This is a genomic window from Streptomyces aurantiogriseus, assembly GCF_014649375.1.
Taxonomy (GTDB): domain Bacteria; phylum Actinomycetota; class Actinomycetes; order Streptomycetales; family Streptomycetaceae; genus Streptomyces; species Streptomyces aurantiogriseus.
On sequence record NZ_BMSX01000020.1, the window covers coordinates 1 to 115,343 of the forward strand.

Consider the following 115,343-nt stretch of genomic DNA (forward strand, 5'->3'; position numbering starts at 1 on the left):
CCCGGCCAGTGGCTCCAGACGGGCTCCGGTACGTGGGTGCAGGTCGACGCGGTCAGCGCGTGGACGCAGCAGGCGGCGGTCTACAACCTCACCGTCGACACGGCGCACACGTACTACGTGGCGGCTGGCACCGCCCCGGTGCTCGTCCACAATGACGACGAGGCATGCCCGACTAACATCACGGTTAGATGGGAGCCGGGAATGCCTAAATCTCAATTCAAGCTCAAGGCGGACGCACTCAAGCAGCTCAGCGATGAAGGGAAGCTCGTCAAGGCCCCCAATCCGCTTCCGCCGCGAGCCGGCATCGAGAAGGGCTACAAGCAGGACTTCTTCAGGAGGGTTTATGCGCAGTTCAACGACAAGAACCCGGAATTCGTTGCTGCGGCCCGTCGGAGAATCTTCGGGGGCATGAACCCGGATCATGTCTGGGAACTTCAGCTGGGCGGTCCCGACATCACCGATAATCTGCATATGCTTGATGCCACTACTAACCAAGCCATAGGCAGGCAGATCAGGCAGCAGATCATGCATCTACCGGACCATTCGCCCATATCTGTCAACATTCAAGGACCCTAGTGATCACAGACGAATTCAGGCAGACCCTTGCAAGGGTTCGTGAAGCCATCGACTCCAGTGAAGAGTGGCGCATCTTTAATTCTGTTCCCGCAGGGGTTTCCCGGCGGCCGGAACTGGATGCCCCGGAGGAATACCTGGACTTCTTGCTGGCTGCCGATGGGGCCATCATGGGATCAGTGGTGATCCTCGACAGGAAGTTCGCCGAGAAGGCCCAGGCGTTGATCTCGCCGGGCATGGTCGAAGTTCCCGAAGATCCAGGTGACTGGTTTGTCGTCGGGAAGGTTAACGAGAATGCTGTGCTGGCCAATCGCCAAGATGGGTCGATCTGGACCTACCCCGACATGCTGACTTCCTGGTGGGAGAGCCGTCGGTTCGAGAGAGTGGCGGGCAGTCTTGCCGAGTTTGTGTCGGAGTACGCACTCGGCCCCGGATACCTGCGCATCACAGGTGCAGCAGAATCTGATCAGTGGTGGCAGCTGTTGTGTCAATTGGGCTATGTATAAAAGGAACGTCTCGCGGCGTCCCCCTTTTGTAGTTGGCTCTCGAGTAGGGGCGCTGCTGCCGTCATCGACCAGCGCTGGCCGTTGGAAATGATGAGGGGCAGAGCGGTTGGCAGCGGACGCCCGGAGCCCCCACCCACGTTTCGCGGTGGGGGCTCCGGGCGTCTCTGCGTGTTGTGGTCGACCACGGGGTCTTACGACAAAACCATTCCGAACTTCTAGGACAGCCATGAGCACGCTCGGTCTCCTGACCCGTCTGTGTCCGCCTCCCTCGACGACACATGTCCGCCCCGGCTCCGCCGCCGGGGCGGAGCCCGCCGAGGGAGGCGTGGTGATTCCTCCCAGTCACGCTGCGATGCTGGAGTTGTACGGGCCCGGTTGCTTCAACGACTTCCTCTGGATCAACGAGGACGGGGGCCCAACAGCATGGCTCGACATCCAGGCGTGCAGCCGGGAGGCGTCCGAGATGCTTTCGCGGAAGAAGATTACTGATATTCGTTCGGTGCTGGCTGGCTTCGGGGCCGTTCCGGCGGACGTGATCCAGTGGGGATCGACCGACAACGCGGACTCGTTGTTCTGGATCCCGGCGGGGGCGCCCGACAAATGGCCCACCCTCATCGTCGAGGCGGGTCAACTGAGGCTGCAGCTGATCGAGAAACCGTCACCGGAGGTGGTATTGGGCCTTCTCGACGGGACATTGCACTGCCCGTTCTTCCCTCCCGAGTTCCGGGAGCCTGTGCCCACGTTCCAGAGGTGGCAGGGGGAGAGGGAAGAGTAGGCAAGCTCGGGAACGTCGCGGACGCCGTCGAGTGCGCCTTGAGGGCGGCGGACATGATTGGCGCGGTGACAGCTTCGTGCCTGGAACCGACGTCGTCATGGCCGACGGCAGCCGCAAACCCATCGAACAGGTCAAGGAAGGCGACGAAGTCCTCGCCACCGACCCGACCACCGCAAAGACCTCCAAACAGAAGGTCACCGACACGATCACCGCGACCACCGGCCACCCCTTCTGGGTCCCCGACCTGAAGAAGTGGCTCCAGGCCGGCGAACTCAAGCCCGGCCAGTGGCTCCAGACCGGCTCCGGCACATGGGTCCAGGTCGACGCCGTCAGCGCCTGGACACAACAGGCCGCCGTCTACAACCTGACGGTCGACACGGCGCACACGTATTACGTTGTCGTCGGCGCCGCGACTGTCCTCGTCCACAACACGTGACCCAATGCGGGAAGTTTCGGGTTCGAGGCTGTCCCGTTCCTCTCGGGCAGGCCCAGCAATTGCTCGATGATGCGGAAGCTCTGCATGACATTGTGAGTGCCAACGTGTCGAAGGAGAGCGGCAGGCGGATCGCGGAGCAGGGCACGACCGTGGGGCGAAAGGTGTATGCCACGGCCAATAACAGGGCCCCGAAGGCATTGAAGGACATGGCGGAGAAAATGGGGTATGAAAGGATCTTCGGCGTCGGGATCCGGGAATTCGTACCGACGCCGAGCGCATACTTTTCAACGCCGTCGATGACGGGACTCTGGCCAACCGCGGCGTGATTGCATCCTCCCGGCCAGCTTGTGGTCCGTCTCGGCCAAATTGTGCGGCCAGAGCAGGGGATATCCTCACATCAGCTTGTGGGAAAGTAAGCGGGTGGCTCCATGGGATAGGAAGTAACCGCTCGTCCGTTCACGTGTGGGATCATGAGTGTGCGGTCGGCCCGTCACTGGGTCGACCGCACATGAATGTGTCAATGACCTGGAGGGCGTGAGGCTTATGGCGCTATGGGATGTCGAGGTCGTCAATCGATACGAAGATCGATTGCTCGACTGCTCAACCGGGGAACTTCGGCTCCTTGGACTGAAGGTGATCGAGCAGACGCTGGCGGTATTCGGGCGGCCGCTCGAAGAATTGTTTGACCCCTCCACCGTTTCGCTGGTCAGCGAGTCCCTGAGGGCATTTCAAGCCCGTCTGGCATTGGGTACGGACTCTCCAGATGTCTGGGGCCGGCTGTTTGCCGAAGGCTATGACTGGCAGGACGGTAAATCTCCTTTCACTGCGGCTTCACTTGTTCAAGGATTTGTTCAGTACGCGGGATTCCTTACGGAGGATGTCAACAAGGGGGAAATTATGGAAGTTCTTTCCTCCTGCTACGAGTCAGTCCTGTCATTCGCGGCGATCGGTCGGACGATCACTGTCGAACAGGAGCGTGAAAACCCCTACGTCAGTGGCGCGGTCGAGCTTCAAGTGACCCTCATTCAAGAAGTGTGCGGCCTTGACTGAGTCTGGATCCACCCTTGACGTCGATCTTGAACCGGTACTTCAACTTGTAGGCGAAGCTGCACGGTTCGAACATCCTTGGGACGCTGAGGAGATCTCGTCCGCGCTGGTGCAGTCGGGCTGGGAGCCCGTCGGTTCAGCGTCCCTTCCGTATCCGAAGCGTTTGGGTCGCGACGGCCTGCCTCTGGGCATTGGATACAGCGGGGATCTGGTAATCGTCGGTGTGATACTGAAGGAGTGGCAGACCGATTGGAATTTGGCCGACTATATCGGGGCCGTAACCAGTGACTATGAGGACATGATTCAGGGTTGTCGGCAGCTGGCCGATCGGCTTGCTTCTCTACTTGGTCAAAGATTCTCGGTCGAGCCGGAGGAGCTGGTGCTCGATGAGGATCAGTTTCCTTTTGTGCACGTGAATTGCTGGAAGGTCGCCGACATTCACGTGATCCTGGGTCTCGAGCATCTTGACCCCAACGACACCCCCATCAGGGTTTCGCTCCACCTGAGCCAGGGTTCAGCGAAGTCGGAGATGGCCTGTTGAAGCTGTTTGAGGAAGGCGATCAGGTTCGTGGGTGCGGGCGGCCCATGCGGACCCCCGATGTGGGTTGTTCCCTGTGGTCAGCCACGGATCTCTGGTACTCAGCCGGGATGCCCGTGACCGTGCGGCCGGGGAGTACTGGATCGTCCCGCGGGCAGGTGGCGGCTATCGGGCCGCCACTTCGGAGCCAGCGGGTTTCGAAGAGGATGTGGAGTCGTTGGAAGGAGCACTGGCAGCCGTACGCGCCTTGCTCCCCAGGCAGGGCACATGAGAGTGGGTCATGGTTCGCCATGCATACCCCAAACCCCTCCCGAATCGTCGACCGAATGCGTGGCGGCGAAGTAGTGGCCCAGGCCACGCCGACTGCCGGCCATCGATCACCGCGAGGGCTTTATACGCCGCGTCACCATCACCACCGCATGCCGGGAGACGCCGTTGCACCGCCGCCAGCGCACCGCGCTCGCCGTCTCCGCCGCGCTCGTCACAGCGGCGCCCCTGCTCGCCGCCTGCGGGAACGAGGCGCATCCAGGCGCTGCGCGCTGTCCCGCAAGAAGTTCATGTGCAGTTGACCCTGCGGTGAATTACGAGGCACCCCGGAGGTGACAAATGGTAATTGATCTTGATCCCCCCCGAGGGACGGGTGACCTGGTGATCGGTATGCCCATCGAAGAGGCGGTGCGAATCCTGCGGGAAATCCCGGGATTCGCGCCGCCGGCCGCAGGGGAGGTTAGGAATAAAGGTTTTGCACATTACGACTCGGAGTTGTCGATCTCTCTCGACTTCGATTCTGGCGGAGTGGTGCGTGCGATCGAGCTGTTCCGACCTGAAGGGGATGTTCGGGTTACTTTTCGAGGCCTGTCCCTGTTCGAAGAGCCTGCCGATGTCGTGATTGCGCGACTCTCTGAAATGTTCCGGCTCGAGATCGAGGACGAGGGGCTAAATGTCACGGCTCCTGATGTCTTCATCGGGCTGTGGAGGAGGGTGACTCCCGAAGATTCCGGCGGCGAAGAGGGTCGTTACTTTGAGTCGGTCCTGATTGCTGCCCCCGGCTACGGGGCATAAAAATATGCGACCCTGACCGGAACCGATCGCGGTCGGTGCGGCCATCGTCACAGCCGACCCCAACCTCCCGGCGCTGGTGGTCGGCCTGGCCGTCCAGGTCGTCGCCGATGTCGCCAAGACCGTGGACGCCATCCGCGACGAGGTCGTCAAGCAGGCCGGCAGCGTCGTGGAGACCGTCTCCGAGGCGGTCGACTGGGGCCAGGTCTGGGAAGGCGTCAAGACGGTCGGCAACGTCGTCGGCGAGGTCACCGGCTTCAACGACATCAAGAACTGCGTCACCAAGGGCGACATGGAGGCCTGCGCCTGGGCCGCGGCCACCGTCGGCGGAGTCCTGCTCGGCGGCGCCGGCGCGACGGCCGTGCGGGCGGCGAAGGCCGGACGGATGGCGGCAAAGGCGGCCAAGTACGCCGACGACATCGCCAAGGCGGCCGAGAAGACCGAGGACACGGTCGACAAGATCGAGACCGCGGTCGAGTGCACGAGCACGGCGATGGACGTGGCCTCGATGGCTTCCGCCAACAGTTTCGTGCCCGGCACCGAAGTCGTCATGGCCGACGGCAGCCGCAAACCCATCGAACAGGTCAAGGAAGGCGACGAGGTCCTCGCCACCGACCCGACCACCGGCAAGACCTCCAAACAGAAGGTCACCGACACCATCGAGGGCAAGGGCGAAAAGAAGCTCGTCAAACTCACGGTCCACACCGACGGCGACCAAGGCCACGCCACCGACACCATCACCGCCACCGCAGGTCACCCCTTCTGGGTCCCCGACCTGAAGAAGTGGCTCAAGGCGGGCGAACTCAAGCCCGGCCAGTGGCTCCAGACCGGCTCCGGCACCTGGGTCCAGATCGACGCCGTCAGCGCATGGACACAACAGGCCGCCGTCTACAACCTCACCGTCGACACGGCGCACACGTACCATGTCGTCGCTGGGGCCGAGGCTGTCCTCGTCCACAACATCGACATCAAGCCTGTTGGTGAAGTGGGCCAGGCTTGTGTGGCTGCAGGGCAGCAGGACATCGAAGGGCCGAGCTATGCAAGGAAGAAGTACAAGAGGCCGACCGCCGGTGTTCGCACGGCTGCGATAAACAAGTCGCCCACGTGTCCGTATTGTGGACAGAATAACTCCACGGACTATGAGCATGTGAGTCCGCAGAAAGAGGACTGGGACAAGGGTGGCTGGCTGAACAGCCGCGACGCCAGGTCCACGCGCGTGAACAGGTCGACGAACACCACAGGTGCCTGTAAATCGTGCAACTCGTCCAAGCAGGACAAGCCGATCGGGACGGGGCCGGGTGAATGGTGGCCTCCGGGCTGGCCGGCGGGAACATATTGGCCTTATGGAGGCAATCCATGATGAACCACTGTTCGAGCCCCGCTGAGCTGTTCATTCAGCGCTGGGGTGAGCCCTTGCGGGAGGCGCTGTTCCGTACCGGGGACGGTTTCGAGATCCGTGTTCTGAAATGGGTCGAGGGGGATGGCGACGACGAGCTGACGTTCTACCGGACCTCGGGCGTGTGCGACATCCCGGTGCCGGGCGCGGACATCTCGCATCGTCAAGAGTTCTTTCTGGGCTGTGACCCGGAGTGCGATGAGATCGCCGAATCGGTTGCCCAGTTGGGTTTGTACTCGGCGAGATCGGGCAAGGCGCTGTCGGCCCAGAACATTTATCGGGCGGACGGCCCGCTGTGGCCCGGGACCGAGTTGTCGGGATTCGTGATCACGCATCCGTTCGACGGTGAGCTGAAGAGTGCGACGCTTGCCGATGGCAGGCATGTCGAATTCCTGATGCTTGTGCCAGCCTTTTCCGCAGAGCTCGACTTCGCATCGCGTCATGGAATCGGTGCGTTGGTCACGGCTCAGGACAATGCGGGGGTGGAGTTCTGGGATCCCTATCGGAAGCCCACCTCGCTGCTGCCCCCTCAATGAGACGTCGCGGGGCCTACACGTGCCCACTGTGCCGCCGAGGTGGTGTATCGACGGCCACTGGGTGATCTCGTTTTGAGGCTATGGGGTGAGTTCGGTGGGCAGGGCGTTCTCGTCGGTTCCTGACTCGATCGGGTGGAGGCGGGGGAAGGGTAAACGTCAGCAGGCCTGCGCTCGCTGCGTCCAGGTGCTCCGCGCTGTCCCGCAAGAAGTTCATGTGCAGTTGACCTTTCGGTGAATTACGAGGCACCCCGGAGGTGACAAATGGTAATTGATCTTGATCCCCCCGAGGGACGGGTGACCTGGTGATCGGTATGCCCATCGAAGAGGCGGAGCGAATCCTGCGGGAAATCCCGGGATTCGCACCGCCGGCCGCAGGGGAGGTTAGGAATAAAGGTTTTGCACATTACGATTCGGAGTTGTCGATCTCTCTCGACTTCGATTCTGGCGGAGTGGTGCGTGCGATCGAGCAACCGATCGCGGTCGGTGCGGCCATCGTCACAGCCGACTCCCAACCTCCCGGCGCTCGTCGTCGGCCTGGCCGTCCAGGTCGTCGCCGATGTCGCCAAGACCGTGGACGCCATCCGCGACGAGGTCGTCAAGCAGGCTGGCAGCGTCGTCGAGACCGTCTCCGAAGCGGTCGACTGGGGCCAGGTCTGGGACGGCGTCAAGACGGTCGGCAACGTCATCGGCGAACTCGCCTGGGCTTTCCGATGGTGCCCGAGACGGGGGTGCGCCGCCCGCAGTGAGTTGGCCGACGACGAGCCGGAGACCGCGAGAGCTGGGCCGCCATCGTCTTCGTGGCTACCTCGGGGTGCACCTGGCGGCAGCTGCCGCCGGTGTTCGGCCCGAAATCGCAGACGGTGTACCGGCGTTTCGCGGTGTCATCTACGAGCCGAAGGACCATGGATGATTGGAAAGTGGTGAGGGCATCGATCCTGGAACTGCGACGCCACGACTGGTCCGCACTGCGCTGCGGCTGCGGGCAGTCGGGTGCGCACCTGACGGAAACGTTCACAAGGCTGCTGAGCGCCCGGAGTGCCCAGGAGATGACCGGGCACACGCTGGAGAACCACCTCGAGGTGCAGAGCATGCTCTTCGAGGTGGCCCCGCACGCCGTGCCGGTGATGCTCACAGCGCTGGGCGAGGACCTGCACGATTCCGTCAGGGGGCACTTCCTGGGGATGCTGGAGTACCTCGTGACGGGGGAGTCGCACCAGAGCGAGACCGATGCCGGTCGCCCCGGTCTGGAGGAGGAGTGCGTCGCCGCAGTGCGTGAGGGCATCTGGGCGCTGTACACCGAGGCCGTATCCGGGGATGCCGAGGCGGCGTTCGACATCTTGGAGTTCGTGGACGGGGACGAGGACCGGCTGGAGTACTACCGACAGGCGCTCTCCCGAAGGGACGGGAAGGCCGGCAAGGGGCAAGGGTGACGGGAACGCGCCCAGACTCAGTTGCTGGCAGGAGCCCGCAACCGGGCTTGTAGTGCATGCGTTTCAGGCGTGTGCGGGCCAGCGCGGCCAGTTCCTGCGCCATCGGGGAGGCGGTCAACGGTCCCGGCGGACACTTCGGCCGGAACCTCAGCGCCTCGGCCGACTGCTTGGGCGGAGACTTCGGAGCTACCGCTCCCTTCACCCTCAACTGGCGGTACTCGTCCCAGTCATGTGAGCGTCTGAAAGGGGACTTCGGGAAGATCATGGACGTTCTGAGCCACTGCGACGTCCGGCTTCTCTAGAGGTTCGGCCGGAAGCTCGGCGACTCGGCCGGCGGCGCCGAAGTTGGCTCGGGTCTCGGAACCGTCTGGGAGATGAGCGTCGTTGGCAAGCCGTGTAGCTGGCAAGCGTGGGCGAGACAGACGGGGCAAGGGACTGGATTGGCAGGAGCTTCGGGGCGCCGCGGGCCAGTTGGGTAATGGCGGACGACGACGTTGAGGTGGGTCGCGAAGATGACACGCAACGAGCGGGCGGATGAAACGCCCGCGGAGACGAGGCCGGACGACCGTCTGTACCCCAATCTTGTCTCCGGGAACGGCCTGGCGGAGCGTATCCGCACCCGCCTAAGGAGTTGGGCACTCCGCTCGAATCCGTGCGCGCTCCTGAAGGCATGCAGCGGCAGATGTACGCCACGATCCCGGCCACCGGGGGAGACCTGCAGATCTCCCTCGGCGGGGCCCGCAGGGTGTTCTTGCTCCGGATCTGGTCGCGCGGCGTGGAGCTCGCCGGAGCCAAGTCGGAGGACCTGGACGAGGTGATCGCCGCGGCCTCGCTCTGGGCTTCCGGCGCGCGGCTGCGGGAATTGGGTGCCAGGTATCCGTTCATGGACATTGGGGAGATCTCCGAGGCATACGAGGAGGGTAGAGAGGTCGAGGCCAAGTGGGCCTTGCTGCTCAGGAGTGATCAAGCCGAGGCCCGGCGCCTCGCCGAGGAGGCCCTTCGTTTCCCGAAGCTTGCCGGACTGTTTCCTTACCTCAGCCATCACGACCTGCTCCTGAGCCGGACCACCGGCTATCCGTTCACAAGGGATGCCCCGTGCATCCGGCCTCTGCTGTCCGGGGGTTACGCGGTGATGTGGCCGGAGACCATGGAGACGATCGCCACGGTGGAATCGCCCCGCCAGGCAGTGGAGATCGTCAACGCGGCGCTCCCTGAGGAGTACGGCCCTGCGGTCCCGGGCACGGCCGACGATCTGGGTGACACCTGATCCTGCTCCCCTTTGGAGCTCCGGCGCGGACCGCAGGCCAGTGGCCCGTCGCGGCACTTCGCCGTCTTCTACGGCCAGGGCGACAACACGTTCCCTCGACTGGGACCAAGCCGTCCCCCACACCGGCGACTTCAACGGTGCCCCGTCCACCAGCTGGCCCTACGAACCGATGAAGATCGTCAAGCCCTACAACTGACAACCCCCACACAGCCCCTGACCAACAAGGCCGGTGCACGCATGACTCCGCGTGCACCGGCCTTACGTCGCAACGCCGCCCATATGTCCGATATCGAAGCCTTCACCTCATCACAGTTTCATCACAGATTCCTCTCAGGCCTCGGCAAATATCACCTGACACACCGTTATGTCCGATCCCCGCTTAATCAACGTTCAGTTGAATTTCTCTTTGCCGCAACGGAGTTACACACATCACACGCGAACTCCACACATCTGAAGATCGATGCCCTGGGGGGGACCTGATTCATGGCAGGAAAGAGGCGCGCAGAGGTAGGCCGCAGGCGGTTCATACGTCTGGCCGGCGGTACCGCCGCCGGCGCCGCCGTCGTGGGGGGCGGCACCTTCACCGCCATGGCGACCGGCGTCTTCGAGTCGCCCACTCCGGACCCGTTCGCGAACATGCCGCGCTCGCTCGCGCTGAGCCTGCCGCAGGGCGCCGCGGAGTCGATACCCGTACCGCCGCTGCCGGACCCGCTGGACGGGGGCACCGTCAGCGCGCCGAGCCCGGGCACGCGCATCCCGTACACCGGTGGCACGCCGGTCGAGACGGACGTACCGACCTCGCTGCCGTTCGAGTTCAACAAGGCCGGCTACAAGATCGTCCCGGATCTGCCGGAAGCCCTGCGGCCTTGGCGCAACCGGCCCACCACCTGGGCGAACGCGAACCTCTCGTCCGGGACGTACCACCTGAACGCCCAAGGTGTGTACATGTACTACGCCGAGGACGGCAAGGTCTACGACCACCCCGTGGGCCAGATCCAGTTCGCGCTCGGCTGCATCACCAGCTACCGCGTCGAGAAGGACGCCACCCGCAAGGCGACGTTCCTGAAGCGGGCCAGGGCCCAGGCGGACCGCCTGATCGCCAAGCGCGTCGAGACGCGTGGCGCCTGGTACTTCCCCTACCCCTTCAACCTCACGCACGCCGAGCACAGCGGCGTCGCCTACAAGGCTCCCTGGTACTCCGGCATGGCCCAGGGCGAGGCCATCAGCCTCTTCGCCCAGCTCGCGGGCCTGCAGGAGGGGCTCACCGAGGACGAGAAGGCCCTGTACAAGACGGCCGCCGACGGCGCCTTCGCCTCACTGCTGCGCGGTGACAACGCCGCCCCGTGGGTGGTGAACAAGGACAAGGCGGGCTACCTGTGGATCCAGGAGTACCCGTTCAAGACGGCCGGTACGGGTGACTACACGTACAACGGCATGATCTTCGCCATGTTCGGTCTCTGGGACTACGTCCAGCTGACCGGCAACGAGCTGGCGGTCCAGCTGTACGACGGTGCCTGCACGACGATGGCCCGGTACTTCTCCCTGCTGCGCAACCCGCGCTGGTACTCGTACTACTGCCAGACCCACCGGATCCCCGCGGTCACCTATCACCACCACCACATCGCCCTGTGGCAGCAGCTGCACTGGCACACCAACAGCGCGGTCTTCGCTCATCAGCTGGACATGCTGATCGAGGACTTCCCGCCGCCCGGTGTGAAGACCGGCTCGGTGATCGCCATCGCCGCCGGCGCCCACACCCTGTACAAGGTGGGCACCAAGGCGGACGGGAACTACGACAAGGCCCAGCAGGACAAGATCCTCGGCTCGAAGAAGGTCACCTTCGCCAAGGCCACCCAGGCGCCCATCGACATCCGGCGACGGATCAAGGGTGCGGGCGTCTGGTACCGGATCGCCGCCGGCGCGTACAAGGGCTACTGGATCGGGGAGGCCTACCCGAAGGTGTTCCTGCGCGGTGAGCACCTGCCCGTCACCTACCAGGTGCCGCGCACGCTGACGATCGCCGCGAACGCCACCGCCAAGGCGATCCAGTTCGGCACCAACGGAACCGCAGGCACGCTCAAGACGCTGAAGTACTCCGAGGCCCACAGCCTGCAGTTCGACCGCCGGTCGATGGTCAACGGCCGGTCGATGCTGCGGATCGTCTCGGAGGAGCTGGCCGGCTACTGGATCCCCGCGAACCAGGTCGTCACCGACGGGCGCTGACCGGCTGAGGCTCGCATTTGTAGGGGGCCGTCCGCGACGCGCGGGCGGTCCCTCGCCGTATGCTCGCCAGGCGAACGCAGACACCGGAAGGCGAAGAAGTGAACTACAGGGTCCAGCCCAGCGCCCAGGTCGACGAGAGCGCCGAGATCGGCGCCGGGAGCAGCGTGTGGGACCTCGCGCAGATTCGCGAGGGTGCCCGGCTCGGTGAGGGCTGCGTGGTCGGCCGTGGCGCCTACGTCGGCTCGGGCGTCCGCATGGGCGACAACTGCAAGCTGCAGAACTACGCGCTCGTCTACGAGCCGGCCGAGCTCGGCGACGGTGTCTTCATCGGCCCGGCCGTGGTCCTCACCAACGACCACAACCCGCGCTCCGTCGACCCCGAGGGCAAGCAGAAGCGTGGCGGCGACTGGGAGGCCGTCGGCGTGAAGATCGCCGACGGGGCGTCGATCGGGGCGCGGTCGGTGTGTGTCGCGCCGATCACCATCGGCCGCTGGGCGATGGTCGCCGCGGGTGCAGTCGTGACCAAGGACGTGCCGGACTTCGCGCTGGTCGTGGGCGTCCCCGCCCGGCAGGTCGGCTGGGTCGGGCGCGCCGGTGTCCGCCTGGTCGAGCGGGAGGGCGAGCCGGGTGTGTGGGAGTGCCCGCAGACCGGTGCCCTGTACGACGAGAAGGACGGTGTGCTGAGCGAGCGCGCGGTCTGAGACCCCCGCACGACGTCCACCGAGGGCCGGCCCGGCATCCGTTCGGGCGGCCCTCACTCATATTCGGCCATAGTTTCGAATTCACCTTGCCTTCGCTGATCTCCCCCCTAAGATCCACAACGTTGTTGATCATCGTTGGGGGGAATCAGCCATGGCTGACATCAGCCGTTCCTCGGTGGACCGCAGAGAGATCGACCGCGGAGAGGTCGCTCGCAGAGAGGTCGACCGCAGAGGGTTCATCCGTCTCACCGGAGGCGCCGCGCTCGGTGCCTCCCTCGTCGGTGTCGGAGGCGAGGCCGTAGCGGCCGCCTCGGGCGTGAAGGTCGCCGGCGATCCGCGTTTCAACGGCATACCCCGGTCCTGGGTGCTGAGCCTGCCGCGCAAGCCCTTCGAGGCCCCGCTGCCGCCGCTGCCCGACCAGCTGGCCGGCGGAGTCGTGTCCCCGCCGAGCCGGCGCCTGCCCCAGCGCCTCGGCGCCCCGGACCTGAAGACGGTCCGGACCAACCCGCCGACCACCCTGCCGTTCGAGTTCAACGTCGGCGGCTACCGGGCCGTCGCCGATCTGCCCGAGGCCATGCGGCCCTGGCGCGACAGGCCCACGACCTGGGCGAACGTGACTCCGGACACGGAGAACACCTACCTCGACAGCGAGGGTGTGATCCTCTTCCGCCCGAGCCGGTCGGAGCCGGGGTACAACCAGCCGGTCACCCAGATCCAGTTCGGCCTCGGCTGCATCACCAGCTACCGCACCGAGACCGACCCCGCCCGCAAGGCCCTGTTCCTCACCCGGGCGAAGGCTCAGGCCAAGCGACTGATCGACACCCGCGTGGAGACCCGCGGCGCCTGGTACTTCCCCTACCCCTTCGACTACACGCACGACGTGCACACCGGCATCTCCTACAAGGCGCCCTGGTTCTCCGGCATGGCGCAGGGCGAGGCGCTCAGCCTCTTCATCCAGCTCTCCCAGCTGGACGGGGTCACCGCGGAGGAGAAGACCCTCTACCGGGCGGCCGCCGACGCCGCCTTCGCCTCGCTGCTGCTCGCCGACGACGCCACCCCCTGGGTGATCAACCGCAACAGCGCCGGCTACCTCTGGATCCAGGAGTACCCGGGCGCCGAGCCCGGCACGGGCGACTACACGTACAACGGCATGATCTTCGCCATGTTCGGCCTCTGGGACTACATCCAGGAGACCGGAAACGAGCTGGCGGTGCAGCTGTACGACGGCGCGTGCACCACGATCGACCGCTACTTCCCGCTGCTGCGCAACCAGCGCTGGGCCTCCTACTACTGCCAGACCCACCGCATCCCGGCGATCACCTACCACCAGCACCACATCAACCTCTTCCGCCAGCTGCACTGGCAGACGGGCAACCCCCGCTTCGCCCACATGACCGACGTGCTGACGGACGACTTCCCCGCCGGAGTCCTGCCCGCAGGCTCAGCCATCGCCTTCGCGGCCGGAACGCACACCCTGTACCAGTTCGGCACCCAGGCAGACGGCGACTACGACAAAAAGCAGGAGGATGTCGAACTCGCCCGCCAGACCGTGACCTTCACCCGGGCCACCCAGGCGCCCGCCAACCGACGCCGCCGGATCCTGGGCCGCGGGATCTACTACCGGATCGACGCGGGGGCGTACGCAGGCTGGTGGGTCGGCGAGTACTACCCGAACGTCTTCCTGCTCGGCGAGTACCTCCCGACCGTCTACCACCCGGACCGCACGCTCACCTTCCCCGCCGGGACCGAGGTCACGTGTTACAAGTTCGGCACAGATGGAGCGGTGGGCAGCACCCGGACCGTGACGTTCGCCAACCCGTCCAACGCCCCGTTCGACCGCCGCTCGGTGGTCAACGGCAGGCCCATGTGCCGGATCGCGGCCGGAGGGCTCGCCGGATACTGGGTTTGGGCAGGTGACGTGCTCACGGACGGTCGCTGAACACAGGGTCATGAAATCGTTATGCGGCCTCTCCGGGGCCGCATAACGGCTTCTGACCACGGCATGGACACGCCCTTCGCTGCGGACGGCATCCGGCCGCGGCCCTGGTCAGTGCGGGCGTTGCCTACCATTGCATCCGGTGTGAGAACGTGACACACCCTGCCATCGCCCGGTATAGGCAGTCCGTCCCGAAGATCGACCCGCCAGCCCGACCGAGAAGAAGAGTGGTCAGTGAAAGTCATCAGCATCGTCGGAGCCCGACCTCAACTGGTGAAGCTCGCCCCCATCGCGGCGGCCTTCGCGGAGACTGAGCACGAGCACGTGATCGTGCACACCGGGCAGCACTACGACGCCGACCTCTCCGACGTCTTCTTCTCCGGCCTCGGTATCCCCGACCCCGACGTCCACCTCGGCGTCGGTTCCGGCAGCCACGGTGTGCAGACCGGGGCCGTGCTCTCCGCGCTGGACCCGGTCCTGGAGCGGGAGCGGCCCGACTGGGTGCTCGTGTACGGCGACACCAACTCCACCATCGCCGGTGCGCTGTCGGCCGTGAAGATGCACCTGCCGGTCGCGCACCTGGAGGCGGGCCTGCGCTCCTTCAACCGGCGGATGCCGGAGGAGCACAACCGCGTCCTCACCGACCACTGCGCCGACCTGCTGCTGGCCCCCACCGAGGAGGCCGTGCGCCACCTCGCGAACGAGGGCCTCGCCGACCGCACCCGCCTGGCCGGCGACGTGATGGTCGACATCTGCCTGCGCATCCGCGACCAGGTGCGGGCCGGCGAGTTCGCCGCACCCGAGCTGCCCGAGGGCATCGACCCGGCGCAGCCCTTCCTGCTGGCGACCCTGCACCGCCCGGACAACACCGACGACCCCGAGCGGCTGGCCGCGATCGTCGACTCGCTCGCCAAGCTGCCGGTGCCGGTGGCGCTGGCCGCGCACCCGCGGCTGGTCGCCCGCGCCAAGGAGCACGGCATCGAGCTGGCCCAGGGCAGCGTGCACGTCGGCCGCCCGCTGCCGTACGCGAGCCTGGTCGCCGCCGTGCTGGCCTCCGTCGGTGTGGTCACCGACTCGGGCGGGCTGCAGAAGGAGGCGTTCCTGCTGGAGCGCATCTGCACCACCATCCGCCCCGAGACGGAGTGGGTGGAAACCGTGAACACGGGTTGGAACGTCCTTGTACCCGACCCGCACACGCTGTCGCCTCAGGAGTGGGCCGAGACGGTGACCCGTCCCGTGCCGACCGCCGACCCCGGCACCCCCTACGGCGACGGCCGTGCCGCGCACAACGTCGTCCGGCTCATGGAGGAGTGGAAGGGGGGCAGCCGGCCCGCCTGACGCGGTCCTGAGGTCGTGGCCGTCCGCCTGGCGGGCGGCCACAAGCGACCCACAGTCCGCGCACGTCAGCGTGCTAGCGTCAACTGCTATGTCATCGTCTCCCCCGTCCGGTCCGCCTGCGGAAGGCAAGCGGCCCCACGTCATCTACCTCGCCATCGGCTTCCCGCCGGCCGCCAAGAGCTCCACGTATCGGATGCGTGAGACCGCCAACCAGTTCGTGAAGGTCGGCTGGGACGTCACGGTCGTCAACATCGCCCGGGAGTCCTGGGAACTCGACTCCGGCATCGACCTCTCCCTGCTGGAGCAGGTGGACCCCCGCGTCGACATCGTCGAACTGCCGCTGACGCGCGAGGACCTGGAGACGGACATCCGCCTCTACAGCGAGGACCGCGCCCTCAACCCCAACGGCTGGGTCGCCAAGCTGCGCCGCCGCCAGACGAAGACCTTCCCCGAGCCGAACTTCGGCGAGTGGCGGTCCGACCTGGAGCAGGCCGTGCTGAAGATCCACCGCGAGAAGCCGGCGGACCTGCTGCTCGCCAGCTGCGTGCCCTACGTCAACCTCGCCGCAGCCTGGAAGCTGTGGGAGGAGGAGCAGGTGCCGTACGCGGTCGACTTCCGTGACGGCTGGTCCATCGACGTCATCGACGGCGTCGAGGCGTTCGCCCGCGACTCCGAAGAGGGTCGCTGGGAGAAGAAGGTCCTCGACCAGGCCGTCTCCCTCTGGGTCGTCAACGACCCGATCGCCGAGCACTACCGGGCCCGCTACCCGGAGTTCGCCGACCGCGTGCACGTCGTACGCAACGGCTACGACGCCGACAGCTCGCCGGGCCGGGTGCACAAGCCGGACCGCGAGTCCGGTCTGGTCTTCGGCTACCTCGGCACGGTCAACTTCTCCATCCCGCACCTGGAGACGGTGCTGAACGCCTGGCGTGCGGCACGTGAGAAGGAGCCGCTGCTGGCGAACGCGCGCTTCGAGTTGCGCGGCCACATCGGCAACGGCGCCCACCGCGGGGCCAACCGGCACGCCGAGGTCCTCAAGGAGGCCGAGGCCGACGGCGTGTTCTTCGGGGGCCCGGCCGCCAAGGCCGAGGTCGCCTCGATCTACGCCAGCTGGGACGCCATGGTGCTGATCCTCATCGGCGGACGGTACGTCACCTCCGGCAAGGTCTACGAGTACATGGCGACCGGCCTGCCGATCGTCTCGGCGCACGCCGTCGAGCACGACGCGTCGAACGTGCTGCGCGGCCACCCGCTGTGGACGGGCGCCGTCGGCATCGACGAGGAGGGGCTGACCGAGTCGTTCATCAAGGCCGCGTACATGGCGGTGGAGACGACCGACGAGGAGCACGCCGAAGCGATGGCCCACGCCGACCAGTTCACTCGTGAGGCGCTGATGTCCGTCGCCGTCAAGAACCTCGTCGAGGAGCTCGCCAAGTGACCGAAGTCCTGCTCGTCGCCTCCACCTGGCCGCAGTTCGGCGTCCTCACCACCTCGGTGCGCAAGTTCAACGAGCTCGGCGCGCGCGTTCGCCTCGCGGGCACCTTCCCCATGGACGCCGAGGGCATCCCCGAGCAGCTCGCCGAGGTCGCGCTGGCCGAGGCAGCCCACCAGCTGCCGCGCAACCTCAAGCACCGCAGCCAGGCGCTGCGCCGCCGGGCCAGCAAGTCGCCGGCCGGTCTGCGCGTGTGGATGCAGTCCCACCGCGACTCCTGGCTGCGCTCGCACGCTCGCAACGCCGACGTGCTCGTCGCGCTCGACCAGGGCGCCGTGTACACGGTGTGGCGGCTCGCGGAGTACAACCGCGCCGCCGCCGCCCAGTTCGGGCTCGCCCCCGCGCTGCGGGCCGTCGAGGCGCTGAAGGAACAGGGCGGCTCCACGGGCGGGCGCGGCTCGGTCCTGCCGCCTCTGCACGCCGTGACCCGCGATGTGAAGCGCAGCGTGGACAACCTGCCCGCGCAGATCATCCGCGCCGCGACCCCGCGCCCGGTGATGCGCTCCGGCGTCGGCGCCAAGCTGTGGCGTACCGCCCTCGCCGCGCCCGGCGTCCCGATAAGGGTGCGCGCCGCGACCTCGCGCTACGTCGCCGAGGGCATGCGGTGGGCCGGCCGCTCCAGCGGTGCCGCCCTCGCCCTCACCGACGCCGCCGCGAAGATCCCCGACCCCAAGCTCAAGGCCGACCTGTACGACGAGGCCATGATGCAGGAGGTCGGCAAGGGCATCAGCCCGCGCAACATGGCCAAGGCGGTGGCGGCCCGGCTCGCACACGCCGACGCCGAGTTCGCCAAGGGCCGTACGAAGGAAGCCGCCGAGGCACTCAACCGGGCGCTGTTCCTGGACTTCCACCGGGTGCTGCACATCGACCAGCTGTCCTCGCCGCTGGCGAAGGACGCGGAGGGCTTCGTCGCCCCGCTGCACCGCTCGAAGGCGTTCCAGGCGCTCAGCCGGCCGCGTGGCCGCAAGGTCCCGGCGGCGCCCGCGCCCACCGACCGCCCGCTGCGGCTGCTGATCACCACCAGCGCCAACGACAACTTCCTGCACCTCGTCAAGGAGCACTTCGGCGACCACCCGGGCGTCGAGCTGCGCTATCTGGACCTGGCCGCCAACAAGCACCTCAAGCGCATCTCGTGGGCCGCCCCGCGGATGCTGCAGGACCGCCTGGCGGACGGGCAGAGCGACTACCAGGAAGAGGTTGAGCGCCTGATGCGCCCGCACCTCGACTGGGCCGACACGGTCTTCCTGGAGTGGGCGGCCGGCCCGGCCTCCATGCTCACCACGATCGACCCGGGCGACACCCGGATCGTCGTCCGTCTGCACAGCTATGAGGCGTTCACGCGCTGGCCGCACATGACGGACTTCTCGCGCGTCGACGACCTGGTCTTCATCGCCCCGCACGTGCGCGACCTGACCACCTCGCTGGTGCCGATGCTGCGCGGCGAGCAGGCCCCGCGCATGCCCGTCATCGACAACGCCATGGACCTGTCGGGCTTCGACCGCCCGAAGCTGGCCGAGGCCCGCTACAACCTGGGTCTGATCGGCATCAGCCAGGTCGCCAAGGACCCCAAGTGGGCTCTGGACGTCCTGGAGCGGGTGCGCAAGCACGACGACCGCTACCGGCTGATCCTGGTCGGCGACGACATGAACCCGAAGACCAGCAGGGCCACCAGGGAGTACCTCGCCGAGTTCGAGGAACTGCTGGCACCGCTGGAGGAGTCGGGTGCGGTGGTCCGCCTCGGCCCGACGGACGACGTCCCGTCCAAGCTCGTCGAGATCGGTACGATCCTCAGCTCCTCGGTCCGCGAGGGCTGCCACGTCGGTGTCATGGAGGGCGCGGCCAGCGGTGCCGTCCCGGTCGTGCGCGACTGGCCGTTCTACGCCGGCAAGCCCAACAGCGCCCGCACCCTCTATCCCGAGGGCTGGGTCGTGGGTTCCCCGCAGGAGGCGGCCGAGCGGATCCTGAAGGTGACGGCCACGGAGGAGTCCTGGCGCGCCGCGGGCGACCTTGCGAAGGAGCACGCGCTGACGGTGTGGGACTGGCCCGTGGTGCAGAAGCACTTCGAGAAGCTGTTCCTCCAGAACGGCTGACACCGGCATGAGAGAAGGGCCCCCGGAATGCTCCGGGGGCCCTTCTCTCATGCGCTTCAGGCCCTTACGGCTTCAGGCGCTCACGGCGCTCAGGGCGCTCAGGGGTGCCGCAGCCGCCACCCCGCCCACGCCGACTCCACCATCTCCCGCACACCCCGCTGCGCGCTCCAGCCGAGCTCCTCGCGGATCAGGTCGGCGGAGGCCACCACGCGAGCCGGGTCGCCCGGGCGGCGCTCACGCACGCGCGGCTCGACGTCGGTGCGGCCGGTGACGTCCTGGATGATGCCGACCATCTCGGCGACCGAGACGCCTTCGCCGCGGCCGATGTTGAGGACCAGCCGGGCCTCCGGGTCGGCGGCGAGCCGACGGGCGGCCGCGACATGCGCGGCGGCGATGTCCTCGACGTGGATGTAGTCGCGGATGCAGGTGCCGTCCGGGGTCGGGTAGTCGTCGCCGAAGATCCACGGCGACTCGCCGGCGTCGAGGCGCTCGAAGACCATCGGGACGAGGTTGAAGACGCCGTCGTCACCCAGCTCGGGCGTGGCCGCGCCCGCCACGTTGAAGTAGCGCAGCGAGGCGGTCGCCATCCGGTGCCGGGCACCGACGGCCGCCACCAGCCACTCGCCGGCCAGCTTGGTCTCGCCGTACGGGTTGATCGGCGCGCACGGCGTCTTCTCGGTGACGAGGTCGACGTCGGGCATGCCGTACACGGCGGCGGACGAGGAGAACAGGAACCGGCCGACGCCCGCGGCGGCGGCCGCGTCGAGCAGGACGCGCAGGCCCTCGACGTTCTCGTGGTAGTAGTACAGCGGCCGGGCGACGGACTCGGCCACCTGCTTCTTGCCGGCGATGTGCACGATGCCGGTGACGGCGTGCTCGCGCAGCACCCGGTCGACGGTCTCGCGGTCGAGGACCGTGCCGGTCTCCAGCACGACACCGTCCGGGAGCCGCTCGGCGCGGCCCGTGCTCAGGTCGTCGAGGACGACGACGGACTCACCGGCGTCGGTCATCGCCTTCACCACATGCGAGCCGATGAAGCCGGCCCCGCCCGTGATCAGCCAGGTCATGAGAAACCCTTCCTGCACCAGGGCCCCGCCCCGGGACACGGGGCGGGGCCACCAGGTTGTTCGCGTACGAGCGTCCAGCCGTCCTCAGCCGCCGATGACGACCCGGCGGACGCCCTTCCAGGCCTCCGGGTCGGTCGTACGACGACCGTCGACCAGGACGGTGACGTCCGGCAGGTCGGCCGGGGTCAGGGTGCGGTACTCGGCGTGGTCGGCCTGGAGGATCGCGGCGGTGACCTTCTCACCGTTGTGCGGGGTCAGGCCGTGCGCCGTCAGCTCGTCGGCGGTGTACATCGGGTCCGAGACGAACGGGACCGCGCCGCGCGCCTTGAGCGCCTCGACGGTCGGGAAGACACCGGAGAACGCGGTCTCCTTGACGCCACCGCGGTAGGCGGCGCCCAGCACGAGCACGTTCACGCCGGTCAGATCGCCGTAGGCGGCGGCCAGCAGGTCCACGGCGTACTCGGGCATCGCGGCGTTCGCCTCACGGGCGGAGCGCACGACGGTCGCGGCCGGGTCGTTCCACAGGTACATCCGCGGGTAGATCGGGATGCAGTGGCCGCCGACGGCGATGCCCGGCTGGTGGATGTGGCTGTAGGGCTGCGAGTTGCAGGCCTCGATGACCTTCTTGACGTCGATGCCGTTGCTGTCGGCGAAGCGCGCGAACTGGTTCGCCAGACCGATGTTGACGTCCCGGTAGGTGGTCTCGGCGAGCTTGGCCAGCTCGGAGGCCTCCGCGGTGCCCAGGTCCCACACGCCGTTCGGCTGCGGCAGGTCGGTGCGCTCGTCGAAGTCGAGGACCTGCTCGTAGAACTCCACACCGCGCTCGGTCGACGCCTCGTCGATACCGCCGACCAGCTTCGGGTAGCGGCGCAGGTCGGCGAAGACCCGGCCGGTGAGGACGCGCTCCGGGGAGAACACCAGGTGGAAGTCCTCGCCGGCGGTCAGGCCCGAGCCCTCGGCCAGCATCGGCGCCCAGCGGGTGCGGGTGGTGCCGACGGGGAGGGTCGTCTCGTACGAGACGAGGGTGCCCGGCTTGAGGCCCTTGGCGATGGCCTTCGTGGCCGCGTCCATCCAGCCGAAGTCCGGCACGCCCTCGGCGTCGACGAACAGCGGGACGACCACGACGACGGCCTCGGACTCGGCGACGGCGGCCGCGGTGTCCGTCGTCGCGCTCAGCAGCCCGGCGTCGACGGCCTGCTTGAGCTTGACGTCGAGGTCGTGCTCACCGGGGAACGGCTCGACACCGGCGTTGACCAGCTCGACGACCTTCTCGTTGACGTCCGCGCCGATGACCCGGTGGCCCTTGGAGGCGAACTGCACGGCCAGCGGGAGCCCGATCTTGCCGAGCGCTACTACACAGATGTTCATGGAGGGTCGCTACTTCCTTTTGGAACCGGTCGGCTTCTTGGCACCGTTCGGCTTGAACTTCTTGGCGACCGCCCGCAGCACGCGGACGGCACCGGTCTTCGGTTTCTGGAACAGGCGCCCGAGCGCCCGCCACACCAGTGTCCTCTTCGGGGGATACAGCTGGGCCGTGTCGATCACCACACGGCCCTTGTCGTTCACCAGGGCCGACGCACGGTACGGATCCCCGTCCGGCCCCCACAGGCGGGCCAGCGGCATGGGCAGTCCCTCGCCGCGCACGGGGATCTCGTACGTCCGGCCGACGAGGTCCAGGTAGACCCGGACGCCTCGCTTGGCGGTGACGTGGTCCAGCGGCACACGCGCGTGCAGCACACTGGCGGCACCGTCCTGCGCGGGCTCCACCCGCATCTCGCCGACGACCGGCGGCAGGACGTGCCCGGTCTTCAGCCGGCGCGCGCCCGGCTTGTCGGCCGACTTGGGCATGGCGCCCTTGGCGAGCCGCAGCGCGATCCGGGCCGCGTCGGTGTCACCCACGACCGGCACCCGTACGGACGCCGTGTAGGTGAGCCCGTCGCCCTGCTGCTCCCAGCCGGAGGCGAGCAGTTCGGTGCCCTCGGCGAGATGGCCGGGGACGGACTCCTCGAGCAGCTGGTAGACGCGGTCGGACAGGCCGATGCGCGGGTCACGGAAGCCCGGGTAGCGGGCGTGGGCGCGCTCGCCCTCGACGACGAACGGCGTGGCCCCGTGCTCCTTCTCGGAGGTGATCGCCTCGCACAGCTCGTCGATCGCCCCCGCGTGCGCCAGCGCGATGCGCACCCGGCGCTTGACGTCCATGGCGTCACGGATGCCGTCGGTGAAGTAGGCGTCGGCGAGCCGCGCGATGCCCGCGCAGATCTGCCGCTGCAGCTCGCGGTCCAGGCCGGGGAAGTCGTCCTGGATGAGCTTGGCCAGCTCCCAGGTGAAGTGCCGGCGCAGCACGGCGTCGCGCTCCGGGCCCGCCTCGATGAGGCCGGCCGTGAAGTCCATGATCTCCGCCGCGCACCGCAGCCGCGCCAGGTGGTCGGCGCGGTAGGTGATGTTGCTGGCGTCGCCGCGCTTGACCGCGAAGTAGCAGATGTAGTCGGCCACCACCGAGATCTTCCGGGCGCGCACGCACGCCTCGATGGTGAACGGCTGGTCGCTGCCCACGGGCATGTGCTCGGGGAAGCGCAGCTTGTACTTCTCGACCAGCTCACGCCGGAACAGCTTGGTGTTGGCCAGGGTGAACGGCAGCGCGGAGTCGTACAGGCTGACGTCCGCGGCGTTCTCCTTGTAGAGCGCCTGGTGGACGTACCGGCCGTTCGTGCCGACCATCTTGCCGACGACGACGTCCGAGTCGTTCTTGTCGGCGCACTTCACCATGCGCTCCAGGGCTTCCTCGCCGAGGTAGTCGTCGGAGCCGATGAAGTACACGTAGCGGCCCGTGGCCACCTCCAGCGCCCGGTTGCTGGGCGCGGCGGGGCCGCCGGAGTTGGGCTGGTGGATCACCTTGACGGTGTCCGGGTGCAGCGCCGCGAACCGGTCGAGTTCGCGGCCGCTGTCGTCGGTGGAGCCGTCGTCGACGGCGACGATCTCCAGCCGATCCCGGCCGATGCTCTGCCCGAGGAGGGAGTTCAGGCACTCCGTCAGGTAGGGCATCGTGTTGTAGACGGCGACGATGACGCTGACGTCAGGCGCAGCACTCATTCTCCGGCTCCTGGTCTCCGACAGCCGATGGCCGGCTGGGTCCTGCGGGGAAGGTCTCACAGAACATAGGAGTCCCACCGAGCACGCACCGTTCCCCCGATGGGTGACGCTCAGCTGCCATGGGCGGCCAGATCCTCCGGCTGAAGGGACACGCTGCGGTTGTCCGTCGCCGACTGCAGCACCGCGGCCGCGACCTCGACGGTCCGCATGCCCTGGCGCAGGGTACAGATGTCGGCGGCCTTGCCGAGCACGGCGTCCCGGAACAGCTCGTGCTCGACCAGGAGCGGTTCGCGCTTCGGGATGGCGTAGCGGATCATGTCGCCCTCGGAGACACCGCGGAAGGCCTGCAGGGCCTCCCACTCGGTGGTCACCGCCGCGTTGGAATGGAACGTCAGGTCCGCGGTGAGGGTGTCGGCGATGAAGCAGCCGCGCTCACCGGTGACCGACGTGAACCGCTCCTTGAGCGGGCTCAGCCAGTTGACCAGGTGGTTGACCATGGTGCCGTCGTCCAGGCGGCCGACCGCGGAGACCATGTCCTCGTGCTGACGACCGCTCTTGGAGACGGTGTGCGCGGCGATGGACACGTACTGGCGGCCCGTCACCCAGCCGGTGAGGTCGATGTCGTGCGTGGCGAGGTCCTTGACCACACCGACGTCCGCGATGCGGTGCGGGAACGGCCCCTGACGACGCGTGACGACCTGGTAGACGTCACCCAGTTCGCCGGACTCCAGGCGGGCGCGCAGCGAGCGCAGCGCCGGGTTGCACCGCTCGATGTGGCCGACGCCGGCCACCAGACCGCGCGACTCGAACGCCTCGACGAGACGGCGGGCGCCCTCGACGGTGTCGGCGACCGGCTTCTCGATCAGCGCGCAGACGCCGGCCTCGGCGAGCGCCAGACCGACCTCCTCGTGCAGATGGGTCGGGCACGCCACGACGGTGTAGTCGACGCCGAGGGCGATGAGCTCCTCGACGGTGTTCAGGATCGGCGCGCCCTGGGCGGCACCGAACTTGTCCCCCATCGGGTCGACGACGCCGACCAGGTCGACGCCCTCCAGACCGGCCAGGACGCGGGCGTGGTGACGCCCCATCGAACCGAGGCCGACGAGTCCGGCCCGCAGCGGCTTGCTCACAGCTGCTCTCCCAGCGCGTTCACGGCGGTGACGATACGGTCCAGGTCCCGCTGGGTCAGCGCGGGGTGGACCGGCAGGGACACGACCTCGGCGGCGGCACGCTCCGTCTCGGGCAGGTCCCAGATGCGGCCGGCCTTCTGGTCCGGCTCCCAGTACGGCTTCAGGCGGTGGATCGGGGTCGGGTAGTACACGGCGTTGCCGACGCCGGCCTCGGTGAGGCGGGCCATGGCGGCCTCCCGGTCACCCTGGATACGCACGGTGTACTGGTGGTAGATGTGCCGCGCGCCCTCGGCGACCTTCGGCGTGACCACGTTCGCCGCGGTGATGTGCTCGGTGAGGTACGCGGCGTTGGCGATGCGCTGCTCGGTCCAGCCGGCGAGCTTGCCCCGCTGGACGCGGCCGATCGCGGCGGAGACGTCCGTCATACGGACGTTGGCGCCGACGATCTCGTTGGCGTAGCGCTGCTCCATGCCCTGGTTGCGCAGCAGGCGCAGGGTCCGGGCGACCTCCGCGTCGGCCGTGCTGATCATGCCGCCCTCGAGGCTGTGCATGTTCTTCGTCGGGTAGAAGCTGAACGTGCCCGCGGAACCGAAGGCACCGACCGGCGTGCCGTTCAGGGCGGCCGCGTGGGCCTGGCAGGCGTCCTCGACGACGGCGAGCCCGCGCTGGGCGGCGATCGCCATGATCCGGTCCATCGCGGCCGGGTGGCCGTACAGGTGAACCGGCATGATCGCCGCGGTGCGCGAGGTGACGGCCGCCTCGACGGCCGCCGGGTCCAGACAGAAGGTGTCCGCCTCGATGTCCACGAAGACCACGTCGGCGCCGACCAGCCGGACCGCGTTGGCGGAGGCCGCGAAGGAGAACGACGGCACGATGACCTCGTCGCCCGGACCGATACCGAGCGCCATCAGGGCCAGGTGCAGCGCGGAGGTACCGGAGTTGACCGCGACGCAGTGGCGCCCGTCGACCAGCTCGGAGAACTCCTCCTCGAAGGCTGCCACCTCGGGACCCTGAACGACCCGGCCGCTGCGCAGCACGCGCACTGCGGCCTCGATCTCCTCCTCGTCGATCACAGGTCTGGCGGCCGGTATGAACTCATGGGCGTCGGTCATCGACATCCCCTCCTCTACGGCGACCTCGAAGGCGCGTCGTGCTCGGTCGGGAAGGGGCCGCGTCGAACCCGGCACGGCCGCATCCCAGAGTGTTCACCGCTGCCTTTAGGCGGGCGAACGGCTTGTACACAGGACCCCGCCCCCGAGGGTTCCTTGCGGGAAGACAGCCGTATCCGGGCTGGAGGACCGGACGTGCAGTTCGGCTGCGGTCACGGTGCGCATGGCTGTGGCCACCGAGACCACAGTTCACGTTACCAGCAAGGGATTGGCGATTTTCCCCAGGGTTACCACACAGAAACCCTCTCGGCGGGTGCGCTCCATCACAAGCGAAAGACAGCGAAACAAAGGGTAACCCGCGGGATAGCGCACGGCGATGCGAGCGGCGGCGCGGGGCACCCGATGGGAACCGGGTGCCCCGCGCCGCCGATGTCGCACTCACCCGCGGGGGTGACGGAACCGGTCAGTCCTCCGTTGTCGCCGTGACGGACGGGGCGCTCTGCTGCGCCGCCGCCGTCTTCTTCGACGTCGTCTTCGCCGCCTTCTTGGCCGTCGTCTTCTTGGCCGCCGTCTTCTTCGCGGCCGTCTTCTTGGCCGTGGTCTTCTTGGTGGCGGCCTTCTTCGCCGTGGCCTTCTTGGCGGTCTTGCGGGCAGCCGCCTTCTTGGCCGGAGCGGCCTCCGCCGACTCCTCGCCGGCCTCGTCGCTCACGGTCGCTTCAGCCTCCGCCTCCGCCTCGGCGGGGGCCTGAGCCTCTGCCGGGACCTCCGCGAGGTCCTCCGCGGGGGCCTCCGTCGCAGCCGACGGGACGACCACGACGGCCGTCTCCTCGGCCGCGGTGGGCGCGGTGGCCTTGCGCACGGCCCGGCGCCGCGGACGGGCCGGAGCCGCGCTCTCGACGACCGGCTCGGCCTGGGCCTCGGGCTCGGCGGGCTGCTCCACCGGAGCCTCCACCGGCGCGGACTCGGCGACCGTCACCACGGCGGCCTCCGCCCCCGTGGGCGAACCGGCCGGCGCGGACACCTTCCGGGTGACCCGACGGCGCGCACGGCCCTTGGGCGCGGCCTCCTCGGCGGCCGGAGCCTCGACGACCGGGTCCTCGACAGCGACCGGCTCGGCGTGCGCCGCGACGGCCTCGGCCGGCTGCACCGGACGCTCGGCCTCCTCCTCGGCGGTCACTTCCTGGGCGGTGGGAGCCTCGGAGACGGCCTCCGTCTGCCTGGCACCGCCCCTCGGCGCGCCCGCCGGAGCCGACGCCCGACGGCTCGCCCGGCGACGGCCACGCCCACGCGTGGCAGCGGCCTCCGCCTCGGCGACGCTGCTGTACAGCTCCTCGTCCGGCGCGAAGTCAGGAGCCTCCAGCGCGACCGGCTCGGCCACCTCGGCGACGACCTCGGCCTCGCTCTCGGCCTCCTCCTCGACGCTCAGCACCGTCTCGGCGGCCTCGTGCTCGTGGACCTGCCCGTCCCCGGCGCGGGCGCGCTTCTTGCGCTTGCCACCACCGGTGAACGACGGCTGGTCCAGATGGACGATGACACCGCGGCCGTTGCAGTGCACACAGGTCTCGGAGAACGACTCCAGCAGCCCCTGCCCGACCCGCTTACGGGTCATCTGCACGAGCCCCAGCGAGGTCACCTCGGCGACCTGGTGCTTCGTACGGTCCCGGCCCAGGCACTCGAGGAGGCGCCGCAGCACCAGATCCCGGTTGGACTCCAGCACCATGTCGATGAAGTCGATCACGATGATGCCGCCGAGGTCACGCAGCCGCAGCTGCCGCACGATCTCCTCGGCCGCCTCCAGGTTGTTCCTGGTGACCGTCTCCTCGAGGTTGCCGCCCTGACCGGTGAACTTGCCGGTGTTGACGTCGATGACGACCATCGCCTCGGTCCGGTCGATCACCAGCGAACCACCGCTGGGCAGCCAGACCTTGCGGTCCAGCGCCTTGGCGAGCTGCTCGTCGATCCGGTACGTGGCGAACACGTCGACCTCGGAGGTCCACCGGGACAGCCGCTCGGCCAGGTCCGGCGCGACGTGCGACACGTAGCCGTGGATGGTCGACCAGGCGTCGTCGCCGCTGACGACGACCTTGGAGAAGTCCTCGTTGAAGATGTCGCGCACGACCCGGACGGTCATGTCCGGCTCGCCGTACAGCAGCGTCGGAGCGTTGCCGCTCTTGGCCTTCTTCTGGATGTCCTCCCACTGCGCCTGGAGCCGTTCGACGTCGCGGCGCAGCTCGTCCTCGCTCGCGCCCTCGGCGGCGGTGCGCACGATGACGCCCGCGTCCTCGGGGACGATCTTCTTGAGGATGGTCTTCAGCCGGGCCCGCTCGGTGTCGGGCAGCTTGCGGCTGATGCCGGTCATCGAACCCTCGGGCACGTACACGAGGTAGCGGCCCGGGAGGGAGACCTGGCTGGTCAGACGGGCGCCCTTGTGCCCGATCGGGTCCTTGGTGACCTGCACGAGGACCGACTGGCCCGACTTCAGGGCGGACTCGATACGGCGCGGCCCGTTGGCCATGCCCAGCGCCTCGAAGTTCACCTCACCGGCGTACAGGACGGCGTTGCGCCCCTTGCCGATGTCGATGAACGCGGCCTCCATCGACGGCAGCACGTTCTGCACCTTGCCCAGGTACACGTTGCCGACGTACGAGGTCGACTGCTCCTTGTTGACGTAGTGCTCGACGAGCACGCCGTCCTCGAGAACGCCGATCTGCGTACGGTCGCCGTACTGCCGGACGACCATCACGCGCTCGACGGCCTCACGGCGGGCCAGGAACTCGGCCTCGGTGATGATCGGGACACGTCGACGGCCCTGCTCACGGCCCTCCCGGCGGCGCTGCTTCTTCGCCTCCAGACGGGTCGAGCCCTTGATGGACTGCACCTCGTCGGACGGCTCGCTCGCCTTGCGCGGCTCGCGGACCTTGACGACCGTGCGCTCCGGGTCGCCCTCGCCCGGCTCGGCGTCGGCGGAGGTGTCCCCGGCGCGACGGCGACGGCGGCGACGGCGGCGGCTGCCGACGGTGGAAGCGCCGGTCTCGTCGGCGTGCGCCTCCTCGACGTCCTCTTCCTCCTGTTCGGCGGTGTCCTCGGCGTCCTGCGCGGCCTGCTCGGCGGCGAGCTCCTCGGACTCGACGTCCCCGGACTCGCCGTCGGCGGCCTCACCACGACGGCGACGACGGCCACCCCGGCGGCGACGGCGGCGCGAACCGCTCTCCTCGGCCTCGGCCTCGTCCTCACTGTCGAGGACGTCCTCGGCGGCCTCCTCGGCCTCCTCCGGCTCCGCGTCCTCCTCGGCGGCGGGCACGGCGCTCTGCACGGCCTCGGCGCTCTCCTCGCCCTGGTCGGCGCCCCGGCGCCGGCGACGGCGCCGCGACCCGGTCGGCTCCTCGCGGAGCTCCTCCACGGGCTCGACCACCTCGACGACCTCGTCGGTCTCGTCGGCCTCGTCGGCCTCCGCCTCGGCGGCGGCCGCCTCGGCAGCCGCGCGCTGCGGCGTCTGGAACCGCGGCTCGGTGAACACGGGCGCCTGGAACACGGCGACCGCGGGACGGGCCGGACGCTGCGGCGCCTCGGCCTCCTCACCGGCCGGCCGCGCGGGCTCGGAGAACCCGACGGCGGCCTTACGGACGACACGCCGACGCCCACGACGAGGAGCGGCCTCCTCGTCGGCCTGGGCGGCGGGAGCCTCGGGTGCCACCGGGGCCTTGGGAGCCTGCACCTCGTCAGCGGCGGCGGACACCGCGGGCGCCTCGGCCTCGACGGTCCCACTCGCCGCCTCGGCGGGCGCGGACACGCGCCGCGTGGCCCGACGACGCGTACGACGCGGGGCGGCCTCCTCGGCGGACTCGGCAACCTCGGTGGTCACGGGCGCCTCAGCGGGCTCGGCCACCTCGGCTGCTTCGGCAGCCTTGCTGTCCTCAATGGCCTCGGTGATCACGGCGGACTCGCCGGTCACCGCCGCCTCGGCGGCTTCGGCAGTCTCGGCGGCCTTCGGCGCACTGGCGGGCGCGGAGACCCGACGGGTGGCGCGACGGCGGGTGCGTGGAGCCGGCGCGGCCTCGGCGACGGGCTCCTCGGCCGGCGCCTCGGCAGCCTCGGCGACCGCCTTCTCCTCGGCCACGGCGGGCACCACGATCTCCTCGGCCTCGGCCTCGGCCTCGGCGGACGCGGGCGTCCCGGTCGGCGCAGACACGCGACGCGTGGCGCGACGACGCGTACGACGCGGAGCGGCGTCCTCGGTGACGCTCTCCTCGGCGGAGGCGCGATCCTCGGTGGCGGCGGCCTCCGCGACCGGCTCCGGCGCCTCGGCGGCCACGGGCACGACGGTCTCGGCGACCTCGGGCGAGGCAGCCCCGGCGGGCGCGGAGGCCCGGCGGGTGGCACGCCGACGCGGACGCGCGGGCGCCGCCTCGACGGTCTCCTCGGCCGCCACAGCAGGAGCCTCGGCGGTCTCGACGGCCACGACCGTCTCGTCCGTCTTCTCCTCGTCACTGGCGTCCACCGCCAGTTCGGCGACGGACTCGGCGGCCGGCAGGGCCGGCGCGACGGTCTCGGCCGGGGTGTCGGTCGCGGCGGCCGGCGGACCGGCCGGGCGGGAAGCGGCACGGCGCCGACGACGCGGCGGCAGGGTGTCGCTGGGGGTGTTCGATTCGGAGTCCTTCACGGACTCGGTGGGTTCAGTCGGCTCGAGCATCCGGGTGTATCTCCCGTCAGGCTCCCGGGCGCCGCACCTGGTCCGGCATCGACCTCGTCGATCACCGTTGACGTCCGCGGCTCGCGCTGTGCGCGGTGCCGCCGTCCGGGGCGCGGCCGCCGCACGGGAGCTCTCTGTGTCCTGTCTCGCCGGTTCCGTACGCCATGTTGCGTACGGCCTGGCGAAAGTCTTCTGGTCGGTGCGCTGCCCGACCCAGGTGGCTCCCGAGTACGAGGGCGGCGCTACGACGTCCGTCCCTGTGCGGAACCTTCCTTACGCCGGCGCCTTCGCGGCGGCAGTCGGATCGGCCGTTGACTGGGCCTCGGCTGCCTCGCGGTCGGGCGCGAGCGGGTCGGTCACCGCGCCGGTCTCTTCATCGAGCAGCCCCTGCGCCAGCCTGGTCACCGCTGCGGGGACCGGCGGCGCCAGGTCGGCCACGGCGCGGAGACCGGACAGGACGTCGTCGGGTCGTACGGCAGGCGTCACGTGCCGAACAACCAGGCGCAGTATCGCACAGGGCTGGTCCGTAGGCCCACCAAGCTGCCCGGCGCCGGTCGCTCCGGTGGAGCCGACGCCTGCGGCGGGCTGTGGCGAGCACGTTTCCAGCCTTACTACGGCGGAGCGGGCGTCGAAGGTGCGGACGCCGTTCTTCATCAGGCGCTGCACCTCGACGGTGTCGGCCGCGTTGAAGGCGGCCACCGCGCGGTCGGCGTCCGCGGGGTCCACGCCGTCCAGGCGCAGTTCCCACACGGAGGCCGTGAGCCGGTCGGCGAGTCCCGAGGTGCGGGCCTCGACCGCCTCGATCACGTCGAGCCCGGCGGGCAACGACTCGTCGAGGAGCTCACACAGCTTCTGCGGATCCCGCGCCTCGGTGAGCGCGATCTCCAGGTACTCCGCCTCGCTGCCCGTGCCGGTGGGTGCGGCATTGGCGTACGACACCTTCGGGTGCGGCGTGAACCCCGCCGAGTACGCCATCGGTACCTCGGCACGGCGCAACGCACGCTCGAAGGCGCGCTGGAAGTCACGGTGGCTGGTGAACCGGAGGCGGCCGCGCTTGGTGTAGCGCAGTCGGATGCGCTGCACCGCGGGTGCGGGCGGCGGGCCTTCGGGCTGTCGCTTGCCCAGTGTCGTTCAGTCCTTCGTGAGAGCGGTCGTACTGCTACCAAGAGTACGTGTCTCCCGGCCCGAAGGTTCCCGCCGGGCGACGGCCTCCCGCTCCCTCGGCTCCCCGAAGAGCATCCACCGGAAGTCGGCCCGGGCCTGCCGTACGGACTCGCGGGCGGCGGTCAGGGCCTGCCGGGTGGCGCGGCCCACGGCGCGGGCGGCCTCGGCGGCGGGGCGCAGGACGACGTCGCGGACGACGTGACCGACCGGGGTCAGCACGGTGCGGTACACCCACCGCACCGGCTCCACGAAGATCCACCGGAAGAGGGCCCCGAGGAACCGTCCGACGGCGAGCGAGATGCGCCCTGCGATCCGCCAGGCGTGCCCGAGGGCGTCCCACACCTCGCGTCCGACGACGGCGAGGACCCGGCCGACGGGCACCAGGATCCAGCGCCACAGCGCGAGCGCGGGCAGGACGATCAGGATCCGGGTGGTCCAGTACAGAACCCAGCCGATCCCCGCGACGAGCAGGGCGAGGAGCTGCCCCACACCCCGCGCGCACCAGGCGATCGCCCGTCCGACGGGCGCGAGGATCCACTCGAAGAACGAGCGGGCGGGTACGGCGATCAGATACCGCGCCAGCCAGGCGGCAGCCGTGCGGATACCGATGCCCACGGGAGTCAGCACGCGCGCGTACAGCCAGACCAGGACGGCACCGGTCCCGCGGGCCAGCCAGGCGAAGGCATGGCCGACGGGGGTGAGGACCTGGCGGTAGCACCAGGTCAGAGGGACGACGACCAGCATGTTCCCGAGCCAGACGAGCGCCCTGCCGACGGGGACGACGACGTAGCGCCACAGGGTGGTGAGCGGCCAGACCACGAGAACCCTGCCCAGCCACAGCAGGGCCCGGCCGAACGGCCGCAGCACCGTGTCCTTCAGGAAGCGACCGGCGACGACCAGCGCGTCCCACGCCATCCGCACGGGCACGACCAGCACCAGTACCACGATCCGCACGGGCAGTCGGATCGCGACGACGAGACACCCCTCGGGCGTCTGCTGGTCGGGCTGCCGGGCGGGTGGCTTGTCGAGGTCCATGTCGGGAAGGACGCCACAGCCGCCCGTTCGGATCCCGTTGACCGGCGCAATCGCCGCGCGGACAGCACGGAGCCCCCTTCCGCTCGGGAAGGGGGCTCGGTGCTCGGCTCAGTGCGTGTGTCCGGTGCCCGCCGGCTGCTTCACGGACAGCGGCAGCAGCTTCTTGCCGGTCGGACCGATCTGGATGTGCGTGTCCATGGCGGGGCACACCCCGCAGTCGAAGCACGGAGTCCAGCGGCAGTCCTCGACCTCCGTCTCGTCGAGGGCGTCCTGCCAGTCCTCCCAGAGCCAGTCCTTGTCGAGGCCGGAGTCGAGGTGGTCCCAGGGCAGGACCTCCTCGTAGCCGCGCTCACGGGTGGTGTACCAGTCGACGTCCACACCGAACGGGGCCAGCGCCTTGTCGGCGCAACTCATCCAGCGGTCGTACGAGAAGTGCTCGCGCCAGCCGTCGAAGCGGCCGCCGTCCTCGTAGACGGCCCGGATGACCGCGCCGATGCGGCGGTCGCCGCGGGAGAGCAGGCCCTCGACGATGCCGGGCTTGCCGTCGTGGTAGCGGAAGCCGATCGAGCGGCCGTACTTCTTGTCGCCGCGGATCTTGTCGCGGAGCTTCTCCAGGCGGGCGTCCGTCTCCTCGGCGCTCAGCTGGGGCGCCCACTGGAACGGGGTGTGGGGCTTGGGGACGAAGCCGCCGATGGACACCGTGCAGCGGATGTCGTTGGAGCCGGAGACCTCGCGGCCCTTCTGGATCACCCGGGTCGCCATGTCGGCGATCTGCAGGACGTCCTCGTCGGTCTCCGTCGGCAGGCCGCACATGAAGTACAGCTTCACCTGGCGCCAGCCGTTGCCGTAGGCGGTGGAGACCGTGCGGATCAGGTCCTCCTCGGAGACCATCTTGTTGATGACCTTGCGGATGCGCTCCGAGCCGCCCTCGGGCGCGAACGTCAGGCCCGACCTGCGGCCGTTGCGCGTCAGCTCGTTGGCCAGGTCGATGTTGAAGGCGTCCACGCGGGTGGAGGGCAGGGAGAGGCCGATCTTGTCGTCCTCGTAGCGGTCCGCGAGGCCCTTGGCGACCTCGCCGATCTCGCTGTGGTCGGCGGAGGACAGGGACAGCAGGCCGACCTCCTCGAAGCCCGTCGCCTTCAGGCCCTTCTCGACCATCTCGCCGATGCCCGTGATCGAGCGCTCGCGCACCGGGCGGGTGATCATGCCGGCCTGGCAGAAACGGCAGCCGCGGGTGCAGCCCCGGAAGATCTCCACCGACATGCGCTCGTGGACCGTCTCGGCGAGCGGGACCAGCGGCTGCTTCGGGTACGGCCACTCGTCCAGGTCCATCACCGTGTGCTTGGACACGCGCCACGGGACACCCGACTTGTTCGGTACGACACGGGCGATCCGGCCGTCCGGCAGGTACTCGACGTCGTAGAAGCCCGGGATGTACACCCCGCCCGTCTTCGCCAGGCGGAAGAGGACCTCCTCGCGGCCGCCCGGCCGGCCCTCGGCCTTCCACTCGCGGATGATCTTCGTCATGTCGAGCACGGCCTGCTCGCCGTCGCCGATGACCGCCGCGTCGATGAAGTCGGCGATCGGCTCGGGGTTGAAGGCCGCGTGGCCGCCCGCGAGGACGATCGGGTCGTCGATCGTGCGGTCCTTGGACTCCAGCGGGATGCCCGCCAGGTCCAGCGCGGTCAGCATGTTCGTGTAGCCCAGCTCCGTGGAGAAGGACAGGCCGAACACGTCGAAGGCCTTCACCGGGCGGTGGCTGTCCACGGTGAACTGCGGGACCCCGTGCTCACGCATCAGGGCCTCCAGGTCCGGCCACACGCTGTAGGTGCGCTCGGCGAGGACGCCCTCCTGCTCGTTCAGGACCTCGTAGAGGATCATGACGCCCTGGTTGGGCAGACCGACCTCGTACGCGTCCGGGTACATCAGCGCCCAGCGGACGTCACAGTCGTCCCAGGGCTTGACGGTGGAGTTCAGCTCGCCGCCCACGTACTGGATCGGCTTCTGCACATGCGGGAGCAGGGCTTCGAGCTGCGGGAACACCGACTCGACAGACATCGGGGGAACTTTCGTGAGCTGACAGGGGTGACCATCTAGCCTAACCCGCTCGTGGAGCGTCCCCGTACGCCGGAGAAGCCGGGCCTCAGACCGCCGTCCTCAGACCTCCATGGCGGCGCTGATCGTCTCCCACGCCTCGGGCAGTGCCGCCTCCGCCAGCTCCGCCCGTCGCTCCTCCCGGCCGTACAGCAGCCCGTAGGTGAACGCGCTCTCCCCCGCCGCGTGCGCCTGGGCGGCGAGGTCGCGCAGGGCCTCACGGGTCATCACGCTGTCCTGGTGGTCGCCGAGCAGGCTCTGGAGGGACTTCATCAGCCGGACGAGGTCGACGGCCGGGGCGCCGAGTGCCGGTGAGGCCGCCTCCGCCGAGTAGCGCGTCCGCTTGGCCTTCTTGCGGGCGTCGTGCAGCGCCAGGTCGCGCTCGGGCCCGGGCGGTTGCCCGAGGGCCTCCTCCACCAGCGCGGCCACCTGCCCGAAGTCCTTGCGCACGGCCTTGGCGATCGCCTTCCCCGGCGGGCCCGCGGCCGCTTCGAGCAGGGGCGGGTCCTCCACGAGCCGGTCCAGCGCGTCGAGCAGCGACAGGTACCGCTTGCCGTCCAGTACGGCGATCAGACGTCGGCGCGAGCCGCTGCTGCGCGCCCGTGACCAGGTGCGCAGCCGGTTGCGGACAGGGCCGGTGACCAGCGGGCGCGGCAGTTCGTCGAGGGCGGCCGTCAGCCGTTCCGTGAGGACCTCCTGGTCCCGGTCCACGCCCAGCTCCCCGGCGAGCCACTTCAGCTCCTCGCCGATCGGGTCGGTGACCTCGCGGTCCAGGACCTTGGCGAAGGAGCGGAAGGCGCTGCGCGTCCGGCGGGTGGCGACGCGCATACGGTGCACGGAGTCGGGGAGGTCCCGGCGGACGGCCGGATCGAGCTCGACAAGGGCGTCGCGCTGGGCTCGGACGTACGCGAGGACGTGGTCCCCGGCGGTCACCGGCCCCGCGGTCTCCTCCCGCGGCAACTCCCCCTTCGCCCGCTGCCCCTGCCCCTTGTCCTTCCCTTTCCCCTTCTTCTTCCGCTGCGGCCCCGTCTCCGCCAGCGCCCGCGCCAGCTTCGACGCCGACCCCGACGGCCGTACGCCCGCCTTGCGCAGCCGTTTCTCCACCTTGTCGAGGAAGGCCGGGTCGCCGCCGTCGGCGAGCTCCACCTCGATCTCGGTCCACTGGGCGGAGCCGCCCTCTGCGGTCAGCCGGTCCGCCTGGACGGCGTCCACGCTGACCTCGGCGAGCAACCGGCCCTCCCCGTCGACGAGGTCGCGCAGGTCACGGGCCGAACGCAGCCGGACCACCGGCACCAGCTCGGCGTCCCGGACGCGGGAGCGGATCAGCCCGGCGAGTGCGCGCGGGAGAGTCTCGGACAGCGGGACGCGGATCTCGTCGCGGACGCCGGGGGCGACGGGGAATTTCAGGTGCCAGCCCGCGTCGGAGCCGCCGGTGCGGCGGCGCAGGGTGAGGGAGGCGGCGGCGAGCCGTTCGTCGGCGGTGTCGTAGTAGGTGGCGTCGAGTTCGGCGACACCCTTGTCGAGGACGGCCGCGACCCCGGCGACGCCGGTCAGGTCGGGCAGCCCGCTGTCGTCGGATTCGTACTTGCGCTCGATCTCGCGTTTCGTCTCCGCCATGGAGCGAATCTAGTGGCAGTGGCGGCGAGATGGCAGAGGCACCTTCCGTCGAACTGACGGCGAACGCCGGGTGGACGGACGCAGGACGAGGCGGGGGGGCTGGGGGCGGCAGCCCCCAGGCACGGCAGCCCCCAGGCACGGCGGCCCCCAGGGACGGCGGCCCCCAGGCCAAGGGTCCTACTGAACGGCCCAACCGCCGGATGCCTACGCGGACATGGGTCGCTGGACCCTGATCGACTGCAACAGCCCGACCGCCACCCACACCGCGAACATCGACGAGCCGCCGTACGACACGAACGGCAGGGGCAGGCCGGTGACCGGCATGATGCCCAGCGTCATGCCGATGTTCTCGAAGGACTGGAAGGCGAACCAGGCGACGATCCCGGCGGCGACGATCGTGCCGTACAGCTCGGTCGTCTCGCGGGCGATGCGGCAGGCGCGCCACAGGACGATGCCCAGCAGCACGATGATGAGGCCGCCGCCGACGAAGCCGAGTTCCTCGCCCGCCACCGTGAACACGAAGTCCGTCTGCTGTTCGGGCACGAACTGGCCGGTGGTCTGCGAGCCCTGGAACAGCCCGGCCCCGGTCAGCCCGCCCGAACCGATCGCGATCCGGGCCTGGTTGGTGTTGTAGCCGACGCCCGCCGGGTCGAGGCTGGGGTTGGCGAAGGCGGCGAAGCGGGCGATCTGGTAGTCGTCCAGGATGTGCAGCTGCCAGACGGCGATCGCGCCGGCCGCGCCCGCGCCGAGCAGGCCGAAGACCCAGCGGTTCGAGGCGCCGGAGGCCAGCAGTACACCCAGCACGATGATGACCATGACCATGACCGACCCGAGGTCGGGCATCAGCATCACGATCAGCATCGGCACGGTGGCGAGGCCCAGGGCCTGCAGCACCGTGCGATGGTCGGGGTAGGGCTTGTCGCCCGCGTCGACCCGGGCCGCCAGCAGCATCGCCATGCCCAGGATGATCGTGACCTTCACGAACTCCGAGGGCTGGAGCGAGAAGCCGCCGCCGAGCACGATCCAGGAGTGCGCGCCGTTGACGGTGGAGCCGAGCGGGGTGAGCACCAGCAGGATCAGCAGCACCGACAGGCCGTAGAGGACCGGCACCGCGTTGCGCAGGGTGCGGTGGCCGAGCCAGATCGTGCCGATCATCAGGGCGAGCCCGATGCCGGTGTTCATGACGTGCCGGATCAGGAAGTAGTACGGGTCGCCCTGGTTGATCTCGGTGCGGTTGCGGGTCGCCGAGTACACCAGCAGTGAGCCGATCAGCGACAGGGCCGTGGCCGCCAGCAGTATCGGCCAGTCCAGGCGCCGGGCCAGCGAGTCGCGGGCGAAGAGCCGCGTCCAGCCGGCCCGTTCTGGCCCGTACCCGGAGACGGAGAAGCTGTTCGCGCCGGTCATGAGCACATCCTCCGGCTTCCTCGCCCTCGCGCCCCGCGCCGCCGTCGCCGCCGGGTGTCACGGTTCTCCGCCTCGGGCGAGGCCGCGGTCCCCGCGGGCTGCGTCCCGTCGGCGGCCGGCGTGCCCTCCTCGGCGGCCTTCTGGAAGGCCTGCTGCTCCTTGGCCGGGTCCTTGGAGATCTTCGGCGAGGCGATGGTGCCGTCCGTCTTGATCTTCGGCAGGCCCTGCTGCGGGGTGGGCAGCAGCGCGTTCTTCTCGGTGATCGTGCCGTCGTCGGAGACGCCGTAGAGCGCGTCGTAGATGTTGCGCACGGCCGGACCCGAGGCGCCGGAACCCGTACCACCCTGGGAGATCGTCATCACGATCGAGTAGTCCTTGGTGTACGTGGCGAACCAGGACGTCGTCTGCTTGCCGTAGACCTCCGCGGTACCGGTCTTGGCGTGCATCTCGATCTTGTCCTGCGGCCAGCCGCCGAAGCGCCAGGCGGCCGTACCGCGCGTGGCCACGCCGGCGAGGGCGTCGTCCATCTGGGCCAGCGTCTGCTTGCTGACGGGCAGTTTGCCGTGCGCCTGCGGCTGGATCTCCTGGACGGTCTTGCCGTCGGCGCTGACGATGGCCTTGCCGACCGTCGGGTCGTACAGGGTGCCACCGTTGGAGATGGCCGCGTAGATGGTGGCCATCTGGATCGGGGTCACGAGGGTGTCGCCCTGGCCGATGGAGTAGTTGATCTCGTCACCGGCCCGCATCTTGTTGCCCTCGAGGCAGTTCTCGTACGCGATCCTCTCGACGTAACTGCCGCCCTTCTTCCCCGTCTTGCACCAGGCGTCCTTGTTGGCCTTCCAGTACGACTGCTTCCACTCGCGGTCGGGGACGCGGCCGGTGACCTCGTTGGGCAGGTCGATGCCGGTCTCCTTGCCGAGGCCGAACTGGTGGGCCGTCTTGTAGAAGTAGTCGTTGGGCTTCTTCTTCGGGTCGATGCCGCCGTCCTTCTGCCACTCGCGGTGCGCGAGCTGGTAGTAGACGGTGTCGCAGGAGACCTCCAGGGCGCGGCCGAGGCTGATCGGGCCGTGGTTCTGGGACTCGAAGTTCTTGAAGACCTGGCCGCCGACCGAGTACGAGCTGGAGCAGTTGTAGCGGCCGTCGAAGTCGTAGCCGGCCTGGACCGCGGCGGCCGTGGAGACCACCTTGAAGACGGAGCCAGGAGCTGCCTGACCCTGTATGGCCCGGTTGAGCAGCGGGTAGTTGGAGGACTTGCCGGTCAGCCGCTGGTAGTCCTTGGCGGAGATGCCGCCGACCCAGGCGTTCGGGTCGTACGTCGGGTTGGACGCCATGGCGACGATGCGACCGGTCTTGGCCTCCATCACCACGACCGCGCCGGCGTCGGCCTTGTAGTTCTCCCCGGTGTTGCGGTCGAAATTCCTGCGGGCCTCCTTCATCGCCGCGTTCAGCTCGAACTCGGCGACCCGCTGGACTCGGGCGTCGATGCTGGTGACGAGGTTGGAGCCGGGCTCGGCCGGGGTGGCCTCGGCCTGCCCTATGACGCGGCCGAGGTTGTCGACCTCGTAGCGGGTGACGCCGGCCTTGCCGCGCAACTCCTTGTCGTACTCGCGTTCAAGGCCGCTGCGGCCGACCTGGTCGGAGCGGAGGAAGGGCGAGTCGGTGTCCTGGGCCTTGGTGATCTCCTCGTCGGTGACCGGGGAGAGGTAGCCGAGGACCTGGGCGGTGTTGGCCTTGCCGGGGCTCGCGTAGCGGCGGACCGCCTCGGGCTCGGCGGTGATGCCGGGGAAGTCCTCGGCGCGCTCACGGATCTGCAGGGCCTGCTTGGGCGTGGCCTCGTCGGTGATGGGGATGGGCTGGTACGGCGAGCCGTTCCAACAGGGCTGGGGCGTCTTCGCGTCGCACAGCCGGACCTTCTGCATGACCTCGGCGGGGGTCATGCCGAGGACACCCGCGAGCTTGGTCAGGACGGCCTTGCCGTCGTCCTTCTGCTTCAGCAGGTCGGTGCGGGAGGCGGAGACGACGAGCCGTGTCTCGTTGTCGGCGAGCGGCACCCCGCGCGCGTCCAGGATCGAACCGCGCACGGCGGGTTCGACGACCTGCTGGACGTGGTTGCCGGAGGCCTCCTTGGCGTACTCCGCGCCCTCCCGGATCTGGAGGTACCACAGCCGGCCGCCGAGGGTGCCGAGGAGGGAGAGGACGAGGATCTGGATCACGACGAGCCGGATCTGGACCCGTGGGGTCCGCCCGGTCTCGGGAATGTTGGTCACTGCGGCTGCCTCCCCCTCTCAGTGCGCTGAACGTGTGCGCGGAACGTGTGTGCGTCGCCTACGTGTGTGCGTCGCGGACGTGTGCGCACGGATGGGTGTGCGCGGATGGGTGTGCGGTTGTGGGCGCGTACGCATGATGAACGACGGTCCTGTGAGGCTCCGTTCCGCCGGCCCCTCACCCGTTCGGGTACTCCCTCCACTGGCGCGCTCCACGCGCGGGCGCCCGCGCTCACAGCCGCTTGACCCCCTTGATGCGTCCGGCGCGGGCCACCCGCGACCGGGCCGCCTTCAGCTTCAGGCCGCCGCGCTGACCGCCGATCCTGAGGCCGGTGCCGGAGGAGAGCCAACCGGAGGAGATGTCGGCCGTCTTCGCGGAGTTGGTCTCGGCGAGCGGGTCGTTCTCCGCGCGCCGGGCCAGGAACATCACGCCGGGGACGACGAAGGGGGCGAGCAGCAGGTCGTACAGGGCCGCCGAGAAGAGCAGGCCGGTGAGGCCGACGTTGCGGGCGGCGGTGTCGCCGACTAGGGCGCCGACACCCGCGTACAGCAGGGTGGAACCGACGGCGGCGGCGACGACCACGACCATCGGGCCGGTGGCCGACTTGATCTGCCCGGTCTCCGGCTTGACGAGCCCGGCGAGGTAGCCGATCACGCACAGCACGAGGGCGTAGCGGCCGGCGGCGTGGTCGGCAGGCGGCGCGAGGTCGGCGAGCAGGCCGGCGCCGAAGCCGATGAGGGCGCCGCCGACATGGCCGTAGACCATCGCGAGGCCCAGGACGGTGAGGAGGAGCAGGTCGGGGACGGCGCCCGGGAGGTGGAGGCGGGCGAGGACGCTCACCTGGACGACCAGGGCGACGACGACGAGCGGGACGGAGAGCAGGATTCGGTTGACGCGCATGGGTAGTCAGCTCCTACTGCTCTTGCTGCTGGCCGTCGACGGGTTCGTTCGCGTTCGGGGTGACCGTGACGGTCACCGTCGGCGTGGGGACCGGCTTGGGCTTCGCGGGGAGCACGGTGTCGCGCGGGTCCTTCTTCGGGGCCTCGACGACGACACCGACGATGTCGAGCTTGGTGAAGCTGACGTACGGCGTGACGTAGAGGGTGCGGGTCAGGTCGCCCCCGGAGGGGTCGACGCGGGAGACGACGCCGACCGGGACGCCGGGCACGAAGGGCTTGTCGGCCTGGGAGCCGAAGGTGACGAGCCGGTCGCCCGCCTTCACCTCCGCCTTGCCGTTGAGGAGTTCCACGCGCAGCGGGCGGTCGCCCTGCCCGGAGGCGAAGCCGAGTTCGTCGCCGGCCTCCATGCGGGTACCGACGGTGAAGTCGGGGTCGTTGGCGAGGAGGACGGTGGCGGTGTCGGGGCCCACGGTCGTCACGCGCCCGACGAGACCGTCCCCGTTCAGGACGGTCATGTCGCGCTTGATGCCGTCGTTCGCCCCGACGTCGATGGTGACCGTCCAGGAGAAGCCCTGGGCCGCTCCTATCGCGATGACCTCGGCGCCCTTGATGCCGTACTGACCCGCGCCGGCGATCTTCAGCATCTTGTCGAGCTGCGCCAGGCGGCTGCGGTTGCGGTCGTCGCTGCCGAGCTTCGCCTTGAGAGCCGCGTTCTCCTTCTCCAGCTCCGCGAGCCGGTCATGGCGCTCACCGGAGTCGCGGACCGCGGAGACAGCGTCGCCGACCGGGTCGACCGCCGAGGACAGCCCGTCCTCGATCGGGCCGAAGACCGCGGCCGCGGCCTGCCGGGCACCGTCGACCGGGGAGTCCTCTCCGCCGCGGATGTCCACCGTGATCAGCGCGAACGCGACGGCGATCAGCAGCACCAGGAGCAGCCGGCTCTCTCGTGTGTCCCTCACGTGCGGCGGCCGTGCCCTTCCTCATAGGAAATTCGGGTGGCCCCTGGGAAGCCCGAGGGGCGCGGTATGGGGTGCTTCGAGGCTCTTGAGGATCTTATGCCTCTATATCAACGATCCGCCGCACGAGAGCAGATCATCTCGTACGGCGGAATCGAAGCGTTACGTCATCTGCGGGGCGCGGCGTCCAGAACCTGCTGGAGCGCCTCGAACTCCTCGACGCACTTGCCGGATCCCAGCGCCACGCTGTCCAGCGGGTCCTCGGCGATGTGGATGGGCATACCGGTCTCGCGCCGCAGCCGCTCGTCGAGCCCGCGCAGCAGAGCGCCGCCGCCCGTCAGCACGATGCCGCGGTCCATGATGTCGCCGGACAGCTCGGGCGGGCACTTGTCGAGGGTGGTCTTCACGGCGTCGACGATCGCGTTGACGGGCTCCTCGATCGCCTTGCGCACTTCGGCCGCGGAGATGACGACGGTCTTGGGCAGCCCGGAGACGAGGTCCCGGCCCCGGATTTCGGTGTGCTCGTCAGCGTCGAGGTCGTACGCAGAACCGATCGTGATCTTGATCTGCTCGGCCGTCCGCTCACCGAGAAGAAGGCTGTACTCCTTCTTGATGTGCTGGATGATCGCGTTGTCCAGCTCGTCGCCCGCGACACGGATGGACTGGGCGGTCACGATGCCGCCGAGCGAGATGACCGCGACCTCCGTGGTGCCGCCGCCGATGTCCACCACCATGTTGCCCGTGGCCTCGTGGACCGGCAGGCCGGAGCCGATGGCCGCGGCCATGGGCTCCTCGATGATGTGCACCTGCCGGGCACCGGCCTGGGTCGACGCCTCGATGACGGCGCGGCGCTCGACACCGGTGATACCGGAGGGCACACAGACGACAACCCGAGGACGGGCGAGATACCGCCGCTTGTGGATCTTCAGGATGAAGTAGCGGAGCATCCGCTCGGTGATCTCGAAGTCGGCGATGACACCGTCCTTCAGCGGACGTACGGCAACGATGTTGCCAGGGGTCCGCCCGATCATCTTCTTGGCTTCGGCGCCGACCGCGAGGATGCCACCGGTGTTGGTGTTGATCGCGACGACGGACGGCTCGTTGAGTACGATCCCGCGACCCCTGACGTACACCAGCGTGTTGGCGGTCCCGAGGTCGACAGCCATGTCACGGCCGATGAACGACATTGAGTTCCCCATCAGGATTCGGCTGGCCTTCCCATGAGCTTTTTGAGGGCTTTTCAGGTCGGCGAGGTGGGTGCTGTGACGTGAAGGCTTCCATCGTAAACGCGCCTCCCCGAACACTGCGCGAGGGTCTTCGCCATTGTCAGCAGATGCCGCGGCGCCCCGCTTCTGGAGACGGTCCATCGGGGGCACGCGTTCCCCCGATCGCCACGCATATGCCAAGCGATGGCCGAAAAGGTACGGCTTCCCCCTGGTCAGCCGCACAAGCAAGCTGACGTCGAGTCAGAAAAATTTCCGAAACCTTCGCGCGCCACACCGCGCGCGGTTCGACTCCGAGGGGCCACGCGGCGAGCTCATGACTGCGCGTCGGACACAGGGCACGCCGTGGCCGGGCACCCACGACTCCGAGCGACCACTCGGGGAGGCCACGGCTGCACAGCGAGTTCGGGATGCGTCGGGGGTACGAGGCCTCGGGCGGCGGGCCCGAGTGGCGCGGGGTGACGGCTCCGGGTTGGCCCGGGCCGCGCTCCGGAACCCGACGACGGACACGGGAGAGCCCGGGCGGCGCACCGGACGAACGCGGCGAGAGACACGGGAGAGCCCGGGCGGCGCTCCGGACGAACGCGGCAAAGTGACACGGGAGAGCCCGGGCAGCGCTCCGGGCGAAGCTCCAACAGCCATGCCCCTCCGAGAACCCGGCGAGGCCGTGCGCCCCCGCCGCAGGGCGAGGCGGGCAGGGGCGGGAGCCGGTCGGGGGGCGTCGTTCGAGTGTTGCCCCGTGGCGCGGACGAACAGAGGGAGGGTGTGGCGTCAGAATCCGGTCGCCCGTGGGGAGTCGCCGCCCGACTCCCGGAGGGCTACGCCCGGCCGGGGAAGAAGATCTTCACCTCGCGCTCGGCAGACTCCTCGGAGTCGGAGGCGTGGATCAGGTTCTCGCGGACGATGACGCCGTAGTCGCCGCGGATGGAGCCGGGGGCGGCGGCGATGGGGTCGGTCGGGCCGGCCAGTGCGCGGACGCCCTCGATGACCCGCTCGCCCTCGACGATCAGGGCGACCACGGGGCCGGAGGACATGAACTCCACCAGCGGCTCGTAGAAGGGCTTGCCCTTGTGCTCGCCGTAGTGCTGCTCCAGCGTGTCCTGGTCCAGCGTGCGCAGCTCCAGCGCGGTGATCTGCCAGCCGGCCTTCCGCTCGATACGGCTGATGATCTCGCCGGTCAGGCCGCGACGGACGGCGTCGGGCTTGAGGAGGACGAGGGTGCGCTGGCTCACGGGAAGACTCCTTCTACTGCCGATGTGCGGTGGGATGAGGTTACAGGGCGTGTCCGGACGCCTGTCACACAGCGTCAGCAGCGTCCGTGGAGGGCGAGTCGGCCTGCGCCGCGAAACGCGCCTTCGCCTCGTCGATCTTGCGGCCGAAGTGCACGGACGCCCACCACAGGGCGCCGAAGAGCACCCCCAGGACGAACATCATCGGGACGAAGAACCCGGACGCGACGAGGGCGATCTGCAGGGCCCAGCCGAGGGCGACGCCCCCGGGCCTGGTCACCATGCCGCACAGCACCACGCTCAGGAACATCGCGATGCCGCACACCGTCCACACCGTGGACATGGACAGGTCGGGGTCCTTCATGGCGACGAGACCCGCGAAGCCGATGATGAAGAACTCGCCGATCAGGGTCGAGGAGCAGAGCGTACGCATCTTTCAGACCTCAGCCCTTTCCCAGCAGCAGTCGGGCTTCGCCGACCGTGATGACGGAACCGGTGACCAGCACGCCACCGCCCGCGAACTCGCCCTCCTCCTCGGCGAGCGTGATCGCCGCCTCAAGGGCGTCGGGCAGCCGCGGCTCGACCTGGACGCGCTCCTCGCCGAACACCTCGACGGCGATCGCGGCCAGCTCGTCGGCGTCCATCGCGCGGTGGCTGGAGTTCTGGGTGACGACGATCTCCGCGAAGATCGGCTCGAACGCCTCCAGCAGCCCCCGCACGTTCTTGTCCCCGCTGGCGCCGACCACGCCGATCAGCCGGCTGAAGTCGAAGGCCTCCCCGACCGCCTCGGCGGTGGCACGCGCGCCGGCCGGGTTGTGGGCGGCGTCGAGCACGACGGTCGGGGACCGCCGTACGACCTCGAGCCGGCCCGGTGACGACACGGACGCGAAGGCCTTGCGGACGGTGTCGACGTCCAGCGGCTCGGGCCGCTGGGAGCCGACGCCGAAGAACGCCTCGACGGCGGCGAGAGCGACAGCCGCGTTGTGGGCCTGGTAGGCGCCGTGGAGGGGGAGGTACAGCTCGGTGTACTCGCCGCCGAGCCCGCGCAGCGTGAGCAGCTGCCCGCCGACGGCGGCCTGCCGGGCCACGACCCCGAACTCCAGCCCCTCCCGGGCCACGGTCGCATCGACCTCGACGGCCTTCTTCAGCAGGACCTGGGCGGCGTCGACGGGCTGCTGGGCCAGGATGACCGTCGCGTCCTGCTTGACGATGCCGGCCTTCTCGGCGGCGATCGCGGCGGGCGTCTCACCGAGCCGGTCGGTGTGGTCGAGATCGATCGGGGTGACGACGGCGACGTCCCCGTCGATGACGTTCGTCGCGTCCCAGGAGCCGCCCATCCCGACCTCGACGACGGCCACGTCGACGGGGGCGTCGGCGAAGGCGGCGTAGGCCATGCCGGTCAGCACCTCGAAGAAGGACAGCCGGTACTCCTGCTGCGAGTCGATCATCTCGACGTACGGCTTGATGTCGTTGTACGTCTCGACGAACCGCTCGGCGGAGATGGGCGCCCCGTCGAGACTGATCCGCTCGGTGATCGACTGGACGTGGGGGGACGTGTACCGGCCCGTGCGCAGCTCGAAGGCGCCCAGCAGGGCCTCGATCATGCGGGCGGTGGAGGTCTTGCCGTTGGTCCCCGTGATGTGGATCGAGGGGTACGACCGCTGGGGCTCCCCCAGCACGTCCATCAGTGCGGCGATGCGGCTGACGGACGGCTCCAGCTTGGTCTCGCCCCAGCGCGTCGCCAGCTCCGCCTCGACCTCGCGCAGGGCCTTGTCGACCTCGGGGTCCTCGGGGCGCGCGGGCACCTCGGTGCTGGGCGGCCCGCCCTGCGTGCGCAGGGTGCGGCTGCCGGCCTCGATGACCGCGAGATCGGGGTCGCGGTCGGTCTCGGCCGCGATGATCTCCTCGAAGGAGTCGAGGGGGTCGGGCTGGTCGTTGTTGCCGTTCGGGGGGAGCTCGCTCACGGGGTCAGTCTACGGAGCGGAGGTGACAGAGGAGGGCGAAGGCCCCCGGAGCTGTGTGTTCCGGGGGCCTCCAGCATCGCTGGGCAACGCAGAGCTACGCCTCCGGCAGCCGCTCCAGCTGCGCCTGGATGCGGGCGATGTCCTCGTCCGCCTTCGCCAGCCGCGTCCGGATCTTCTCCACCACGTGGTCCGGCGCCTTGGCCAGGAACGCCTCGTTGCCGAGCTTGGCGCCCGCCTGGGCCTTCTCCTTCTCCGCCGCCGCGAGATCCTTCGCCAGGCGCTTGCGCTCCGCCGCCACGTCGATCGTGCCGGACAGGTCCAGCGCCACCGTGGCCCCCGCGACCGGCAGGGTCGCCGTGGCGGAGAAGCCCTCCCCCTCCGGCTGGAGCCGCAGCAGCTGGCGGATGGCCGCCTCGTGCGGGGCGAGCGCGGTGCCGCCCAGCTCCAGGCGGGCCGGAACGCGCTGGCCGGGCTGGAGGCCCTGGTCGGCGCGGAAACGCCGGACCTCGGTGATGACGGACTGAAGGGTCTCGATCTCCCGCTCGGCGTCGGCGTCGCGGAAGCCACGGTCCGTGGGCCACTCGGCGATGACGACGGACTCGCCGCCGGTCAGCGTCGTCCAGAGGGTCTCCGTGACGAACGGGACGACCGGGTGCAGCAGCTTCAGCGTGACGTCGAGGACCTCACCGAGGACCCGCTTGCTGACCTCGGCCGCCTCGCCGCCCGCCTGGAACGTCGTCTTGGACAGCTCGACGTACCAGTCGAAGACCTCGTCCCAGGCGAAGTGGAAGAGGGCGTCGGAGAGCTTCGCGAACTGGAAGTCCTCGTAGTACGCGTCGACTTCGGCGACGACGGAGTTCAGACGGGACAGAATCCAGCGGTCCGTCGCCGACATGGCGGACGCGTCCGGCAGCGGACCCTCCACCGTCGCGCCGTTCATCAGCGCGAAGCGCGTCGCGTTCCAGATCTTGTTGGCGAAGTTGCGGGAGCCCTGGACCCAGTCCTCGCCGATCGGGACGTCGACACCGGGGTTGGCGCCACGGGCAAGGGTGAAGCGCAGCGCGTCGCTGCCGTACTTGTCCATCCAGTCCAGCGGGTTGATCACGTTCCCGAAGGCCTTGGACATCTTCTTGCCGTGCTCGTCGCGGACCATGCCGTGCAGCACGATGGTGTTGAACGGCTCCACACCGTCCATTGCGTACAGGCCCATCATCATCATCCGGGCGACCCAGAAGAAGAGGATGTCGTAGCCGGTGACCAGGACGGAGTTCGGGTAGAACTTCGCGAGCGACTCGGTCTGTTCGGGCCAGCCGAGCGTCGAGAACGGCCACAGGCCGGAGGAGAACCAGGTGTCGAGGACGTCGGTGTCCTGACGCCAGCCCTCGCCGGTCGGCGGCTCCTCGTCGGGGCCGACGCAGACGACCTCGCCGTTCGGCCCGTACCAGACCGGGATCCGGTGGCCCCACCACAACTGCCGCGAGATGCACCAGTCGTGGAGGTTGTCGACCCAGTCGAAGTACCGCTTCTCCATCTCCTGCGGGTGGATCTTGACGCGGCCGTCGCGGACGGCGTCACCGGCCGCCTTGGCCAGCGGGCCGACCTTGACCCACCACTGCATGGACAGGCGCGGCTCGATGGTGGTCTTGCAGCGCGAGCAGTGGCCGACGGAGTGGACGTACGGCCGCTTCTCGGCGACGATCCGGCCCTCGGCGCGCAGCGCGGCGACGATGGCGGAGCGGGCCTCGAGCCGGTCCAGGCCCTGGAAGGGACCGTGGGCGGTGATGACGGCGTGCTCGTCCATGACGGTAAGGGACGGCAGGTCGTGGCGCTGGCCGATCTCGAAGTCGTTCGGGTCGTGGGCCGGGGTGACCTTGACGGCACCCGTGCCGAACTCCGGGTCGACATGCTCGTCGGCGACGACGGGGATACGGCGGCCGGTGAGCGGCAGCTCGATCTCGCGGCCGACGAGGTGGCGGTACCGCTCGTCCTCGGGATGGACGGCGACGGCAGTGTCACCGAGCATCGTCTCGGCGCGAGTCGTCGCCACGACGATGGAGTCGTCGCCGTCGCCGTACCGGATGGAGACGAGCTCGCCGTCGTCGTCCTGGTACTCGACCTCGATGTCCGAGATGGCCGTCAGACACCGGGGGCACCAGTTGATGATGCGCTCGGCGCGGTAGATCAGCTCGTCGTCATAGAGGCGCTTGAAGATGGTCTGGACGGCCTGGGACAGCCCCTCGTCCATGGTGAAGCGCTCGCGCGACCAGGCGACGCCGTCACCCAGCCGCCGCATCTGACCGCTGATCTGCCCACCGGACTCGGCCTTCCACTGCCAGACGCGCTCGACGAAGGCCTCACGGCCGAGGTCGTGCCGGGACTTGCCCTCCTTGCCCAGCTCCCGCTCGACGACGTTCTGCGTGGCGATGCCGGCGTGGTCCATGCCCGGCTGCCACAACGTCTCGTATCCCTGCATGCGCTTGCGGCGCGTGAGAGCGTCGATGAGGGTGTGCTCGAAGGCGTGCCCGAGGTGCAGGCTGCCCGTGACGTTCGGCGGCGGGATGACGATGGTGTACGGAGGCTTGTCGCTCTTCGCGTCGGCCTCGAAGTAACCGCGCTCTACCCAGCGCTCGTACAGCGGCCCCTCTACGTCGGCCGGCGCGTACTGGGTCGGCAGTTCGGTGATGGGCGCTGGTGGCTGCTGCTGAGCGTTCTCGGTCACGGGCTCAGTTTAGAGGTGTCACGGCGCCGTCCCGAAACGCGTTTGTTCTGTAACGGTGGGGACCCCGACGCCATGGGGGGACTGGGGTTGAGCCAGGATGTGAAAATCACATAAGCATCTGGAGGGGAACCCAGAAATGAGCTACAACCAGCCGGGCCCGTACGGCGGGCAGCAGCCTCAGCAGCCCGGCCCGTACGGCCAGCCGGGTCCGTACGGCCAGCAGCCGCAGGCCCCTCAGCCCCAGCCCGGCTACGGCTACCCCCAGCAGCCCCCGCAGGGTGCCCCGCCCCAGACCCCTCCGTACGGCCAACAGCCCGGCCCGTACGGCCAGCAGCCCCCCACCCCTCCCTACGGGCAGCAGCCCCCCTACGGCCAGCAGCCCCCGTACGGCCAGGCCCCCTACGGCGTCCCGCAGCCGCCGGTCCCGGGCGGCGGCAAGAAGAAGACCGGCATCATCATCGGCGCGGTCGCGGTCGTGGCGGCGATCGGCGTGGGCGCGTACTTCGTGATCGGCGGGGGCGGGGGTGCGGGGGGTCTGGAGGACGACGGTCCGCACAAGCTGACCGCGCCGAACTCCCTGTTGTCCGACAAGTACAAGCGGATGGGTGATTCGTCGGAGGAGGAGGCGAGTTCCAGCGACGAGAAGGACCTCGCCAAGGCCGGCGTCAGCGACGCGACGTCGATCGGCGCCATCTACTCGACGATGGACCTGACATCCATCGACACCAGCGACCCAACCGAGCTGGCGAAGACGGAGACCGCCGAGAACGTCACCTTCTTCGGTGTGTACGGCAAGGTAGCGGATCCCGAGAAGGCCCTCGACATCACCTTCACACAGATGAAGACGGAGTCGGACGACGACGTCACGCTGATCGGCGAAGCCGAGAGCGTCGAGCCCGACGGCCTGGACGGCGCCGTGATGAAATGCCAGAAGGCAGAGAGCAAGCACGGCCTGACCGACAAGACCCAGACGACCTACCTGTGCATCTGGGCTGACTACAGCACCATGGGCGTGGTCGAGCCCACCTCGGGCTCCAAGACGTACTCGCTCGATGAGTCAGCCAAGATCGCGGCCGACCTGCGCAAGGAAGTCCGCGTCAAGGCCTGACGACCCGAAAACCCCAGAGGAAGGTCCATCGCACGGTCGGGATCCTCCGCCTGTGTCGGAAGTTCAGTCAGGTTGCACAGAGGGTGACGCACCGCACAGTTTTCGCGGGCTCCCCACACGCCTCGACGAAGTTCCTAACATGATCACGTCAAACAACGCGCGAATGGGGGCACTGTGCGCAATCGCATCTCCTTGCTCATCGCGGCATCCGTGGCGTCACTGGCGATACCCGTAGCGGCTACTCCCGCAGCAGCTGCCAACTACGAGAACTCGTGCTTCAGCGCTGGCGTCGCCGTAGCCGGGGCGAGTGGCGGAGGCAGGTGGAACTACGCGAGCCGGACAAAGCTGGACCCTATGACTTTGTTCGTCACGGACAGGAAGGCGGACGGACACAGCGTGGGGGTAAGGCTCGTCACGCGGAGGAGCAACGGCACCAACGCCTACTGGGCGTGGCACCGTCTTTACGCCGGCGCCGGAAACACCGAAAGCTGGGGAACGAGCCTTACGGACTCGGCGGGTGTTCGGCAAGCCTGGACACAGGTGGCTGTGTTCGAAGGCGACGCCGTTCTCCAGCTTTGCGTGACGCCCACGGGAACCAACCAGCACTGGTAGCGCGCAAAGCAGCCGAGCGAGGGCGTACACCGCAACGTCGCGGCGCGTAGCGTCAAGCTCCGCAGACGTTTTACCGTCTTCTGCCATGCACTCATCTCCCGCGCAGCAGACTCGTTACAACGCAATCAAGAAGAAGGCGCCCGGTCGAGGTTCACCGGGCGCCTTCTTCAATCTCCGCGCTGTCTACGCCGTCTTCTGCTCGCCCGGCCCCCGGCCGCCCCGCGCCTCCCGCGGGATCAGGGTCGGGTTGACGTTGGAGTGGACGACGTCCGCGGTGATGACGACCCGGGCGACGTCCTTGCGGGACGGGACCTCGTACATCACCGACATGAGGACCTCCTCCATGATGGCGCGCAGGCCGCGGGCGCCCGTCTGGCGGAGGATCGCCTGGTCGGCGATGGCTTCGAGGGCCTCGCGCTCGAAGTCCAGTTCCACGCCGTCGAGTTCGAAGAGGCGCTGGTACTGCTTGACCAGTGCGTTGCGCGGCTCGATGAGGATCTGGAGGAGGGCCTCGCGGTCCAGGTTGTGGACCGAGGTGATGACCGGCAGACGGCCGATGAACTCGGGGATCATGCCGAACTTGACCAGGTCCTCGGGCATGACGTCCTCGAACTGGTCCTTTGCCTCCAGCTCCCGCTTGGAGCGGATCGTCGCGCCGAAGCCGATGCCCTTGGCGCCGGCCCGGGTCTCGATGATCTTCTCCAGGCCCGCGAAGGCACCGCCCACGATGAACAGGACGTTCGTCGTGTCGATCTGGATGAACTCCTGGTGCGGGTGCTTGCGGCCGCCCTGCGGCGGGACGGAGGCCGTCGTGCCCTCGAGGATCTTCAGCAGGGCCTGCTGCACGCCCTCGCCGGACACATCACGCGTGATCGAGGGGTTTTCACTCTTCCGCGCGACCTTGTCGATCTCGTCGATGTAGATGATCCCGGTCTCGGCCTTCTTGACGTCGTAGTCGGCCGCCTGGATCAGCTTGAGCAGGATGTTCTCGACGTCCTCGCCCACATACCCGGCCTCGGTCAGCGCCGTGGCGTCGGCGATCGCGAACGGGACGTTCAGCATGCGCGCCAGGGTCTGCGCGAGGAGGGTCTTGCCGGAGCCCGTGGGGCCCAGCAGAAGGATGTTCGACTTCGCCAACTCGATGGCGTCGTCGCGGCCTTGGGCGCCGCCGTTCTCACCGGCCTGGACGCGCTTGTAGTGGTTGTACACCGCGACCGACAGGGCCTTCTTGGCGGCCTCCTGGCCGACCACGTAGCCCTCGAGGAACTCGTAGATCTCGCGCGGCTTCGGGAGTTCCTCCCAGCGGACCTCACTGGTCTCCGCGAGCTCTTCCTCGATGATCTCGTTACAGAGATCGATGCACTCGTCGCAGATGTACACACCGGGCCCTGCGATGAGCTTCTTGACCTGCTTCTGGCTCTTGCCGCAGAACGAGCACTTGAGCAGATCGCCGCCGTCACCGATGCGTGCCACGGTGTGCTTCCCCTTCGCCTGGGAGACGCCTGGACGTCTTTCGAGTCCAGCGGCTCCTGGTGCTGCCTTATGTCGACGGTACCTTGCCGAGCCCCCCGTTCGGGCCCCCCTTGGCACGGTTCACGTCCACTCACTTGCATACGGACGTGTCACACGGTGCCAAGGGGCGGCAGACGATACTCCCCTTCCCGCGCTAGCGCAGGGAGGTGTTGTTCATCTTCCGGGTCGAGATGATCTGGTCGATCAGGCCGTACGACAGAGCGTCCTCGGCCGTGAGGATCTTGTCGCGCTCGATGTCCTCGCGGATCTTCTCGATGGGCGTGGTGGAGTGCTTGGCCAGCATCTCCTCCAGCTGCGAACGCATCCGCAGGATCTCGTTCGCGGCGATCTCCAGGTCGGAGACCTGACCGCGGCCGGTCTCACTGTACGGCTGGTGGATCAGCACGCGCGCGTTCGGCAGCGCCATGCGCTTGCCGGGCGTACCGGCGGCCAGCAGCACGGCCGCGGCGGAGGCCGCCTGGCCCATGCAGACCGTCTGGATGTCCGGCTTCACGAACTGCATCGTGTCGTAGATCGCGGTCAGCGCCGTGAAGGAGCCGCCGGGGCTGTTGATGTAGACCGAGATGTCCCGGTCGGGGTCCATCGACTCCAGGCACAGCAGCTGCGCCATGACGTCGTTGGCCGAGGCGTCGTCGATCTGGACGCCCAGGAAGATCACCCGCTCCTCGAAGAGCTTCGCGTACGGGTCGTACTCGCGGATGCCCTGCGAGGTGCGCTCGACGAAGCGCGGGATGACGTACCGGGACTCGGCGACGGGGCCCGCGTACTCGGCGCGCGTGCGGTCGTACAGGCCGCTGCCGGGGAAGTCGTTCACTGTCTGTCTCCTAGGGGCTGAGGCGGTCGGCTGGGGGCTCTGCTGGGGGCCTCAGGCCCCGGTGCCGCCGCCGCCCGGCATGCCGGCGGCCGTGGCGATCACGTCGTCGATGAGGCCGTAGTGCTTGGCCTCGAAGGCGTCGAACCAGCGGTCGCGGTCCGAGTCACGGGTGATCTGCTCGACCGACTGGCCGGTGTGCTGGGCCGTGAGCTCGGCCATGCGCTTCTTGGTGTGCAGCAGCCGCTCGGCGTGGATCTTGATGTCCGAGGCCGAGCCCGCCAGGCCGGCGGAGGGCTGGTGGATCAGGATCTCGGCGTTCGGCAGGGCGAAACGCTTGCCGGGCGTGCCCGCGCTGAGCAGGAACTGGCCCATCGAGGCCGCGAGGCCCATGGCGATGGTCACCACGTCGTTCTTGATGTACTGCATGGTGTCGTAGATCGCCATGCCGGCCGTGATCGAACCGCCGGGGCTGTTGATGTAGAGGTAGATGTCCTTGTCCGGGTCGGCGGCAAGGAGCAGCAGCTGTGCGGTGATCTTGTTCGCGATGTCGTCGTCGACCGGCTGGCCGAGGAAGATGATCCGCTCGTTGAGCAGCCGGTTGTAGACATGGTCGCCGAGGCCTCCGCCGATGGAAGGCTCGCCGGCGGCGGAGGGCATCAGATTCGTCACGTATCCACCTGCTCGTCTTACGACGGCGCCGGGCCGTCTCACGTGTTCTGCCGGGGCGTGGAGCCGTCCGGCGGTTCGGCGACTCCCCTGCCCTCGTATTCATGGACCCTAACGCGCGGGTCCCTTCGGGGAATCCCGGAGAGGTGAGTGTTCGCCGGGGGCGTAGCGGGTGCCTCCGACGGAGGGGCAGATACGACCCCGTCGGGGCTGCGGGAATCGCTCGGCTGCGGGCCCGTCCGTGGCTGGTCGCTGCCCCACTCTCGGCTTCACCCGAGCGGGAGGGGCGCCCATGAGCGGGAGGGCCCCATGGGCGGGAGGACCCATCACGGCGGAGCCGCATGCCGACACGGTCCCGCGCCCCTGGGTGGGTCTGCCCCGGCCCACGACAGAAGGGCCCCGGAGCGCGACACACGCCCCAGGGCCCTCCTGGTTCACATCAGAGGTGACGCGAGGCCGCTCAGGCCTCGGGCTTCTCCTCGGAGGTCTCCGCCTCGGCGGCGGCCTCCTCGGTCTCCTCGTCCTCGTCGTCGAGGTCGATGATCTCGCCGTTGGTGTCCTTGACCGTGGCGGACTCGACGACCAGGGCCAGGGCCTTGCCCCGGGCGACCTCGCCGACCAGCAGCGGGACCTGACCGCCCTCGACGACCGCCTGGGCGAACTGGTCGGGGGACATGCCGGAGGAGGCGGCGCGGCGCATGAGGTGCTCGGTGAGCTCCTCCTGGTTCACGTTGAGCTTCTCGCGCTTGACCAGCTGGTCGAGGACGAACTGGGTCTTGATGCCCTTGACCGCGGCCTCACGGGTCTCGGTCTCGAACTCCTCGGCGGTCTTGCCCTGGATTTCCAGGTACTTGTCGAGGGTCAGACCCATCTGGCCGAGCTGGTGGTGCTCCAGGTTGTGCTTGCGGGTGTTGATCTCGTCCTCGAGCAGCTTCTCGGGGACGGGCACCTCGACGAGCTCCAGGAGCTTCTCCAGGACGCGCTCCTGGGCCTGCGTGGCCTGGTCGTACTGCTTCATGTTCTCGAGGCGCTTGCGGCTGTCGGCCTTCAGCTCCTCGAGGGTGTCGAACTCGGAGGCGAGCTGCGCGAAGTCGTCGTCCAGCTCGGGCAGTTCGCGGGCGGCGACCTGGCTGACCTTGACGGTGACCTCGGCCTCCTTGCCGGCCGCGGAGCCGCCCTTGAGCTCGGAGGTGAAGGTGGCCTCGCCACCGGCCTCCAGACCCTTCACGGCGTCGTCGATGCCCTCGAGGAGCTCGCCGGAGCCGATGGTGTAGGAGACGCCCTCGGCGACGCCGTCCTCGAGGACCTCGCCGTCGACCTTGGCCTGCAGGTCGACCGTGACGACGTCGCCGTCCTCGGCGGCGCGCTCGACCGGGGAGGTCGAGGCGAAGCGCTCACGCAGCTGCTCGACGGACTTCTCGACGTCCTCGTCGGTCACCTCGACGGCGTCGACCTCGACCTCGATGGAGGAGAACTCCTCGGGGAGCTCCAGGGCGGGGCGGACGTCGACCTCGGCGGTGAAGTTCAGCGTCTCGCCGTCCTTCAGCTCGGTGATGTCGACCTCGGGCTGACCCAGGACGTCGATCTCGGCCTCGTTGACCGCCTCGGTGTAGAACTTCGGCAGCGCGTCGTTGACGGCCTCCTCCAGCACGGCACCACGGCCGAACCGCTGGTCGATGACCCGGGCGGGGATCTTGCCCTTGCGGAAGCCCTTCACCGTGACCTGCTGGTTGATCTTCTTGTACGCCGCGTCGAGGCTGTCCTTGAGCTCCTCGAAGGGCACCTCGACAGTGAGCCGAACCCGAGTCGGGTTCAGGGTCTCCACGGCGCTCTTCACGGTTCGGTCTCCTTGTGGCTGACTTCTTGGTTTTCGCCGGAGCCAGACAGGTCCGGCGATTCGCCGCCCGGAGGAGTTCGTGGGCCTGAGGAGGCCGGGCACGGACACACGGGCGCGCAGCTTGCATAGTAACCGCAGCCACTGAAGGGCCCAAAAGACGATCACCGGCGAGGCGCCGACATGATCGCGCAGGTGGTCGGGGTGGCGGGATTTGAACCCACGGCCTTCCGCTCCCAAAGCGGACGCGCTACCAAGCTGCGCCACACCCCGTCTGGTGCGACACGTAGGGTACATGCCCGCAGGCCGCCTGACCGCCGCATTTGCCGAGCCTCTGGGCGGGCGGCGGCACGCACGGACAACGGGGTGTGCGGGCGAGGGGGCCGACCCGCTACGATGCACTGCAGTGCCGCGGTCATCTGACCTGCGGCACGTCCTGTGCGGGCGTAGCTCAATGGTAGAGCCCCAGTCTTCCAAACTGGCTACGCGGGTTCGATTCCCGTCGCCCGCTCTGTACGGCCCGGGGCCGGGTGGAAGGTCAGCCTTCCGTCCGGCCCCTGGTGTTTTCCGGGACGGTGTTCCCCGGGACCGGACCGCTCCGCCTCAGAAGCTGTCAGAAGCTGTCAGAAGCTGATCGAGTTGATCGTTTCCGCGAGGGAGTTGAGGAAGCGGTTGATCGACGGCGCCATGCCGGTCGAGGCGAGGAAGAAGCCGAAGAGGATCGCGACTATGGCGGGGCCGGCCTTGATCGACCCGCCCCGGATCAGTACGACCAGGACGATCGCCAACAGCAGCACCACTGACAGTGAAATGGCCACAACTGATCACACCCTCGGTCGGTCCACTCTCCCGGCCCGGGGGCGCAACCCCGCGCACCCCCGCCAGAGACCATCGTGCCACCAACCCGGCCTCCCTATGCGGCCGGTGACACATCCTCGACGCCAACTGTCTGTTCCCTGTGACCTCGGAGAGTCCGCGGAACACCGCCGTACGAGAATTCTGGGGCACACTCCGCATACAAATTCACAACTGGCCCGCAGGTAATTCGAATTGTGGGCACAGGGTCTCCGGCAACACCCCAACAACCGGCGTTATGCACCTTTTAGTCGGGATGAATCGTGACATCCAAGGCATCGGAAGGGGTCTCAACTTCGGTATTTGGAGGAATGACATCGCGATGACGAGGAACGTTTTACCAATCGCCACAGACAACGCTAGGGTGCCTCAGATGTTCCACGCCGCTTCGTCTCCCGTGCCCAGTCCGCGCTCATCCGAGAGCGAGAAAGATCAGCACCACCAGTCCCCGGACAGACGGTCCAAGCAGCGTGACGCGTTCTTCGACAACGCCAAGTACATGGCCATCGTGCTGGTGGCCGTCGGACACGCCTGGGAGCCGCTGAAGGGCGACAGCCGGGTGCTCACGGCGGCGTACGTGCTGGTGTACGCGTTCCACATGCCGGCGTTCATCCTCATCTCCGGCTTCTTCTCCCGCAGTTTCGACGGGAGCCCCGGCAAGCTGAAGCGGCTGGTGACGGGCATCGTCGTGCCGTACGTCGTCTTCGAGACCGCGTACCCGCTCCTGAAGACGTACGTCGACGGCGCCCCTCAGGACATCAGCCTGCTCGACCCCTACTACCTGACCTGGTTCCTGTGCGCGCTGTTCATCTGGCGGCTGACCACCCCCTTCTGGAAGCTGGTCCGGTATCCGCTGCCGCTCGCGCTGGGCATCGCCATGGCGGCGTCCGCCACCCCGAACATCGGTGGCGACCTGGACCTCCCGCGCGTCCTTCAGTTCCTGCCGTTCTTCGTGCTGGGCCTGAACCTGAAGCCGGAGCACTTCCGGCTGGTGCGCCGGCGTTCGGTCCGGATCGCGGCCGTGCCGGTGTTCGCCTTCGCGCTGGCCTTCTCCTGGTGGGCGGTGCCGCGGATGAACAGCGGATGGCTCTACCACCGCAACTCCGCGCAGGAGCTGGGCGTCCCGTGGTGGGTCGGCCCCGTCATGCAGCTCGCCCTGTTCGGCTGCTCCCTGCTGCTGACCGCCTGCTTCCTCTCCTGGGTGCCGGGCCGCACGATGTGGTTCACGACCCTCGGCGCGGGCACGCTCTACGGCTACCTGCTGCACGGCTTGGTGCTCAAGACCGCCGACTACCGCGGCTGGTTCGATCACCCCGCGCTGCATCGCCCGCTCGGGGAGATCGCCGTCACCGTCGTCGTGGCCGTCGCCGTCACCCTGATGTGCACCAAGCCCGTGCGGCAGGCCCTCCGGTTCGTGGTGGAGCCAAGGATGGACTGGGCGTTCAAGCGGGACGCCACCGAACTGGCCCGGGAGCGGGAGAAGCAGCGGCCGGCGGAGCGCGAGCGCGAGAAGGTCGGCGCCGGCGCCTAGTCGTCCGTGTCCGTGAGACCGAGGAGTGCGCGCATTCGGGTGTACTTCTCGGTCAGCCGGGTGCGGGTGGGTGCGTCGAGGACGGCCAGGCGGGCCGGGTCGGCGTTGTGCGCCAGGTCCGCCTCCTTCACCAGCAGCGCGCCCGGGGTGGCGAGGACGCGTGCCGCGTACGCCTCCGGAGCCTCCCCCGCCCGCTTGGTGACCGCCAGGACGATGGCCTTCGTACGGTCGCTCAGCGCGGCCTCGCGCAGCCAGGTCTCGGTGAGGGCGTCGTCCTCGACGGCGTCGTGCAGCCAGGCCGCCGCGATCTGGTCGGCGTCACCGCCCCGGGACCGTACGCCCTCCGCGACCGCCCTCAGGTGTTCGGCGTAGGGGCGGCCCGCCTTGTCGGTCTGGTCCGCGTGGGCGGCGCGGGCGAGGGTCTCGACCTCGGTCAGGGTGAGCATGCGGCTGCCTCCGTCGGGCTCAGCGGACCGGCACCGTCTGGGCCGTGGGGCCCTCGCGGCAGATCAGCAGCAGGGCCCGGTCGTCGTTGACGTCCCTGGCGACCGCCTCGATCAGGTGCCAGGCGGCGCCCTGGAAGCCACCGGCGACATAGCGGTCGGCCTCACCGGTGAGTCGGTCGATGCCCTCGACGATGTCGCGGTCGGAGGTCTCCACCAGGCCGTCGGTGAAGAGCATCAGCACGTCGCCGGCGCGCAGGGATCCCTTCACCGGGTCGAACTGCGCGCCCTCGTACACCCCCAGGAGCGGGCCCTCCGCGGCCTTCTCCTCCCAGCGGCCGCTGCCCGCGCTGAGCTGGAGGCCCGGCGGGTGCCCGGCGGAGTACAGCTCGTAGTCGCCGGAGTCCAGGTCGAGGACGAGGTGGATGGAGGTCGCGAAGCCCTCGTCCCAGTCCTGGCGGAGGAGATAGCCGTTGGCGGCGGGCAGGAAGGCGTGCGGAGGGAGGCTGCCGAGCAGGCCGCCGAAGGCGCCCGACAGCAGCAGGGCGCGGGAACCGGCGTCCATGCCCTTGCCGGAGACGTCCGTGAGGACGACCTCCAGGGTGCGGCCGCCGTTCGTACGGGCCGCGACAACGAAGTCACCGGAGAACGACTGGCCCCCCGCGGGCCGTAGCGCCATCTCGCGGTGCCAGCCCTGCGGCAGCTTCGGCAGCTTGCTCTGCACGCGGATGCGTTCGCGCAGGTCGAAGAGCATGGTGCCGCCGCGCCGCCAGGGGACGCCGACCCGGCTGCGGAACTGGGCGATGAGCAGGCCGAAGAAGCCGCAGGCGGCGACCACCAGGACCACGCCCGGGGTGACCCGCGACGGGCCTTCGGTGTACGGGCCCAGTTGCACCGACTCCACGATGAGCGCCGTGGCCGCCGCCGCGTACAGACCGAGCAGGCTCGCCGGGCGCAGCAGCAGGCCGCCGGCGACGATCGGCAGGACCAGGGCGGCCGGTGAGCACCACACCGAGTTGGCGAGGGTGGTGGCCGCGATGAGCGGGACGGTGAGCAGCAGGCCGACCAGCGCGATCCAGTCCGAACCGTCGCCGCGGAAGTAGTCCACGGCGCTTCTGCGCACGCCGGTGCGGACCCGGTGCATCAGATGCTTCAACCGGGCCGTCAACGTCTCGGCTTCCGAGCGCCGCTGTCGTCCTGCTGCCATTAGTTCGGGACCCTATCCATCCAACCCACCGCTTGGCACGGGAGGTCCCACTTGTCCCCCGTCCGAGGCTCAACTTCACAGTGAACGGCACGGAAAGCGCTCGCGCCGCACAGAGGGAGAAATTCCCTGGCTCGTCCCGCATTGGGCTGCTAGGCATGGATCCATGACGACTGAGGCGACAGGCCGCGAGGACTCCCCGGCGGCCGACCTGCGGGTACTGCGGCCGGAGGACTGGGATCAGTGGTACGACACCCTGCTGCGCGCCTTCGGTGGGGCCGGGGAGTCGGAGGAGGAGCGTGCGCTGTGGAGGGGACTCACTCTGTGCGAGCGTTCCCTCGGGGCGTGGGACGGGGGCGAGTTGGTGGGGACGGCCGGGGCGTTCGACTTCCGGCTGACGGTGCCCGGCGGGGCCTCGGTGCCGGCCGCGGGCGTGACGATGGTCGGCGTGGTCGCGACGCATCGGCGACGCGGGGTGCTGACGTCCATGATGCGGCGGCAGTTGGACGACGTACGGGACTGGGGCGAGCCGCTGGCGGTGCTCACCGCCTCCGAGGCCGCGATCTACGGGCGGTTCGGGTACGGCGCGGCGACCTTCGGGCTGACCGCCGAGATCGACACCAGCCGGGTGCGGTTGTCCGTCCCGGCCGGCACGGATGACGTACGGCTGCGGTACGCCTCACCCGTCGATCTCCTCGACCTGTGCGAGGGGTTGTACGCGCGGAAGGTTCCCCTGCGCGCCGGGATGCTGGCGCGGCGGCCCGGATGGGAGCAGCTGGGGGTGCTCGATCCGGAGGGTGAGCGGGGTGGGGCTTCGCCGCTGCAGTGCGTGATCGCCGAGCGCGGCGGGGAAGTTGTCGGGTATGTGCGGTTCCGGGTCCGGCCGGAGTGGACGGACACCGGGCACAACGGGCAGGTGGAGTTGCAGGATCTCGTCGCGGTGGACGCGGTGTCGGAGGCCGCGCTGTGGCGGTTTCTGTTCGGGATCGACCTCACCACCTCGCTGAAGGTGCGGGGGCGGCCGCTCGACGAGGCCTGGCAGTACCTCGTCTCCGACATACGGCGGTGCCTGCTGCGGGTGCGGGACGGGTTGTACGTGCGGCTGGTGGACGTCGGGGCCGCGCTGGAGGCGCGGACCTATCAGGCCCCGGTGGACGTGGTGTTGGAGGTGGAGGACGCCTTCTGTCCGTGGAACTCGGGGCGTTGGCGGTTGACGGGGGATGCCAAGGGGGCGAGTTGTGTGCGTACGGAGGACGCGGCTGATCTTGCCTTGTCCGTACGGGAGTTGGGGGCGGCGTACCTCGGGGGTGTGAGCCTTGCCTCGTTGGCGGCGGCCGGGCGGGTGCGGGAGCTCCGGCAGGGGGCGTTGGGGGAGGCCTCGATGGGGTTCGGGAGCGCGGTGGCTCCCTGGCTGCCGCACGGGTTCTAGGGCCTGTCCGGCCTGCCGGTCCTTGTGGGTCGGCGTCACTTCTGCTGGCAGGTGGGGCACCAGAAGAGGTTGCGGGCGGCGAGGTCGGCGGTGCGGATCTCGTCGCCGCAGAGGTGGCAGGGCTGGTGGGTGCGGCGGTAGACGTAGACCTCGCCGCCGTGGTCGTCGACGCGGGGTGGGCGGCCCATCGCCTCCGGGGTGTGTTCCGGGCGGACGGTGTCGATGCGGTTGGTGCGGACGCCCTCACGCATGAGGGTGACCAGGTCCGACCAGATCTTCTGCCACTCGGCCGGGGTGATGTCCCTGCCCGCGCGGTACGGGTCGATGCCGTGGCGGAAGAGGACCTCCGCGCGGTAGACGTTGCCGACGCCCGCGATGACCTTCTGGTCCATGAGGAGGGCGGCGATCGTCGTACGGCTGCGGGAGACGCGGTGGTAGGCGGTGTCCGGGTCGGCGTCCTCGCGCAGGGGGTCGGGGCCGAGGCGGTTGTGTATCGCCTGCTTCTCGGGGTCCGTGATCAGGGCGCAGGTGGTGGGGCCGCGGAGGTCCACGTAGGCGGTGGGGCCCGCGAGGCGGAGGCGGACGGTGTCGGTGGGCGGGGGTGCGGGGGCGTCGCCGAAGGTGACCTTGCCGAAGAGGCCCAGGTGGATGTGGACCCAGGTGTCGGTGCCGAAGCCGAGGAAGAGGTGTTTGCCGTGGGCCTCGGTGTGGGTGAGGGGGGTGCCGGTCAGGAGGGCCGCGGCGTCGGAGAACTTGCCCTGGGGGCTGGTCACGTGCGTGGCTCGGCCGGTGAAGCGGGCGGCGTAGTCCTGGGCCAGGCGGTGGATGGTGTGACCTTCCGGCACGGTGCCCTTCCTTTCGGTGAACGTCTTCGCCCACCCGCCCGCCCGACTCGCTCGGCCAAGAGGTGAGCCTCCTTGGGGCTCCGCCCCAGACCCCACGACATCCTGCCCACCCACCCGGCTGGGTGAGTGAGAAAGCACCCCCTGGGGCTACGCCCCAGACCCCTGCGGGGGCTCCGCCCCCTGCACCCCCGGTGGTTCCCCTCGGCCCGCGCGAAAGCACGGTGCCCCGGGCTGCTCCGCAGGCCCCCGTGCGGTGCTCCGCCAACCGCTGCAGTCCCGGAGGCACCCGCAAAGGCCGCCCTGGGCGGTGCCCCGGCGGCACCTGCGCACGCCCAGCCACTGCGCCGTGCCGGGCCGCACCCACGCCGGGCCCCCTGCAGCCATGCCCGAGCAGCGCCGACACAGGACCACTCCCGCACGTCCGCGCGCGGCACCGACCACAGGGCACTCCCGCATGCCCGGGCGGCACTCACGCAGGGCCACCCTTCAGCCATGCCGGGCGGCAACCGACCAGACCGCCCCCTCAGCAGCCCCGGGCAGCACCCGCCCACATCGCCTCAGCACCCCCGGCAGCCCTCACCCAGGCGGCCACCCTCAGCAGCGCCCAAGCAGCAGCTCACCGGCACCGCCAAGGGCCCCGGTCGTCCCCGCCTACTGCTGCGGGTGATGCGCCGGGATCGGCGGCAGGTCGCCCGTGGTCTCGTAGGTCGTGAGCATGTCGATGCGGCGGATGTGGCGTTCGTCGCCGGAGAAGGGGGTGTTGAGGAAGGTTTCGATGAACTTCGTCGCCTCCTCCTGGGTGTGCATGCGGGCGCCCACGGCGACGACGTTGGCGTTGTTGTGCTGGCGGCCCAGGGAGGCCGTTTCCTCGCTCCATGCGAGGGCGGCGCGGATGCCCTTGACCTTGTTCGCGGCGATCTGCTCGCCGTTGCCGGAGCCGCCGATCACGATGCCGAGGGAGTCGGGGTCCGCGGCCGTCTTCTCGGCGGCGCGGAGGCAGAAGGGCGGGTAGTCGTCCTGGGCGTCGTAGATGTGGGGGCCGCAGTCGACCGGGTCGTGACCCGCCGCCTTCAGCCATTCGACGAGGTGGTTCTTGAGTTCGAAGCCGGCATGGTCCGAGCCGAGATACACGCGCATGGGATGAGTGTGACACGCGTGTTGCCGGGTAGCAGCGCCGGGTGGTGTGCCCGAAAAGTGTGAGCAACGCTACAGAACCTCAGGAAAACCTCAAGTAACGATCCGGAATCAAAGGTTCCCGAATCTATTCACCTCGGATTCACTGGACCGGCTCGTACACCCCCGGTTGAGCCCGTACACCGCTCGTACGGGAGACACCCCCACGCGGCGCAAAGGAAATTCCGTCCCATGACTTCGCAGCCGACCCTCACGAAGGCCGACAGCGGCCCCGGAGGCCCCGGAGAACCCGGCTCCGGTCTCCAGGCAGGTCTGAAGAACCGACACCTCTCGATGATCGCCATTGGTGGCGTCATCGGGGCCGGACTGTTCGTCGGGTCCAGTTCCGGTATCGCCACCGCAGGCCCCGGCATCCTCCTCTCCTACGCCCTCGTCGGCACGCTCGTGGTGCTGGTGATGCGGATGCTGGGTGAGATGTCCGCGGCCAACCCGGCCTCCGGTTCGTTCTCCGCCCACGCGGACCGCGCGCTCGGGCCCTGGGCCGGGTTCACCATCGGCTGGCTGTACTGGTTCTTCTGGGTCGTCGTCCTGGCCGTCGAGGCGACCGCCGGTGCCGTGATCCTCGAGCAGTGGATACCCGCCGTACCGCAGTGGGGGTGGGCGCTGATCGTGATGGTGGTGCTGACCGCCACCAACCTCGTCTCCGTCGGCTCCTACGGCGAGTTCGAGTTCTGGTTCGCCGGCATCAAGGTCGTCGCCATCAGTGCGTTCATCGTCGTCGGTGGGCTCGCCGTGTTCGGCGTGCTTCCGGGGGTCGACAGCGACAAGGCCGGGTTCGGGAACCTCGTCGATCACGGTGGGTTCCTGCCCCACGGTCCGGGCGCCATCCTCACCGGTGTGCTGCTCGTCGTCTTCTCCTTCATGGGGAGTGAGATCGCGACCCTGGCCGCCGGTGAGTCCGAGGACCCGCAGCGGGCCGTGACCAAGTCGACCAACAGCATCATCTGGCGTATCGCCGTGTTCTACCTGGGGTCGATCTTCGTCGTCGTCGCCCTGCTGCCGTGGAACGACCCCTCCATCAAGGAGAAGGGCTCCTACGTCGCCGCCCTCGACTCCCTCGGCATCGCGCACGCCGGTCAGATCATGAACTTCATCGTGCTGACCTCCGTGCTGTCCTGCCTCAACTCCGGCCTGTACACGGCCTCCCGCATGGCCTTCTCGCTCGGTGAGCGCGGGGACGCGCCGAAGGCCTTCGCCCGGACGACCTCCCGGGGCGTGCCGCTGGCGGCCATCGTCGCCTCCGTGGTGTTCGGGTTCGTCGCGGTCTTCTTCAACTACAAGTTCCCGGACTCCGTCTTCCTCTTCCTGGTCAACTCCAGCGGTGCCGTCGCCCTGTTCGTCTGGCTCGTCATCTGCTTCTCGCAGCTGCGGATGCGGAAGATCATCCAGGCCGAGGCGCCGGAGAAGCTTGTCGTGCGGATGTGGCTGTACCCCTACCTGACCTGGGCGACCGCCGCGCTGATCGTCTTCATCCTCGGCTACATGCTCACCGACACGGAGCACGACGGACGCAAGACCGTGCTGCTGTCGCTCCTCGTCGCCGCCGCCGTCCTCGCCATCGCCTTCGTGAAGGAGAAGGTCAAGGCCAAGGACGAGGAGCCTGCTCTGGAGGACGCCGTCAAGTAGTCGTTCGGTCGTCCTGTCGTCCTTCGGGACGCGTTCGGTGGAGGGGCCTGCTTCTGCGGGCCCCTTTGCCGTGCCTGCGGTGCAGGCGCGCCGTGCCGTGCGTGCGGTTGCTGTCACAGCACCGTGAAGCTCTCTTTCACCTGCTCGTACGTCCGCAGCGCCTTCGTCTCCACCTCCGGCCGGTACCAGGTGTTGATCTGGTACGACTTTCCGCTCTCGTTGAAGCCCAGGAGCCGGGCGTGCCAGGGGGTGCCCTGGAGGGTGAAGGTGTACTCCCAGACGACCGCCGGGTTTCCCCGGAACGTCGTCTCCTCCAGGCGGATCTTGCGGTAGTTCTCGCCCTGGTGGGCGTTCTGTTCGGAGGTCTCCCAGGTGGCCAGCAGGTCGCCTCGGGCCAGGGAGGACTTGGCCACGAGTTCCTGCTTGCCGTCGGGGGACGTGTAGTGCACCTCCGCGCCCGTCTTCACGTCCCGTCGCCAGCCCTTCGGCGTCGCCCACGCGTATCCGCCGGCCTCCGGGCGCGTGCCCGGCGGCAGGCTCGGTGGCCTGAAGGTGCCCTCGACAGTGGGGGTGGGGGTCGGGGTGGAGGTGGAGGACGCGCTGCCCGTGCTCGGGGGCGAGGTGGTGATCGAGGACGGGGTGGGTGAGAGACCCGCCCGGTGTTCGTCGCCGCCGGATCCCGGGGACGACGCCAGCACGATCGCCACGGCTGTGGCCACGCCCACGACTCCCGCGGCGGCCGTCAGGATCGTGCGGCGGCGGTGCGCGGAGGGCCGGGGGGTCGATTCGGGTGGGGTGGGTGCGGGTGGGGTGGGCCTGCGTTCGGTCGGTGCCTGGGCTCGGGTGAGGGAGACGCCCTTCGGCTCCGACGGCCGGGGGTCCGGCTGCCGGGGGTCCGGCTGCCGGGGGTCCGGCTGCCGTCGGTCCGGCTGCCGTGGGTCCCGGGGCCCGGGCATCTTGGACGGGTTCAGCAAGGTCCGCGTCGGTGGCTCCCCCAGCCCCGGCTCCTCTTCCCCTTCCCCTTCCTCTTCCTCTTCTTCCTCTTCCGCCGTCAGAGTCGGCGTCGGCGCAGGCGCCGGGAAAGCCACCGGGCGCAGGGCCTGCTCCAGGTCGCTCAGGCCTGCGCGGACCGTCGGTTCCTTCTCCAGGAGGGCGGCGAGGATCTCGTGCAGCGGGCCTGCGGCGGGCGGGAGTTCGGGTTCCTCGTAGAGGACCGCGTGCAGGGTCGCCAGGGTCGTGTCGCGGGAGAAGGGTGAGTGGCCGGCCAGGGCGGCGCAGAGGGTGGCGCCCAGGGACCAGACGTCGGAGGGCGGGCCCTGGGGGCGGCCGGAGATGCGCTCGGGGGCCATGTAGTCGGGGGAGCCGACCAGCATGCCGACCATGGTGAGGGCCTTCGCGTCCTGGATCGCGGCGATGCCGAAGTCGGTGAGGACGACGCGTTCGCCGCCGTCCTCCACCAGGACGTTGCCCGGTTTGATGTCGCGGTGCAGAACGCCCCGCGCGTGCACCTGGTGCAGCGCCGTGACCAGGCCGAGGCCGATGCGGGCCGTCTCGCGCGGGTCGAGGGGGCCCTCCTCGGCCATGATCCGCTCCAGGGAGCGTCCGGCGATCAACTCCATGACGATCCACAGGCGTTCGCCCTCGTCCACGACGTCGTAGACGCGGACGACATTGGTGTGGTCGATGCGGGCGGTGGCCCTGGCCTCGCGCAGGGTGCGTTCGCGGCGGGTGCGGGCGTCCTCCGCGTCGAGGCCGTCTATGCGCATTTCCTTGACGGCGACCTGCCGGTCGAGTGTCTCGTCGGCGGCTCGCCACACCCGACCCATTCCCCCCTGGCCGATACTCTCGACCAACCGGTAGCGGCCGGCCACCAGAAGACCTGGTACACCGCCACTCCTCGTATCTCCCCCGGTCCCCGAATTCCCCGGAGTTCCCGAATTCCCCGAAGCTCCCGGAGCTCCCGCATTTCCCGAATCCCTCGCATTCCCCGGCAATCCTCCGCACCCCCTCCATTGCCCGTTTCCCGAAACGCAATAGTCACACTTAGAGCCGTACCAGCATAGTGCGGAGAAATCTTGTGGTACCTCTTCAAGTACTGCGAATTCAGGCGCAGCCAAGGGGGGACGAACATGAGTTCTCGTCGTATGACGGCGATCGCGGGATCGCTGGTCGCGGCATCTTTCTCGGCGGTGGCGGTCCTGGCCGTCCCTGCCGTCGCAGGTGACCAGGGACCCGGTAGCAGCAAGGGGGGAAAGTCCGTCGACAAGGCGCCCGCGGGCGTGAAGCTGAGCACGCTGCTGCCCGAGACGATCTCGGTGGACAACGGCTCCAAGGAAACGGTGATCACCGCCACGGTGAAGAATGACGGAACCAAGGAAAGCGGCGCGATCAGGCTTTTGGTCGTCGGTTTCGACGGGCTGACGGTCAAGAACGTCGAGGGCTGTTCGCAGATCGCGGAGAAGGATCTCCCCGAGGGTTCGAACAGCGGTTTCTCCTGCGCCGTCGACAATCTGGCGGCCGGCGCGTCGAAGTCGTACGCCGTCGACGCGACCTTCGATCTGGGCAGGACCGGGAAGATCTGTCTGCCCGTCCAGACCGCGGACGGGTCGAAGACGTTCTGGCAGCAGGGGCCGGTGCCGTTCGGTACGACGAACCCGTCGCCGAACGCCCCCGCCACCCCGCTGCTGCTCGGCACCGACAACACGCCCGTGGGACCCGGCGGTGACAAACTGGCCGATACCGGGCTCGAGCGGAATGTCCTGCCGCTGAGTGCGGCCGGGGCGGCGCTGCTCGCGGCGGGCGCTGCCGGGCTGTGGTGGTCGCAGCGGCGGCCGGACCGGCAGGAGGGCTGATCCTCCGGCTGGTCCCGGACACGAGGAGAACGTGGAACGGCGGCGGCATGACCTGACGGAAGGTGTCAGGTCATGCCGCCATCGTGTGCCGTATGAACCTTCTGACCGACGCCACGGCCCTGCCCGGCCTTCGCTGTACGACGCGGAAACGCGGAAGAGGCTCGCCGGGGTCAGACGCAGTACGACCCGGCGAACCTCTTCCGCGCGGACTGAGGGATCAGCGGCCGGCGAACTTCCAGGCGGTGGGCAGCAGGCCCATCGCCAGGGCCGCCTTGAGGGCGTCGCCGATCAGGAACGGGGTGAGGCCGGCCGCGATCGCGGCGGAGGCGGAGAGGTCGGCGGCGTAGGCCAGGTAGGGGACGCCGATCGCGTAGATGATCGCCTCGCCCACCAGCATCGTGCCCGCCATGCGCCACACGTTGCGGTCCGCGCCGCGGCGGGCCAGGGCGCCGACCACGGTGGAGGCGAGGAGCATGCCGAGGATGTAGCCGAAGGAGACGGCGGTCGCGCCGGAGGTGCCGCTCGCGAACCACGGGACGCCCGCGACGCCGGCCAGGGCGTAGACGGCGAGCGCGAGGAAGCCGCGCTGGGCGCCCAGGGTCGTGCCGACGAGCAGCGCGGCGAAGGTCTGGCCGGTCACCGGCACCGGGGAGCCGGGGATCGGCACCGCGATCTGGGCGGCGAGGCCGGTGAGCGCGGCACCACCCAGCACGAGCGCTACGTCCCGGACACGGGAGGCCGGCAGAAGGTCGGCGAGGACCTGTCCGGGTCGGGCGGGGGTGGCGGCGGCGGTGCTCATGGGGACTCCGCGGGGGTCGGGGCGGTTCGGGACACCGCGACGCTATCCCAGGGGGCTCGAGCCGATCACCGTCAGTGGTCGACAAACGGTCGAACGGGCGCTTGGTGGGCTTCGGACAAAGGAGCGTGGTTACACGCGGTACGGCGTGACCCTGGTCACTGAGGTGACGTGGTTCCGGATACGCGGAGGGAGGGGCAGGCATCTGTAGGGTTTCGCCAATCGGGTGCTGCCGTTGACCGGGTCGTGGGCCGGGGCCGTCTCGCCCGTCGGTCGCCGTCTGGGCAGCGGTGGGCCGTTTTGCTAGCTTCGAGCGCATGGTTGCCCAGGCCCGGAACTTCTCGTCGCGTCGCTACGTCGACCTGCGACGCGTGGGCGCGGCCGCCTGTCGTCGTCGGGTGTGAGGCGGCCGGGGTCGATCCGTGGCGCCTCATCACAGAAGGCGCAGTGTCGGACCGGCCCCCCGAGGAAGTTCTTCATGCCCCGTACCGCGGCACCTCCCCGTCTCCCCGTCGACCCCTCTTCCGTCGCCCCCTCCCCCGTTCCCCGGATCGCGGACAGCGACCGGCGGCGGACCAGCGCCAGCGTGATCCTGCGGTCCGTGCTGGAGCACGGGCCGGTCGCGCGCAGCACCATCGCCCGGCTGACCGGGCTGTCCCCGGCCTCGGTCACGGACCACTGCGCCCGTCTCACCGGCCTCGGGCTGATCCGGGAGGCCGATGTGCCGCGGCGCAGCAACGGCGTCGGCCGGCCGCACGTCCCGGTGGATCTGGACGGCGGGCGGTTCGTGGTGGGCGGGGTGCATGTGGCCGTGCCGTACACGACCGTCGCGCTGCTCGATCTGCGCGGGCGGCTGGTGGCACGGCGGGAGTTGAAGCACCGGGGGACCGAGCCCTGCGCCGTGCTGGCGCGGGCCGTCGACGAGCTGGGCGCGCTGCTCGCCTCGGCGCCCGGCCGCCGGGCCCTCAGGGTGGGTGTGGCCGTGGGCGGCTGGGTGGACCGGGACTCGGGGACCGTCGTCGAGCATCCGCTGCTGGGGTGGCGGGACGTGCCGGTGCGGGAGACGGTCGGTGCCGGCACCGGGCTGCCGGTCCATGTGGACGGGCACGCGCGGGCGTTGGTCAACGCGGAGCGGCTGTTCGGGCAGGCGCGTGGCAGCCGCAGTGTGCTGCATCTGTTCGTCGGCAACGTCGTGGACGCGGCCTTCGCCACCCATGACGAGGTGCACCACGGGCCGCGTTCGCAGGCGGGCTCCATCGCGCATCTGCCGCTGGCCGGCGGCACCGAGCCGTGCGACTGCGGGCGGGTCGGCTGCCTCCAGGCGGAGCTGAGCGAGCGGACGTTGTGCCGGCGGGCCCGTGCGGCCGGAGTGATCGACGGGGTGAACCCGATGCACGTGGTCGCCGCGGCGGCCGACGGGAACCCGGTGGCCGTACGGCTGTTGCTGGAGCGGGCGCGGATGGTGGGACGGGCTGCGGCGCTGCTGCTGGACGTGCTCAATCCGGAGCGTGTGGTCGTGACGGAGGTCGGGGCCATGGCCCGGGAGGACTGCCTGGCCGCGGTGCGGGAGGAGGTCGGGGCGGCGCGCGCGGCTTCGGTCTCACCGACGAGTTTTCCCTCGGATTCCGTGCTGGCGATGGCGGGCGGAGCGGTGGCTCTGGACGTCCTCTACCGGGATCCGCTCACCGTGTCACCTCAGGTGACTTAATTCAGAAACTCGGAATGTTGACAGGAGTCGAGCGTGACCTGGAACATTTTGCTCATGAGCTGTCGCACCCTCTGTTGCTGACGCCCCGGCGCGCCGGGAGCGCGTCCTTCTTCCTGCCTTTTCCCGCGTGAATTCCCCTCTCGGGCCGCGCTGTGGCCTGTCCCTTTCACACCCGGAATTCCGCCTGCCTCGGCACCGCTTCTCCGCCCTTTTCCGCCGCTTTTCCATCGCTTTCCCCTGGGGGTCCTCCCATGCCCGTTTCCCGTACGCCCGGTGTCGACCGGCGCCGCTTCCTCGCTTCTCTGCTCGGTGTCACGGCGGCTGCCGCCGGACTGAGCGGCTGCGCCGAGAGCAGCGCGGCCACCGGGTCGGAGGGCGCCTCAGCGGCCCCGCTCGCCGACAAGGTGCCCGCCGGCACCAGTCTGAAGATCGCCTCCTTCCAGAACACCCAGCAGCTCCAGTTCAAGCTGGCGAAACTGCCCGAGCTGCCGTTCACGGTGTCGAACTGGCTGAACATCGGCGCCGGTCCGGACGTCATCAACGCCTTCCGCGCGAAATCCCTCGACCTCGCCAACAACGCGGGCATCCCGCCGATCCAGGCGCACTTCCAGGGCTTCGACGCGAAGATCGTCGCGATCAACATCACACGCAAGCCGAACTACCTCTTCGCCACCAAGCCCGGCAGCGACATCCGGAGCGTCGAGGACTTCAAGGGCAGGAAACTCGCCTTCTCGCAGGGCCAGGCGCAGGGCGTCGTGCTGCTGCGGGCGCTGAAGAAGGCGGGACTGGAGTACGACGAGGTGGACCTCGTCCCGCTGACCAGCAACCAGTTCCTCACCGCCCTGCAGTCGGGCCAGGTGGACATCGCGCCGCTCGGCAACACGCAGGCGCCCGCCTATCTGGCGCAGTACGAGTCCAAGGGCGCCCGCACCATCACCACCGACGTCGTCGACCTGCTCAACCTGCTGTGGGCGCCGGTCTCCGTGCTCGACGACCGGGCCAAGGCGGCGGCGATCGCCGCGTACATCCCGCAGTGGGCGCAGGGCCAGGTGTGGCAGTACGAGAACCCGGACGTCTGGAACGAGGAGTTCTACGTCAAGACGCAGAACCTGACCCTCGCGCAGGCGCGGTCGATCAGCGCCCTCGCCAACAAGCCGCTGTTCCCGCCGAGCTGGGACGAGGCCATCAAGTGGGAGCAGGAGACCGCGGATCTGCTCGCGGAGGGCGGGTTCGTGAAGAAGTTCGACGTCGGCACGCTCTTCGACCACCGCTTCGAGGGCATCGCCGCGAAATCCGTACCGGCCGAGTACCGGAAGTGACCGCCATGACCACGACCACCCTGAAGACGGCCGCCCCCGTCGTCGTCGCCGACGAGCGGCCCCGCGCCCGCCGCCGCGGGCTCGCCCCCGGCACACGTCTGCCCGCCGCCCGGCTCACCGGGCCCCTGCTGCTGCTCGTCCTGTGGGCCGCCGCCTCCGCCGCCGGACGGCTCGACCCCGCCGCGATCCCGGCGCCCTGGACGGTGGTGGAGACCGGCGCCCGTCTCTGGACCGACGGGACGCTGACCACCGACATCCTCACCTCGCTGCAGCGGGCCGGTTCCGGCTTCGTGATCGGCCTGACCGCCGGGATCGTGCTCGCGCTGGCGTCCGGTCTCACCCGCACCGGGGAGGCGCTGATCGACGGGACGGTCAACCTCAACCGGGCCATCCCGACCCTCGGCCTGATCCCGCTGTTCATCCTCTGGCTGGGCATCGGCGAGACCTTCAAGATCGCGATCATCGCCATCGTCGTCTACATCCCGATCTACCTGAACACGCATGCCGCGCTGTCCGGCATCGACCACCGGTTCGTCGAACTCGCCGAGGTGCAGGGCCTGTCGAAGCTGCGCTTCATCCGGGAGATCGTCATCCCCGGCGCCCTGCCCGGGTTCTTCGTCGGGCTGCGGCTCGGCGTGACCGGGTCCTGGCTGGGCCTGGTGGTGCTGGAGCAGATCAACGCCACCAGCGGTCTCGGCTACATGATGTTCCAGGCGCAGAACTACGGCCAGTCGGACGTCATCCTCGTCGGCCTGGTCGTCTACGGGATCTTCGGTCTCGTCTCCGACAGCACGGTCCGCCTCATCGAACGGAGGGTGCTGTCGTGGCGCCGCACACTGAGCAACTGACCCGTCCCGCCGTGCAGCTCCGGGGACTCACCCGCTCCTTCGACGGGCGCACCGTCCTCGACGGCATCGACCTCGACATCCCCGCCGGCCAGTTCGTGGCCCTGCTCGGGCACAGCGGCTCCGGCAAGAGCACCCTGCTGCGGGCGGTCGCCGGGCTCGACCACGAGGTCACCGGAAGCGGGCAGCTCACCGCGCCGGAGAGGGTGTCCGTGGTCTTCCAGGACTCCCGGCTGCTGCCCTGGCGGCGCGTGCTGGCCAACGTCCTGCTCGGGCTCGACGGCAAGGAGGCCGAGCAGCAGGGCCGCGAGGCCCTCGCCGAGGTCGGTCTCGCCGGCCGGGAACGGGCCTGGCCCAACGAGCTGTCCGGCGGCGAGGCCCAGCGCGCCGCCCTGGCCCGCTCGCTGGTGCGCGAGCCCGAACTCCTCCTCGCCGACGAGCCGTTCGGCGCGCTCGACGCCCTCACCCGGATCAGGATGCACGCCCTGCTGCGCGAGCTGTGGGAGCGCCATCGGCCCTCCGTGCTGCTCGTCACCCACGACGTGGACGAGGCGATCGCGCTCGCCGACCGGGTCCTCGTCCTCGAACACGGCCGGATCGGCCTCGACCTGACCGTCGACCGCGATGCACAGGCGCGCGGCGAGTACCGGGTGCGGTTGCTGGCGGCGCTGGGCGTGACGGCGGACGGCGGGTGACCGTCGGCCGCAGGGACCGTCTGCCGGGGGCTGCCGCCCCCGGACCCCCGCTTCGGCCCTGAACGGGCCACGTCCTCGGACTCCCCCGCTCTCGGCTTCTCCCCGCTCTCGGCTTCGCTCGCGCAGGGGCCCCATGAGCGGGGCCCCCACGACGGGCTCGACGCACCAGACCGGCACTCGTACGCCCTCCGCAGCAAAGGACCCCCATGCCCCGGCAACTCCACCTCAACGCGTTCCTGATGAACACCGGCCACCACGAAGCATCGTGGCGGCTCCCCGAGAGTGACCCGTATGCCCACGTCGAGCTGGACCACTACGTACGGCTCGCCCGGATCGCCGAACGCGGCACCTTCGACTCCCTCTTCCTCGCCGACGGCCCGCACCTGTGGGGCACGGTCGCCCAGCGCCCGGCCGGCGCCCTGGAACCGCTCACGCTGCTGACCGCGCTGGCCACGGCGACCGAGCACATCGGCCTGATCGCCACCGCCTCCACCTCCTACAACTCCCCCTACAACCTGGCCCGCAAGTTCGCCTCGCTCGACATCATCAGCGGTGGCCGGGCGGGCTGGAACATCGTCACCACCGCCGGCGCCGAGGCCGCCCGCAACTTCGGGCTCGACGCCGAGCCCGCCCACGCCGAGCGGTACGCCCGGGCCGCCGAGTTCCTCGACGTGGCGCTGAAGCTGTGGGACAGCTGGGAGGACGACGCGATCGTCGCCGACAAGGCGGCCGGCGTCTGGGGCGACGACGCGAAGATCCACCCGCCGCGCCACCAGGGCACGTACTTCAGCGTCGAGGGCGCCCTCAACGTGCCCCGTACGCCGCAGGGATACCCGCTGCTGGTGCAGGCCGGCTCCTCGGAGGACGGCAAGGCGTTCGCCGCCCGGTACGCGGAGGCGGTGTTCACCGCCCAGCAGACGCTCGCCGACGCTCAGGCCTTCTACGCCGACCTCAAGGCGCGGACGGTTGCCGTCGGCCGGGAACCCGAGCACATCAAGGTGCTGCCCGGGATCGTGCCGGTGATCGGCTCGACGGAGGCCGAGGCGCGGGCCCACGAGCGGGTCCTGGAGGAGCACATCGTGCCCGAGCACGGTGTCCAGCGGCTGGAGCAGCTGCTCCAACTGGAGCCGGGATCACTGGAGTTGGACGCCCAGCTCCCCGCCGATCTGCCGTCCGAGGACGCCATCGAGGGCGCCAAGAGCCGCTACACGCTCATCGTCGAACTGGCCCGGCGCGAACGCCTCACGGTGCGGCAGCTGATCGGCCGGCTCGGCGGCGGACGCGGGCACCTCACCTTCGCCGGGACGCCCGAGCAGGTCGCCGACAAGATCGAGACCTGGTTCACCCAGGGCGCCGCCGACGGCTTCAACATCATGCCCGCGGTCCTGCCGTCCGGCCTCGACGCCTTCGTCGACCACGTCGTCCCCCTCCTGCGCGCCCGCGGCCTGCTGCGCACGGACTACGGCCCCCGCCGGACCCTGCGGGAGCGTTACGGCCTCCCCCGCCCCGCCAACCAGTACGCCCAGACCCCCGCCCTCGTCTGAAAGGACCCCTCCATGTCCCTCGACATCCGCAAGGTCACCGCACACATCGGCGCCCAGGTCCGCGGCGTCGACCTCGCGCGGCCGCTCGACGAGGAGACGGTCGCCGCCCTGCGCGAGGCCCTCAACGTCCACAAGGCCCTGGTCTTCGACGACGTCGACCTCGACGACGAGGGCCACCAGGCCTTCGCCCGCCACTTCGGCGACCTCACCACCGCTCACCCGACGGTGCCCGCCGTCGACGGCGCCCCGAACGTGCTGCCCGTCGACAGCGAGCAGGGCAGCGCCAACCACTGGCACACCGACGTGACCTTCGTCCTCAACCCACCGCAGGCCACCACCCTGCGCAGCATCACGCTCCCGCCGTACGGCGGCGAGACCCTGATCGCCAGCTCGGCGGCCGCCTACCGCCGGCTGCCCGAGCCGCTGCGCCGGCTGGCCGACGGCCTGTGGGCGGAGCACACCAACGACTACGACTACGCGGTCCCGGTCGAGGACATCGACGAGGAACGGGCCGCCCAGCGCGCCCGGTTCACGTCCATCAAGTACCGCACCGCCCACCCCGTCGTCCGCGTCCACCCCCTGACCGGCGAACGCGGGCTGTTCATCGGCGGGTTCGCCCAGCGGATCGTCGGCCTGTCGGTGGACGAGTCCCGCAAGGTCCTGGACCTGCTCCAGTCGTACGTCACCCGGCCGGAGAACGTCCTGCGCCACCGCTGGTCGCCGAACCAGCTCGTCATCTTCGACAACCGCATCACCCAGCACTACGCCGTCGACAACTACGACAAGCTGCCGCGCCGCCTGCACCGGGTGACCGTCGCCGGTGACGTCCCGGTCGGTGTCGAGGGCAAGGAGAGCTGGTCGGTGGAGGGGGACGCGGCGCACTACACGTCCGTAGCGGCGTAGACACGGTCCGCACCCGGCGCGTCCGGATAGTGGGCGGCCCCTCCGCGTGAGCGGACGGGCCGCCCAGACTGTGGGCGTTTTTGCCCATCTCACGCATTGGACGAGCCGCGCCCATGCCCAGCACCACCGTCGGGACTCCACGGACTCCACAAGAGCCGGACGTCTCCCTCTCCCACGGCCTCAAACAGCGCCATCTGTCGATGATCGCCCTCGGCGGCGTCATCGGCGCGGGTCTCTTCGTCGGTTCCGGTGCGGGCATCGCCGCCGCCGGTCCGTCGATCGTCCTCGCCTACGCCCTCTCCGGTCTCCTCGTGATGCTGGTGATGCGGATGCTGGGCGAGATGTCGGCCGCGTATCCGTCGTCGGGTTCCTTCTCGGCGCACGCCGAGCGGGCGATCGGGCCGTGGGCGGGTTTCACCGCGGGCTGGTCCTTCTGGGTCCTGCTGTGCACGGCCGTGGGCCTGGAGGGCATCGGCGCCGCGAAGATCGTCACCGGCTGGCTGCCGGGCACACCCGAGTGGGCCTGGGTGGCGCTGTTCATGGTCGTCTTCTGCGGGGCGAACCTGGCCGCCGTGAAGAACTTCGGCGAGTTCGAGTTCTGGTTCGCGGCGCTGAAGGTCGGCGCGATCACACTGTTCCTGGTCCTGGGCGTGCTGGCGATCGCCGGCCTCCTGCCCGGCACGGACTCCCCCGGCGCCTCCCACCTCACCGGCTTCCTCCCGAACGGCGGCGAGGGCCTGGTCGTCGGTCTGCTGGCCTCCGTCTTCGCCTACGGCGGCCTGGAGACCGTCACCATCGCGGCGGCCGAGTCGGAGAACCCGGTGCGCGGGGTGGCGAGCGCGGTCCGGACGGCGATGTGGCGCATCGCGCTGTTCTACATCGGCTCGATGGCGGTCATCGTCACCCTCGTCCCCTGGGACGCGAAGGAGGTCGTCGAGAAGGGCCCGTACGTCGCCGCCCTCGACCAGCTCGGCATCCCGGGCGCCGGCCAGGTCATGAACGTCGTCGTCCTGGCCGCCCTGCTCTCCGCGATGAACGCCAACATCTACGGCTCCTCGCGCATCGCCTACTCCCTGGTGGAGCGCGGCCAGGGTCCGAAGGCGCTGGGCCGGGTCTCGGGCGGGGTCCCGCGGACCGCCGTCCTGGTCTCCTGCGTCTTCGGCTTCGTCTGCGTGCTGCTCAGTTACTGGCGGCCCGACGACGTCTTCCCCTGGCTGCTGAACATGATCGGCGCGGTCATCCTCGTCGTCTGGATCTTCATCGCCGTCTCGCAGCTGCGGCTGCGCGGGCGGCTGGAGCGCGAGGCCCCGGAGAAGCTGGTCGTGCGGATGTGGGCGTTCCCGGTGCTGACCTGGGTCGCGCTGGCCGGCATGACCGCGGTCTTCGTCCTGATGGCCCGGGAGCCCGACACGCGGGTGCAGCTGTACTCGACGGGCGCGATGACGGCGTTCCTGGCGGTGGTCGGGTACATCCGGCAGCGGAGGCGGGCCAGGAGCTGACGCGCCTCACCGGCGGAAAGGCCCTCACGTCGCACACGTGAGGGCCTTTTTGTTGCTAGCGTGTAGTTGCAAGCTCCTTGCAATAAGAGGTTCGGAGGGGAACCCGTCATGCCCGTCTACACGCTGCCTGAACTGCCCTACGACTACTCCGCGCTCGCCCCCGTGATCAGCCCGGAGATCATCGAGCTGCACCACGACAAGCACCACGCGGCCTATGTGAAGGGGGCCAACGACACGCTGGAGCAGCTGGCGGAGGCACGGGACAAGGAGCAGTGGGGTTCGATCAACGGGCTGGAGAAGAACCTGGCGTTCCATCTGTCGGGGCACATCCTGCACTCGATCTACTGGCAGAACATGACGGGCGACGGCGGCGGCGAGCCCCTCGCGGCGGACGGCGTGGGCGAGCTGGCGGACGCCATCACCGAGTCCTTCGGCTCCTTCGCCGCCTTCAAGGCGCAGCTCTCCAAGGCGTCCGCGACCACCCAGGGCTCCGGCTGGGGCGTCCTCGCCCACGAGCCGCTCAGCGGCCGGCTGATCGTCGAGCAGGTCTACGACCACCAGGGCAACGTCGGCCAGGGCTCGGTACCGATCCTCGTCTTCGACGCCTGGGAGCACGCCTTCTACCTCCAGTACCGCAACCAGAAGGTCGACTTCATCGAGGCGATGTGGCAGGTCGTCAACTGGCAGGACGTCGCGCGGCGCCACGAGGCCGCGAAGTCCCGTGCCGATGTGTTGCTGCTGGCCCCCTGAGGCATGCATGAAGCGTCCTGCCTCGTGATCGTCTTCTCACCCTTCACGCAGGCGGGCGGAAAGAGGGAAGCCCCCGCGAGGACGTGACTCGCGGGGGTTTTCCCGTGCTGCGGCCGGGGCGGCTCAGTCGACGCCGCGCGGGTGTACCCGGCTGCGACCCAGCTGCGGTCGCCCTCCAGAGAGGTCAGGGTTTGCGGGCCAGGCCCCCGTGCTGGCCGATGGGCCGGGGGTCGGGATCGGTGGGGTCGGGGTGCCAGAGGGGGACGGAGACCACGCCGGGGGGAACCAGGTCCAGGCCGTCGAAGTAGGCCTCGATCTGGTGCACCGGGCGGAGGAAGTAGGGGACCGCGCCGGTCTCGTTGTAGGCGTCCTGGGCCTGTTCGTAGGCCGGGTCCGTGCCGCGGGAGCCCTCGTTGAGGGAGAGGTAGCTGCCGGAGGGCAGGCCGGACATGAGGCTGCGGACGAGGTCGCGGGCCTGGTCGTGGTCGGCGACGTGGCCGAGGATGCCGCTGAGGATCAGGGCGGTGGGCCGGGTGAGGTCGAGGGTCCGGCCGGCCGCCTCCAGGATGCGGTCGGGCTCGTAGAGGTCGAGGTCCTCGTAGGCGGTCGCGCCCTCGGGCGTGGAGGTGAGCAGGGCACGGGCGTGGGCGAGGACCAGCGGGTCGTTGTCGACGTAGACGATCCTCGACTCGGGGGCGTGCCGCTGGGCGACCTCATGGGTGTTGTCGACGGTGGGCAGGCCGGTGCCGACGTCCAGGAACTGGCGGACGCCCGCCTCCTGGACGAGATGGCGGATGCTGCGGCCGAGGAAGGCGCGGCTGCTGCGGGCGATGGTGACGATGCCGGGGAAGACGGCGGTGTAGGCGTCGCCGGCCGCCTCGTCCACCGGGTAGTTGTCCTTGCCGCCCAGCCAGTAGTTCCAGATGCGGGCCGAGTGCGGCACCGAGGTGTCGATGTCCGTCATGGGGTGAGTATGGCCTCCGGGGTCACGGGTGGGCACTGATGTTCCTACGACTCACAGGGCACGTTCAGCGACACGAGCGCCGTACTCGGTCCCTCCATACGGATTTCACTCACGGCGGCGTTGCGCAGCTGGGGGAAGATCCGGCGGTAGTGCTCGAGGGGAATCGACAGCAGCCGGCACAGCGCCAGCCGCAGCAGCGTGTTGTGGGCGACGACCAGGACCCGCTCACCCTCGTGGGCGGCGGCGATCCGGCGCAGGGCGGCACTGCCGCGGGCGGCGGCGGTCCGCGGATCCTCGGCCTCCGGGAAGGGGTGCCCGACCGGGTCCGCCCGGAAGGCCTCGGCCCGCTGCGGATCGGTGACGGCGAACTCCGCGAAGGTGCGGCCCTCGACCACCCCGAAGTCGCACTCGCGCAGGGCGGGTTCGCGCCGCGCGGCGAGCCCCAGGGCCCGGCAGGCGGGCTCGGCGGTGGCGGCGGCGCGGGAGAGGGTGGACGTCCAGACCGCGTCCACGGGGTGGGCGGCGGCCCACCGGCCGAGGGCCTCCGCCTGGGCTCGGCCCCGCTCCGTGAGGGCCACGTCGGTCAGCCCCGCGTACCGGTTCTCGGCGTGCCACACGGTCTCCCCGTGCCGGGCCAGCAGCAGGGTCGTCCGCGTACCGGTCGTCGCTCCGCGGAGCTGCCCGTCCTCACGGCCACCGCTCTCGCCGGCCTCGCCCGTCCGGCCGTTCCCCACGATCCTCACCGCGCCCTCCTCGCCTGTCGGCCAACCGTCCGTCGCAGGGGCGGATACGTCGTACCGGCCGGTCCGACTCAGCGTCGCGGACGTTTCACAGGTTCGCTGGCGCGTGAAGAGAGCCGCAGCGGGCCGCCGGGGGCATCATGGACGCCTTCCCGGGGCCTGCCGAGGCGCGTCGTCCGCTACCGCCGGCGGCCGCGGTCGTCCACCGAGGAGGCGTTGATGGCGTATGTGCGGTGCCCGAACTGCGACGACACCATGCAGGACTTCCGGAACCTGGAGAGCGGGGCGGAGAGCGCGGCGGCCGAGCGGGTGCTGCGGCCGACGCTGAGGAAGAACGAGGTCTTCGTCGCGGCGGCCTACCAGCGCTGCGAGCGGGACGGCTGCCGTCGGGTGCAGCGCAAGGACAACTGGAAGGCGGGCGCCACCCTGCCGGAGGAGTGGTGACAGGTCACCGGCAGGGGGCGGCCCACCCGTCGGCTACAGGTTGCTGAAGTCCGGACCCTTGGTGCGGGTGCGCTTGAGCTCGTAGAAACCGGGGACCGAGGCGACCGCGAGGGTGCCGTCCCACAGGCGGGCGGCCTCCTCGCCCTTCGGGGCGGGGGTGACGACCGGGCCGAAGAAGGCGATCTGCTCGCCGTCGGGGCCGGGGACGGCGATGACCGGGGTGCCGACGTCCTGGCCGACCTTCTCGATGCCCTCCTTGTGGGAGGCGCGCAGCTCGGCGTCGAACTCGAAGTCCTCCTGGTCGGCGTAGTCGATGAGGTCGGCGGGCAGTCCGGCGTCCGCGAGGGCGCCGGCGATCGCCTCCAGGGTGGGGCCCTCGCCGTTGTTGTGGAAGCGGGTGCCGAGCGCGGTGTAGAGCGGGCCGAGGACATCGGCGCCGTGCTTCTGCCAGGCGGCGGTCACCACCCGCACCGGCTTCCACGCCTTGGTGGCGAGCATGTCCCGGTACTCCTCGGGCAGCTCGTCGATCTTGTCCTCGTTGAGGACGGCGAGGCTCATCACATGCCAGCGGACCTCGATGTCACGGACCTTCTCCACTTCCAGCACCCAGCGGGAGGTCATCCAGGCCCAGGGGCACAGCGGGTCGAACCAGAAGTCGACGGGGGTCTTCTCCGACATGTCTCTCCTCAAGGCGAACCGTTTCCCCGGTGAACGCCGCCGTCCTGGCCGGTCATTCCCCACCCGTCCGGTGGGGTGTTCCCCATCCGACCCGGCCGGTCATTTCCCGCCGACCCGGCCGGTCGTTCCCCGCCCGTTCGGCCGGTCGCTCCCTGCTGTCCGGGGTCAGGGGTGCATGGCAGGATCGGTCCTGTCCGGAACCCTGCCGTCAACGCCCTGAGGGAGTACCGCCCGTGCCCGGTGAGAACCTGTCCCGCGACGAGGCCCGGGAGCGGGCCGCCCTGCTCTCCGTCGACGGCTACGACGTGTCGCTCGACGTGCGGTCGGCGGTGGGCGACCAGGCCGGGGACGGTCCACGCACCTTCCGCTCGGTCACCACGATCCGCTTCCGCTGCAACGAGCCCGGCGCAACCTGCTTCGCGGACCTGGTCGCGCCGAGCGTGACCGCCGTCACCCTCAACGGCCGTGATCTGGATCCCGGTGAGGTCTTCGACGGCGCCCGGATCCTGCTGGAGGACCTCGCCGCCGAGAACGAGCTGGTCGTCGACGCCCAGTGCGCCTACTCCCGCAGTGGCGAGGGCCTGCACCGCTTCGTCGACCCCGAGGACGGCGAGGTCTACCTCTACACGCAGTACGAGCCGGCCGACTCCCGCCGCGTCTTCGCGAACTTCGAGCAGCCCGACCTCAAGGCGCCCTTCCGCTTCGAGGTGCGGGCGCCCGAGGAGTGGGTGGTGTGGAGCAACGGCGTCGGCGAGCGCACGGACGGGGTGTGGCGGTTCGCGGAGACGAAGCCGATCTCGACGTACATCACCTGTGTGGTGGCGGGTCCCTACCACTACGTGACGGACTCCTACGAGCGGGTGTTCGAGGACGGTACGCGGCTGGAGATCCCGCTCGGCGCGCTGTGCCGCAAGGGTCTCGCGCCCTACTTCGACGCCGACGACGTCTTCCTGATCACCAAGCAGGGCCTGGACTTCTTCCACGACCACTTCGACTACCCGTACCCCTTCGGGAAGTACGACCAGGCGTTCGTGCCCGAGTACAACCTGGGGGCGATGGAGAACCCGGGGCTGGTGACCTTCCGGGAGGAGTACATCTTCCGGGGGAAGGTGACCCAGGCGTCGTACGAGGGCCGGGCCAACGTCATCCTGCACGAGATGGCGCACATGTGGTTCGGCGACCTGGTCACCATGGAGTGGTGGGACGACCTGTGGCTGAAGGAGTCCTTCGCGGACTTCATGGGCTCCTTCTCCCTGGTCGGCGCGACCCGCTTCACCGACGGCTGGATCACCTTCGCCAACCGCCGCAAGGCCTGGGCCTACCGCGCCGACCAGCTCCCCTCCACCCACCCGATCACCGCCGACATCCGCGACCTCCAGGACGCCAAGCTCAACTTCGACGGCATCACCTACGCCAAGGGCGCCTCCGTCCTGAAGCAGCTGGTGGCGTACGTCGGGCAGGACGCGTTCCTGGAGGGCGCCCGCCGCTACTTCAAGCGGCACGCCTACGGCAACACGCGCCTCGGTGATCTGCTGTCGGTGCTGGCCGAGACCAGCGGCCGGGACATGGCGACGTGGGCGCGATCCTGGCTCCAGACGGCGGGCGTGAACTCGCTGACTCCGCAGGTGCTGCTGGACGCCGAGGGACGGATCAGCGAACTGGCGGTGCTCCAGGAGGCGCCGGAGGAGCACCCCGAGCTGCGGCCGCACCGGGTGGCGATCGGGCTGTACCGCCGGGAGGAGGGCCGCCTGGTGCGGTACGCGCGCACCGAGACGGACGTGGAAGGCACACGGACGGTCGTGACGGACCTGGCGGGCCAGGACGCCCCGGAGCTGGTCCTGGTCAACGACGAGGACCTGACGTACTGCAAGATCCGCTTCGACGAGACCTCGCTGGACACGCTGCGGACGTCCCTCGAGGACATCACCGACCCGCTGGCGCGCGCCCTGTGCTGGTCGGCGCTGTGGAACCTCGTCCGGGACGCGCTGCTGCCCGCGCGGGACTTCATCGGCCTGGTGCTGCGCTTCGCGGGCCGCGAGTCGGACATCGGTGTGCTGCAGATGCTGCACGCGTGGGCGGAGTCGGCGCTGGTGCACTACGTGGCGCCGCCCCTGCGCGGGACCGGTGAGCGGCTGCTGGCCGAGGGCGCGCTGAGGGAGCTGCGGGCGGCCGAGGCGGGCAGCGAGCACCAGCTGGCCTGGGCGCGCTTCTTCGCGTCGGCGGCGTCCTCCGCCTCCGACTTCGAGTTGCTCCAGGGTCTGCTGGACGGCACGGTGAAGATCGACGGCCTGGAGGTGGACCAGGAGCTGCGCTGGGCGTTCCTGGAGCCGCTGGCGGCGCACGGCGTCGCCGACGAGTCGGTGCTGGCGGCGGAACTGGCCCGTGACGACACGGCCTCCGGCAAGCGCCACCAGGTCCGCTGTCTCGCCGCCCGCCCCTCGGCGGCGGTCAAGGCGCAGGCGTGGGCCCAGTTGGTGGAGTCCGACGTCCTGTCCAACGCCCTGGTGGAGGCGACGATCGCGGGCTTCAACCAGCCCTCGCAGCGGGAGCTGCTCGCTCCGTACGCGGAGAAGTACTTCGCCGTGATCGCACGCATCTGGTCCGAGCGTTCCATCCAGATCGCGATGAGCATCGTCAAGGGCCTGTTCCCCTCCCTCCAGGACTCCCCGGCGACCCTGGTGGAGACGGACGTCTGGCTGGCGGCGCACGAGTCGGCGCCCCCGGCGCTGCGCCGCCTGGTCCTGGAGGCGTGGGACGACCTGGCGCGGGGGCTGCGCGGACAGGCGTGCGATGCGAGGGCCGAACACATCTGATCTCTGGCCATGAATTCCGCGGACCGTCACCGTTACGGAATTCAGGCAATCAGAACCGTAACCCCTGGCGCCCACCGGATGGACCAGGGGTTTTCGGTGCCTACTCGGCATCCGAACACCTGTCCTTTAGGACGAGCTTGTCCGCATTTGTCGACGGACGTGTAACAGCGGTTAAAGGGCGGATCCGGCGCGGGAATCTGCGATTCATGAACCACAACACGCCGCTCCCCCCGGCCTCCCCCCGCCCCGTCCGCCACCTGTCGGACGTGCAGCGCCGCGTCATGACGGCGGCCCAGCTCCGCTCGCACGGCGTCTCGTCGGCCGAGATCGCCGAGCAGTGCCGTCCCGGTGGCCCCTGGCAGCAGCTCCTCCCGGGTGTGCACCTGCTTCACCCGGGGCCGCCGACCAGCGAGGAGCGGCTGCACATGGTCCTGCTGTACGCGGCCCGCGAGGTGTCCACCTCCGGGGTGCCGGTCCAGCCGGGCGCCGGCGAACCGCATCGCCCGGTGTACGCGGAGGCGATGATCACGGGTCTCGCGGCGCTCACCCTGCACGGCTTCACCTCCGCGCCCCCGCTGCCCTCCCTGGAGCGGATCGACGTCCTGGTCCCCCGGCTGCGCCGGCTGCGCTCCACGGGTTGCGCGCACATCGTCCGCACCCCCGCCCTGCCGGCCCCCGAGCAGGTCACGGGCGTCCCCGTGGCCCCGGTGCCGCGCGCGCTCGCCGACGCGGTGGCCCAGCTGACGGACGCGGGTGCGGTACGGCGGCTGCTGTCGGAGGCGGTGCGCGGCGGGCACTGCGAACCGGCGTCAGTGGTACGGGAGTTGAACCTGGCGAAGCTGCTGAGCCGCCCGCACGTGGTGGACGCCGTGGACGCGCTGCTCGCCGAGGGCCGGGCGATCGCGGAGGCCCGCCTGTACACGATGGTCCGCGAGTACGGCCTCCCCGACCCGGTCTGGAACGTCGACCTCCGCCTGCCGGGCGGCCCCCACCTCGGCGGCGTCGACGCGTACTGGCCGGACCACGCGGTGGCGGTGGAGCTGGACACACGGGCCCCGCGCCACGGCCACCGGCAGGACGACGACGCCCTCTGGTCCGAGTACGCCCGCAAGCGCGAACACCTGGAGCGCCTGGGCATCACGGTCGTGTACATCACCCCGAGAAAACTCCGGGACGCGATGGAACAGCAGGCGACGGTCGTCCGTACGGCCCTGATGGCGTCCGGGGACCGCGATCCGGCCGCCCATGTCGTGGTGCTGCCCCGGTAGTGACAGACCGGGGCCGGCGTCAGGAGGGGAGAGGAGGGGCCGCACGGGTCAGACCCGGCGGCCCCTCCTCGTGCTCATGGTCCCGAACACCCGAACGCACCGACTCCCCTCCCGTGGCGGCCACTTCCGGCCGGTTGGCTAGCGTGGGCGGTGTGAAGTTCCGAGGCGCGTTACTGCTGTTGTTCCTGCTGCCCCTGGCATGGGGTCTGATCAACCTGCTCCGGGGTGCGGCGGACCCCGGCGCGCCGAGATGTCCCGGCGTCGCCCTGGACGAGGTGGGCGAGGAACACCCCGGGCGCATGCGCCCGTCCCACACCTGCCGTCTCTTCGACGACAGCACGCGGCCGACGGGCACACGGACGTACGAGGAGCAGCGGAACGCGCAGGTCGAGCAGCGGGAGGACCACTTCAAGGCGGGGCTGGCGTACACGGTGTACGGAGTGGCGGGGGTGGGGGTCGTCGTGGCGGCGGGCGGGCCCTACCGGCTGCGGTGGCGGAGGGGACCTGTCCGCAAGAGCTGACGCTCAGAGCGGCTCCGGCAGTGTCCGCCGGCCCGCGCCCGCGGACACCCGGTCGATGAGGGCCGCGTAGGACGCGATCATGCGGGTGCGGCTGAAGCGTTCGCGGCTCGCGGTCAGGGCCGGGGTGAAGGTGTCGCGGGAGGTCGCCGCCGTCGTCCAGGCCCGGGCGATCACCTCGGGGTCCGGCGGGGTCACGATGCCATGGCCTCGTACGATCGCCGCGCTGTCGCCGACGTCCGTGGCCACCGGGACCGCGCCGCACATCATGCCCTCGATCAGGCAGAGCGGGGCCGCCTCGCCCCAGGAGGAGGTGAGGGAGACGACGTCGGCGGCCGCGTAGACCTTCTCCATGTCGCGGCGGACGCCGAGGCGGTGGAGGCGTGGGGTGAGGTCGTCGCGGTCCGCGCCGAAGGCCGCCGTGATGTCCGCCTCCAGCCCCGGGTTCGCCGGGGTCATGCCCGCGCCGCACATCAGGATGTGGCCGTCCGGCTCCTCGGCGAGCCAGGCCCTGGCCGCCCGCAGGAACAGCGGGACGTTCTTCATGCCGTCGTAGCGGGCCGCGAAGACGATCACGGGTGCGGTGGGGTCGCCGATGCCCAGGGAGGTCCGCAGCGCCAGCCGCCCGGCCGGGTCCGGGCGGAAGCGGATCAGGTCGACGCCGTTCGGGATGACGTGCAACAGCCCCGACGGGATGCCGGCCGCCTCGTAGGCGGCGCGGGTGGACTCGGCGCAGCAGACGCAGGCCGCGACCGTGCCGTCGGCGATGGCCGCCTTGAGGTCGTCGAGGGCGCGGCCCTGGTTCTCGGGGTCGGAGCGGTGCAGGCAGACCACGACCGGGCGGCGCGGCAGGCCCGCCTGGTTGAGGAGGGCCAGGGGCTGCTCCTTGAGGGAGAGGATGACGTCCGCGTCGGCGGTGGCCCGAGCGGTATCGGCCAGTTCCGGGCCGGTGAAGGCGGCCGGATCCGTACGGTCGGGTCCGAACGTACGACCGAGGGAGGTGACGCCCACACCGGCCGCCGTCAGCGTCCGGTAGCAGGCGTCGTCCTCCATCCGCTGACGGGTGGCCTCGCGGTGCACCTCCCCGTGGACGCTCAGCACCCTGTGGTGCTGGCCGCCTTCCCGCAGTCCCAGCACCACGTCGCTGTGCACGATCCGGGCCCCTCCGGTGAAGAAGCCCTCGTACACCGACAACACCCGAAGTCCGTGCCCCATGCGCACACGACCACCCGCCTTGCACCGAAATCAAGCCACCCCGGAGAAGTCCGGGTCAGCCGATATGAGGCGGTACGGACTTTTCGAGCGGATGAACACCGTGTGTCGTGTATGGGTCGGCCCGACGACCGGCCGGGGCACCGCCGCGGCACCCCGGCCGGGCGCTCAGCCCTTCTTCAGGACCAGCTCGGTGTTCCGGTCGTCCGGGTCGCCCGACAGGCGCGGGCCGTCGTCGCGGGCGTTGGCGGACAACTCGCGGTAGAGGGACGCGAGGCCCGTCTGGGAGAGGTCGGTGAAGTCCGTGCGGTGGGGTGCGGCGGACTCGACGAGGGTGGTGTGGATCGACAGGGAGCCGTCCTTGTTGTCGACCAGCTCGATGATCCGGGCGAGCTGCGGGAACTCCACGTGGGAGGCCGTGGAGATCTCCCAGAAGGAACCGGCGGAGCCCGTGTGCGGGGCGATGCGGTTGCGGTGGATGTGGCCGTTGACCCAGGCCAGGACGTTGCGGTGGCGGCCGAGGAGGGAGACCAGCGCGTCGCCGTCGTGGCGCCGCTCGTCCGGGCGGGCCGGGTCGGGCCGGGTGTTGGTCATGCTCTTGCTGGTGTGATGGCTGAAGACGACGGCGTACCGCTCCCGGTGGGTGCGCAGGGTGTCGTCGAGCCACCTCAGCTGGGCGGTGCCGACCGAGCCGTCGTAGTGGCCGCCGGGGTCGGTGGTGTCGAGACTGATGCCGATCACGTCGTCGGAGATCTCGAAGGTGTAGTACTGCGTGCCGGCGTCGGCGTTCGCGGACGTGTAGCCGTGGCCGGCCGGCCCGGGGCCGGTGTACGCCGGGTCCAGGTGGGCCCTGACGTACTCGGCGGGGGTGTAGGGAGCGCGGCGCTCGTCCGGGGTGACCGGGCGCATCGCGCGGGTCTGGGCCTTGAGCAGGTCACGGAAGGCGAGGCCCGCGGGGTCCCGGGCGCCGCTGATGGCCTCCTGGAGCCGGGTGGCGTCGGCGGCGCTCAGCTCCATCAGCTTGCGGCCGCCGACGGCGTACTCGGCGAGGTAGGGGTCGCCGTGCGCGTAGCAGCCGAGCGGCATGGCGTCGTGGTTGCCGACCGTGGAGTACCAGGGGACCGCCAGGCCGGGGCTGCGCACCTCGCGGATCGCGGCGGCGAGGAAGCCGTCCAGGTGCGGGAAGCCGCGCTGCTTGAAGGCGTCGCGGGCGGTGGAGTCGGGCTGCCAGTACAGGGGCAGTCCGCTGTTCTGGACGCCCTCGTAGTGGCGCGGGTCGCCCGAGTTGGGGGTGATGTTCCCGCCGCTCATCACGGTCAGGAACCACTCCAGCTCGGTGTGGGCGTTGTTGTCGGTGTTGTCGCCGGTGGTCATGGCGAAGCCGAGCGGGGCGCCGGTGACGGGGGCGCCCCGCAGCGCGTTGACCCGCTCGACGAGCGAGACCGCGCCCTGCACGGTCAGCGCCTCGTGCGGGCGCCAGGCGATCGGGTTGGCGGCGCGCAGGTACTCCAGGCGCAGCGGGTGCTGGCTGTCGATCAGGTGCAGGTCGGTGAGCTGTACGAAGGCCGCGAGCGTCGTACGGCGGGCCGCCCGGCCGGACCTGGGGGCGGCGAGGTCGCCGCGGACGACGCGCTGCCAGCCGGGGGCACTGCCGAGCCGGCGGTATCCGGAGCCGGAGCGGGGGGCGGCGACCGCGGCGAGGGTGGTGCCCTTGGTGAAGGGGGCGGCGGGGGTCCTGCGGGCGGGGGTGGCAGGAGCGGCGGGAGTGGCGGGGGCCGGTGAGGCCTCCGGGGACCTGGTGGTCTGCGGGATGCGGGCGGGTGCCGCCTCGCTGTCGGTGGGCCGCAGGGCGTGTCCGACGCCCGCGGAGACGGAGACGGCCGCGGTGGCGGCGAGGACGGTGCGACGGTGGGCCCCCAGCGCGGAGGCCGTGACAGAGCGTGTGCGCGACATGGCGCGATCTCCCCGAGTGCGAACGCGTCGGCAGTGGCCGCGGGCGATCGCAGCCGCGAACGTCCCGCTCGTACCGGATGCTTGGCACCGGGAGTGGCCTGCGCGTGAACGACGACGCAACGCCCCCCACCGATCGCCGTACGTGGATCACGGGCCACCCGGCCCGTCCCCGGCCGCTCCTCGCACGGCCTGGAACCGGTCACTCCGCGTTCATCCACCGGGGTACCGCAGGCGACTTCGCGGGGCTCACGCCTCCGGCGGCACGAACACCCGCCCGGTCACCGGCCGTTCCCGCCACAGCCGCAGCGCCACGTCGACCAGCCGCACCCGGGTCAGCCCGGCCACGGCGTCCAGGTCGTGCCAGGCGGCCATGTCGGTGGAGCCGTCGACCTCGTTGCGCAACTCGCCGCCCACGACCCGTCCCTCGTAGACGATCCGCACGCCGTGATGGTCCACGGGTCCGCGCAGGCCCTCGCGGCGGAAGGTGCGGTGGGAGGAGTCCATGCCGAGCAGACCGGTCACTTCGACGTGGTAACCGGTCTCCTCCTCCAGCTCCCGCACGACGGTGTCGTGCGGGTCCTCGCCGTGCTCCATGCCGCCGCCGGGCAGCACCCACTCCGGGGTGCCGTCGGGCGCGGGCGAACGGGCGAGCAGAAGTTGGCCGTCACGGACACAGACGGCGTAGGCCGCCACCCTCAACGTCTTGCGCACACAGGGACGTTAACCGGTCGGGTCCGGATTGGCAGGTGAGTATTCGGGCGCGGACCAGCGCAAGGGGAGCGCGGAGGGCGTGTCGACCGTCCCCGTCACGGTGAAGTGGACCGTGCGTGCGCCGTCGGGCGCGAACTCGGTGCGGGCCTCGCCCGTGAGCTGGAGCGTGCGGCCCGTCGTCCAGTCGAGGAACAGCAGGCCCGCGCGCGGATCGGCGGCGAGGTTGCCGAGAGTGAGGAACATGGAGTTGCCCGGGTAGTCGCGCCAGGTCAGTTCGTGCGGTGAGGCGACGCGCACGAAGCCGGGATTGCCGCCGCGATGGCTGGCGTCGGCGCCGTCCGTGTGCATGGTGGCGAGGAAGAAGGTGTCGGAGGCGGCGACGAACGCGGCCTGGTCGGGGGTGAGTCCGGTGCCGTGCCGGGGCGCACCCGGGCGGCGGCCGGCCACCGTCTCGTACGTCTTCCTCTTCTGCAGGTACTTGGGGCAGTTGGAGAACACCCGGTCGGCCTCGACCGCGAAGCCGCGCGCGGTGGGCCGCAGCCGGCCGTTGAGGCGCATGCGGCGGCGGGTGCGCGGGTCGAGGGCGATCGTGCCGACCGGGGTGCCGGGGGTGGCGAGCACCGTCGCGAGCGGGTCGGTCGGGGGTGACCCGCCCACGACGGAGACCTGGTGGGGCCCGGTGGCCCGGACGAATCCGGGGGTACCCGTGATCACCGATGCCCACACCGCGCCGGCCGCCGGGTCGGCGGCACCCACGACCAGCAGCGGCTGCAGCTCCAGGAAGGCGGCGGCGACGGGCTTGATGCCCCGGCCGACGGACCGGCCGACGTGATCGGCGAGGTCACGCACGCCCAGCCGGTCCTGCAGGGCGCGCGAGCCGGCGTGATAGACACCCATGACCTAGAAGAAACCGCAGGTCGGAGCGGAGTCGCCGCCGGGCGCCGGGGCCCCCTCCACACCCTCGGGCACCGAGATCTCCAGGCGGGTGCCGTCCGGGTCGTGGAAGAAGAGGCCGCCCGAGGCCGCGCCCTCGCCGTGGGCCACCACGCCGTCGTAGGCGAAGTCCACGCCGTACGCCCGCAGGGCGGTCTCGTACGCCCGGACCCGCTCGATCGACCCGGCCTCGAACGCGAGGTGGTGCAGGCCTGAGCGGGCACCGTCGTACGGGCCCTGCGCCTGCTGCCAGAGGGTGAGGACCGGGTGGCCGTCGTCACCGAGGAACGCGTACCGCCTGCCCTCCTCCTTGCCCTCCCCGATCAGGACGAAGCCCAGAACGTCCCGGTAGAAGGCGAGCGAGCGGTCGAGGTCGGTGACGTTCAGGCCGATGTGGCCGGTGCGCAAGGTCATGACTGTCCCTTTCGGCTGGTCCGACGATATAACCACTGTCATGCACGTTAGTGGTTAGACATGGGAGCGTCAACCGGTCACGTACCCTTGAGCGGTTAGCAGGGAAGGAGCCCCCCGATGTCCGCCACCGCCGATCCGCGCCCCCTCACCGGCGAGCCCCTCGCACTCGACCTGCTCAACACACGGTGGATGCGGGAGGGGGCCGTGCAGGACCTGCTGCGCGACACGGACGGGCTGGCGGTGTGGCTCGCCGCGAACGGGCTGGACGGGCGGTTCGCCGCCGACGCGGCGACCCTGCGCCACGTCCTGCGGGCGCGCGACGCGTTGAAGGCGGCCGTGGACGGATCAGCCACAGAAAGGGTCGACGCCGTACTCGGGCACGGACGGATCCGCCCCACCCTCACCGCCGAAGGCCCCGGCGAGCGCGCCGAGTTCACGGACGACACCTGGGGGCCGGCCTGGCTGGCCGCCCGCAACTACCTGGAGCTGCTGGCCACCGCACCCGACCGGATCCGCGGCTGCGCGCACGAGGCGTGCATCCTGCACTTCTTCGACACCTCACGGAACGGCACCCGCCGCTGGTGCTCGATGGCGGCCTGCGGCAACCGCGCGAAGGCGTCCCGGCACTACGCGCGATCGAAGGACGTCTGACGGGTCTCCGACGAGGTTCTGACAGGGTTCTGACGGATCCCCATGGTCCCCGACGGAGCGTTCACGGGGTCCTGACCGAAACTCCATGGATCCTGACGGTTGTTTGAGGGATGTACGACCTCAACGGGCGACTTGTCCCATTCGGCACTGATGCCCGCGATCACCATCGGGGGTTTTCCCCATACGTCCATATCGATTCGGTCAACTCTCCCCAAACACCTGTCCCTTGCGTAAAGCTGTGCGGTCGTCCGGGATCACATTCCGGACGCTCGCGATCAGGCAGGAACGGCCCGGTCGCGTGACGCTCGTTCCTTTACCAACAAGGGATGCCGATGACCCACACCCCCCAGCGCGAACCCGTATCGGGCGCGAGACGAGCGGCCCGCATAGCCGTGGCCGCGGGTCTGGTGGCCGCGCTGTCCGCGGCCGGCCCGATACCCATGGCCTTCTCCGCCGACCAGACCCCGGCCGCCGCCGACCCGGGCGTGAAGTCCGCGGCCGACAAGCTCGGCTCCGACGACGCGGACGTCCTCGCCGAGGCGAAGGCCGCCGGCGACAAGAACGTCACGATGATGGTCGCGACCGCCCCGGGCAGCACCGAGCAGGTCGCCGAGGAGCTGGACGCGGTCAAGGGCGGTTCCGTGGGCCGCTCCTACGACAAGCTCGGCTACGTCCGCGCCACCGTCCCGACGGCCAAGGCCGACTCGGCCATCGCCGCCGCCGCGAAGCTGTCCTCGGTGCACGCGATCGACCTCAAGCAGGAGATCGTCCTCGACGACCCGACGCCGAGCGCGGACACCGCGAAGGGCGCCGGCGCCACCGCGACCGCGAAGACCTACCCGGCGCCGAACAAGAAGACCCCCGCCGAGAACCCGTACAACCCGTCCTTCGAGACGGGCGCCGTCGACTTCGTGAAGGAGAACCCGAAGGCGGACGGCCGCGGCATCACCATCGGCGTCCTGGACTCCGGCGTGGACCTGGCCCACCCGGCGCTGCAGAAGACCACCACCGGCGAGCGCAAGATCGTCGACTGGGTGACCGCCACCGACCCGATCCTGGACGGCGACGCGAGCTGGCGCCCGATGGTGACCTCGGTGTCCGGACCGACCTTCACCTTCAGCGGCCGGACCTGGACGGCGCCCGCGGGCTCGTACCAGATCAACCTCTTCCGGGAGTCCGCCACCGCGGGCGGCGACCAGCAGGGCGACGTCAACCGCGACGGCGACACCACCGACGCCTGGGGCGTGCTGTACGACGCGGCGGCCGGCACCGTCACCGTCGACGTGAACGCCAACGGCGACTTCACCGACGACACCGCCATGAAGCCCTACAAGGACGGCTTCCAGGTCGGCTACTTCGGCACCGACAACCCGGCGACCGAGGTCGCCGAGCGGATCCCGTTCGTCGTGGAGTACCGCAAGGACGTCCCGATGGACCCGTTCGGCGGGGACTGGGTCGGCAAGAAGGCCGACTTCGTCAACATCGGCATGATCTCCAGCGAGCACGGCACCCACGTCGCCGGCATCACCGCCGCGAACAGCCTGTTCGGCGGCAGGATGAACGGCGCCGCCCCCGGCGCGAAGATCGTCTCCTCCCGCGCCTGCGTCTTCGGCCCGAGCTGCACCAACGTCGCGCTCACCGAGGGCATGATCGACCTCGTCACCAACCGCGGCGTCGACATCGTCAACATGTCCATCGGCGGCCTGCCGGCGCTGAACGACGGCAACAACGCCCGCGCCGAGCTGTACACGCGCCTCATCGACACCTACGGCGTCCAGCTGGTGATCTCCGCCGGCAACGAGGGCCCCGGCGCCAACACCATCGGCGACCCCGGCCTGGCCGACAAGGTCATCTCGGTCGGCGCGGCCATCTCCAAGGAGACCTGGGCCGCCAACTACGGCTCGCAGGTGACGAAGAAGTACGCCCTGCTGCCGTTCTCCTCGCGCGGCCCGCGTGAGGACGGCGGCTTCACGCCGACCCTGGTCGCCCCGGGTGCCGCGATCAACACCATCCAGACCTGGCTGCCGGGCGCCCCGAGCGCCGAGGCCGGTTACACGCTGCCCGCCGGCTACGCCATGCTCCAGGGCACCTCGATGTCCTCCCCGCAGGCCGCGGGCGCCTCGGCGCTGCTGCTGAGCGCCGCCAAGCGGAAGGGCATCGAGCTGACGCCCGCCACCCTGCGCACGGCGCTCACCTCGACCGCCGACCACATCAAGGGCGTGCAGGCCTACGAGGAGGGCGCGGGCGCCATCGACATCGTGGACGCCTGGGACGCCATCGAGGACGGCGCCACCGCCCACGAGTACGCGGTCAAGGCCCCGGTCGACACCGCGATCGACTTCGCGCTGAAGACCCCGGGCTTCGGCACCGGCGTCTACGACCGTGAGGGTGGCCTGAAGGCCGGCCAGAAGAAGACGTACGAGGTCACCATCACCCGTACGACCGGTGCGGACAAGGCGATCCGTCACGAGCTCGAGCTCGAGAACAACGCGGCCGGCACCTTCAAGATCCTCGGTGACGACGAGGTGAAGCTGCCGCTGAACAAGCCGGTCACCGTCAAGGTCCAGGCCGCGCCGAAGTCCGCGGGCATCAAGAGCGCGATCCTCGAGGTCGACGACCCGAAGACCGAGGGCGTCGACAAGCAGATCCTGAACACGATCGTGGTCTCGACGCCGGTGGCGCACACCTTCTCCGCGAAGAACACCGTGCAGCGCAACAGCTCGCAGCACTACTTCCTGACCGTGCCCGAGGGCGCCACGTCGCTCGAGGTCGCGATGAGCGGGCTGAAGGACAAGAGCCAGACCCGGTTCATCTCCATCCACCCGTACGGTGTCGCCGTCGAGGACAGCGCCACCACCAAGTGCTACAACAACTACCTCGACGGCAACGGCTGCAAGCCGGACGCGCGTTCCTACGCCGACCCGCAGCCCGGCGTCTGGGAGATCGAGGTCGAGTCGCGCCGCACCTCGCCGCTGCTCGACAACCCGTACAAGCTGGACGTCACCGTGTACGGCGCGGCCTTCGACCCGCAGACCGTGACCGTGCCCGAGGCGAAGGTCGGCACCCCGGCGGCCGTCTCCTGGAAGGTGACGAACAACTTCGCCGCCGTCGACGGCAAGCTCGCGGGCGGCCCGCTCGGCTCGTCCAAGACGGACCGTCCGACCATCAAGGACCACGAGAACCAGACCTTCACGGTCGAGGTCCCCGCGGGCGCCAACTCGCTGGACGTCGCCATCGGCGGGGTCTCCGACACCTCCGCCGACCTCGACCTGACGGTGTACGACGCCGAGGGCAACCAGGTCGCGCAGCAGGCCGACGGTGACTCGGAGGAGGCGGTCTCCATCCCGTCGCCCGCCGCCGGCACGTACACCGTCGAGGTCGCGGGCTACTCGGTCCCGGCCGGTTCGACGGAGTACGACTACCTGGACGTGTTCTTCTCGTCCGCGCTCGGCACCGTCACCGTCGACGAGTCGACGCCGGTGAAGCTGGCCACGGGCGCCTCGGCGTCGGTCTCCGCGACCGTCACCGCCCTGGCCCCCGCGCCGGAGGGCCGGGCCTTCTTCGGCCAGGTCCAGCTGGTGAACGCGCGCGGCACCGTCGCGGGCACCGGCAACGTGGCCATCGAGAAGGTCACGCCGTAACGGCACCGGTCGAGTGAGAGGGGCGGGCGTCCGTACGGGCGCCCGCCCTTCCTCATTCGCAGGTGACGCCCTCCGTGTGGGGCGTCGCCCGGGCGATCGCCGACCGCTCGGCGGCGATGTCGGCCTCGCCGACGGCCCAGACGTCCGGTACCGCCGACCCCTTCGCCAGGCCGACCAGGACGTGGTCGCCCTCGGCGAGGAGCGGGTCCATTCCCTCCTCCATCACGAAGCCGGCCTCGGGCGCCGTCTGCTGCTCCGGCTTGTACGAGCGGGTGATGCGCAGGGTGACGCGCTCCTGGGTGGTGCCGGGCACCCGTTCGACGTCCGTCACATCGCCCTCGACGACGAGCCGGGCCTCGCAGGCGAGGTAGGCGGGGTCGCCGAGCAGGCTGTCCTCGGCCCCGCCCGACGCGGCCGCCTTCTCGTCGGCCGCCGCGCCGTCGTCGGCACTCTTGGACGACACGCCCATGCCGCCGCCGATGCCCTGACCCACCTGGACGACCAGCCAGCCGCCGCCGACGACCAGCGCACCGGCGGCGGCCACGCCGACGGCCCGCAGGGTGAGGGGGAGCATCCGGCGCCGGGGCGGGCGGGCCGGGCGGACGGCTTCCCCGGTCTTCCCGGCTGCTGCCCCGGCCTGCTCGGGGGCGGGCTCGGTCAGGGCGTCCGCGATGACGCCCAGCTGTTCCCGCAGCAGGGTCACGTCGGCGGTGGCGGCGCGGTGGGCGGCCAGGAAGGCGGGGTCGGCGCGGGCCCCCTCGGGCAGGGGGTCGTCCAGGATCGCGGCCATGAGGGCGTCCATGCCGTCGTGGCCCTCGGGGCTCTCGTGGCCGTCGCGGTTCTCGGGTCGTTCGTGTCCGGCGGTCACGTCACACCACCTCGTCCTCGTGCAGGCGGGCGCGCAGGGCCCGGACCGCCGTGTGCAGGCGGCTCTTGACCGTGCCCTCCGGGACGCCCAGCTCCTGGGCGATCGAGCGCACCGGCAGGTCGGCGTAGAAACGCAGGACGACGACCTGGCGCTGGGCGTCGGGCAGCTCGTCCAGGCCCCGGGCGACGGCGAGGGAGAGCACGCTGGTGTCCTCGCCGGAGGGGTGCTCGTGCTGGCGCAGCGAGGCCAGCCGCTCGCCGAGGCGTTCCTGGCGGCGTTTGGCCCGGTGCCAGTCCATGGCGAGGTTGGAGGCGACGACCGCCGCCCACGCGGAGACGTCCCGCGGCGCCTCGTACCCCTTCGCGGCGCGCTCCAGCAGCCGCAGGCGGACCTGCTGCACCCCGTCCGGCAGGTCCGCCTGCGGCACCCCGCCCAGCGCGAGCACCGCCCGCACCCGGCGTTCCTGCGCCGCGTCCAGAGGATCACCGTGTGCGTCCCCCTGGGCGCGACGGGCCATTCTGCGCAGCACAGACACCCCTCCCCTCGCCTGCGTTTCCTCTACGACGCCATAGCGCGCCGAAACGTTCGGCGGAACCGTGGGGAATCGTGCAGAGGCGTACGTCACACCGCCGCACGGGGCAGCACAGCTTGCGGCACGGGACGGCCGTAGGGCGAATTTCTCCAGCTCAGTGGGGGTGTGGACGGGAGTTCCGCAACCGTGGAGCGGGGCGGGGCGTCCCAGTCCTCGGGCATGGCGGCCAAAGAATTGGACAGGTGGGCCGGTGTCGGCCGCATGATGGAAAAGCCTCGGCCAGGCAATACGTACGTGACGAGACAGAGGGAGTCGCCGTGAGGGTCGGAATCGTCGGAGCCACCGGACAGGTCGGCACGGTCATGCGCAGGATCCTCAAGGAGCGCGACTTCCCGGTCACCGAGCTGCGTCTGTTCGCCTCGGCCCGCTCCGCGGGGACCGAGCTGGACGGCGTGACGGTGGAGGACGCGGCGACCGCCGACTACACCGGCCTGGACATCGTGCTGTTCTCCGCGGGCGGCGCGACCTCCAGGGCGCTGGCCGAGAAGGTCGCCGCGCAGGGCGCCGTCGTGATCGACAACTCCTCCGCCTGGCGCAAGGACCCGGAGGTGCCGCTGGTCGTCTCCGAGGTGAACCCGCACGCGATCGCGAACCGTCCCAAGGGCATCATCGCCAACCCGAACTGCACGACGATGGCCGCGATGCCGGTCCTCAAGCCGCTGCACGCGGAGGCCGGCCTCGAAGCCCTCGTCGTCGCCACCTACCAGGCGGTGTCCGGCTCCGGTCTCGCGGGCGTCGCCGAGCTGCACGGCCAGGCGCAGAAGGTCGTCGCCGACGCCGACAAGCTGACGCACGACGGCGAGGCGGTCGACTTCCCCGAGCCGGGCGTCTACAAGCGGCCCATCGCCTTCAACGTCGTCCCGCTCGCCGGCTCGATCGTCGACGACGGTCTGCACGAGACGGACGAGGAGCAGAAGCTCCGCAACGAGTCCCGCAAGATCCTGGAGATCCCCGAGCTGAAGGTTTCCGGCACCTGCGTGCGCGTCCCGGTCTTCTCCGGCCACTCCCTCCAGGTCAACGCCCGCTTCGCCCGCCCGATCAGCCCCGAGCGGGCGACGGAGCTGCTGGCGGACGCCGAGGGCGTCGTCCTCACCGACATCCCGACCCCCCTCCAGGCGGCCGGCAAGGACCCGTCCTACGTGGGCCGCATCCGCCGGGACGAGACCGTGGACAACGGCCTCGCCCTGTTCATCTCCAACGACAACCTCCGCAAGGGCGCGGCCCTGAACGCGGTACAGATCGCGGAGCTGGTGGCAGCCGAGCTCAAGGGCTGACCCGGCTAGGACCTCCTGACCTCGTAGAGGAAGCAGCCGTACTCGACGGCCCGGACGTGGACGATCGCCACGGACGGGTCGTCGAACGCTTCCCGGAAGGCCTCCTCGAAGCCCTCGGCCGAGGTGTCCTCGACGAGCCGGCCGCCCAGGATGCGGCCCTCGGCGGAGTAGCGGCGGACCGTGCGGTGGGCGCCGGTGAAGGGCACACCGTCGTCGGCCGGCCCCGGGCAGGGGTCGGCGTGGACGAAGACGGGGCCCTGTTCGTCGTAGGCGCCGGGGTCGGTGCCCGTCGCGGCCGCCCAGCGGCGCAGGGGGGCGTAGGAGACGAGGGCGAGGCGCTCCCCCGGCCGGCTGCGGCGCAGGCAGCAGCGCAGGGGGGCGTCGCCCTCGGGGTCGGTGAAGGGGAGGGTGGGGCGGCCGGCGTCGTCGGTGACGCGGAGTTCCTTCAGCGCCCGCGGTGCGATCGGGCGTGCGGGGTAGTTCGTGGTCATGCGTTCCAGGTTCACGCGCGGCGCCCCCGCCCACCGGCGGCTTTCGGACGCCGAGCTCAGGCCGCCGTACGCCACTCCGGGGCGAGCACCGACCAGATCTCCTCGTCGTGGCGTCTGCCCCGGTACAGGTAGCTCTGGCGCAGGACGCCCTCCTTCGTCATCCCGAGGCGGCGGGCCACCGCGATACTGGGCTCGTTGCCCGACGAGACCACCCACTCGACGCGGTGGATGCCCCGCTCGCGCACGGCCCAGTCGACGATGACGCGGACGGCCCGCGTCACCAGGCCCCGCCCCGTCGCCGCCGGCTCCAGCCAGCAGCCCGCCTCCGCGACGTCCTGCTCGGCGTCGAACCGGCGGAACAGCACCGCGCCGACCAGCCTGCCGTCGAGGCGGATGCCGTACAGCCGCCCGGTGTCGGCCGCGGCCCGCTCGGCGTACGTGCGTAGGAAGGCGCGGGCGGACTCCAGGTCCGTCACCACGTCCGGAAGCCCGTTGAAGCGGCCGATGAACTCCCGGCCTCGGTCGACGTGGGCCAGGAACTCCTCGGCGTGCCGGGGCTCCAGCGGGCCGAGTTCGGCGCCGTCCTCCCCCAGGGACATCGCGTACATCTCACCTTCCAGGTCTGTCGCGTCAGTGATCCGAAGTACGGTCGTCAGGATCTCAACTTCAGGAGGTGCCCGTGGCCTCGACCACAGCGGAGTCCTGCCCCGACTGCGGGGGGCCGCTGCCCGCCCGTACCGGCGACGAAGGCGGTCCGGCGTTCTGCTCCGCCTGCCGCCGGCACGGCGGGACCACCGTCCAGGGGCTTGTCGACGGGATCGGGCGCCGGGTGCGGGAGCTGGCGTCCGAGCCGCCGGCCGCCCTGGACGCCGGGGTGTCGGAGCTGTCGGCGGCCGTGGCGCGGCTGCGGTGGGTGGCTCGCGTCGCTCGGGACCTCGCGGAGGACGACGACGAGTACGGCGCACCGGCCGACGACACGGAGCTCCCCCGCACCACCGCTGGTTTCGCCGCCCTCGCCGAGGCCCACCGCCGTGCGCTCCAGGCCCACTGCTACCGAATGACCGGCTCCTACGACGACGCCGAGGACCTCGTCCGGGAGACATTACGGCGGGCCTGGCGGGTCCGTGACACCCACCCGGGCCGGGCCGGCACCCGCACCTGGCTGTACCGGATCGCCACGCACACCTGCCTCGACTTCCTGCGCCGCACCCCGCGCCGTCCGCACGCCCACGAGCCCCTGCCGGGTGTGCACCACGGCACGGGCGAGCCGCCCGCCCGGGTCACCTGGCTCCAGCCGTACCCGGACGACGAACTGCCCGAGCCGGCCGCGACGGACAGCCCGTACGCCTCCCTGGAGCTGCCGTTTCTCGTCGCCCTCCAGCATCTCCCGCCCCGCCGGCGAGCGGCGCTGATCCTGCGGGAGGTGCTCGGGCTGAGCGCCGACGACACCGCCGCCGCCCTCGACCTGCCGGTCGAGTCGGTCGACAGCGCGCTGGAGCGGGCCCGGCCCGCGCTGCGGGACCAGCTGCCGGAGGGGCCGAACGGGCGCACGGACCGGGCCGGCGAGCGTGCACGCGCCCTGCTCGTCCGGTACGCGGCCGCCGGGAAGGCCTTCGACACCGCCGCCATGGACGAGCTGCTCACCGAGGACGTCACGCTCACCCTGCCGCCGACCCCGTTCTGGTTCACCGGCCGGACCGCCGTCCTGGCCCAGCTGCGCACCCGCCTCGACCCGCTCTCCCCGGCGTTCCCGGGCCACTGGCGGTTCCGTCGCGCCCGCGCCAACGGGCAGCTCGCGGCCGGGGGTTACGTCCGCCGGCCGGGTACGACCGGGTACCGCCCCCACGTCCTCGACGTGCTGCGCGTCGAGGACGACCGGATCGTGGAGATCACGTCCTTCGAGCCGCACCTGTTCCCGGCCTTCGGACTGCCGCCGCGGCTGTGAGACGAGCGGAGGGCGCCCGGTTCGTGTCACCGGGCGCCCTCACCACCGTGGGGACGACTACCGCGCGTCGGCCGCCTGGGCCTTCAGGGCGCGCTCGACGCCCGAGCGGGACTCGGAGACGAGGCGGCGCAGGGCCGCGTTCGGCTCGGCGGAGGTCAGCCAGGCGTCGGTCTTGCGCAGGGTCTCCTCGGAGACCTGGACCGTCGGGTAGAGGCCGACCGCGATCTGCTGGGCGATCTCGTGCGAACGGGAGTCCCAGATGTCCTTGACGACATCGAAGTACTTGTCCGTGTACGGCGCGAGCAGCTCACGCTGGTCGGTCTGGACGAAGCCGCCGATGACGGCCTCCTGCACGGCGTTGGGCAGCTTGTCGGACTCGACGACCGACGCCCACGCCTCCGCCTTGGCCTCCGGCGTGGGCCGGGCGGCGCGGGCGGTCGCCGCGTGGCGCTCGCCGGCGGCCGTCTTGTCCCGCTCGTACTCGCCGGCGATCTCCGTCTCGTCGAACCGGCCGACGGCCGCGAGCCGCTGCACGAACGTCCAGCGCAGCTCGGTGTCGACGGCGAGGCCCTCGATGGTCTGCGAACCGTCCAGCAGGCCCTCGAGGAGGTCCAGCTGCTCCGGGGTGCGGGCGGTGGCCGCGAACGCCCGCGCCCACGCCAGCTGGTGGTCGCTGCCCGCCTCGGCGGCGCGCAGGTGGGCCAGCGTGGCGTCGGTCCAGCGGGTCAGCAGGGTCTCGCGGGCCACCGGGTCGGCGTACAGGTCGATGGCGAGCTTGACCTGGCGGTGCAGGGACTGCACGACGCCGATGTCGGACTCCTTGCCGATGCCGGACAGCACCAGGGAGAGGTAGTCGCGGGTGGGCAGTTCGGCGTCCCGGGTCATGTCCCAGGCCGACGCCCAGCACAGGGCGCGCGGCAGGGACGCCTCGAAGTCGCCGAGGTGCTCGGTGACGAAGGCCAGCGACTGCTCGTCGAGGCGGACCTTGGCGTACGACAGGTCGTCGTCGTTGAGCAGCACGACGTCCGGCCGACGCTTGCCGACCAGCTGCGGTACGGCGGTCAGCTCGCCGTCGACGTCCAGCTCGACGCGCTCGTCGCGCAGCAGCTTGCCGCTGCCGGCGTCGAGGCCGTAGAGGCCCACGGCGATGCGGTGCGGGCGCAGGGTCGGCTCGCCCTTGGCGCCGGCGGGCAGGGCGGGGGCCTCCTGGCGGATCGTGAAGGAGGTGATGACGCCGTCGGCGTCGGTCTCGATCTCCGGGCGGAGGATGTTGATGCCCGCCGTCTCCAGCCACGCCTTCGACCAGGCCTTCAGGTCACGCCCCGAGGTCTCCTCCAGGGCGCCGAGGAGGTCGGAGAGGCGGGTGTTGCCGAAGGCATGCGCCTTGAAGTAGGCCTGGACGCCCTTGAAGAACTCGTCCATGCCGACGTACGCGACGAGCTGCTTCAGGACGCTGGCGCCCTTGGCGTAGGTGATGCCGTCGAAGTTGACCAGGACGTCGTCGAGGTCGCGGATCTCGGCCATGATCGGGTGGGTGGACGGCAGCTGGTCCTGCCGGTAGGCCCACGTCTTCATGGAGTTGGCGAAGGTGGTCCAGGAGTGCGGCCAGCGGCTGTCGGGCGCGTACGCCTGGCAGGCGATGGAGGTGTAGGTGGCGAACGACTCGTTCAGCCACAGGTCGTTCCACCACTCCATGGTGACCAGGTCGCCGAACCACATGTGGGCCAGCTCGTGCAGGATCGTCTCCGCGCGCAGCTCGTACGCGGCGTCGGTCACCTTCGACCGGAACACGTACTGGTCACGGATGGTGACGGCACCGGCGTTCTCCATCGCGCCCGCGTTGAACTCCGGCACGAACAGCTGGTCGTACTTCTGGAAGGGGTACTGGTAGTCGAACTTCTCCTGGAACCAGTCGAAGCCCTGGCGGGTGACCTCGAAGATCGCGTCCGAGTCGAGGAACTCGGCGAGGGACGGGCGGCAGTAGATGCCCAGCGGCACGCTCTGCCCGTCCTTCTCGTACACGCTGTGGACGGAGTGGTACGGCCCGACGATCAGCGCGGTGATGTACGTGGAGATGCGCGGCGTCGGCTCGAAGGCCCAGACGTCGTCCTGGGGCTCGGGCGTCGGGGAGTTGGAGACGACGGTCCAGCCGCTGGGCGCCTTCACGGTGAACTGGAAGGTCGCCTTGAGGTCGGGCTGCTCGAAGGAGGCGAAGACGCGACGGGCGTCCGGCACCTCGAACTGGGTGTAGAGGTAGGCCTGGTTGTCGACGGGGTCGACGAACTTGTGCAGGCCCTCACCGGTGTTGGTGTAGGCGCAGTCGGCGACCACGCGCAGGATGTTGCGGCCCTCCAGCAGACCCGGGAGCGCGATCCGGGAGTCCTTGAACACCTCGGCCGGGTCGAGGGTGTCCCCGTTGAGGGTCACCTCGTGGACGGTCGGTGCCACCAGGTCGATGAAGGACGCGGCGCTGTTCTCCGACACGTCGAAGCGCACCGTGGTCACGGACCGGTAGGTACCGCCCTCCTGCGCGCCGGAGAGGTCGAGTTCGATCTCGTACGAGTCAACGGTGAGCAGCTTCGCCCTCTGCTGCGCCTCTTCGCGAGTCAGATTTGTGCCAGGCACGCGGTCTCATCTCCTCGTTATGTGTGGGTTGCGCCATCCTTCCACGTGCCCACGGGGTTGGGCGACGACGTTGTCCCGGGGGTTCGGCACCGGACGAGGCCCGTTTCCTCCTTATGCTGGCGTGCATGACAAGGCTGGAACGGCTCGGGGCCGAGCACGCGGAAGCTCTCCTGGCGTTCGAGCGCGAGAACCGTGCCTACTTCGCTCGTTCCATCCCCGATCGCGGCGACACGTACTTCACGGAGTTCGCCGCACGGCACGAGGCGCTCCTCGCCGAGCAGGAGGCGGGGCTCTGCCACTTCCACGTGGTCATGGACCAGGACGGGCGGCTGATCGGCCGGGTCAACCTCGTGGACGTCGAGGACGGCTCCGCCGAGCTGGGCTACCGGATCGGCGAGCGCGCGGCGGGCCGCGGCGTGGCGACGGCCGTGGTCGGGGACATGCGCCGGCTGGCCGCCGCGGAGTACGGCCTCTCCGCGCTCACCGCGATCACCACGCTCGACAACCCGGCGTCCAGGACCGTACTCGCCCACAACGGCTTCGAGACCGTCGGCAGCATCAGCATCGACGGGCGGCCCGGGCTGCGGTACCGGCGCCGGCTCGATCAGGTCCTCACGTAGCTCCGGCGTGCCGGTACGGCGGGTGAGGCGAGCGGTGCCGGCGCCGTCCGCGGGCCCCGTTGTCCCGCCACCGTCGCTCCGAACGCCAGCGCCATGCCCGCGAGCTGCACCGCCGTCAGCGCCTGTCCGAGCGCCGCCCAGCCGACGACCGCCGCGGTCAGCGGGGAGAGCGGGCCGAGGAAGGTGACCTGGGTGGCGGTGAGCCGGCCGATGCCGCGGAACCAGAGCCAGTACGCGACCGCCGTGTTCGCGAGGGCCAGGTAGAGGTAGCCGCCGACGGCACGGCCGTCCAGGGCCGGCGGGGCGCCCTCGACGAGGAAGGCGACGGGGGCGACGAGCAGGCCGCCGGCGGTGAGCTGCCAGCCGGTGAGGGCGAGAGGTCCGACTCCCTCGGGGCGGCCCCACTTCTTGGTCAGGACGGTGCCGGCCGACATGGAGACCGTGGAGGCGAGCGCCGCCAGCAGACCGAGCGCGTCCAGCGCCCCGGCGGCCTTCAGCACGACCAGGCTGACGCCGAACGCGGCCAGGATGCCGGTCAGCAGGGTCCGGGCGGTCGGCCGCTGTCCGAGCAGCACCGCCGAGAGGCCCGCGACGAGGAGCGGCCCGACCGAGCCGACGACGGCCGCCATGCCACCGGGCAGCCGGTAGGCGGAGAGGAAGAGGAGGGGGAAGAAGGCGCCGATGTTCAGCGCGCCGAGCACCGCCGCCTTGCCCCACCAGGCGCCGCGCGGCAGCACGCGGGCGATCGCGAGCAGCAGCAGCCCGGCGGGCAGGGCGCGGGTGAGGGCGGTGAAGAGGGGGCGGTCGGCCGGGAGGAACTCGGTGGTGACCGCGTAGGTGGTGCCCCAGGAGACGGGGGCGAGGGCGGTGAGCAGGACGGTCGCGGGCCGTTTCATGGCCGGCACCCCTCTCCGAGGCGGCTCGACGGGTCGGTGGCAGTGGCGGTGGCGGTGGCGGTGGCAATGTCCGCAGGTTGCTTGGCCATAAGTAGCTTAGCGCTAAGCAACTTTCCGTCAAGCTACTTTCTTGCGGGTGACCGGAACTCCGCCGGATACTCCCCGTATGAGTGCACAGCGCAAGGACGCCGTCGACGCGATCATCGAGCAGTGGGCGGCCGAGCGGCCCGACCTCGACACGACCGCCATGGAGGTCTTCGGCCGGATCCACCGGCTCTCGCGCGCGGTGAGCGACCGGACGGAGAAGGCCTACGCGGCCCTCGGGATCTCGCGCGGCGAGTTCGACGTGCTGGCCACCCTGCGCCGCTCCGGCGAGCCGTACGCCCTCTCGCCGCGCCAGTTGTCGGCGACGCTCATGCTCACCACCGGCGGCATGACCGGCCGCCTCGACAAGCTGGAACGGGCGGGGCTGCTGCGCCGCTCCCCCGACCCGCACGACCGCCGGGGCCTTCAGGTGACGCTCACCGAAAAGGGGCTGGCGCTGGTCGAGGAGGCGGTCGGTACGGGCCTCGCCGTCCAGACGGAGGCGTTGTCCGCCGCCCTCGACGCCGAGCAGGCCGGCCGACTGGCCGACCTGCTGCGGGAGTTGCTGCTCGCGACGGAGCGCTAGCGTCGGAGAGGGAGCGCCGCAGAGCGGGGCGCCCTCAGCCGACGTGCGCGGTGAGGGCGGCCTCGATCGCGGAGGGGTCGGCGGTGTCGGCCGCCCAGGCCGCGTACCCGTCGGGGCGCACCAGCAGCGCCGTGCGCCGGTCGCTCGCCCAGTGCGCCACGGCCAGCCGGTCCTTGCGGGCGCCGACCTGGCCGCCGTCAGCACCCTCGGGGGTGATCAGCACGAAGTGGCCGCCGCGCAGGGCCTCGTGGAGGCGGGTGCCGTCGGCGAGGCGGACGTCCGGCACGCGGGTGCCGGTGAGCCGGTGGGCGCCGCGCGGGGCCGCGTAGCGGTAACCGAGGCCGGTGATCTGGCCGAGGGCCCTGCGGCGGGCGGGGGCGACGGAGTTGAGGAAGGCGGCGCCCGCGGTGCGCAGCGCGAGCATCCAGGGGCTCCTGGCCATGGCGAAGCGCACGATCGCACCACTGCTGAGCAGCACCGTCCGGCCCACGGGGTGACGTTCGGCCTCGTAGGTGTCGAGGAGGGCGTCTCCGCCGCGGCCGTGGATCACCTGGGCGAGCTTCCAGCTCAGGTTGGCCGCGTCCTGCAGACCCGTGTTCATGCCCTGGCCGCCGGCCGGGGTGTGCACATGCGCGGCGTCGCCGGCCAGGAAGACGCGGCCGACGCGGTAGGCGGGCGCCTGACGTTCGTCGCTGTGGAAGCGGGACGTCCAGCGGGCGTCGTGCATCCCGAAGTCACGGCCGAGGGCGAGGCGGGTGACCCCCTTGATCTCGTCGAGACCGACCGGTTCGTCGTCGGGGACGTCGTGGCCGCGGTGCCAGCAGATCACCCTGTAGTACCCGTCGCCGAAGGGCACGAGAAAGGCGAAGGCGTCACGGGCGGCGTTGACGGTGAGCAGCGTCTCGGGCTCCTCGGCGAGGCGGACGTCCGCGAGCATGACGGAACGGATCGCCGAACGGCCGGGGAAGGGCAGGCCGACGGCGTTCCGTACCGCACTGCGCATGCCGTCGGTGCCGACGACGTACCCGGCGCGCAGAGTCCCGCCCTCTCCGGCGGGCGTGCGCACCTCGACGGTCACGCCATCCGTGTCCTGGGCGAGGCCGGTCACCTCGGTCTCGTACCGGAACTCCACGCCGGCCTCCACCGCACGCCGTTCCAGAACCTTCTCCACCTCGTACTGCGGGATCACGAGGGCGTGCCGGAAGCGGGAGGGGAGCGTGGCGAGCGAGAGTTCGAGCCGGCGGTACAGGCGGAAGCGGTCGATGCGGCGGCCGACGGCCTCCAGCTCGTCGGCGAGGCCCCGCGCGTCGAGCTGCTCAAGGCTGCGGGCGTGCAGGACGAAGGCGCGGGAGAGGTTGCTGATCCCTCGGGGGCGCTTCTCCAGCACGGTGACGGGGACGCCGGCGGTGGCGAGGTCGCCGGCGAGGAGGAGACCGGTGGGACCGGAGCCCACGACGATGACGGGGTGGGGGCGGGAGCGGGAGGTGAGAGGGGCTGCCGGGGTGCCTGCGTCGTGCGGGGTGCCGTTCATGAAGGGCCTCCTGGATGCCAACGCTTGTGGGCCAACGTTTGTGGGCCAACGCTTGCAGGCAACGCTAGGAGGCCGACTCCGGAATGTCAACGCTTGTTGGCCTACGCTTGTTGGCCTACGCTTGTTGGCCTACCCTCGTTGGCATGCCTCGCCGCTCCGACGCCACCCGCACCGCCATTCTCGACGCCGCCCGCGAGCGCTTCGCCTCCGACGGCTATGAGCGGGCCACCATCCGGGCGATCGCCCGGGACGCGCGTATCGACCCCTCGATGGTGATGCGCTACTACGGCAGCAAGGAGGGCCTCTTCGCGGCCGCCGTCTCCGTCGACCTCAAGCTGCCCGACCTCGCCCCGCTCCCCCGTGACGAGGTCGGCCACGCCCTGGTGACCCACTTCCTCGGCATGTGGGAGGACAGCGAGGTCCTCACCGCCCTGCTCCGGGTCGGCGTGACCAACCAGGCCGGCGCCGAGCGGATGCAGGGCATCTTCCGCGACCAGCTCCTGCCGGTGGCCGGCACGGTGTGCCCGGACCCGGAGCAGGTACCGGCCCGGGCCGCGCTCTGCGCGAGCCAGCTGCTCGGGCTGGCGCTCGCCCGTTACGTCCTGCGTTTCCCGCCGGCCGTGGCGCTGACCCGCGAGGAGGCCGTGGCCTGGCTGGGCCCCACCGTCCAGCGGTACCTGACCGCCCCGCACCCTTAGGGCCTGTCCGGGGAGCCGCACACGACCGAGGGCGCCGCGCCCGGCGTCGTACGGCGGTGTGCGCGTACGGACGGCGGGGACGGCGCCCTCGGGTGGCTGTGCGGAGCGGCGAGGCGCGTCGGCGTTGCCGACGGCCACCGGCTCTCGCCGGGGTCAGGCCTTGGCCTTCGCCTTGCCCTTGACGGTGATGTTGGAGCTGGTGGTGTCCTGCCGGTCCTTGGACCTGTCGAGGACCCAGACCAGGCCGAAGATGACCGCGAACAGCGCGATCGGAGCCACGACGAAGAGGCCCAGCGTCTCGATGACGCTCAGGCCCTGACCGGGGTCGTCGCCGTCGTCGCGGGTCAGCGCGAGCGCGGGGGACGACATGAGCAGCATCATCAGCGTCGTACCGGCGGCCAGGGCGCCGGCGCGCAGGGCGTTCTTCTTGTCCACGGTGCAAAGTTAGCGAACGCCGGGGAGGGACGCGCGCGCGGGGTGCCTTATGAGGTGGGCGGCGCCGGTGTGAGCGTTGACCGGGGGCCGCCGCCCCCGGACCCCCGCTTCGGCCCTGAACGGGCCTCTTCAGGACGTGCCGGCCGGGCCGGCATCCCGCAGCACGTCGATCAGCGCGTGCAGTCTCGGTGACGCCGCCAGTTCCTCCAGTGTCACCGGGCGGCCCTCCGCGTCCGCGATCGGCAGGCGCCAGTTCGGGTACTGGTCCCAGGTTCCCGGGAGGTTCTGGGGGCGGCGGTCGCCGACTCCGTCCGGAAGCCAGATGCCGATCATGCGGGCGGGGGTGCGCAGCAGGAAGCGGTGGACGGCCTGGATCTCGGCCTCCTCGGAGGAGGTGTCCCCGCTGCCGCCGGTGCCGTGGAGGAGGCCGAGGCGGGCCAGGAACTCCAGCCACTCGCCGGTGTCGGCGGAGGCCTCCGCGCGTTCCTCCTCCAGGGGGCGGGCCAGGAGGCCGAGACGGTCGCGGAGTTCGACGTGTTCGCCGGTGAGGCGGGCGGCGGTGGAGGGCAGGTCGTGGGTGGTGGCGGTGGCGAGGCAGTCGGCGCGCCAGTGGTCGGGGGGCAGCGGGCGGCCGTCGCCGTCCCAGTCGCGTTCGAACCACAGCACGGACGTGCCGTGCACCCCGCGTTCGCGCAGCGCCTCGCGCACACCCGGCTCGACGGTGCCGAGATCCTCGCCGATCACCACCGCACCGGCCCGGGACGCCTCCAGCACCAGGACGGCGAGCATGGCCTCGGCGTCGTAGCGGACGTAGGTGCCCTCGGTGGGCGGTTCGCCCTGAGGGACCCACCAGAGGCGGAACAGGCCCATGACGTGGTCGATGCGCAGGGCTCCGGCGTGGCGGAACAGCGCTCTCAGCAGGCGGCGGTACGGCGCGTAGCCGGACTCGGCCAGCCGGTCGGGGCGCCAGGGCGGCAGGCCCCAGTCCTGGCCGCGCGCGTTGAAGGCGTCCGGGGGCGCGCCGACCGACATGCCGGCGGCGAGGTACTCCTGCTGGGCCCAGGCGTCGGCGCCGCCGGGGTGCACGCCGACCGCGAGGTCGTGCACGATCCCGAGGGGCATGCCCGCCTCGCGCGCGGTGCGCTGGGCGGCGGTGAGCTGGGCGTCGGTGAGCCAGGCGAGGCGGGAGTGGAAGTCGACGCGGTCCATCAGCTCGGCCCGCGCCCGGGCGGTCGCGCCGGAACGGGGGTCCCGCAGGCCCTCCGGCCAGCGGTGCCAGTCGGAGCCGTACACCTCGGCGAGCGCGCACCAGGTGGCGTGGTCCTCCAGCGCCTTGCCCTCCTCGGCGAGGAAGGCGCAGTAGGCGGCCCGCCGGCCGGGCCCGAGCGGCACCTGCGCGACCAGTTCCAGCGCCTCCCGCTTCAGCTCCCACACGGCGTCCCGGTCGATCAGCGCACCCTTCTCCAGCACGGCCTCCCGCAGCCGCCCGGCCCGCTCCAGCAGCCCCCGCACCCGGTCCGGGTCACCGAGGTACGCGAACTCGGGGACGTCCTCGACCCGCAGATGCACCGGGTCGGGGAAGCGGCGCGAGGACGGCCGGTACGGGGAGGGATCGGTCGGCGCCCCGGGCACGGCCGCGTGCAACGGGTTGACCTGCACGAAGCCGGCTCCCAGCGCCCGCCCGGCCCAGCCGGCCAGCTCGGCGAGATCGCCGAGGTCGCCCATGCCCCAGGAACGGCCGGACAGGAGGGAGTAGAGCTGGACGAGAAGTCCGTACGAGCGTCCTGTGGGCGTGGGCAGGCGGGGCGGGGCCACGACCAGGTGGGCGTGGGCGGTGCGGCCGTCGGGGGCGGTCGCGGTCACCGCGTGGACGCCCGGCGGGAGGTGCTCGACCGAGGCGCGGCTCTCGCCCTGCTCGGTCTCGACCAGCAGCCGGGTGCCCGGCGGGAGGGCGGCGAGGGCGGCCGGCGTGGTGTCGCCGTGCCAGTGGACCACGGTCGGCGGCAGCAGCCGCCCGGCCTGCTCCGCCTCCCGGGCGGCGAGCGCGGCACGGACGGCCTCCGGTCCGCCCGCGTCGACGCCCAGCGCGCCCAGGGCGCGGACGACGGCGGTGGCCGAGGCCGTGACCGTACGGTCCGGGGACGGGCGGTAGGAGGTGGCGACGCCGTGCAGGGCGGCGAGGCGGGTCAGCTCCTCGTCGGGGGGTGCGGCCGGCCGGGGTCCGGTCATCTACGGCCTCGTGACGTCGGAGTCCGCGGCGGCGAGCGGCGGTTCGCTGGTGAGGGGTTCGGCGTGGGGCAGCGGCGGCTCGCTGGTGAGCGGGGCCTCGGCGCAGGTTCCCTCCGCGCTGAACACGCACACATGGGGTTCGTCGAGGACGGCGGACGGCTCCGCCGGGCGTTTGGAGCGGTTCGGGAGCAGGGGGTGTGCCGATGCGACCACGGTGGCCTCCTTGTCGGGGACGGCGCCGTCGTCCGGTGTGCACGGCGGCGTCGTACGGCGTCTGACGGGTTACCGCAGCCCTACCCAGCGGGCGCGAGGGCAGACGTCCGTGTCCCGGACAACGCGCATCTCGTCACATTCCTCACGCGGACATTTTTCTCAGAGTTCAGCAAATCAGGCACATCGGCCGCCTCCGGGCCTCCCGTGTGAACCGTCGACGGCGGGCCGACCGAGAGACAGGGTGTGAAACTGTTCCGCCCCATGAGGGGCCACGGGGAGAGCGACACGGACGCGGCGTTGCTGCGGGCCGTGGCGGACGGGGACGCGGCGGCGCTGGCCACGCTGTACGACCGGCACGCGGGGTGGCTGCACGCCCGGCTGACCCGGCGCTGCGCCGATCCCGAGGTGGCGCGGGAGGTGCTGCAGGACACGTTCGTGACCGTGTGGCGGTCGGCGGCCGGGCATCGGGGCGGGGAGGCGGGCGGCTGGCTGTGGACCATCGCCGCCCGGCGGCTCGTCGACGCGCGGCGGGTGCAGGAGCGGGCCGCGCGGGTCGAGACGGCGCCCATGGACGTCCTCGGCGCCGAGGCTCCCTCCGCGGAGGAGCGGGTGCTGGCCGGGCTGGAGTTCGGCGACGTCGGCACCGCCCTCGACCGGATCTCGCCCGAGCTGCGGGAGGTGCTGCGCGCGACCGTCGTCGACGGACTCACCACGCGGGAGGCGGCCCGGCTGCTCGGCATACCCGAGGGCACCGTCAAGACCCGCGCGATGCGCGCCCGCGCCGAACTGCGCGCCGCTCTCGCCCAGTTGAGCCCGACACCGACCCCGGCACCGGCGGGAGGCCCGGCATGAGCACTGACCACTGGCACGCGTCCGACGACCTGGCCGCCCGCTATGCCGACGGCACCCTGCCGGAGGCGGACGCCTGGTCCCTGGAGAGGCATCTGGAACGGTGCGGGGGGTGCGCGCAGCGCGTCTCGGCGGCGGTACGGCAGCTGCCCGCACCGGCGCTGGTACTGGCGGAGGTGCGGGAGGCGGTGCTGGCGCAGGCGGTGCCGAGCGAGGTGCGTGAGCCCTCGACGGTGCTGGCGGAGGCAGTGGCCAGCGAGGTACGCGAGCCCTCGACGATGCTGGCGGAGGCAGTGCCGAGCGAGGTACGCGAGCCCTCGACGATGCTGGCGGAGGCGGCGGCGAGCGAAGTGCGTGAGGCCTCGACGGCACCGCCGGCGCCCCGTGCCCGTCTGTGGTCCTCCTTCCTCGCCCGCCCCCTCTGGGCCGCCGGGCCCGCCGTCCGCGGTGCCTGGCTGCCCGCCGTGCTGCTCGTCGCCCTGGGGGCGCTCGCCCTCGCGTACGGGGCCGGGGTCGACGGGGCCCGCCCGCTGTTGCTGGCCGCCGCGCCGGTCGTGCCCGTGCTCGGGGTCGCCCTGTCCTACGGCCCGCACGCCGATCCGCTGCACGAGATCGCGGCGGCCACACCCTCCGGCGGGCTGCGGCTGCTGCTGACGCGGACGGTCGCCGTCCTCGCCGTCAGCCTGCCGTCGCTCACCCTCGCGGGTCTGCTGCTGCCCGCCTCCGGGGCGCCGGGCGCGGCCGCCTGGCTGTTGCCGGGGCTCGCGCTGACGCTGGCCACGCTGACCCTGGCCGGGTACGTCGGCTGTCGTGCCGCCGCGGCGGTGACCGGCGGGGGCTGGCTGTGCGCCGTACCCGTCCCGGCGCTGGCCTCGTCCGCCGACGCCCCGCTCACCCGGCTGACCGAACAACTGTCCCTCGTCCTGGACGGCCCGCTCGCGCAGGGCGCGTGGGCGACGGCGGCCGTGCTGTGCGCCGCCGCGCTCGCCGCCGGCCGTTCCGCCTACCGCATGGAGAGGCCGTGAGCACGGCCGCGTCTCCCTCGCACTCTCACCCCCACCCTCTGGAGAACCGTTGAGCACGATACGAGTGACCGGGCTGCACGTCCGGCACCGCAGAACCGTCGCCCTCGACTCGGTGGACCTCGACCTCGGCCCCGGCGTGCACGGCCTGCTCGGTCCGAACGGCGCGGGCAAGACCTCGCTGATCCGCGTGCTGGCCACGGTCGCCGCGCCGAACGGCGGCCGGGTGGAGCTGCTCGGGGACGATGTCGCCGACCACCGGCGACGGGCCGCGGTGCGGCGGCGGCTGGGGTATCTGCCGCAGGAGTTCGGCTTCTACCCGGGGTTCACCGTGCGCGAGTTCGTCGCGTACATGGCGTGGCTGAAGGAGATGCCCGCCGCCGGGACCCCGGCCGCCGTCGAACGGGCCGTCGCCCGCGTCGGTCTCGCCGACCGGATCGACACGAAGGTGAAGACGCTGTCCGGCGGGATGGTCCGCCGCGTCGGCATCGCGCAGGCCATCGTCAACGACCCGCAGGTGCTGCTGCTCGACGAGCCGACCGCCGGTCTCGACCCCGAGCAGCGCATGGAGTTCCGCGCGCTGCTGCGCGAGCTGGGCACGTCCTCGACCGTCGTCGTCTCCACGCATCTGGTGGAGGACGTGGCGGCGGCGTGCACGGAGGTCACCCTCGTCGAGTCGGGCCGGATCGCCTACCGCGGCACCCCCGCGTCGCTGACCGAGCTCGGCGCGTCGGCGGACGGCGTCGGCGATCACCCGATCGAACGCGGCTACACGGCGGCCCTGCGCGCCCACCGCGCGTCCGCCGCGACGCCGGAAGGGGCGGCGCGATGACCCTCGTGGCGGAAAGGACGGACCGGGTGCGGGCCGCCGCGCACCACCCCCTGCGTGCCGAGGCCGTCCGCGGCCTCGCGCCCTGGGCCGGTGCCGCCGTCCTGCTGACGCTCGCGGGGGCGATGGCCACCACCTCGGAGCAGTGGCAGGGCGGCTGGGCCGAGACCCGGAACCAGCTGTCCGCGGCGGCCGGACTGCTCGGTGTCCCGCTGGCGCTGGCCGCGGGCTGCTGGCACGGCGGGCGCGAGCGCAGACGCCGTACGGACGAGCTGATGGCGATGGCCGTGCGCGGCCGGCTCGTCCGGCTGCTGGCGGCGGTGTTCCCGCTGGTGCTGTGGGTGGTCGCCGGGTACGCGGCCGCGGCCGCCCTCGCCCTGCTCGCCACCTGGTACTGCGCCACGGGCGACGGGCCGTACCTCGGGTCGGTCCTGGCGAACGCGGTCGTGCTGGCGGCCGCCACTCTGGCGGGCCAGGTCGTGGGGCGCGTGGTGGCGTGGCGGATGACGGCGGTGCTGCTGGCGGCGGGCGCGTATGTCGCCGTCGGGGTGCTGACGTACGACCACCGCAATGCCGTCGGCGCCCTGTCCTCGGTCGGGCGCGGCTCGGCCGGCTCGGTCGCGGTGTGGTGGCAGCCGGTGGCGATCGCCGGGTGGACGGGGGGTGTGGCGGTCGCCGTGGCCCTCGCGTACGCCGCCCGCCGCCGCTGGACCGGCCTGGTGCCGCTGGCCGCCGCGGGCGTGGCCGGCGTGCTGCTGATGCAGACCGGCGACGGTCTGTGGCACACCAACCCGGTCGCCCGGCGGCAGGTGTGCGACACCTCCACCACCCCGCAGATCTGTGTGAACGCCCGCTACGAGAAGCTCCTGCCGCAGGTCAAGGACGCTCTGTCCGGTCTCACCGGCCGTCTGGAGGGCGTACAGAACCTGCCGGTCCGCTTCGAGGACCGGCCGGGCCGGCCGGCGCGGGACGAGGTCGAGCTGCCGATGCTCACACCGATCGGCTGGAGCGTCGTACGGGGGCGGCTCACCGATCCGAAGGAGTACGCGTGGGCGGCGGGGATGGAGCTGTACGGGAGGGCCTACTGCGACGAGACGGACCCGCGTCTGGACGCGGTCGACAACGCGGTGGAGCACTATCTGGCGCCCAGCCCGATGGAGAAGTTCTTCGACGAGCAGTTCGCCACGAGGAACGAGGAGGAGCGCGCCAGGCACGAGGCGCGGCTCGCGGCCCGCGCCCGCCTGGAGGCGATGGGCGAGGAGGAGCGCCGCGCCTGGCTGTCGGCGTACTTCGCGACGGCGAACGAATGCGACCCGAGCGAGGTGCCGACGCTGTGACCGGTGACTTCCACGTGTACGCCCGCGCGCACTCCGGCACCGCGCTCGGCCGCGCGCTCCTCCACGCCCTCTCGCGCTCCGGCACCGCGCTCGACGGCCCGCTCCTGTACGCCCGCTCGCGTACCGTCCCGCGCGCCCTGGCCGCGCTCTGCGCCACCGCCGGCCTCGCCCTGTGGGGGGCACACGGTGCGGGCGCCTCGGTGGATCCGGAGCGGCTGGTGCCGGTCGTGGCGCTCGCCCCGCTGTTCGCGGCGGCGGTGATCGGGACGAGCCTGCACACCGAGTCCGACGAGCTGGACCGTACGGCCGCGCGCCCCTGGTGGCGGTGGCGAGCGGTCCATCTCCTGGCCCTCACGGCGCTCGCCGCGGCCCTGCTGTCGGTGGTGGCGCTCGGGCAGCCGTCCGGGTTCGGCCCGTCCGCCATGCTGCGCAACACGCTCGGCGCGGCAGGTCTCACGGCTGCCGCGGCCGCCGTGCTCGGCTCCCGGCTGAGCTGGCTGCCGGCCTTCGGCTACGCCGGCGCGGTGTACCTCGGGGCGGCCGGTCCGCAGAGGCACGCGGCCACGGTGTGGGCGTGGCCGGTGCGGCCGGGCGACGAGCCGGGTGCCTGGGCGGTGGCGCTGGCCGCCTTCGCGGTGGGCGGGGCACTGTACGTCGTACGCGGGGCGCGAGGGGAGGCGCGCGCCTGAGGGCGCGCCGAGGGGACGCACCGTGACCACCCGAGGGCCCCGCGCCGGTGAAGGCGTAGGGCCCCTTGAGGTCACCGGGTATGCAAAAGCCCGGATCGTCGTCAGGCGGAGATGCCGTCGATCCGGGCCAGGGCGTCGTCCGCGCCGTACGGCTGCAGGTAGGGCAGCCAGCGCGGGTCCCTATGGCCTGTCCCGATGATGCGCCAGGCCAGGCCGGTGGGTGGGGCGGGTTTGTGGCGCAGCCGCCAGCCGATCTCGACGAGGTGTCGGTCGGCCTTCACGTGGTTGCAGCGGCGGCAGGACGCCACCACGTTGTCCCAGACGTGCTTGCCCCCGCGGCTGCGCGGGATGACGTGGTCGACGCTGGTTGCGACGCCACCGCAGTACATGCACCGGCCCCCGTCGCGGGCGAACAGCGCCCGACGGGTCAGAGGAACGGGCCCCCGATAGGGAACCCGGACGAATCGCTTGAGCCGGACCACGCTGGGCGCGGGGACTGTGACGGTCGCGCTGTGCATAAAGGCGCCGGACTCCTCCAGGGAGACTGCCTTGTTCTCCAGGACGAGGACGAGCGCGCGGCGGAGCGGTACGACGCCGAGAGGCTCGTACGACGCGTTAAGGACCAGGACATGCGGCACGGATGCCTCCTCGGGCGTCGGCGGCGCGTGGCTCGCGCCGGGACGATCTGTGGTCAGTCTCCCCTCTTGCCTGGTGAACGCGCCACCATCTCCCGGTAACGGGCTGGGAGTGTTTTCGACCACATCGGAAGCATCCCCCGGTGGACGACCAGTTCAAGCGCGGGTGAGGACGGTCTCTCCTTCGCGCATCCGGGCGAAGCACACACAATGCCCCGTTAGTGTGGTGGTCCTGCCCGTCCGGTGACCTTTTCGTGACCTTGAACACTTTGACCGCCGACCGCCGCGCCGGACGGGGCAGTGCCGCAGTGGAGGTACCTGCCGTGTCCTTGTCCGCCGTCCTACTGGCCGC

At 70.4% G+C, this 115,343-nt stretch carries 98 protein-coding genes, 2 tRNA genes and 3 pseudogenes (1 of these 103 running past the window's edge); 53 read left to right on the forward strand and 50 right to left on the reverse strand.

All coding sequences use genetic code 11. From position 1 onward, the window contains the following. The 22 genes and pseudogenes from IE263_RS34240 to IE263_RS34330 form a co-directional block, all read left to right on the forward strand. Positions 1-576: pseudogene (locus IE263_RS34240) on the forward strand (hypothetical protein); the annotation flags it as partial. Further along, on the forward strand, positions 576-1,079 hold the full coding sequence (locus IE263_RS34245; protein WP_189941921.1) for a hypothetical protein: 504 nt from the start codon (positions 576-578) through the stop codon (positions 1,077-1,079). The pseudogene IE263_RS34240 and the gene IE263_RS34245, both read left to right, overlap by 1 nt. A gap of 352 nt (positions 1,080-1,431) precedes the next feature. Next, positions 1,432-1,854: a hypothetical protein gene (locus tag IE263_RS34250; protein WP_189941924.1), complete on the forward strand. Its 423-nt coding sequence runs from the start codon at positions 1,432-1,434 to the stop codon at positions 1,852-1,854. A gap of 76 nt (positions 1,855-1,930) precedes the next feature. Continuing rightward, complete coding sequence (locus IE263_RS34255) at positions 1,931-2,290, forward strand: polymorphic toxin-type HINT domain-containing protein (RefSeq protein WP_373312173.1); 360 nt, start codon at positions 1,931-1,933, stop codon at positions 2,288-2,290. Between the two features lie 92 nt (positions 2,291-2,382). Then, complete coding sequence (locus IE263_RS34260) at positions 2,383-2,616, forward strand: hypothetical protein (RefSeq protein WP_189941926.1); 234 nt, start codon at positions 2,383-2,385, stop codon at positions 2,614-2,616. Positions 2,617-2,923: 307 nt separating this feature from the next. Further along, positions 2,924-3,340, forward strand: coding sequence for a hypothetical protein (locus tag IE263_RS34265; RefSeq protein WP_189941929.1), 417 nt, complete (start codon positions 2,924-2,926; stop codon positions 3,338-3,340). Next, positions 3,333-3,878, forward strand: a complete 546-nt coding sequence (locus IE263_RS34270; protein WP_189941931.1) for a hypothetical protein — start codon at positions 3,333-3,335, stop codon at positions 3,876-3,878. The genes IE263_RS34265 and IE263_RS34270 overlap by 8 nt, the downstream gene beginning before the upstream one ends. Before the next feature lie 31 nt (positions 3,879-3,909). Further along, positions 3,910-4,146, forward strand: a complete 237-nt coding sequence (locus IE263_RS50150) for a DUF6193 family natural product biosynthesis protein (protein ID WP_373312174.1) — start codon at positions 3,910-3,912, stop codon at positions 4,144-4,146. A gap of 164 nt (positions 4,147-4,310) precedes the next feature. Continuing rightward, positions 4,311-4,412, forward strand: a pseudogene (locus IE263_RS50355) (SurA N-terminal domain-containing protein); the annotation flags it as partial. Positions 4,413-4,532: 120 nt separating this feature from the next. Then, complete coding sequence (locus tag IE263_RS34275; RefSeq protein ID WP_189941933.1) at positions 4,533-4,937, forward strand: hypothetical protein; 405 nt, start codon at positions 4,533-4,535, stop codon at positions 4,935-4,937. Between the two features lie 76 nt (positions 4,938-5,013). After that, on the forward strand, positions 5,014-6,294 hold the full coding sequence (locus IE263_RS49805) for a Hint domain-containing protein (RefSeq protein ID WP_308430782.1): 1,281 nt from the start codon (positions 5,014-5,016) through the stop codon (positions 6,292-6,294). Beyond that, complete coding sequence (locus tag IE263_RS34285) at positions 6,291-6,866, forward strand: suppressor of fused domain protein (protein WP_189941935.1); 576 nt, start codon at positions 6,291-6,293, stop codon at positions 6,864-6,866. The genes IE263_RS49805 and IE263_RS34285 overlap by 4 nt, the downstream gene beginning before the upstream one ends. A gap of 749 nt (positions 6,867-7,615) precedes the next feature. After that, positions 7,616-7,748, forward strand: a pseudogene (locus IE263_RS48965) (transposase); the annotation flags it as partial. 20 nt (positions 7,749-7,768) lie between these two features. Continuing rightward, on the forward strand, positions 7,769-8,296 hold the full coding sequence (locus tag IE263_RS34290) for a hypothetical protein (RefSeq protein ID WP_229911340.1): 528 nt from the start codon (positions 7,769-7,771) through the stop codon (positions 8,294-8,296). A gap of 56 nt (positions 8,297-8,352) precedes the next feature. After that, complete coding sequence (locus IE263_RS49595; protein ID WP_189941937.1) at positions 8,353-8,598, forward strand: barstar family protein; 246 nt, start codon at positions 8,353-8,355, stop codon at positions 8,596-8,598. Between the two features lie 350 nt (positions 8,599-8,948). Beyond that, on the forward strand, positions 8,949-9,563 hold the full coding sequence (locus IE263_RS34300) for a DUF6193 family natural product biosynthesis protein (protein ID WP_189941939.1): 615 nt from the start codon (positions 8,949-8,951) through the stop codon (positions 9,561-9,563). A 483-nt stretch (positions 9,564-10,046) separates the two neighbouring features. Further along, positions 10,047-11,786 (forward strand): D-glucuronyl C5-epimerase family protein, encoded by a 1,740-nt coding sequence (locus IE263_RS34305; protein WP_189941940.1) that lies wholly within the window; start codon positions 10,047-10,049, stop codon positions 11,784-11,786. 98 nt (positions 11,787-11,884) lie between these two features. Continuing rightward, positions 11,885-12,487 carry an acyltransferase gene (locus IE263_RS34310; RefSeq protein WP_189941942.1) on the forward strand — a complete coding sequence of 201 codons (603 nt, stop codon included), beginning with the start codon at positions 11,885-11,887 and terminating at the stop codon, positions 12,485-12,487. A gap of 151 nt (positions 12,488-12,638) precedes the next feature. Further along, complete coding sequence (locus IE263_RS34315) at positions 12,639-14,426, forward strand: D-glucuronyl C5-epimerase family protein (protein ID WP_189941944.1); 1,788 nt, start codon at positions 12,639-12,641, stop codon at positions 14,424-14,426. Between the two features lie 231 nt (positions 14,427-14,657). Beyond that, positions 14,658-15,761 (forward strand): non-hydrolyzing UDP-N-acetylglucosamine 2-epimerase, encoded by a 1,104-nt coding sequence (wecB, locus tag IE263_RS34320; protein ID WP_189941946.1) that lies wholly within the window; start codon positions 14,658-14,660, stop codon positions 15,759-15,761. A gap of 193 nt (positions 15,762-15,954) precedes the next feature. Continuing rightward, positions 15,955-17,199, forward strand: coding sequence for a glycosyltransferase (locus IE263_RS34325; protein WP_189942088.1), 1,245 nt, complete (start codon positions 15,955-15,957; stop codon positions 17,197-17,199). Further along, positions 17,196-19,343, forward strand: coding sequence for a glycosyltransferase family protein (locus IE263_RS34330; RefSeq protein WP_189941948.1), 2,148 nt, complete (start codon positions 17,196-17,198; stop codon positions 19,341-19,343). The genes IE263_RS34325 and IE263_RS34330 overlap by 4 nt, the downstream gene beginning before the upstream one ends. A 98-nt stretch (positions 19,344-19,441) precedes the next feature. Here the strand turns inward: IE263_RS34330 and galE are convergent, their stop codons facing one another. The 19 genes from galE to IE263_RS34425 all read right to left on the reverse strand — a co-directional run bounded on the left by galE (position 19,442) and on the right by IE263_RS34425 (position 48,998). Further along, complete coding sequence (gene galE, locus IE263_RS34335) at positions 19,442-20,410, reverse strand: UDP-glucose 4-epimerase GalE (protein WP_189941949.1); 969 nt, start codon at positions 20,408-20,410, stop codon at positions 19,442-19,444. A gap of 84 nt (positions 20,411-20,494) precedes the next feature. Next, positions 20,495-21,778 (reverse strand): nucleotide sugar dehydrogenase, encoded by a 1,284-nt coding sequence (locus IE263_RS34340; protein WP_189941950.1) that lies wholly within the window; start codon positions 21,776-21,778, stop codon positions 20,495-20,497. Positions 21,779-21,787: 9 nt separating this feature from the next. Beyond that, positions 21,788-23,500 (reverse strand): glycosyltransferase family 2 protein, encoded by a 1,713-nt coding sequence (locus IE263_RS34345; RefSeq protein WP_189941951.1) that lies wholly within the window; start codon positions 23,498-23,500, stop codon positions 21,788-21,790. 110 nt (positions 23,501-23,610) lie between these two features. After that, positions 23,611-24,630: a Gfo/Idh/MocA family protein gene (locus tag IE263_RS34350; protein WP_189941952.1), complete on the reverse strand. Its 1,020-nt coding sequence runs from the start codon at positions 24,628-24,630 to the stop codon at positions 23,611-23,613. Continuing rightward, entirely contained in the window at positions 24,627-25,742 is a 1,116-nt protein-coding gene (locus IE263_RS34355) for a DegT/DnrJ/EryC1/StrS family aminotransferase (protein ID WP_189941953.1), read from the reverse strand. The genes IE263_RS34350 and IE263_RS34355 overlap by 4 nt, the downstream gene beginning before the upstream one ends. A gap of 460 nt (positions 25,743-26,202) precedes the next feature. After that, positions 26,203-30,429, reverse strand: coding sequence for an Rne/Rng family ribonuclease (locus IE263_RS34360; protein WP_189941954.1), 4,227 nt, complete (start codon positions 30,427-30,429; stop codon positions 26,203-26,205). A gap of 273 nt (positions 30,430-30,702) precedes the next feature. Then, entirely contained in the window at positions 30,703-31,512 is an 810-nt protein-coding gene (locus IE263_RS34365) for a TIGR03936 family radical SAM-associated protein (protein ID WP_189941955.1), read from the reverse strand. 48 nt (positions 31,513-31,560) lie between these two features. Continuing rightward, positions 31,561-32,628: a hypothetical protein gene (locus IE263_RS34370; protein WP_189941956.1), complete on the reverse strand. Its 1,068-nt coding sequence runs from the start codon at positions 32,626-32,628 to the stop codon at positions 31,561-31,563. A gap of 108 nt (positions 32,629-32,736) precedes the next feature. Beyond that, positions 32,737-34,686 (reverse strand): TIGR03960 family B12-binding radical SAM protein, encoded by a 1,950-nt coding sequence (locus IE263_RS34375; RefSeq protein WP_189941957.1) that lies wholly within the window; start codon positions 34,684-34,686, stop codon positions 32,737-32,739. Positions 34,687-34,785: 99 nt separating this feature from the next. After that, the gene (locus tag IE263_RS34380; protein ID WP_189941958.1) at positions 34,786-36,339 is read right to left on the reverse strand and encodes a CYTH and CHAD domain-containing protein; all 1,554 of its coding nucleotides are present in this window, start codon (positions 36,337-36,339) and stop codon (positions 34,786-34,788) included. Between the two features lie 204 nt (positions 36,340-36,543). Continuing rightward, positions 36,544-37,743 carry a rod shape-determining protein RodA gene (gene rodA / locus IE263_RS34385; RefSeq protein ID WP_189941959.1) on the reverse strand — a complete coding sequence of 400 codons (1,200 nt, stop codon included), beginning with the start codon at positions 37,741-37,743 and terminating at the stop codon, positions 36,544-36,546. Further along, entirely contained in the window at positions 37,740-40,010 is a 2,271-nt protein-coding gene (gene mrdA, locus IE263_RS34390) for a penicillin-binding protein 2 (protein WP_189941960.1), read from the reverse strand. The genes rodA and mrdA overlap by 4 nt, the downstream gene beginning before the upstream one ends. 229 nt (positions 40,011-40,239) lie before the next feature. Beyond that, on the reverse strand, positions 40,240-40,908 hold the full coding sequence (gene mreD / locus IE263_RS34395) for a rod shape-determining protein MreD (protein WP_189941961.1): 669 nt from the start codon (positions 40,906-40,908) through the stop codon (positions 40,240-40,242). Positions 40,909-40,921: 13 nt separating this feature from the next. Next, entirely contained in the window at positions 40,922-41,866 is a 945-nt protein-coding gene (gene mreC / locus IE263_RS34400) for a rod shape-determining protein MreC (protein WP_189941962.1), read from the reverse strand. A 164-nt stretch (positions 41,867-42,030) separates the two neighbouring features. Continuing rightward, complete coding sequence (locus IE263_RS34405) at positions 42,031-43,050, reverse strand: rod shape-determining protein (protein WP_130436780.1); 1,020 nt, start codon at positions 43,048-43,050, stop codon at positions 42,031-42,033. Positions 43,051-43,904: 854 nt separating this feature from the next. Further along, on the reverse strand, positions 43,905-44,318 hold the full coding sequence (ndk, locus tag IE263_RS34410) for a nucleoside-diphosphate kinase (protein WP_189941963.1): 414 nt from the start codon (positions 44,316-44,318) through the stop codon (positions 43,905-43,907). 64 nt (positions 44,319-44,382) lie between these two features. Beyond that, positions 44,383-44,748 carry a DUF4233 domain-containing protein gene (locus tag IE263_RS34415; protein ID WP_189941964.1) on the reverse strand — a complete coding sequence of 122 codons (366 nt, stop codon included), beginning with the start codon at positions 44,746-44,748 and terminating at the stop codon, positions 44,383-44,385. A 10-nt stretch (positions 44,749-44,758) separates the two neighbouring features. Continuing rightward, the gene (gene folC / locus IE263_RS34420; protein ID WP_189941965.1) at positions 44,759-46,279 is read right to left on the reverse strand and encodes a bifunctional tetrahydrofolate synthase/dihydrofolate synthase; all 1,521 of its coding nucleotides are present in this window, start codon (positions 46,277-46,279) and stop codon (positions 44,759-44,761) included. 94 nt (positions 46,280-46,373) lie between these two features. Next, positions 46,374-48,998, reverse strand: a complete 2,625-nt coding sequence (locus IE263_RS34425; protein WP_189941966.1) for a valine--tRNA ligase — start codon at positions 48,996-48,998, stop codon at positions 46,374-46,376. Between the two features lie 136 nt (positions 48,999-49,134). On the opposite strand from IE263_RS34425, the gene IE263_RS34430 reads away from it, so the two are divergent. Next, positions 49,135-50,106 (forward strand): hypothetical protein, encoded by a 972-nt coding sequence (locus tag IE263_RS34430; protein WP_189941967.1) that lies wholly within the window; start codon positions 49,135-49,137, stop codon positions 50,104-50,106. A 795-nt stretch (positions 50,107-50,901) separates the two neighbouring features. Here IE263_RS34430 and clpX read toward each other — a convergent pair. The 5 genes from clpX to IE263_RS34455 all read right to left on the reverse strand — a co-directional run bounded on the left by clpX (position 50,902) and on the right by IE263_RS34455 (position 55,838). Then, positions 50,902-52,191 carry an ATP-dependent Clp protease ATP-binding subunit ClpX gene (gene clpX, locus IE263_RS34435; protein WP_189941968.1) on the reverse strand — a complete coding sequence of 430 codons (1,290 nt, stop codon included), beginning with the start codon at positions 52,189-52,191 and terminating at the stop codon, positions 50,902-50,904. 193 nt (positions 52,192-52,384) lie between these two features. Next, positions 52,385-53,065 (reverse strand): ATP-dependent Clp protease proteolytic subunit, encoded by a 681-nt coding sequence (locus IE263_RS34440; RefSeq protein ID WP_308430783.1) that lies wholly within the window; start codon positions 53,063-53,065, stop codon positions 52,385-52,387. Between the two features lie 51 nt (positions 53,066-53,116). Further along, entirely contained in the window at positions 53,117-53,722 is a 606-nt protein-coding gene (locus IE263_RS34445; RefSeq protein WP_189942090.1) for an ATP-dependent Clp protease proteolytic subunit, read from the reverse strand. A gap of 469 nt (positions 53,723-54,191) precedes the next feature. Next, entirely contained in the window at positions 54,192-55,568 is a 1,377-nt protein-coding gene (tig, locus tag IE263_RS34450; RefSeq protein ID WP_189941969.1) for a trigger factor, read from the reverse strand. Between the two features lie 193 nt (positions 55,569-55,761). After that, positions 55,762-55,838, reverse strand: a tRNA-Pro gene (locus tag IE263_RS34455). Positions 55,839-56,005: 167 nt separating this feature from the next. Between IE263_RS34455 and IE263_RS34460 the strand changes: the two genes are divergently transcribed. Further along, a tRNA-Gly gene (locus IE263_RS34460) sits at positions 56,006-56,076 on the forward strand. 112 nt (positions 56,077-56,188) lie between these two features. Here IE263_RS34460 and IE263_RS34465 read toward each other — a convergent pair. Continuing rightward, positions 56,189-56,383 carry a hypothetical protein gene (locus IE263_RS34465; RefSeq protein ID WP_073491582.1) on the reverse strand — a complete coding sequence of 65 codons (195 nt, stop codon included), beginning with the start codon at positions 56,381-56,383 and terminating at the stop codon, positions 56,189-56,191. Between the two features lie 410 nt (positions 56,384-56,793). Here IE263_RS34465 and IE263_RS34470 point away from each other — a divergent pair, with 410 nt between their 5' ends. Beyond that, positions 56,794-57,951, forward strand: a complete 1,158-nt coding sequence (locus IE263_RS34470) for an acyltransferase family protein (RefSeq protein WP_189941970.1) — start codon at positions 56,794-56,796, stop codon at positions 57,949-57,951. Here IE263_RS34470 and IE263_RS34475 read toward each other — a convergent pair. Both IE263_RS34475 and IE263_RS34480 read right to left on the reverse strand, forming a co-directional pair. Beyond that, positions 57,948-58,397, reverse strand: coding sequence for an HD domain-containing protein (locus tag IE263_RS34475; RefSeq protein WP_189941971.1), 450 nt, complete (start codon positions 58,395-58,397; stop codon positions 57,948-57,950). The genes IE263_RS34470 and IE263_RS34475 overlap by 4 nt on opposite strands. 19 nt (positions 58,398-58,416) lie before the next feature. After that, complete coding sequence (locus IE263_RS34480) at positions 58,417-59,601, reverse strand: PP2C family protein-serine/threonine phosphatase (protein ID WP_189941972.1); 1,185 nt, start codon at positions 59,599-59,601, stop codon at positions 58,417-58,419. A 163-nt stretch (positions 59,602-59,764) separates the two neighbouring features. Here IE263_RS34480 and IE263_RS34485 point away from each other — a divergent pair, with 163 nt between their 5' ends. Then, positions 59,765-61,027: a GNAT family N-acetyltransferase gene (locus IE263_RS34485; protein WP_189941973.1), complete on the forward strand. Its 1,263-nt coding sequence runs from the start codon at positions 59,765-59,767 to the stop codon at positions 61,025-61,027. A 35-nt stretch (positions 61,028-61,062) separates the two neighbouring features. Here IE263_RS34485 and IE263_RS34490 read toward each other — a convergent pair whose 3' ends face one another. Both IE263_RS34490 and IE263_RS34495 read right to left on the reverse strand, forming a co-directional pair. Then, the gene (locus tag IE263_RS34490) at positions 61,063-61,872 is read right to left on the reverse strand and encodes an Fpg/Nei family DNA glycosylase (RefSeq protein WP_189941974.1); all 810 of its coding nucleotides are present in this window, start codon (positions 61,870-61,872) and stop codon (positions 61,063-61,065) included. Positions 61,873-62,523: 651 nt separating this feature from the next. Next, entirely contained in the window at positions 62,524-63,009 is a 486-nt protein-coding gene (locus tag IE263_RS34495; protein ID WP_189941975.1) for a ribose-5-phosphate isomerase, read from the reverse strand. Between the two features lie 228 nt (positions 63,010-63,237). On the opposite strand from IE263_RS34495, the gene IE263_RS34500 reads away from it, so the two are divergent. Continuing rightward, a complete protein-coding gene (locus IE263_RS34500; protein ID WP_189941976.1) occupies positions 63,238-64,692 on the forward strand; it encodes an amino acid permease in 1,455 nt (484 codons plus the stop codon). 113 nt (positions 64,693-64,805) lie between these two features. On the opposite strand, the gene IE263_RS34505 is transcribed toward IE263_RS34500, so the two are convergent. Continuing rightward, complete coding sequence (locus tag IE263_RS34505) at positions 64,806-66,518, reverse strand: serine/threonine-protein kinase (RefSeq protein WP_229911326.1); 1,713 nt, start codon at positions 66,516-66,518, stop codon at positions 64,806-64,808. 303 nt (positions 66,519-66,821) lie between these two features. Between IE263_RS34505 and IE263_RS34510 the strand changes: the two genes are divergently transcribed. Further along, positions 66,822-67,544, forward strand: a complete 723-nt coding sequence (locus tag IE263_RS34510; RefSeq protein WP_189941978.1) for a hypothetical protein — start codon at positions 66,822-66,824, stop codon at positions 67,542-67,544. A gap of 217 nt (positions 67,545-67,761) precedes the next feature. On the opposite strand, the gene IE263_RS34515 is transcribed toward IE263_RS34510, so the two are convergent. Then, complete coding sequence (locus IE263_RS34515; protein WP_189941979.1) at positions 67,762-68,343, reverse strand: biotin transporter BioY; 582 nt, start codon at positions 68,341-68,343, stop codon at positions 67,762-67,764. Positions 68,344-68,818: 475 nt separating this feature from the next. On the opposite strand from IE263_RS34515, the gene IE263_RS34520 reads away from it, so the two are divergent. From IE263_RS34520 to IE263_RS34555, 8 genes are all read left to right on the forward strand, one after another. Next, positions 68,819-70,048, forward strand: coding sequence for an ROK family transcriptional regulator (locus tag IE263_RS34520; protein ID WP_189941980.1), 1,230 nt, complete (start codon positions 68,819-68,821; stop codon positions 70,046-70,048). A 251-nt stretch (positions 70,049-70,299) separates the two neighbouring features. Next, positions 70,300-71,367: an ABC transporter substrate-binding protein gene (locus IE263_RS34525; RefSeq protein WP_189941981.1), complete on the forward strand. Its 1,068-nt coding sequence runs from the start codon at positions 70,300-70,302 to the stop codon at positions 71,365-71,367. A gap of 5 nt (positions 71,368-71,372) precedes the next feature. Beyond that, positions 71,373-72,215 carry an ABC transporter permease gene (locus IE263_RS34530; RefSeq protein ID WP_189941982.1) on the forward strand — a complete coding sequence of 281 codons (843 nt, stop codon included), beginning with the start codon at positions 71,373-71,375 and terminating at the stop codon, positions 72,213-72,215. Beyond that, positions 72,191-72,907, forward strand: a complete 717-nt coding sequence (locus IE263_RS34535; protein ID WP_189941983.1) for an ABC transporter ATP-binding protein — start codon at positions 72,191-72,193, stop codon at positions 72,905-72,907. Before IE263_RS34530 ends, IE263_RS34535 begins: the two co-directional genes overlap by 25 nt. Before the next feature lie 206 nt (positions 72,908-73,113). After that, a complete protein-coding gene (locus tag IE263_RS34540; protein ID WP_189941984.1) occupies positions 73,114-74,451 on the forward strand; it encodes an LLM class flavin-dependent oxidoreductase in 1,338 nt (445 codons plus the stop codon). A gap of 12 nt (positions 74,452-74,463) precedes the next feature. Then, positions 74,464-75,354 carry a TauD/TfdA dioxygenase family protein gene (locus IE263_RS34545; RefSeq protein WP_189941985.1) on the forward strand — a complete coding sequence of 297 codons (891 nt, stop codon included), beginning with the start codon at positions 74,464-74,466 and terminating at the stop codon, positions 75,352-75,354. A gap of 113 nt (positions 75,355-75,467) precedes the next feature. Further along, positions 75,468-76,853: an amino acid permease gene (locus tag IE263_RS34550; RefSeq protein WP_189941986.1), complete on the forward strand. Its 1,386-nt coding sequence runs from the start codon at positions 75,468-75,470 to the stop codon at positions 76,851-76,853. A gap of 108 nt (positions 76,854-76,961) precedes the next feature. Beyond that, on the forward strand, positions 76,962-77,603 hold the full coding sequence (locus IE263_RS34555; RefSeq protein ID WP_189941987.1) for a superoxide dismutase: 642 nt from the start codon (positions 76,962-76,964) through the stop codon (positions 77,601-77,603). Between the two features lie 184 nt (positions 77,604-77,787). Here IE263_RS34555 and IE263_RS34560 read toward each other — a convergent pair whose 3' ends face one another. Continuing rightward, positions 77,788-78,567: an SAM-dependent methyltransferase gene (locus tag IE263_RS34560; RefSeq protein ID WP_189941988.1), complete on the reverse strand. Its 780-nt coding sequence runs from the start codon at positions 78,565-78,567 to the stop codon at positions 77,788-77,790. A gap of 44 nt (positions 78,568-78,611) precedes the next feature. Next, on the reverse strand, positions 78,612-79,211 hold the full coding sequence (locus IE263_RS34565) for a histidine phosphatase family protein (protein ID WP_189942091.1): 600 nt from the start codon (positions 79,209-79,211) through the stop codon (positions 78,612-78,614). A 315-nt stretch (positions 79,212-79,526) separates the two neighbouring features. Between IE263_RS34565 and IE263_RS34570 the strand changes: the two genes are divergently transcribed. Further along, positions 79,527-79,751, forward strand: coding sequence for a hypothetical protein (locus IE263_RS34570; protein WP_189941989.1), 225 nt, complete (start codon positions 79,527-79,529; stop codon positions 79,749-79,751). Between the two features lie 33 nt (positions 79,752-79,784). Here IE263_RS34570 and IE263_RS34575 read toward each other — a convergent pair whose 3' ends face one another. Next, positions 79,785-80,429 (reverse strand): mycothiol-dependent nitroreductase Rv2466c family protein, encoded by a 645-nt coding sequence (locus tag IE263_RS34575; protein WP_189941990.1) that lies wholly within the window; start codon positions 80,427-80,429, stop codon positions 79,785-79,787. Between the two features lie 233 nt (positions 80,430-80,662). On the opposite strand from IE263_RS34575, the gene pepN (IE263_RS34580) reads away from it, so the two are divergent. The 3 genes from pepN (IE263_RS34580) (at position 80,663) to IE263_RS34590 (ending at position 85,031) form a co-directional block, all read left to right on the forward strand. Continuing rightward, entirely contained in the window at positions 80,663-83,242 is a 2,580-nt protein-coding gene (gene pepN / locus IE263_RS34580; RefSeq protein ID WP_189941991.1) for an aminopeptidase N, read from the forward strand. Between the two features lie 206 nt (positions 83,243-83,448). Beyond that, the gene (locus tag IE263_RS34585) at positions 83,449-84,510 is read left to right on the forward strand and encodes a hypothetical protein (RefSeq protein WP_189941992.1); all 1,062 of its coding nucleotides are present in this window, start codon (positions 83,449-83,451) and stop codon (positions 84,508-84,510) included. A 152-nt stretch (positions 84,511-84,662) separates the two neighbouring features. Then, positions 84,663-85,031 (forward strand): hypothetical protein, encoded by a 369-nt coding sequence (locus IE263_RS34590; protein ID WP_189941993.1) that lies wholly within the window; start codon positions 84,663-84,665, stop codon positions 85,029-85,031. 3 nt (positions 85,032-85,034) lie between these two features. Here the strand turns inward: IE263_RS34590 and IE263_RS34595 are convergent, their stop codons facing one another. The 5 genes from IE263_RS34595 to IE263_RS34615 all read right to left on the reverse strand — a co-directional run bounded on the left by IE263_RS34595 (position 85,035) and on the right by IE263_RS34615 (position 90,251). Beyond that, positions 85,035-86,225, reverse strand: a complete 1,191-nt coding sequence (locus IE263_RS34595; protein WP_189942092.1) for a glycosyltransferase — start codon at positions 86,223-86,225, stop codon at positions 85,035-85,037. 183 nt (positions 86,226-86,408) lie between these two features. Beyond that, entirely contained in the window at positions 86,409-88,193 is a 1,785-nt protein-coding gene (locus tag IE263_RS34600) for a TIGR03767 family metallophosphoesterase (protein ID WP_189941994.1), read from the reverse strand. 246 nt (positions 88,194-88,439) lie between these two features. Beyond that, positions 88,440-88,904, reverse strand: a complete 465-nt coding sequence (locus tag IE263_RS34605; RefSeq protein ID WP_229911327.1) for an NUDIX hydrolase — start codon at positions 88,902-88,904, stop codon at positions 88,440-88,442. Positions 88,905-88,913: 9 nt separating this feature from the next. Further along, positions 88,914-89,801 (reverse strand): pyridoxamine 5'-phosphate oxidase family protein, encoded by an 888-nt coding sequence (locus IE263_RS34610; protein ID WP_189941995.1) that lies wholly within the window; start codon positions 89,799-89,801, stop codon positions 88,914-88,916. Positions 89,802-89,804: 3 nt separating this feature from the next. Further along, positions 89,805-90,251, reverse strand: a complete 447-nt coding sequence (locus tag IE263_RS34615; protein ID WP_189941996.1) for a VOC family protein — start codon at positions 90,249-90,251, stop codon at positions 89,805-89,807. A gap of 117 nt (positions 90,252-90,368) precedes the next feature. Between IE263_RS34615 and IE263_RS34620 the strand changes: the two genes are divergently transcribed. Both IE263_RS34620 and IE263_RS34625 read left to right on the forward strand, forming a co-directional pair. Further along, a complete protein-coding gene (locus tag IE263_RS34620; protein WP_189941997.1) occupies positions 90,369-90,902 on the forward strand; it encodes a CGNR zinc finger domain-containing protein in 534 nt (177 codons plus the stop codon). 332 nt (positions 90,903-91,234) lie between these two features. Next, entirely contained in the window at positions 91,235-94,543 is a 3,309-nt protein-coding gene (locus tag IE263_RS34625) for a S8 family serine peptidase (RefSeq protein ID WP_189941998.1), read from the forward strand. A 52-nt stretch (positions 94,544-94,595) separates the two neighbouring features. On the opposite strand, the gene IE263_RS34630 is transcribed toward IE263_RS34625, so the two are convergent. Together IE263_RS34630 and IE263_RS34635 are read right to left on the reverse strand one after the other, a co-directional pair. Then, a complete protein-coding gene (locus tag IE263_RS34630; protein WP_229911328.1) occupies positions 94,596-95,411 on the reverse strand; it encodes a hypothetical protein in 816 nt (271 codons plus the stop codon). A gap of 1 nt (position 95,412) precedes the next feature. After that, positions 95,413-95,946: a sigma-70 family RNA polymerase sigma factor gene (locus IE263_RS34635; RefSeq protein WP_189941999.1), complete on the reverse strand. Its 534-nt coding sequence runs from the start codon at positions 95,944-95,946 to the stop codon at positions 95,413-95,415. A gap of 314 nt (positions 95,947-96,260) precedes the next feature. Here IE263_RS34635 and IE263_RS34640 point away from each other — a divergent pair, with 314 nt between their 5' ends. After that, the gene (locus IE263_RS34640; protein WP_189942000.1) at positions 96,261-97,277 is read left to right on the forward strand and encodes an aspartate-semialdehyde dehydrogenase; all 1,017 of its coding nucleotides are present in this window, start codon (positions 96,261-96,263) and stop codon (positions 97,275-97,277) included. 5 nt (positions 97,278-97,282) lie between these two features. Here IE263_RS34640 and IE263_RS34645 read toward each other — a convergent pair whose 3' ends face one another. Together IE263_RS34645 and IE263_RS34650 are read right to left on the reverse strand one after the other, a co-directional pair. Further along, complete coding sequence (locus IE263_RS34645) at positions 97,283-97,768, reverse strand: DUF1203 domain-containing protein (RefSeq protein ID WP_189942001.1); 486 nt, start codon at positions 97,766-97,768, stop codon at positions 97,283-97,285. A gap of 56 nt (positions 97,769-97,824) precedes the next feature. After that, a complete protein-coding gene (locus tag IE263_RS34650) occupies positions 97,825-98,376 on the reverse strand; it encodes a GNAT family N-acetyltransferase (RefSeq protein ID WP_189942002.1) in 552 nt (183 codons plus the stop codon). Positions 98,377-98,447: 71 nt separating this feature from the next. Here IE263_RS34650 and IE263_RS34655 point away from each other — a divergent pair, with 71 nt between their 5' ends. Further along, a complete protein-coding gene (locus tag IE263_RS34655) occupies positions 98,448-99,713 on the forward strand; it encodes an RNA polymerase subunit sigma-70 (RefSeq protein ID WP_189942003.1) in 1,266 nt (421 codons plus the stop codon). Between the two features lie 57 nt (positions 99,714-99,770). On the opposite strand, the gene pepN (IE263_RS34660) is transcribed toward IE263_RS34655, so the two are convergent. After that, positions 99,771-102,338: an aminopeptidase N gene (pepN, locus tag IE263_RS34660; protein ID WP_189942004.1), complete on the reverse strand. Its 2,568-nt coding sequence runs from the start codon at positions 102,336-102,338 to the stop codon at positions 99,771-99,773. 125 nt (positions 102,339-102,463) lie between these two features. Here pepN (IE263_RS34660) and IE263_RS34665 point away from each other — a divergent pair, with 125 nt between their 5' ends. Continuing rightward, positions 102,464-102,958 carry a GNAT family N-acetyltransferase gene (locus IE263_RS34665; RefSeq protein WP_189942005.1) on the forward strand — a complete coding sequence of 165 codons (495 nt, stop codon included), beginning with the start codon at positions 102,464-102,466 and terminating at the stop codon, positions 102,956-102,958. On the opposite strand, the gene IE263_RS34670 is transcribed toward IE263_RS34665, so the two are convergent. Beyond that, entirely contained in the window at positions 102,943-103,854 is a 912-nt protein-coding gene (locus IE263_RS34670; protein ID WP_189942006.1) for an EamA family transporter, read from the reverse strand. The two genes, IE263_RS34665 and IE263_RS34670, sit on opposite strands and share 16 nt — an antisense overlap. A 166-nt stretch (positions 103,855-104,020) precedes the next feature. On the opposite strand from IE263_RS34670, the gene IE263_RS34675 reads away from it, so the two are divergent. Continuing rightward, on the forward strand, positions 104,021-104,524 hold the full coding sequence (locus IE263_RS34675) for a MarR family winged helix-turn-helix transcriptional regulator (RefSeq protein WP_189942007.1): 504 nt from the start codon (positions 104,021-104,023) through the stop codon (positions 104,522-104,524). A gap of 34 nt (positions 104,525-104,558) precedes the next feature. On the opposite strand, the gene IE263_RS34680 is transcribed toward IE263_RS34675, so the two are convergent. Then, a complete protein-coding gene (locus IE263_RS34680) occupies positions 104,559-106,055 on the reverse strand; it encodes an FAD-dependent monooxygenase (protein ID WP_189942008.1) in 1,497 nt (498 codons plus the stop codon). Positions 106,056-106,198: 143 nt separating this feature from the next. Between IE263_RS34680 and IE263_RS34685 the strand changes: the two genes are divergently transcribed. Next, positions 106,199-106,753 carry a TetR/AcrR family transcriptional regulator gene (locus tag IE263_RS34685; RefSeq protein WP_229911329.1) on the forward strand — a complete coding sequence of 185 codons (555 nt, stop codon included), beginning with the start codon at positions 106,199-106,201 and terminating at the stop codon, positions 106,751-106,753. A 153-nt stretch (positions 106,754-106,906) separates the two neighbouring features. On the opposite strand, the gene IE263_RS34690 is transcribed toward IE263_RS34685, so the two are convergent. The 3 genes from IE263_RS34690 to IE263_RS34700 form a co-directional block, all read right to left on the reverse strand. After that, the gene (locus IE263_RS34690) at positions 106,907-107,188 is read right to left on the reverse strand and encodes a hypothetical protein (protein WP_189942010.1); all 282 of its coding nucleotides are present in this window, start codon (positions 107,186-107,188) and stop codon (positions 106,907-106,909) included. A gap of 129 nt (positions 107,189-107,317) precedes the next feature. Next, on the reverse strand, positions 107,318-109,417 hold the full coding sequence (gene malQ / locus IE263_RS34695) for a 4-alpha-glucanotransferase (RefSeq protein WP_189942011.1): 2,100 nt from the start codon (positions 109,415-109,417) through the stop codon (positions 107,318-107,320). Continuing rightward, positions 109,418-109,630 carry a hypothetical protein gene (locus IE263_RS34700; protein WP_189942012.1) on the reverse strand — a complete coding sequence of 71 codons (213 nt, stop codon included), beginning with the start codon at positions 109,628-109,630 and terminating at the stop codon, positions 109,418-109,420. It lies immediately after the preceding gene. 261 nt (positions 109,631-109,891) lie between these two features. On the opposite strand from IE263_RS34700, the gene IE263_RS34705 reads away from it, so the two are divergent. Genes IE263_RS34705 through IE263_RS34725 form a run of 5 tightly spaced genes read left to right on the forward strand, consistent with a single transcriptional unit; the run spans position 109,892 to position 114,356 of the window. Next, a complete protein-coding gene (locus IE263_RS34705) occupies positions 109,892-110,482 on the forward strand; it encodes an RNA polymerase sigma factor (protein ID WP_189942013.1) in 591 nt (196 codons plus the stop codon). Next, positions 110,479-111,504, forward strand: coding sequence for a zf-HC2 domain-containing protein (locus IE263_RS34710; protein ID WP_189942014.1), 1,026 nt, complete (start codon positions 110,479-110,481; stop codon positions 111,502-111,504). Before IE263_RS34705 ends, IE263_RS34710 begins: the two co-directional genes overlap by 4 nt. 49 nt (positions 111,505-111,553) lie before the next feature. Then, positions 111,554-112,333 carry an ABC transporter ATP-binding protein gene (locus IE263_RS34715; protein WP_229911330.1) on the forward strand — a complete coding sequence of 260 codons (780 nt, stop codon included), beginning with the start codon at positions 111,554-111,556 and terminating at the stop codon, positions 112,331-112,333. Further along, positions 112,330-113,667, forward strand: coding sequence for a hypothetical protein (locus tag IE263_RS34720; RefSeq protein ID WP_189942015.1), 1,338 nt, complete (start codon positions 112,330-112,332; stop codon positions 113,665-113,667). The genes IE263_RS34715 and IE263_RS34720 overlap by 4 nt, the downstream gene beginning before the upstream one ends. Continuing rightward, complete coding sequence (locus IE263_RS34725; protein WP_308430784.1) at positions 113,664-114,356, forward strand: hypothetical protein; 693 nt, start codon at positions 113,664-113,666, stop codon at positions 114,354-114,356. The genes IE263_RS34720 and IE263_RS34725 overlap by 4 nt, the downstream gene beginning before the upstream one ends. Before the next feature lie 101 nt (positions 114,357-114,457). Here IE263_RS34725 and IE263_RS34730 read toward each other — a convergent pair whose 3' ends face one another. Continuing rightward, a complete protein-coding gene (locus tag IE263_RS34730) occupies positions 114,458-114,994 on the reverse strand; it encodes an HNH endonuclease (RefSeq protein WP_055538384.1) in 537 nt (178 codons plus the stop codon). Between the two features lie 320 nt (positions 114,995-115,314). Here IE263_RS34730 and IE263_RS34735 point away from each other — a divergent pair, with 320 nt between their 5' ends. Then, positions 115,315-115,343 carry the beginning of a mechanosensitive ion channel family protein gene (locus tag IE263_RS34735; protein ID WP_189942016.1) on the forward strand. Its footprint extends 1,075 nt past the window's final position, so 29 of the gene's 1,104 nt are visible here — the first part of the coding sequence; its start codon is at positions 115,315-115,317; its stop codon lies beyond the right edge, outside the window.

Excerpts from the sequence above, each read along its gene's own strand:
- IE263_RS34250 (WP_189941924.1), top strand. The coding sequence starts at position 1,432 with ATGCTGGAGTTGTACGGGCCCGGTTGCTTCAACGACTTCCTCTGGATC.
- IE263_RS34275 (WP_189941933.1), top strand. The coding sequence starts at position 4,533 with ATGCCCATCGAAGAGGCGGTGCGAATCCTGCGGGAAATCCCGGGATTC.
- IE263_RS34285 (WP_189941935.1), top strand. The coding sequence starts at position 6,291 with ATGATGAACCACTGTTCGAGCCCCGCTGAGCTGTTCATTCAGCGCTGG.
- IE263_RS34290 (WP_229911340.1), top strand. The coding sequence starts at position 7,769 with ATGGATGATTGGAAAGTGGTGAGGGCATCGATCCTGGAACTGCGACGC.
- IE263_RS49595 (WP_189941937.1), top strand. The coding sequence starts at position 8,353 with ATGCGTTTCAGGCGTGTGCGGGCCAGCGCGGCCAGTTCCTGCGCCATC.
- IE263_RS34305 (WP_189941940.1), top strand. The coding sequence starts at position 10,047 with ATGGCAGGAAAGAGGCGCGCAGAGGTAGGCCGCAGGCGGTTCATACGT.
- IE263_RS34315 (WP_189941944.1), top strand. The coding sequence starts at position 12,639 with ATGGCTGACATCAGCCGTTCCTCGGTGGACCGCAGAGAGATCGACCGC.
- IE263_RS34325 (WP_189942088.1), top strand. The coding sequence starts at position 15,955 with ATGCGTGAGACCGCCAACCAGTTCGTGAAGGTCGGCTGGGACGTCACG.
- galE (WP_189941949.1), bottom strand. The coding sequence starts at position 20,410 with ATGACCTGGCTGATCACGGGCGGGGCCGGCTTCATCGGCTCGCATGTG.
- IE263_RS34340 (WP_189941950.1), bottom strand. The coding sequence starts at position 21,778 with ATGAACATCTGTGTAGTAGCGCTCGGCAAGATCGGGCTCCCGCTGGCC.
- IE263_RS34345 (WP_189941951.1), bottom strand. The coding sequence starts at position 23,500 with ATGAGTGCTGCGCCTGACGTCAGCGTCATCGTCGCCGTCTACAACACG.
- IE263_RS34355 (WP_189941953.1), bottom strand. The coding sequence starts at position 25,742 with ATGACCGACGCCCATGAGTTCATACCGGCCGCCAGACCTGTGATCGAC.
- IE263_RS34360 (WP_189941954.1), bottom strand. The coding sequence starts at position 30,429 with ATGCTCGAGCCGACTGAACCCACCGAGTCCGTGAAGGACTCCGAATCG.
- IE263_RS34370 (WP_189941956.1), bottom strand. The coding sequence starts at position 32,628 with ATGGACCTCGACAAGCCACCCGCCCGGCAGCCCGACCAGCAGACGCCC.
- IE263_RS34375 (WP_189941957.1), bottom strand. The coding sequence starts at position 34,686 with ATGTCTGTCGAGTCGGTGTTCCCGCAGCTCGAAGCCCTGCTCCCGCAT.
- IE263_RS34380 (WP_189941958.1), bottom strand. The coding sequence starts at position 36,339 with ATGGCGGAGACGAAACGCGAGATCGAGCGCAAGTACGAATCCGACGAC.
- rodA (WP_189941959.1), bottom strand. The coding sequence starts at position 37,743 with ATGACCGGCGCGAACAGCTTCTCCGTCTCCGGGTACGGGCCAGAACGG.
- mreD (WP_189941961.1), bottom strand. The coding sequence starts at position 40,908 with ATGCGCGTCAACCGAATCCTGCTCTCCGTCCCGCTCGTCGTCGTCGCC.
- IE263_RS34405 (WP_130436780.1), bottom strand. The coding sequence starts at position 43,050 with ATGTCGTTCATCGGCCGTGACATGGCTGTCGACCTCGGGACCGCCAAC.
- IE263_RS34415 (WP_189941964.1), bottom strand. The coding sequence starts at position 44,748 with ATGCGTACGCTCTGCTCCTCGACCCTGATCGGCGAGTTCTTCATCATC.
- IE263_RS34430 (WP_189941967.1), top strand. The coding sequence starts at position 49,135 with ATGAGCTACAACCAGCCGGGCCCGTACGGCGGGCAGCAGCCTCAGCAG.
- IE263_RS34445 (WP_189942090.1), bottom strand. The coding sequence starts at position 53,722 with ATGCCCTCCGCCGCCGGCGAGCCTTCCATCGGCGGAGGCCTCGGCGAC.
- IE263_RS34470 (WP_189941970.1), top strand. The coding sequence starts at position 56,794 with ATGTTCCACGCCGCTTCGTCTCCCGTGCCCAGTCCGCGCTCATCCGAG.
- IE263_RS34475 (WP_189941971.1), bottom strand. The coding sequence starts at position 58,397 with ATGCTCACCCTGACCGAGGTCGAGACCCTCGCCCGCGCCGCCCACGCG.
- IE263_RS34480 (WP_189941972.1), bottom strand. The coding sequence starts at position 59,601 with ATGGCAGCAGGACGACAGCGGCGCTCGGAAGCCGAGACGTTGACGGCC.
- IE263_RS34485 (WP_189941973.1), top strand. The coding sequence starts at position 59,765 with ATGACGACTGAGGCGACAGGCCGCGAGGACTCCCCGGCGGCCGACCTG.
- IE263_RS34495 (WP_189941975.1), bottom strand. The coding sequence starts at position 63,009 with ATGCGCGTGTATCTCGGCTCGGACCATGCCGGCTTCGAACTCAAGAAC.
- IE263_RS34500 (WP_189941976.1), top strand. The coding sequence starts at position 63,238 with ATGACTTCGCAGCCGACCCTCACGAAGGCCGACAGCGGCCCCGGAGGC.
- IE263_RS34505 (WP_229911326.1), bottom strand. The coding sequence starts at position 66,518 with ATGGGTCGGGTGTGGCGAGCCGCCGACGAGACACTCGACCGGCAGGTC.
- IE263_RS34510 (WP_189941978.1), top strand. The coding sequence starts at position 66,822 with ATGAGTTCTCGTCGTATGACGGCGATCGCGGGATCGCTGGTCGCGGCA.
- IE263_RS34515 (WP_189941979.1), bottom strand. The coding sequence starts at position 68,343 with ATGAGCACCGCCGCCGCCACCCCCGCCCGACCCGGACAGGTCCTCGCC.
- IE263_RS34520 (WP_189941980.1), top strand. The coding sequence starts at position 68,819 with ATGCCCCGTACCGCGGCACCTCCCCGTCTCCCCGTCGACCCCTCTTCC.
- IE263_RS34525 (WP_189941981.1), top strand. The coding sequence starts at position 70,300 with ATGCCCGTTTCCCGTACGCCCGGTGTCGACCGGCGCCGCTTCCTCGCT.
- IE263_RS34530 (WP_189941982.1), top strand. The coding sequence starts at position 71,373 with ATGACCACGACCACCCTGAAGACGGCCGCCCCCGTCGTCGTCGCCGAC.
- IE263_RS34540 (WP_189941984.1), top strand. The coding sequence starts at position 73,114 with ATGCCCCGGCAACTCCACCTCAACGCGTTCCTGATGAACACCGGCCAC.
- IE263_RS34545 (WP_189941985.1), top strand. The coding sequence starts at position 74,464 with ATGTCCCTCGACATCCGCAAGGTCACCGCACACATCGGCGCCCAGGTC.
- IE263_RS34550 (WP_189941986.1), top strand. The coding sequence starts at position 75,468 with ATGCCCAGCACCACCGTCGGGACTCCACGGACTCCACAAGAGCCGGAC.
- IE263_RS34555 (WP_189941987.1), top strand. The coding sequence starts at position 76,962 with ATGCCCGTCTACACGCTGCCTGAACTGCCCTACGACTACTCCGCGCTC.
- IE263_RS34560 (WP_189941988.1), bottom strand. The coding sequence starts at position 78,567 with ATGACGGACATCGACACCTCGGTGCCGCACTCGGCCCGCATCTGGAAC.
- IE263_RS34570 (WP_189941989.1), top strand. The coding sequence starts at position 79,527 with ATGGCGTATGTGCGGTGCCCGAACTGCGACGACACCATGCAGGACTTC.
- IE263_RS34575 (WP_189941990.1), bottom strand. The coding sequence starts at position 80,429 with ATGTCGGAGAAGACCCCCGTCGACTTCTGGTTCGACCCGCTGTGCCCC.
- IE263_RS34585 (WP_189941992.1), top strand. The coding sequence starts at position 83,449 with ATGAACCACAACACGCCGCTCCCCCCGGCCTCCCCCCGCCCCGTCCGC.
- IE263_RS34600 (WP_189941994.1), bottom strand. The coding sequence starts at position 88,193 with ATGTCGCGCACACGCTCTGTCACGGCCTCCGCGCTGGGGGCCCACCGT.
- IE263_RS34610 (WP_189941995.1), bottom strand. The coding sequence starts at position 89,801 with ATGGGTGTCTATCACGCCGGCTCGCGCGCCCTGCAGGACCGGCTGGGC.
- IE263_RS34615 (WP_189941996.1), bottom strand. The coding sequence starts at position 90,251 with ATGACCTTGCGCACCGGCCACATCGGCCTGAACGTCACCGACCTCGAC.
- IE263_RS34620 (WP_189941997.1), top strand. The coding sequence starts at position 90,369 with ATGTCCGCCACCGCCGATCCGCGCCCCCTCACCGGCGAGCCCCTCGCA.
- IE263_RS34625 (WP_189941998.1), top strand. The coding sequence starts at position 91,235 with ATGACCCACACCCCCCAGCGCGAACCCGTATCGGGCGCGAGACGAGCG.
- IE263_RS34645 (WP_189942001.1), bottom strand. The coding sequence starts at position 97,768 with ATGACCACGAACTACCCCGCACGCCCGATCGCACCGCGGGCGCTGAAG.
- IE263_RS34650 (WP_189942002.1), bottom strand. The coding sequence starts at position 98,376 with ATGTACGCGATGTCCCTGGGGGAGGACGGCGCCGAACTCGGCCCGCTG.
- IE263_RS34665 (WP_189942005.1), top strand. The coding sequence starts at position 102,464 with ATGACAAGGCTGGAACGGCTCGGGGCCGAGCACGCGGAAGCTCTCCTG.
- IE263_RS34670 (WP_189942006.1), bottom strand. The coding sequence starts at position 103,854 with ATGAAACGGCCCGCGACCGTCCTGCTCACCGCCCTCGCCCCCGTCTCC.
- IE263_RS34675 (WP_189942007.1), top strand. The coding sequence starts at position 104,021 with ATGAGTGCACAGCGCAAGGACGCCGTCGACGCGATCATCGAGCAGTGG.
- IE263_RS34680 (WP_189942008.1), bottom strand. The coding sequence starts at position 106,055 with ATGAACGGCACCCCGCACGACGCAGGCACCCCGGCAGCCCCTCTCACC.
- IE263_RS34685 (WP_229911329.1), top strand. The coding sequence starts at position 106,199 with ATGCCTCGCCGCTCCGACGCCACCCGCACCGCCATTCTCGACGCCGCC.
- malQ (WP_189942011.1), bottom strand. The coding sequence starts at position 109,417 with ATGACCGGACCCCGGCCGGCCGCACCCCCCGACGAGGAGCTGACCCGC.
- IE263_RS34705 (WP_189942013.1), top strand. The coding sequence starts at position 109,892 with ATGAGGGGCCACGGGGAGAGCGACACGGACGCGGCGTTGCTGCGGGCC.
- IE263_RS34710 (WP_189942014.1), top strand. The coding sequence starts at position 110,479 with ATGAGCACTGACCACTGGCACGCGTCCGACGACCTGGCCGCCCGCTAT.
- IE263_RS34720 (WP_189942015.1), top strand. The coding sequence starts at position 112,330 with ATGACCCTCGTGGCGGAAAGGACGGACCGGGTGCGGGCCGCCGCGCAC.